The organism is Shinella sp. SUS2, assembly GCF_001262505.1.
Taxonomy (GTDB): Bacteria; Pseudomonadota; Alphaproteobacteria; order Rhizobiales; family Rhizobiaceae; genus Shinella.
This window is the reverse complement of the sequence record NZ_KQ410725.1, coordinates 225572-336860: the sequence shown is the minus strand read 5'-3', so window position 1 is coordinate 336860 and position 111289 is coordinate 225572. Positions and strand designations below refer to the sequence as shown.

Below are 111289 nucleotides of genomic sequence, written 5' to 3'. Positions count from 1 at the left end.
ACACGAATTCGTGGTGAAGGTTCAGAACGCCTCGCTCCGGCGGACCTTCAGGAAGGGCGAACCCATCCGGCTTGGCTGGCAGGTCGGCGACTGCCGGGCTCTCGACGAGGCATCCGGCCGCGGTCGGGAGGCGGCGTGATGAGGGGAAGCACCGCCACCGCGGGATGGCCGGCTCCGGAGCCTGCTGTTCTGCCCGCCACCTCGGTCATGAAACAGCACCGACGCTCGAAGAGACAAGCCCAGTTGCGGGCGCTGGCCCTCGTTGCGCCACTCTGCATTTTTCTCCTGGTCATGTTCGCGTGGCCGCTGGCAACCATGTTGCAGCGGGCCGTCAGCAATGATGAATTCGGGGCGGTTCTGCACCGTACCTCCCTTTCGCTTGCGGAATGGGACGGCAACGACACGCCTCCGGAAAATGTCTACGCGGATCTCGCCGCCGATCTCAGGCAGGCGAACGACGAGCAAAAGCTGGGGCAGGTCACGTCGGCGCTCAATTTCGACTGGGCAGGGGCCCGGCCGCTGGTGATGCGGACGGTCAGGCAACTGTCGTCCGAGCCCGCGAACGGCTGGAAGCAAACGCTCGTCGCGGCGGCCCCGGACTGGGGAAATCCCGGGCTTTGGGCACTCATCAAGCGCTTGAGCCAGCCGTACACGTCGCGGCATTTCCTTGCAGCGCTCGACCTGCAACATGCTGCCGACGGCTCGGTCGAGCGCGTCGATGCGAACATGGCGATCTACCAGACGCTCTTCCTGCGCACGCTCTGGGTCAGCGCCGCCGTGGCGGGTCTCTGCCTCGTGCTGGGCTATCCCGTCGCTGCGCTGCTGGCAAGGCTGCCGCTGAAGACATCCAACCTGCTGATGATGCTCGTCCTCCTGCCGTTCTGGACGTCTCTGCTCGTCCGCACGACGTCCTGGATCGTCCTTCTTCAGGGGCAGGGTGTGATCAACGACATCCTCGTCTTCGTCGGCGCGGTGAACGACGCGAACCGGCTGCCGCTCATCTTCAACGTCACGGGCACGCTCATCGCCATGACGCATGTGCTGCTGCCGTTCATGATCCTTCCGCTCTACAGCGTGATGAAATCGATTCCGCCGTCCTATGTCCGCGCTGCGCTCTCGCTCGGTGCATCGCCTGTCACCGCCTTCCGCAGGGTCTATCTCCCGCAAACCGTTCCCGGTGTCCTTGCCGGTTCCCTTCTCGTCTTCGTGCTCGCCGTTGGCTACTACATCACGCCGGCACTCGTCGGCGGGCAGAGCGGCCAGCTCATTTCCAATGTCATCGCCTATCACATGCAGCAGTCGCTGAACTGGGGTCTTGCTGCTGCCCTCGGTTCGATCCTGCTCGTGGGCGTTCTCCTCGTTTACTGGCTGTTCAACCGCCTCACCGGCGGCAACGGCCTCAGGATGGGTTAGGAGCTGACCATGGCGCTTCCCGCACATACTTCCGTCGCCGGCCGCATCGCCCATTACAGCTATCTGGCGTTCTGCGGCCTCGTTCTCCTCTTTCTCATCGCCCCGATCCTGGTGATCATTCCGCTGTCGTTCAACGCCGCGCCCTACTTCACCTTCTCGCGCGACATGCTTCAGCTCGATCCGTCGGCGTTTTCGCTGCGGTGGTATCGGGACATCATCCAGAACGGAATGAACGATCCGAATGCGCCATTCGGCTGGGGCTATCTGGTCGACAGCTGGAACAATGCACAGTGGATCCATTCGCTGAAGAACAGCTTCGTCATCGCCGTCGCGACGACGCTTCTGTCGATGCTGCTCGGCACGCTGGCGGCATTGGGGCTGACGAGCCCGAACATGCCGGCGCGTGGCCTCGTCATGAGTGCGCTCATCTCGCCGATGGTCGTTCCGCTCGTGATCACCTCCGCCGGCATGTATTTCGTCTTCTCCCAGCTGGGGCTGACGGGCACGTTCGCAGGCCTCATCATCGCTCACACCGTTCTGGGCACGCCCTTCGTCCTGATCACCGTTGCCGCGACCCTCGAAGGTTTCGACCGCAACCTGATCAGGGCCGGGCTCAGCCTCGGTGCCTCTCCGGTCCGCGTGTTTTTCAAGGTCATCGTGCCGCTGATCCTGCCCGGCGTGATCTCGGGTGGCGTCTTTGCCTTCGCGACGTCCTTCGATGAGGTCGTGACGGTCATCTTCCTCGCCGACTACGACCAGCGCACCGTTCCGAGACAGATGTGGGCCGGCATCCGGGAGCAGATCAGCCCCACGATCCTGGCGATGGCGACCATCCTCGTTTTCCTCTCTCTCGGTCTTCTTACGGCGGTCGAACTGCTCAGACGGCGATCGGACCGGATGCGCGGCGTCGCCGCCTGATCCAGCACAATCTCAAACAATAAAATTCAGGAGACACCCATGCTTGACAAGAGCGACTTCCAACCCGTCGATGCGGCCGTAACGCCGCGCTTTTCCGATGTTGCGACGTTCCTGCGGACGCGGCGCCACGACATCGTGTGCGGCATCGATATCGGACTGTGCGGCGTTCCCTTCGATCTCGGCCTGAACTATCGCTCCGGCCCCCGCCAGGGACCCGCCGGTGTGCGCGAGGCCTCGCGCATCATCCGCCGTATCCACCCCGTGACGGGCGTTCGCCCGTATGACCTGTGCACCGTCGCCGATATCGGCGACGCGCCGATCAATCCCTTGAACAAGGACGCGTCGATCGATCAGATCCAGGCGTATTTCCAGGAGGTCAAGGACGCGGGCATCCGGCCCATTGCCATCGGCGGCGACCACACCATCCCGACGCCGATCCTGCGTGCGCTTGCCTCCGACCGGCCGGTCGGCATCCTGCATATCGATGCCCATGCCGACGTCATGGACACGATGTGCGGCACGAAGGTGAACCACGCCACGTTCATGCGCCGCGCCTATGAGGAGAACCTCATCGATCCCCGGCGCGTCGTGCAGCTCGGCCTGCGCGGCAGCCGGTTCGGCGATGACGATGTCCAGTTCGGCTATGACAAGGGGTACAGCATTATCACCCTCGACGAGTACGAGGAGATGGGGCGCGCCGCGGTGATCGAGAAGATCAACAGCGTTCTCGGCGATGGCCCCTTCTACATCTCCCTCGATATCGACAGCATCGACCCCGCCTATGCGCCGGGCACCGCCGTGCCGGAAATCGGTGGCCTTCTGCCCCGCGACCTCCAGGTGATCATCCGCTCGCTGCAGGGCAAGGACCTCGTCGGCGCCGACATCAGCGAAGTCGCTCCGGTTTACGATCCGACCGGCATCACCTGCGTCACCGCCGCGAACATGATGTTCGAGATGCTGTGCGTGATGGCGAAGGCGGTCGAGAAGGCCAGGTAACCGGATGGACACCGCCAGGACCAACCCGGACATCGCCGGGAAGACCAACGGCCGCCGGACCGAAAGGGGTGTGACGAGAATGACGAACGACATGATCCTTGCAGCAATAGACGGGTGCCTTGACGCCGACAAAATGGTCGCGGCGTGCCAGGAGGTCGTCCGGACGCCCAGCCTCTCCTTCGAGGAAGGTGCCGTGGCGGCAATCTATGCCAGGCATCTGCGGGAGCTCGGCTTCGATACCGTCGAAACCGATGCGAACGGCAATGTGATCGCGGTGCTGCGCGGTGCAGGCAATGGACCGTCCCTGATGGTCAACGGCCATATCGATCATGTCCCGACCGGGGAGATGAAGGACCCTTTCAGCGGCGCGCTGGTCGATGCGCGCCGTTGGGGCGAGGAGGGGACCGCGATTTACGGCCGCGGTACCTGCGACATGAAATGCAACGTCATGGCAAGCGCCTATGCGATCGCGGCGATCAAAAAGGCCGGGGTGAGACTTTGCGGCGATGTGGTTTTCGTCGCCGATGTGGGGGAGGAAGTGGATTCGCCGCTGGGTGTGCCATCGGTCATCGCCCGGGGTGTGCGCACGGATTTCGGACTGAACACCGAATCCAGCCGTGGCTGCGTTCACATCGGTCATCGCGGCAAGATCGATGTGGAGATCACGGTCCACGGCCGCACCTCCCATGCGTCGGAACCCGGCAATGGCGTCAATGCGGTGTTCGAAGCTGCTCCGTTCCTTGACGAACTGCAACGCTATGCGGCAGCCATGAAGGACGACGCCGTTCTCGGACCGGCCACGGTGACGTTGATTTCCATGAAATCCTCGCCGGACAACGGGACGGCGGTGGTGCCCGACCGCTGTATCATCCGGGTCGACAGGCGATATGTACGCGGCGAGACGGCCGAAAGCTGCGAGCGGGAGCTTCGCGACATTCTCGAGCGGATCGCTTCCGGCAATGCGGGCTTCACCTACGACCTTGCCGTCATCGTGCACTACCCCTTGATGTGGGTCGATCCGGAAAGCCCGGTCGTCTCGGCTGCGCTTCGTGCGCGGGAAGCCATGACCGGACGGCCCGACACGGTCGCCTCCTGGCGGTTTGGCGTCAACGGCACGTTCATGTGCGCGGCGGGCATCCCGACGGTCGGCCTCGGGCCCGGCAATGAAAAATGGGCACACACGCCCGACGAACACATCCTGGTTGCGGATCTCGTCGAAGCCTGCGGCATCTGGAGCCGCATGATCGTCGATCTGTGCGGGGTCGCTTCGGCGGACTGACGCGACCAAATCACTCATTCATCTCTAAATGGAGGCTCTCATGAGCAGACTTCTTCAAACCGGTCTCAACGCGGGCAAGGACCCGGTCATCAAGGTCGTCGATGGCGAGGGCGTATATTTCATCCTGGCGGACGGTCGGCGCCTGATCGACGGGAGCAACACCGGCGGGCCGCTCGGCCACAAACATCCGGCGATGGTCGAGGCGATGGTCAAGGCGGCATCCAACCCGGTCATCAACGAAGGCTGGTTCTGGGCCGAGCGTGAGGCGGCTGCCGAGGATCTGATCGACATCGCCTTCGGCGAGGAGAAGAGCTGGGTGGGCGCCGTCCGCTTCTTCCTGTCGGGAAGTGAAGCGAACGATCTCGCGCTGACCTTTTCCCAGGCGCTTACCGGCCGAACGGAGCTGGCGACCCGCGAGCGCGCGTATCACGGCATGGCAGGGCTTGCCCGGCAGATGACCGTGCAGCCGCACTGGCACGGTGGCCTTGCCATCCAGGGCGGCGGCAGCAAGCCGGTTCCCGCGCAGGTCCCCGTGCGGATCATCCCCGGCCCGGTCAATGCCAGATATGGCGGTGTTTCCGACAACCGGCCGCTCGCCGATCGCATGGCGGGCACCGAGGAGGCACTCTCTTCTGTCGCCGCCACGATCATCGACTACACGCAGGGCGGCACCTACTACGACGCGGACTATCAGGACTATGTGGCGAGGGCCGCACGCAAGGCCGGATCCCTCTGGATCGCCGACGAGGTCGTGACCGGTCTTGGCCGCAGTGGTCGCTGGTTCGCTTTCCAGGGCGGCGAGACCCGCCCGGATATCGTCACATTGGGCAAGTGCCTTGCCGGCGGTTCTGCTCCTGCCGGTGCGGTCGTCATGTCGAAGGACATCGTCGATGAGATGAAGGACAAGAGCTGGCAGACCTACAGCACCTTCCGGGCACATCCGAGTGCTGTTGCCGCGATCCGTGCCTACCTTTCTGTCATGAAGGACGGTGACATCATCCGCCGCGTCAAGGCGCTGGAAGGGCGAATGCAGCAGGGGCTGGTGGATATCGCACGGCGGCATCCGAGCGTTGCGCGGGTCGACGGATTTGGCCTGCATTGGACCGTCGAACTCCACGGCCCCGACTGGCGCGACTGGTATGCCGACACGGCTGTGTCCCCCGTCGCGTCACGTGTGGCGGCCCGGGCAATCGAGGCGGGGGCGATCATCGGTACCAGCGGCGAACAGACGTCCCTTTTCCTTGCGCCGTCGTTCATCATCTCGGATGCTGAACTCGATACGCTGCTGGCGGCTCTCGACCATGGTCTGAACCTGGCGGATGCCGAATTCGAACGCGGCGCAGCTTGAAAAGAGGAAGATATCAACATGACTGACAATTCTGCGGCTGAAGGCATCCACGCGGCAGTCCAGGCATATCTGGACGCACTGTATTTCGGTGATGTGGAGGGGTTCCGCTCGGTCTTTCATCCCCGCGCGCAACTCTATTCCGCGACGGAGGGGAAGCTCGTGAACCTGGATGTCGATGCCTATCTCGATCTGGTGGCCAATCGGCCGTCTCCTGAAGGGAAGGGCGATGTGCGCCAGGACGAGATCCTCTCGATCACGGTTTCCAGCCCCACGACCGCGCATGCCCGCGTGAAGGACGTCTACCTGCCGAAAAGGTTCGTTGACGAGCTGACCTTCGTCCTCATCGACGGCAAGTGGCAGATCGTCGCGAAAGTCTGGCATTTCGAGATCTGACCGGTCTGTCGTTCCCTCTGTACGGGGAAGCGCCTTGTTTCGGGGCGGAGGTTTCTCGGGGAGTGGAAGGCGGGAATGTCGTGAGATCGGATGGTGCGGCGTTGATCGGGGTCTATGGGGTTGCCTTGCTGGCGGTGTTGTTGTGGGGCGCCTCTCCGGTCGGCACCAAACTCGCGCTCGGCGAAGTTTCACCGCTCGGCGTGATGGCGATCCGCACGGTTGCGGGTGGTCTCGTTGGGCTGGTGCTTGCCCTCTTGCTTGGTATCAGACTTCCGCCGACGAACCGGGAGGTCGCCCAGGTCGCGCTTGCGGGATTTTGCGGCATGGTCGCCTTTCCAACGCTTTTTTCCTGGGGAATGCAGTCAACGTCCGCCACGCACGGCGCGATGATCCTTGCATGCATGCCGGTGACGACGTCGGCGATCGCCTATGCGTCGGAAGGGCGATTGCCGCCCGGTCTTTGGTGGATCGGATGTGCCGTGGCCCTCGGCGGAGAAAGCCTGCTGGTGTTTGGGCGCGGGGGCGCCACGGATGGCGACGCGACGCTGGGTGGCGATCTGCTTGTCCTCTCGTCGACGCTGTTCGCCTGCGGGGGATATGTCATCGGCGGGAACCTGCAGAAGCGCGGGTATCCGGCGCGCGCGATCACCTTCTGGGGGGCGGGCCTGTCGGCCTGCCTCCTTCTGCCGCTGACACCCTGGCTGCTCGGACCGGTCGATCCCACCCTGTGGAAGACGGCAACCTGGATGGCGTTGGCCTATCTCGCCTTCGGCGTCACCACCCTCGGCTATGTTCTCTGGTATTGGGCACTCGGCCAGGGCGGCGTCGGCCGCATGAGCCTCATGCAGTTTCTTCAGCCCGTATCCGGATTGACGCTGTCTGCCGCCCTGCTGGGCGATCGGATCGGCTTTTCCGTGATCATCGCCTCCGCCCTCATCGTCGCCGGAGCCTTTGTCGCGACCATCGGGTCGCGGTCGGGTTGAGGGCGCCGAGATCGATGAAGAAAGGGCTGGGTCCCATGCGAAAACGATCCTCTGCCATCCGCACGGTTCGTGTCGCGGCGGAGGTCTTCGGGAGTGAGACGACGGAAAATGCCCGGGTGAACTCAGCGGGTGATGCGTTCGCCAGAGGCGCCGCGAGGGGAGAAGGTATTGATGGAACTGTCTCAAAACACAGATACGCTTGACGGGAGCTTGCGGTTTTCGGCGCATACGAGGGCAATCGCCAGCGAAGGGGCGGCCGGCTGGGTCATCGCCGATGCCGCGGCGGATGCGTTGGACCGCGGAGAAGATGTGGTCAGTCTTTGTCTCGGCGACACCTCCTTCGACACGCCCGTCAGGATTACCGATGCCGCGATCCGAAGCCTTCGGGCGGGGCGGACGCACTATGCACCGGTTCCGGGGACGCCGGAGCTTCGCAGGAACGTCGCCCGTGCCCAAAACCGTTTCGACCTTCAGGATTGGTCGGCCGATCAGGTGACGGTTTTCGCCGGCGCCCAGAACGCGCTTTTCGCCGCCATGATGACCGTCGCGGGGGCGGGGGACGAAGTGCTCTACCTGGAGCCCTGGTATGCGACCTACGAGGCAACCATCCGTGCCGGTGGCGCCGTGGCACGCCCGGTCAAACTATCCATGGACGCCGGCGGCGCACGGCTTTCGCTGGAATCGATCCTGGCCCAGGTGACGGAGCGGACCCGGGCGATCCTCCTCAATTCTCCCAACAATCCCGGCGGTTACGTGCTCGATCGCGCCGAACTCGAAACCGTCGCCTCCGTTGCGGAACGGCACAACCTTTGGATCATCAGCGACGAGGTCTACCGGAATGCCGTCTTCGACGGTGCGTTCCTTTCCGCCGCGTCGTTGCCGGGGATCCGGGAGCGCACGATCATCGTGAACAGCCTGTCGAAATCCCATGCGATGACCGGCTGGCGCGTGGGGTGGACGCTGGGCCCACCCTCGGCCGCCGCCCATCTCCAGAACATGGCCCAATGCATGCTGTTCGGCTCGCCGACCTTCGTCCAGGATGCGGCGGCGGTCGCGCTGGAAGAGGCGGGCGATGAGGAAATGTTGTTTTTCTCCAACGAACTGCGCCGCCGTCGCGACCTCATGAGTGCCGAACTTTCGCGGCTGCCGCAGCTGCGTTTCGTCCGGCCCGTGGGCGGAATGTTCTGTTTCGTCGATGTCTCTGCGACCGGGCTTTCGGGGACGCAATTTGCTGAACGCCTGTTCGCTGCGGAAGGCCTTGCTGTCGTGCCCGGCGTCGCATTCGGGCCCAACATGCACAGCTTCATTCGCCTCTCCTTTTCCGGATCAGAGGACCTGATTGCGAAGGGGCTGGGGCGTCTTCGTCGTTTTTGCGAGGCGCTTTGAGAACGCGGGCCTCCGTCGGGATTTGCGTGGAATCCAGGTCCAGGGACCGTTTGACCTCGGCCTCTCGCGGAGAACGTCAATCCGACGTGCCGAATCTGCGCAGCAGACCTGCCGTCGCGGAGAACAGAACGATCAGCGTGCCGTAGCCCAGCGTCGTCGCCGTCAGCCCGAACATGCCGACGGCGATGCCGGCGAGCAGGGTGGGGAGGCCGAAGGCGAGATAGCTCAGCGTGAACAGTGCGGCGAAGAGCTCACCGCGCTCGTCCGGCCGCACGACCGGGACGATCGACCGCAGCACGCCGTAGAAGCAGGTTCCGAAACCCGTTCCGGCGATCACCAGAGCCACAAGATAGGCGGGCAGCGACTGCCAGCCGATCGCCGCAAGCGTCAGCGCCGTTCCGATCGAAAGCGCCGAGGTTCCGTAAAGCGTGACCCGCCGTGAGGAATGTCCGCGTGCGATGTAGCAGGCAACCGCGCCGGCGGCGCAGAGCAGCACGATCACGCTCGCCTGCGTCACATGATCCTTCGCGCCGAAGACGTGCCGGACGATCGGTGCGCCGAGCGAGAGATAGAGCCCGCCCGTCGCCCAGCCCGCGATAACGGCGGGGGCGCTCCGCCAGAACGCCCTGGCGGCGGCGGCGGGTATGCCGACCCGCGGGCGAAGCGAGGCCCAGACACCTTCATGCCGTGGCGCGGTTTCCGGGATGAGCCAGATCGCAGCGGCAAACAGCGCATAGGCGACGACCAGCGTGCCAAACACATCCGCCTCCGCCATGTCCGTCGCATCCATCAGAATGCCGGCCGCAAGAGCCCCCACGGCGAGCCCGCCCAGCGGAATAACCGAGTTCCAGACCGCGGCGCTGCCCGGCCTGTCCCTCGGTTCGAGATCGACGACGGTTGCCGACAGCGCGGAGAGCAACAGTCCCGCCGCGATGCCCTGCAAGGCGCGCGCCAGGATCAATCCGCCCACGTCGCCCGCCTGCCAGAACAGCAGCAGGCTCAGCGCCATCAGCGCAAAGCCGCCGGAGATCACCGGCCGCCGGCCGACATGGTCGGACAGCGATCCCGTGACGAGCAGCGAGGCCAGCAGCGCGACGGTGTAGACGGCGAAGATGCCGGTCAGCGTGGCCGCCGAAAAACCGATCTCCTGCTGCAGCAGCGGATAAAACGGCGAGGGCGCGCTGGCGCCGGCCATCATCACCGCCATGCCGGCAAGCGTGATGCGGAAGCCGGTTCGGCTGCGTAGCGGCGTGAAGAGCGTCGCATCTGTCACGGGGCACCTGATTGTTCGAATAATTTCGAACCAATATCTACTATCATTTCCACCATGGTTCAACTAAATTCGAACCATGGCGCCCGAGATACCAGAACTCCCGCATCCCGCCCGCATGGATATGCGGTTGACCGACGTGCTCTTCGCGTTGAGTGATCCCGAGCGGCTGGCCATCGTGCGCCAGCTCGCCGACGGCCCGCTCGAGATGGCCCAATGTCATCTTTCCGACCCTTCGATGCCGAAGTCGACCAAGTCGCATCTGATGAAGGTGCTGCGCGAGGCCGGTATCATCCGCAATGAGCCATTGGGCCGCGGCCGCCGCCTCAGCCTCCGGCACGACGACCTGGAGGCGCGGTTTCCGGGATTGATCGGTTCGGTGCTGTCCGCCTCCGCCGAGACGTAGCTGACTATCCGGGACGGCCGCGCGAGACCCTCACGGCGTCCTGGCTCAGCGCAAACGCTCAGGGATTGCGGAGAATGCCCCGCAGGATCGTTTCGGTGATGGTGGTGGCTGCCTTTTCGTAGTCCTCTGCTTTCAGGCGCGACTTCTTCAGGGCGTCGGCGGCGACGGGTTCGAAGTCCGCGTAGAACTGCGTCGATGCCCACAGCATGACGAAGAGGTGGCGGGGATCGACCGGCAGCATCTTGCCGGCGGCAATCCAGCCCTCGACGACGGCCACATGCGCATCCGTGATCTGGCGCATGTGGTCGCGATCCTTCTTCTTCAGGAACCGCGCGCCCTGGATGATCTCGCTGGCGAAGAGGCGGGATTCCGCGATGTTCTTGCGCGTGTATTCGAGCTTTGCCTTGATGTAGAGCCGGAAGGCCTCCGCGGGCTCGCGTTCGGGCGAGATGTATTTCAGCGCATCGTCCCAGCTGGCGATGAGATGCGCGATGATCGCGGTGTAGATCTCTTCCTTGGAGGAGAAGTAGTAGTAGACATTGGCCTTCGGCAGGCCTGAAGCCTCCGCGATCTCGGCGATGCGTGTGCCGTCGAAGCCCTTGCGCGCGAAGATTTCGATCCCCGCCTTGATGATGAGGCGCATGTTGCGTTCGCGGATGCGCTCCTCGGGATCTTTAGCTGCCCTTGCCATGTGGTTCCGCCTCCATCTCGCCGTCGCTTCGTACCAGGCAATCGTGCGTGGTGGCGGGATCGTCTGCGCAATTGCCGCGTTTTCCGGCGAAATGCAAGCGTTTCGATCTTTGCCAAAAGCTGACGTATTTGTCAGGAAAAATTGACCGAGTCGTCATTTTTTGTCTTTTGGAAAGTTGACACTTTGGTCAAGTTTTGTCTAGTCTTCCCTTCAGTGGACGGAAGGGGAGGCCGGGATGTCGATGCGGTTGAGGGAGGCGATGGCGCAGACGCTTGCCGGCTGGGAAGGCGACCTGCCGCAGCTCTGGCGTGCCGCGCTCGGCTCCGTCGGCGCGGATTTCGATCGTGTCGGCGGCGATCTCGAGCTGGAGGCGTGGGAGCCGATCTTTCCGGCCCGCCGTGGCAAGGTTTTTCCCGGCCAGCCGCCGGGGGCGCATATGCTCGCCGCCTTTGACGGCATTGCGCCGCGGGATGTGCGCTGCCTGATCCTCGGGCAGGATCCCTATCCTGAACCCGGTTTCGCAACGGGCCGCGCCTTCGAGGCCGGCAATCTTGCTGGCTGGGGTGAGCTGGACAAGATGTTCTCGAAGAGCATCCGCGCCTATATGCAGCTCATCGCGGCCGCGCGCCTCGGCGATGAAAGCCTCGCGCGGGATTTCGGCCGATGGCCGGATGTGCGCCATCTGCTGTGTGATCCGGCGGGGGTGTTCGAGGCGCCCAGCCTGATTGCCGACCGCTGGGTGAGGGAGGGTGTCCTCCTGCTCAACGCATCGCTGACGCTCTCCCGTTTTCGCGTCGATATCGATCCGCACCAGTCGCGCGGGCATCTGCCCTTCTGGCGGCCGCTCATGCTGCGCGTGGTCGAAACGCTTCTGGCGCGGGACGCGCCCGTCGTCTTCCTGGGTTTCGGCGCGGCTGCCGCCGATATCTTTGCTGCGGCCGGTGTCGGTGAGGGGCGTGAGGGCCATGTCGCCTATGTCCAGCGCGCGCATCCCGCTTTTGCCGATGATGTGCTGGGCCGGGAAAATCCGTTCCTTCTGTGCAATTCCTATCTGGAGGCGATGGGCGGCCAGCCTGTCGCATGGTGATCCATGGCGTCTGCCCCGGAATATGATTTCATCATCGTCGGCGCGGGGTCGGCGGGCTGCGTTCTTGCGAACCGCCTGTCGAAGAACCCGGCGAACCGTGTGCTGCTGATCGAGGCGGGCGGCAAGGATCGCAATCCGCTGTTCCGGCTGCCGATGCTGATGGGCAAGCTGTTCCATTCGGGCATCTACAACTGGCATTATCACACGGAGCCCGAGCCCCATCTCAACGGCCGCTCGCTCTACTGGCCGCGCGGCAAGGTGCTGGGCGGGACCTCGACCATCAACGGCATGATCTACGTGCGCGGCAATCGCCACGATTATGACCGCTGGTCGCAGCTCGGCTTGCCCGGCTGGTCCTATGACGAGGTGCTGCCGGCATTCCGGCGCTCCGAGGCCCATATCCAGCGCAAGGATGCGTTCCACAGCGCAGACGGCGAACTGACCGTCTGCCGGGCCCGTGGCCACAATCCGCTGATGGACGTGTTCTGCGAGGCGGGCCTGCAGGCCGGCTACCCGGACAACGACGATTTCAACGGCGCCACCCAGGAAGGGTTCGGCCGCTACGACTTCACCATCCGCAAGGGAAAGCGCTGGTCGACGTCCTGGGCCTTCCTGCGCCCCGCGCTCGATCGCAAGAACCTGACCGTGCTGACGGGGGCGGAAACGACGCGCCTCGTCATCGAAGACGGCCGGGCATGCGGCGTCGACTATGTCAGGGACGGTCGGTCGGGGCGCGCCCATGCTGGGCGTGAGGTCATCCTGTCCGCGGGCGTCGTCAATTCCCCCAAGGCCTTGCTCCTCTCGGGCATCGGGCCGGCCGACGAGCTGCGCGCACTCGGCATCAAGCCCGTGCTCGATCTTCCGGGTGTCGGCAAGAACCTTCAGGATCATGTCGACTGCGTCATGAGCTGGGAATGCCGGGAGCCGATCACCCTGTTCGGCGACCTGCGTGCCGACAAGCTCATACCGGCCGTTGCCCAGGGCATGCTGTTCGGGGAAGGCATCACGACGACCTTTCCCTACGAGGCCGGCGCCTTCATCCGCTCGAACGATGGTCTCGTCGCGCCGGACATCCAGCTGCATTTCATGCCGGCGCTGGAAAAGACGGCCAACCTGCACTTCCCCAATCCGTTCCGCAAGAAACAGGCGGTGGAAGCCAACCACGGGTTCACGATCCGTGTCGGCCCCGTCAATCCGGTGAGCCGCGGCGAGATCACGCTGCGGTCGGCCAATCCCGCCGACAAGCCGAAGATCCTGGCCAACTACCTGCGCGACGAGTTCGACATTCGCACGATGATCGACGCCATCCGGCTGACCCGGGACATCGTCGGCCAGAAGGCTTTCGACCGATACCGCGGCAAGGAGCTCGCGCCCGGGCCGGAGGCGCTTGACGATGCGGCGCTGACACGCTGGCTTCGTGCAACGGCCATGACGACCTTCCATCCGGTGGGAACGGCGAAGATGGGCAACGATCCCATGGCCGTGGTGGACGCGCGGCTCAAGGTCCGCGGCATCGAGGGGCTGCGCGTCGCCGACGCCTCGATCATGCCGATCATCTCGAGCGGCAACACCAATGCACCGGCCATCATGATCGGCGAGAAATGCGCCGAGTTCATCCTGAACGCAGAAGGAGCGATCCGATGATCCTCGAACACCGCACCTATACCTTCAAGCCCGGTACGGTCGATAAGTGGATGAAGAAATACGAGGCTGACGGCCTGCCCGTGCAGAAGCGCCACCTCAACACCTTTGTCGGCCTCTATTCCTCGGAACTCGGCACCCTTCACACCACGGTTCTGATGTGGGCCTACGACAGTCTCGCCGACCGTGAGGCGCGCCGGACGGCGATGTATGCCGACCCCGACTGGCAGACGTTCATCTCCGAGGTCTGGGCGCTGGACGCGATCCAGAAGCAGGAGGTGATGATCATGAACCCGGCCTCCTATTCGCCTCCTCTTTGAGGCGGCAACCGACGCGCAGCAGGGCCTGCGTGTCGGCGAATGCGCATGCGAAACGACAATCGATAAAAGAGGGAACCATCATGACAGACAAGACTGGGACCAATGCACAGCACAGGATGCATCGCCGCACATTCCTGCAGGCGAGCGCAGGCGCCGCGGCGCTTGGCTTTGCAGCCAGCATCGTGCCCGAATTCGCCCGCGCCTCCGGCGGGCTGGTCGCGCTCGTTCACACGCAGGCGGCCGGCGACAACGGTCCGGTGGACCAGATGATCGCCAAGCTCAAGCAGCTTTCGGAGGAAAAGGGCTTCGAGTACCGCGCCATCTACGCGCAGGATCCGGCGACCTACGAGACCATCTACCGCACGCTTGGCGATGCGGGCGCTGCGATCATCGTCTCGACCTTCAACGAAGTGGCCGAGCCCTTCAAGGCGCTGGCGCCGTCCTATCCCAACACCAAGTGGATCCAGCTTTTCGGCGACCCCTTCGAACCGGCGATCCCGAACGTGGTGACCGTTTCCTACGACTACTATCTCGGTTGCTATCTTTCGGGCGTCTTTGCCGCCAGGATGACCTCGACCGGAAAGACCGGCTTCATCGGCGGCGTCTCGATTCCCCCGCTCAATGCCGATTTCAACGCGTTCAAGGCCGGCGTGCACTCCATCCGGCCGGATGCCAGCGTCGTCGCCGCCTTTGCGGGCTCGTTCCAGGATCCCGCCAAGGGGCAGGAAATCGCCACCCAGATGTACAATGACGGCATCGACTACATCCAGACCGATGCGGCGGCCACCGACGGCGGCATCATCGCTGCGGCCAATGAAAAGGAAGGTCGCATGGTGAGCTGCCTTGCGCCCGGGCAGTACGAGCTCGGTCCGAAGTCGCTCATCTCCATCGTCAGCCTCGATTTCGGCGTCTCGCTCTACAACGAGGTCACCAAGGCCGTCGGCTCCGACTGGAAGGGCGGTACGCATGAGCATACGGGCCTCGGCACCGGCGTCATCGATTTCATTCCTTCGCCTGTTTTCGCCGAGCAGGGACCGGCAGATCTCAATGCGAAGGCGAAGGAAGCGCTCGTCGAGGTCGACAAGGTTCGGGCGGGCATTCTGGACGGATCCATCAAGGTCCCGTTCAACACAACGCTTTGAGCCTCCACGCCGGCCCATCGGGCCGGCGTGGAGGCTTGACGGACAATCGGCATCGGCCGTCCCCGAGGGATGGTCGCGGGAGGTTCGCGGCTCGTCTCCAGCCCTGTTGACGGACGTGAACCTCTGCTCTCGTTGGGAACCGTATCATGCCCAATCTTCCAAAGTCGGCCCTGGAGTGCCGCGATGTCACCGTGAAGTTCGGTGACGTGACGGCTCTGTCGGAGGTTTCAGCCTCCTTCGCTCCGGGCCAGATCCATGCCGTCGTGGGCCAGAACGGCGCCGGCAAGACGACCTTCGCCCGTGTCGCCGCCGGCCTCGTGCGGCCGACTTTCGGTGCCGTCGACGTGATGGGGCATGAAATCCGCACGGGGCAGGTCAGGGAAAGCCGCGCCGCGGGCGTGGAACTCGTCCACCAGAGTTTTGCCCTGCCGCCGTCCTTCACCGTTGCCGAGACCATGGAGTTCGGGGCGACGGACAAGGGCGGCATCTACAGCCGCAAGGCGCTTGCGGAGAAATGGCGGCCGCATCTTGCCGGGCTCGACGTTCAGGTCGATCTCAACCGGCGGATCCGCGACCTGCCGATCGAGACGCAGCAGGGCATCGAGATCGCGCGTGCGCTGGTGACGGATGCGTGCGTCCTCATTCTCGACGAGCCGACGGCGGTGCTGTCGCCGGCGGGCATCGACATGCTGTTTTCCCGCGTTCGACGCCTCAAGGCGCGTGGTGTCACCGTCATCCTCATTCTGCACAAGATCCGTGAGGTGCTTGGTATCGCGGATACGGTCACGGTGCTGCGCGGCGGCCGGAAGGTGGAGGGGCCGCTTCCGATCGCCGAGGTCCCGGCCGAGCGGCTGGCCAACCTGATCGTCGGCGATGCGGTGGCCAGGACGCTCGATGGGCACGACCGCGACGCCCTGGTCGGAACGAAATCCCCGGCCGGCGGGGATGCCGACCAGCCGTCCCAGGCAAAAGGCCCTGCCGTCTTGTCGATGAAGGCCGTTTCCACCCGGCCGGACAGCGAGGGCATCGCACTCGACACGATCGACCTTGATATCCGTCCGGGCGAAATCGTCGGCATCGCCGGTGTTGAAGGCAACGGGCAGAAGACACTGGTCCGGGCGATTTCCGCCCTCGCGGACCTCGACGGCGGCTCGATCGCTCTCGCCGGGCAGGACGTGACCCGCCAGCCGCTTGCCGCCCGCCGTGCGATCGGTCTCAGGATCATTCCCTTCGAGCGCAACGTGGAAGGCCTCAGCCTTACCAGTTCGCTCTGGCAGAACTGGAGCGCGCGGGACCTGCTGCAGGGCAGTCTGCTCAAGGTCATCCGGCCCGCGGTCATCCGCGAGGCGTGCGACCGCTCGCTCAAGGCATGGAGCGTGCACTACCACAATTGCGGGCAGAGGGCCGGCTCGCTCTCCGGCGGCAACGCACAGAAGGTGATCCTCGCGCGCGAGGTCGATCCGGCCGCGCGGCTGATCATCGCCGCCCAGCCGACACGCGGCCTCGACATCGGCGCGACCGCCTTCGTGTGGCAGGCGCTGAGGCAGGCCCGCGACCGCGGTGCCGCCATCCTGCTCATCTCGTCGGATCTCGATGAGCTGTTCGATATTTCCGACCGCGTCGTGGTGATGTTGTCGGGACGGCTGAATGGGGAGTTCCGCGCGCCCTTCGACATCGGGTCGGTGGGGGCTGCCATGACCGGCGCTGCTGTGAGGGCAAACGCATGAAAGACAGCCTTATCACCGTCCTCCGCAGTCTGGTCTTCGTCATCTTCGCGCTCGTGCTCTGCGCACTCGTCTTCCAGCTTGCCGGCTACAACGCACCCGTCATGCTCTGGGCGGTGCTCGACGGGGCGTTCCTGCGCAGTGGCGCGATCGAACAAAGCCTCCGGTGGGCGCTGCCGCTGTTCATCACGGCAGTCGGCGTCGGCATTTCCTTCCGGGCGGGGTTCTTCAACATCGGCGCGCAGGGCCAGTTCTATGTCGGCGCGATCTGCGCCGCGTTTGCGGCCGAGGCGCTGAAGGGCGGGCCTGCCGTCCTGGTCATTCCCGCACTGCTGCTCGCCGGCATGCTGGGCGGCGCCCTCTGGGCTCTCTGGCCGGGTCTGCTGCGCCTTCGCTCCGGCACCGACGAGGTCATCACCACGCTGATGGGCAACTTCATGGCAGGCCTGCTTCTGGTCTATGTCACCGCGGGACCGCTCAAGGATCCCTCGGGCTCCGGCCAACAGGCATCGAGCCGGCCGCTCGATGCGGCCTACCGCATTTCCGATTCCCTCGGCCTCTCCCCGACCATCATTGCCATCGCGGCCATCGTCGGCATCCTGATGTGGCTGCTGGTGAACCGGACCGCCTTCGGGGTGCTGGCGAGCCTTGCCGGCCGCAACGGCACGATGGTCGAGTGGCAGGGGGCACGGCTCTGGAAGCTCGGCCTGTCCAGCTTCCTCATTTCCGGGGCGCTGGCGGGCCTTGCCGGCACGATCGAATTCATGGGGCCGAACGGCCGTATCGCTTCGGGCTTCCTGCCGGCGCATGGCTTCACGGCGATCCTCATCGCGCTCGTCGCCAATCTCTCCGTTGTCGGAACGGCGGTGGCAGCCGTGTTCTTCGGCGGCCTTGCTTCCGCGGCGCTCTACCTGCCGATCATGGCGGGGCTGCCAGCGGCGGCCATCGACATCATCAATGCAGCGATCGCGCTGTTCATTACGGCACGGTCGAAGCTTGTCGACAGGGTGCTGCGTTTTGGAGGGCGTTCGTCATGAACGAGATCATCATCGCCATCCTGCGTTCCGGAACGCCGCTGATCTACGTCACGCTCGCCGGCGTCATCGCCCAGCGGGCAGGGGTCTGGAACCTCGGCCTTGAAGGCCTGATGATCATCGGCGCCTGTGCCACGATCCTCGGCATCATGCTTACCAAATCCGTGGCGGCGGCCATCCTCATCGCCATCCTTGCCTGTGTGCTGGCGTCGGTGCTTCTCTGGTTCGTCATCGACAGGCTGAAGGCCAACCCCATCATCGCCGGCCTCGGGTTGACGGGGCTCGGTGTCGGCGGCACGGCACTCGCCGTCCAGTCGATCTTCGGCAGCCAGGCGACCGTTACGGCCCCGTTCGGCATTCCCAAGCTCGGGCCGGCCTTCGGCACCTACGGAGTGCTGTCGATCTCTGTGGCCGCCATGCCCTTCGTCGTCTTCGCCATGTGGGTCCTGCTGCGGCGAACACGTTTCGGCCTTCGGCTCGCAGCTTGCGGCGAGCACCCCTTTGCCGCCCGTGGGGTCGGCGCCAACCCGTCGCGCATGCGGCTCGTGGCGCTTTCGATCGGCGGGGTTCTGTGCGCGATCGGCGGTGCGGAACTTGCCGCCGGGAGCCTGCAGTTCTTCGCCCAGGGCATGACCGCCGGGCGTGGATTCATGGCCTTCGCCGCGGTCATCTTCGGAGCCGCTCATCCGGTGGGCGCGACCTTCGCCGCGCTCTTCTTCGCGGTGGTCGGGGCGATCGGCATCCGCGCCCAGCTCATGTTCGGCGACAGGATCCCGCACGATCTTCTGCAGGCGCTGCCCTATCTCGCCACCGTCTTCGGCGTCTGGCTTTCCGGCAAGCTGCGCGGCGGGGCGAAAGCGGCAAGTTCCTTCGCCGAACTGCGGGACCAATAGGAGGCATCATGATGTTCGCACAACGCCATCCGATCCGGGACGTCTGTATCCTGGTCACCGATCTCGAGGCATCCATCCGCTTCTACACGCAGAAACTCGGCTTCAAGCTCCAGCATCGCGCGCCGGGCTTCGCCGACTTCATCGGTGCGGGCCTGACGCTTGCGGTGTGGGACCGGGCGCATATCGAGACGCATGCCAATGTGTGCGTGCCGAAAGGGTCGGCCTCGGCCGTGCTCGTCGCGGTAAGGCTCGACAGCCCGGCCGATATCGATGCGCTCCATGCGGACCTTGCGACGGAGGGCGTGGTCTTCGTCGGGCCGCCGGCCGACTATCCCTGGAATGCTCGCTGCCTCTATTTCCACGGGCCGGACGGCGAGACCTGGGAGCTTTACGCGTGGCTGGAAGGCGACGCGCCGGGCAAGGTGGCGGCATGATGCGCAAGCTCATCATCCTCACCGATCCCGGGCAAGACCAGGCCGCTGCAATCCTGATGATTCTCGGCCAGCGGCAGGCCTTCGACGTGCTCGGCCTCGTCGCGACGGCCGGCAACATCAATCTGGAGCATACGGTCACCAATTGCCTGAAGCTGATGGAACTGGCCGGTCGGCCGGATGTTCCTGTCTTCGCCGGTTGCCCGCATCCGATCATCCGCCCGCTGGTCATGGCCGAGCATGTGCATGGTCCGACGGGTCTTGATGGCCCGGACCTGCCGCCGCCATCCATCAAAGCCCGGGAGAAACACGGTGTCGATTTCATCATCGATACCGTCCGCGCCCATCCCGGGGAGATCACCATCTGTGCGCTCTCGCCCGTGACGAACCTCGCGATGGCTCTGCGCAAGGCGCCTGACATTGCCGGAAAGATCCGCGAGGTCGTCGCGATGCTCGGCGCTTACTTCGAGGTCGGCAACATAACCCCGACCGCGGAGTTCAACTGCTATGTCGACCCCGAAGCCGCCGACATCGTGCTGAGGGCCGGCATCAGGACAACGCTGCTGCCGCTCGACGTGACGCACCGGATGCGCTCGACGCGTGCGCGGCTCGATGCGATGCGGGCGCTTGCCAACCGCTGCGGGGTGGCGACGGCGGAGATGCTGGAATTCTCCGAGACCTTCGATCTGAAAAAATATGGCTGGGAGGGCGCGCCGCTGCATGGGCCCTGCGTGCCTGCCTTCATGCTGGCGCCGGAGATGTTTTCGGGGCGCCAGATCAATGTCTCCGTCGAACTCAACGGCACTTTGACGGCCGGCATGACGGTCGCCGACTGGTGGCAGATCACCGACCGGCCGAAAAACGTGTTCTATGTCCGCGACGGCGATCCCGCCGCCTACTACGATCTCCTGCTGCAATCCCTCGGAAACCTGCCATGAGCGAGACGCTGATCCGCAACGCGACGATCGTCGCCATGGACGCAGAGCATGGTTCGGCTCCCTTTTCCGGCGATGTCCTCATCGACGGTGCGACCATCAAGGCGGTCGGCGGCACGATCGCCGCTGGGCCGGGCGCACGCATCATCGAGGGGCGCGGCAAGCTGGTCATGCCCGGGCTCGTCAACGCGCACACCCATTCCAGCGAGACTTTCCTTCGCGGTCGCTACGAGCGCATGCCGCTCGAGATCTGGCTGCTCTATGCCTATCCGTTGCTGATGAACGACCCGATCGGCGAGCGGCTGCTCTATCTGCGCAGCCTGCTGCTGGCGATGGAATCGCTGCGCAACGGCGTCACCACCTTCTGCGACGACTTCTTCGACCCGCCAAGGCACGACCTAGACCGGCTTGCCACGGTGTTCCGGGCCTATGAATATGCCGGCATTCGCGCCAACGTCTCGAGCGCCGTGATGAATGTGCACACGCTCGACGCCTTGCCCTTCGCGCGCGAGGTGATGCCCCCCGAACTGCAGGCGCGTCTCGGTTTCGGGCCCCCGATGACTGCGGGCGCCTATATGGATTACTGTCGTTCCGCCTTCTCCAGCCTGCACGGCAAGGCGGGTCGATTGAACTTCATGATTGCCCCCTCGGCGCCGCAGCGCTGCACGCCCGATCTCATGGCCGCCTGCATGGACCTTGCGGTCGCACGGCATGTGCCCTTCCATACCCATATTCTCGAGACGAAGACGCAGGCCGTGACGGGCCCGGTGCTGCACGGCAAGTCTCTCATCGCCTACATGCACGATCTCGGTCTCCTGAAGCGCAACACGACCATTGCGCACTCCGTCTGGGTCAGCGACGAGGACATGCGGCTGATGGGGGACGCGGGCGTTTCCGTCGCGCACAATGCCGTGTCGAACCTGAAGCTCGGCGCAGGCATTGCCCCGATCCGCCGTCTGCTCGATGCCGGTGTGACGGTCGGGCTCGGCACCGATGGTGTTTCCTCGAACGACACGTCGCGCATCTTCGACGTCATGCGCGTTGCCGGCCTCGTGCACAGTGCCGCCGGACCCGACCACGAGAAATGGGTGGCGGCGCATGAAATCCTGACCATGGCGACGATCGGTGGCGCGAAGACGGCCATGCTGGAGGAGGTGACGGGGTCGCTGGAGGTCGGCAAGGCAGCCGATCTCCTGATTCTCGATCTGAAGACCTACCCCTTCATGCCGCTCAACGATGTCGCCAAACATCTGGTCTATTCGGAAAACGGATCCTCGATCGAAACGGTGATGGTCGCCGGGCGGATCGTCATGCAAGGCGGACGCCTGACCACGGTGGATGAAACGGCCGTCTTTGACGAGGTTGCCGCGCTGGTGCCGGCCTATCTTGCCGAGCATGCCGAGCTCGAGCGTCGCAACGCGGTCTTCGAACCTGTCATGGCCGAAATCCATCGCAGGGCGACGGGGATGGACATTGCCATCAACCGCTATCAGGGCGATGGCGGTTGATCAGCGCTTCGAGCCGACAAGGCTGAGCTTTTGCAAGATCTTCCGTAGTGCCGGCATGCGCCAGACCGGCTCGAAGCATTCGCCGACATTGGCGGTGACGGGCAGGGCGACACGGCAGCCGGTGCTGACGATGGTCAGTGAGATGGTGTGCTTTCACGCCGTAGGAAACGTCTCTTCCTTTTCGGAGAAAAGCCGGGAAGCCTGGCCGCGTGGCAGAGCCGCACGGGCGGGATCTGAGAGGAGGCGGAGCCTGCCACGCTAGAGCGTTTCCGCTTTTCTTCGAATTGCGAAAACGCTCTATCTCTTTGTTTTTACGCAATTCCTGACGCAAGAATGCTACGCACTTTTGCTGGAATTGCTCTAGATCCCAGATCCGTCGAGCTGTTGGGCGTCTTCGCCCTCCCAGGGCGCGGGTGCGGAGGCCCGGCTGAGGCTGGCCGAGGGCATCGGCATCCAACACTTCAGCTCCGGTTCGGCATATTCGATGACGCGGCCGGGGGAGGAGTCGGAGGCGCGCCAGCCTTCTGCGCCGAAGCGGTCGCCATTCGCCCAGTAGGCGACGTCGACTTCCGCCGGTCCCTGTTCGGACGAGCGCACGGTGACGAGAATCCGGCTACCGTCTCGCGGCGCGCTTGCCATGTGGCGCCACCGGTCTGGTTCGTCCATTGGTTTTCCTCCTGCCTTATCAAGGACTGAAGTGTCGCTGCGCCGTCGAAAGCGGTCAACCCAAACTTTGCACAACCCTGCCTCTTTCCATCGGCAAGTGGGGTTGCCGCGCGCAGCGATAAACTGGTTGTGATATGAAACCGGTTAGCCTAGTCTGTCGTTGATTGCCAGTGCGATCGGAAACAGGCGAACGTGCCGATCGGCAGAGGAGGCGGCAGTGGCGAAGCTGGTGTTTGGAATGAACCAGTCCCTGGACGGTTATGTCGATCATACGGCCTTCGCGCCAAGCCCAACGCTCTTCCGGCACTTCATCGAAGAGGCCCGCGGGCAGACCGGCAGCATCTACGGCCGCCGCATATACGAGATCATGCGCTACTGGGATGACGAACACCCCGAATGGGGCGCGGACGAGCATGCCTTCGCCGTGGCATGGCGGAGGCAGCCGAAATGGGTCGCCTCGCAGTCGCTGCAGTCTGTCGGGCCCAATGCTGCACTTCTCGGCGATGACCTTGAGGCGGCGATCCGTGCCTTGAAGGCCGAACATGAAGGGGAGATCGAGGTGGCCGGTCCGCATCTTGCAAAGAGCCTCGGCGACCTTGGTCTGATCGACGAATACCGTATCTACCTGCATCCCGTCGTGCTCGGTCGCGGCACGCCCTATTTCGCCGGTCCCCGGCCAGCGCTCCATTTCGTGGCGAGCGAGAGGATTTGCGAGGATGTGATCCGGCTGACCTACGTTCCTGCCTGATCGGGGATATGCCGGAGGGGAAACGCGTCCGGCGACCGACACCAACGCGTGCCCCGTCAGGGGCACGCGCGCGTCCGGTCCCGGTGGTTCGGGCCTACTTGTTCGCGCCGAGAACCGCGTCGACATTCTCCGCGGTGACGGCGAGCCACGGCACATAATAGTGCTGCTCCTTGCCGCCGTTCCAGGCGAGCTTTCCGCCATTCAGATCCCAGACGGCGGCGCGGGGCTTGTAGCTTTCCCCGGCCAGCTTGCTGAGGGCGAGGTCGATGGCACCCTGGGCCTGACCGCTGGCATCCTGAAGGATGGACATCTGCTGTTCGCCGCGCTTCACGGCCTCCAGCGCGTCCTTGATGCCGTCGACGCCGGCAACGGGGACGCTCTTGGGATCGAGGCCATGGTTGCGGATGCCTTCGATGGCGCCGACGGCCATCTCGTCATTTTCCGCCAGAACGCCCTGTACATCCTTGCCGTGCGCGGTGAGCACGTTTTCCATGAGCGTGATGGCCTCCGCGCGCGACCAGTTGGCCGTGTTCTGCTCCAGGACGGTGACGCCCGGATTGTCCTTCAGCACCTTCTGGATGCCTTCGAGGCGCTGGACCTGTGCAGACTGGCCAAGCATGCCTTCCAGGATGACGATCTTGGCGTCCGGTCCGGCCTTGTCGATCACGGCCTTTGCCAGAAGCTCGCCCGCCTCGACGTCGTTCGAGTTGATATAGGCGTCGTAGAGCGCGGTGTTGGAGACGACGGTGCTCGAGCCGAACACCGGAATTCCGGCGGCCTTCGCGCGCTCGATCGGTTCGTTGCCGGCATCGATGTCGACGGGGATGAAGACGATGGCGTCGTACTTTTCCGTAATCGCCGTGTCGAACAGGTTGGACTGCGTCAGCACGTCCTGGCGGCCGTCGAGGATCGTCAGCGTCGCCGTGCCGTCGGAAAGGGCGGGATGCGCCTTGGCGGCGTCGGCCCAGAGCACGTTGTATTCGGTGTTGAGGCTCTGAACGATGGCGGCGATCTTCAAGGCTTCGGCGTGAGCGGCCGAACTGGAAAAGCCGGTGGCAAGGCAAAGGCCTGCTGCGGCGCCAAAAAGCGAACGTCGGGTCATTTTCATAGTGCAATTCCTCCAGTTGCAGGCGGCGATGGCCGCGTTCCAGGTGTCATTCGCTCCGCGCGCGGGAGCGGTCGATCAGCACCGCGAGGACGATGATCGAACCCTTGATGATCTGCTGGTAGTATGAGGACACCCCCATCAGATCGAGACCGTTGCTGATCATGCCGATGATCAGCACCCCGACGAGCGTGTAGCCGATACGGCCGATGCCCCCGGTGAGACTTGTTCCGCCGATGACGACGGCGGCGATGGCATCGAGTTCGTAGCCGATGCCGGCTTGCGGCAGGGCCGAGGTGGTGCGTGCGGTCAGCATGACGCCGGCAAGACCTGCGAGTGCACCCATGATCACGTAGACCGAGAAGACGATGCCGTTCGTGTTGATGCCGCTGGTCTTGGCGCTGCGCGGATTGCCGCCGACCGCATAGATCCGGCGCCCGTAGACCGTGTAGCGAAGCACGATCGCGGCAATGGCGAAGACGATGGCGAAGATGATGACCGGCACGGGAATGCCGAAGACCAGGCCCTGGCCGAGCCAGCGGAATTCCGGGCTGAGATTGGGGATGGGGCGGCCGCCGCTGTAGAGCAGCGTCGCGCCGCGCGCCACGCTCAGCATGCCGAGCGTGGTGACGAATGCCGGCACCTTGAAATAGGCGATGATGCCGCCGTTGACGACGCCGCAGGCGGCGCCGGTGGCGATGCCGGCAAGCACCGCGATTGCCGGGTTGAACGCATCCGCGCCGGTAACCAGGCTTGCGGCCACCGCGCCGGCCAAGGCCAGCAGCGAACCGATCGACAGGTCGATCCCCGCGGTGAGGATGACATAGGTCATTCCGACCGCCAGCACGCCGTTGATCGACACCTGCCGAAGGACGTTGAGCAGATTGTTCGTCGACAGGAAGTTGGACGAGGCAAGGGACAGGATGATGAAGAGCAACACGAACGAGATCACGATGCCGTAGCGGGCGATCAGCGTTCCGATTCTTTGCCGAAAAACCGCGGGCCTCCAGCAAAGGTTTTTCGGTGTCGAAGGATTTTGGCTCGCGGCGGTGATCCAGCAGGTCCCGGCCGACGATCGACCGGATGAGACCCTTGCGGTCGATATTCGATATGGCTCCGCCCTCGACGAAGCGGCCGTCGCGGAAGACGGTATAGTCATCAGAGATTTCGAAGATTTCCGTCAGGCGATGGGAAACGTAGATGATGCCGACGCCCTCGGCCGTCAGGGTACGGATCGCGTCGAAGAGCATCTGCGTTTCGCGTTCGCCGATGGCCGATGTCGGCTCGTCCATGATCAGGATGTCGCTGCGCCGGCTGATCGCCTTGGTGATCTCGACGAGTTGCGACTGGGCAACGGAGAGATCGCGCAGCCGGGCGCTGACCGGGATGTCAAACTTGAGGCGCGCGAGGATATCCTCGGCCTCCGCGCGCATGCGCCGGTCGTCGACGAAGAAACGGCCGCGCCGCTGCTCCCTGCCGAGATAGAGGTTCTCGGCCACGGTCATGTCGAGAAACGGGCTGAGCTCCTGTGTGATGATGGCGACGCCTGCATCGAGCGCGTCGGCCGGCGATCCGAATTCGACCTCCCTGCCGCGGATGGAGACCCTTCCCGAATCGCGTCGCAGCAGCCCCATCAGAATGCCGAGGAAGGTCGATTTGCCGGCGCCGTTGCCCCCGCAGAGCGCGTTCACGGTGCCGGCCCGCAGCGTGATCCGCCCATCGATGAGGGCGGGAACCTTGTTGAAGGTTTTTGAGAGGTTCAGGGCCTGCAGCAAGGGCGGCGGTGTGTCGCCCCCGTCTTGCAAAGTCGGTTCATTCGCAACCATTGCGCTCCTCCTGCATGGTCGCCCGCCTCAAGGGCGGGAATTTGTCGATGTGTGGGGAGAGGCCGGCCTTCGGGCGGCAGAAGCGGGGGCGCTTTAACGCGCCCGCTGATGATGTCAGCCCTCCCGGCAGCCGGCGAAATCGCGCTCGCCATGCACACCACCTAACGCAAAAAAAATGGCGACGCAATGTTTGTTGCTTAAACATGCAAATTATATCGGATGAATGACCTTTTTGGTTGTTGCGTCGGGTGGTCTTTCTCGATCATGAAGGTGGATTTTATGATTTTTACGCACTTTCCACGATATTGAACCGCTTTTAGGGATTTTCATCCCAAAAATATTTGTTGTGTAAAAATACTAATAGAGATAGCCATGTCGCCAGAGAAGCGACTTTGTGGAGGAAATTGTGATGCGTCGACTGGGTATTCATTCATTTGTTTGGACGGGCGGCCAAACCCAGGAGGGGCTTGAGATGGCCCTGCGCAAGACCGCCGAGCACGGCTATCGCGCGATCGAATTCGCCTATCTGCGACCGGAGAAGTTCGATCTCGATCACCTGGCGAAGCTCGCCCAGTCCCTCGATGTCGAGATCGGCGTGACGATGGGGCTTCCGATCGATCGCGACGTTTCGAGTGAGGATCAGGCCGTCGTTGCCGGCGGCAAGGCGATGCTGGCGGACGCCGTGCGCGCCGTGCGCGACATCGGCGGCACCAAGCTTGGCGGTATTCTCTATTCCGCGCACACCAAATACGGTCGACAGCCGACGAAGCGCGGCTGGGACAACAGCGTCGCGGCGATTGCCGGAACGGCCGAGACAGGCAAGGCCGCAGGCGTCGATATCGTTCTCGAGATTGTCAACCGCTTCGAGACCAACCTTCTCAACACGACCGCCCAGGGCCTGAAGTTCATCGCGGACACCGGCTCGGATCATGTGCGCCTGCATCTCGACACGTTCCACATGAACATCGAGGAGGCCAATCCCGCCGCAGCCATCCGGCTTGCAGGCGACAAGATCGGGTACTTCCACATCGGCGAAAGCAATCGCGGCTATCTTGGGGACGGTGTCATCGATTTCGATGCGATCTTCGACGCGCTCCTCGACATCGATTACAAGCGCGACATCGTGTTCGAGAGTTTTTCCACAGCGGTGGTCGATGAGGGGCTGTCGCTCGTCTGCGCCATCTGGCGTGATACCTGGACACAGAACGACCCGCTGGCGGCTCATGCCAAGGGTTTTATCGAGATGAAGCTCGAAGAGGCCAAACGCCGCCGGGCAACGAACGCCCGGCCCTAAAGGCTCTTCTAGCAACGTGCTTTGTCCGTGTAGGGTCGAGGCGGGTTCATTCGGGGGGATCGGGAGATGAGCGACATCGTTTCCATCGGCAGCACGCCGCGCCGCATTCGGCAGAACAACATCGTGGCCGCGCTGCAGGCGATCTACAGCAACCGCTGCATGAGCCGGGCGGAGCTGGCGCGGCAACTTGCCATGAACCGCTCGTCCTCGGGGCAGATCGTGGCGGAGCTGACGGGAAGCGGTTTCGTCGAGGAGATCGATGGCGACGGCCCCGACCGCGCCGGCCAGGCCCGTGCCGGGCGGCCGGGGATCATGCTCCAGCTCGTGCCCGATGCCGCCTTCTTCATCGGCGTCGAAATCGGTGTCGAGCACATTTCGACGACCGTCATCGACCTTGCCGCCCAGGTTCGGCTCTATCGGAGCGAGGCGTTTGACACGGTCTCCTCGACCGTCGAGGCTGCGATGCAGCAGGCGATCGAGATGGTCGTCGGTGCCATGGACCCGGGCATGCTTGCCCGGTGCAGGGGGCTCGGGATATCGACCCCCGCGCATATCGGACCGGACGGGGTCGTTGCGCTGGCGCCGATCATCGGATGGCGAAACGTGCCGCTCGGGCAGATTGCACGCGATGCCGTTCCCGTGCCCATGCCCGTTGCGGTCGAGAACGATGCCAATGCCTTTGCGATCGGCGACAGCTACCGGAACGGCCGGGCGGGCGTCACGCTCTTCCTTTCGATGGAGACCGGTATCGGCGGCGGGATCATGATCGATGGCAAGCTCTTTCGCGGCGGCCATGGCCTTGCGGGCGAGATCGGTCACATCCTGGTGCCCGGCAGCGGCGGGCAGAAGTTCGAGCAGCTGATCGGGCGTGAGGCACTCGTGGCACGGTATCGCGCGGCGACCGGTTCGGCGGCGCCCGGACTGCACGCTTTCATCGCGGATGTGCGCGACCGTGTTCCCGCCGCCGTGAACATTGCCGAAGACTGGTCGCGGCATCTCGCCTGCGCCCTGCTGCAGGCATGCCGCCTCATCGATCCCGAGCGGATTGTGCTCGGGGGATCGGTGGCCGGGCTCTATCCGCTGGTTGCGGCCCGCGTAGCCGCGCATATGGCGGAGGGGCAGAGCACGCTGTTCCCCGCGCCGGAGATTTCCGTCGACGACACGGAAATCGGCCCCGCCTTCGGGGCGGCCTGCATGCTGCATCAGCGCTTCCTGTCGCTCGAAAATGAAGACCTCGGTGCCGATGATCCGGCGCTGCAACGCTCAACCGCCACCTAGGCGTGGCCCCCAGCATCAAAGCGAGGTATCCCTCATGACGTCTGCACTGGCACCGGATGCGCTCGGCCCCACGATCTGCGTGGGCGAGATCCTTGTCGAGATCGTCGCGACGACGGTCGGCACGGGATTTGTCGAGGCCCAGCCGCTGATCGGCCCCTTTGCCAGCGGTGCTCCGGCGATCTTCATCTCCCAATGCGGGCGCTTCGGCGGCCAGGCCGCGATGATCGGTGCCGTGGGCGATGACGATTTCGGGCGCGTGAACGTCGAGCGCCTAAAGCGCGATGGCGTCGATGTCTCGGCCATTTCCATCGATCCCGAATTCCCGACGGGCAGCGCCTTCGTCCGCTATCGGGACAACGGCTCGCGCGACTTCGTGTTCAACATCGCGCGGTCTGCCGCGGCGCGTTTCGGATGGAGCGTACCTGTGAGCGACCTTGTCGGGCGGGGCGGGCACCTGCACGTCATGGGCTCGGCGCTGTCGATGCCCAGTGCCATCGCCGTCATCGACAAGGCGGTCGATATCATCAAGGCCCGTGGCGGTACGTTGTCCGTCGATCCGAACATCCGCAAGGAGCTGAAACTCGACGCGGAAACCGAGCGCCGTTTCGATCGCCTCGTCTCCGCCGCCGATCTGCTCCTGCCGTCGGGGGAGGAGCTGGAGCGGGCGGCCGGCGTGGATGGCGAAACGGCTGCGGTTCGCCGCCTGTTCGAGCGCGGCGTGAAGGAGGTCGTCCTGAAGCGCGGCGCTGATGGAGCCAGCTATTTCAACCGTGACGGAACGCGGGTCGACGTGCCGTCCTTCGTCGTCGAGGAGGTCGATCCCACGGGGGCCGGCGATTGTTTCGGCGGTGCCTATGTCGCTGGCCGCCGCCTTGGCCTGACGCCGCAACACGCCCTGACCTATGCCGCCGCCGCAGGTGCCCGCAACGTGACCCGCCTCGGCCCGATGGAGGGCGCGGGGACGCGGGGCGAACTCGACGCTTTCATCGCTTCGACGGGGAGATATTCGTGATGGGGGTCGCGCTGGGGGAACTTGCGGCGCTGCGGCGCCAGGGCACGCCGAAGGGCGTCACATCGGTCTGCTCGGCCCATCCGCTGGTCCTGCGGGCGGCGCTGCGGCATGGCGCAAAGACCGGACGTACCGTGCTGATCGAGGCGACGTGCAATCAGGTCAACCATCTGGGCGGCTATACCGGCATGCGGCCGGCGGATTTTGCCCGCCTTGTGCACAAACTGGCCGTGGAGGAGGCCTGCCCACGGGAGCTTGTCGTCCTCGGGGGAGATCATCTCGGCCCCAATCCATGGCGCGAGCAGCCGGCCGAAGAGGCGATGGCCGAGGCGGAGGCGATGGTCGCGGCCTATATCGATGCCGGCTTCCGCAAGATCCACCTCGATGCCTCCATGGGGTGCCGCGGCGAGCCGGCGGCGCTGGATGACGAAACGACGGCGCGTCGTGCCTGCCGGCTTGCAGCCGTTGCGGAAGCGCGTGCGGCCGCTGCCGGCGGCGCCATGCCTGTCTATGTCATCGGAACGGAGGTGCCGCCACCGGGCGGTGCCGATCACGCCCTGACGTCGATCGAGCCGACGGACGGGGTCTCTGCCCGCAAGACCATCGAAATCCATCGACGGGTCTTCGCCGAAGCCGGGCTGTCGGCGGCCTTCGAGCGCGCAATCGGCCTCGTCGTGCAGCCGGGCGTCGAATTCGGCAACCACAATGTGATCTTCTACGACCGGACAAAGATCGCCGGGCTTGCGCAGGTTCTCGACGCGGAACCGCAATTCGTCTTCGAGGCGCATTCGACCGACTACCAGGGAACCGGTTCGCTCGCCGCGCTTGTCGAGGATGGCTTCCCCATTCTGAAGGTCGGCCCGGAACTGACATTCGTGCTTCGCGAAGCGCTCTATGCACTGGATGCTATCGCGTCGGACCTGGTCCCCGACTACGGGGAGCGCCCCCTCATGGCGGCCATGGAGGCCGTCATGCTGCATCACCCCGAGCACTGGTGCCGGCACTATCATGGCGCGAAGGAGGAGGAGCGGCTGCTGCGGCACTATTCGCTTTCCGACCGCATTCGCTACTACTGGGCGACCCCGGAGGCGGAGGCCGCCGTCGGGCGGCTGTTTACTGCCTTGAAGGACCGCACCGTGCCGCTCCCGCTGTTCTGGCAGCACATGTCTCCGGCGGGCCGGTTCGCCGACAGGCCGCTGGACCCGGAGGCCGTCGTCATCTGGCGGATTGCGCAAACGCTCGCCGCCTACGCCGCCGCCGGCAACCGATAGATCGATTTTCCGGCGCAAGGAAATCCGTCGTGCTCTTCAGCATGGAAAACACCACCCCCGCTTCTGGGCCGGGGTGGTGTTCGCGTTGCTACTCGATGACGGTGATCTTCGAGCCGTTGAGGAATTTTGCAGGCTCGAAGCCGCGCGCGACGGCCATCGGGACCATCAGGAGCTGGATGGGGAGGATTTCCAGCACAGGCAGAAGCCCTTCCGCAACATCGGGCAGGGACAGGACCGGTTCGTTCCCCGCAACGGCCGCTGCCGTGGCTTCCGGCGCGACGACGAGGCACCGGCCGCCGAAGCGGGTGATGTCGGCGACGGTCTTCAGGTTGAGGTCGAGCGTCGCACCGGAGCCGCCGAGGAACAGCAGGCTGCGGAACCCGTCGCGCACCAGTTCCAGCGGACCGTGTCGGAACTGGCCGCCGGACAGCGCCTGTGTCGGGGCCTTTGCAGCCTCAGCCGTCACCAGCGCGGCCATCTGGGCGCTGGCATAGCTTGCGCCGCGGCCGATGAAGGTCAGCGGCCTGTCGTGACCGAGCGAGGCCAGCGTTTCGTCCATCTGGGCGGGCAGGGTGGAGAGCAGGGTTTCGGCGGCATCGGCGAGCGTGGCGATGTCTGCTGCCAGGGTGTCGCCGTCGCCGGTCAGCAGGCGCTCCAGGATGTAGAGGGTGGCAAGGCCGGCGGAATAGGTCTTGGTCGATACGGTCTGTTCGGGGCCGACCTCCGTCGCCAGCGCCAGCGTGGCCCAGCGGGCGAGGGTGTTGTCGCTGGGATTGGTGATCGCAACCTTGACGGTGACGCCGGCGTCCAGTTCCGTCATGCGGCGCAGTTCGACGCTTTCGCCCGACTGCGAGATGGCGATGACCATGGTGCCGGCCCGCAGCAGCGCCGGCGCCTGCTGGATCAGTTCGGACGTATCCCAGAGCGAGACCGGGACCGGCAGTGCCTGGCTCAGCCGCAGCCAGGTGCCGTAGGCGCTGAACAGGGAGCCGCCCATGCCGGTGAGAAGGACATGCCGCACATCGCCGTTGTCGATCGCGGTGCGGATCGCCTTGGCCTTGGCAATCAGGTCGGGCGTGACGAGCCGGCCGAGCTTGCGGATTGCCGCCGGCTGTTCGGCGATTTCGTCGAGATAGGACTGGGACACGGAAACTCCATCATGGCTTGGGGGTGGGAAAGATCTGCGCTGCCGCACCGATGATGCCGGCGTCGTTGCCGAGCGAGGCAAGCGCGAAACGGACCGGCGCGAGATAGAGGTCGAGGCCCGAGAGCCGCGCTTCCCGCTCCAGCGGGGCGAGCAGCAGGTTGCCGGCCGCGCTCAACCCGCCGCCGAGCAGAATGACGTCGGGCGCGAAGATCTGCGCCCAGGTCGCCGCACCGCGGCCGAGCCATCGCCCGACATCCGAGAGCATCGCCTTTGCGGCCGCATCGCCGGCAAGCGCTGTTGCGATGACATCGGACGCATCGGCCTCCCGTCCGTGGTCACTTGCTCTTCTGGCGAGTGGACTGTCCGGCACCTCGACGCAATAGCGCCGCGCGATGCCGTTCAGGGCGTCGCCGGACGCCAGCGATTCCAGGCAACCGACGCATCCCTGGCGGCAGGGGCGGCCGTCGCTGCCGTGGATGATGAGCTGCCCGGCATTGCCGAGGCCTCCGCCCGACGTGATGAACGGCTTTCCGTCGATGGTGAGCGCAACGCCGATGCCGGTCCCTGCCGCGATCAGGAGAAGGCGGCGGGCAGCGCGATCCTTGCCGAACATCGCTTCCGCAAGACCGGCTGCGGTTCCGTCGTTCTCCATCCGTGCCGGAAGGGAAAACAGCCCGCCGATCCGCTCGGCCAGCGGGAAGTCGTCGAGGGCAGGGATGTTGCCGAGATCGCCGGACAGGTTGTCCGGATGGATGCGGCCCGGGAAGCCGATGCCGATCCCCAGCACCCTCGCCGCCGGATGTGCGCCCAGGATGTCGCGAACCGTTTCGGCATACTGCGCGACGATCGTGTCCGCATCGTCGGTATCGCCGACGACCACGCGCCGTCGCTCGATGATCTCGCCCCCAGTCGAGACGAGGCCGATCTTCGTGCTGCCGCCGCCGATGTCGATGCCGATTGCGAAATCCTGTTGCGACACGGGTGCTCCTAGAGGCGATATCGATTGACGTTCAGCATGAAGCCGTCGCCCTTGTAGACGGACTTCACATATTCGACGGCCTGGTCCGTATCGGTGACCGTGACACGCCAGACGGTGAGAACCGGTGCGCCGGGCGCAATCTTCAGGTGGGCGGCCTCTTCGTCCGTGGCCGCTGCCGGCTCGAACAACGCGTCCGTCCAGGTGGGCACGATGCCCCAGGTCGATGCCATCTCGGCATAAAGCGAAGCACCCTCGAACATTGCCCGCGTTGCCGAAGGATAGAGCGCGGCAGGCAGGTATGCGTCCTCCAGCGCCACCGGATCGCCGTCGATGCTGCGCACCCGGCGCAGAAAGAGGAAATCCGGGCCGCTTTCGCTCTCGGTCTGGAGATGCTTGCGGAAGGCGGGCGACAGAGGCTGTCCTTCCTCGAAGGCGACGACCACAGAGCCGGGCTCGGCGCCAAGCTTGCGCACTTCCGTCGTGAAACTGTGGAAGCCCGAGACGCCCTTCATGCGCGAGGCGGTGCTGAAGTAGCCGCGGCCGTGCTCGCTATAGATGACGCCACGGGTTTCGAGCTGCTTGAGCGCCTGGCGGATGGTGACACGGGAGACGCCGAATTCCCGCGACAGTTCACCTTCCGAGGGCAGGGCGAAATGCGCACCGTTGCGCGCCTTCACCGCGCCGTCGAGGATTTCGGCCACCTGCGCATACATCGGGACAGCGCCGCTCTTGCGGATCGGTTTCTTTTTCAGCCATGTCTCGGTCATCGGTTTTCCTTTCTCGTGAGGCGGTCAAACCAACAGTCTCTAACATGTCGAGACAAGTCGGCAAGCGCACCTTGAGAATGTTCCCTTCGCCGTCAGCGCCGCGTCATGGTTGCGGCGATCTTTTCCGCGGCCATGATGATCGGGGCGTTGATGTTGGCGGAGGGCACGCGTGGCAGGATGGAGCCGTCGACGATGCGCAGCTTTTCCAGCCCGTGCACCCGGCCGGCGGCGTCGGTGACGGCATGGTCGTCCGCGCCCATGCGGCAGGTGCTGGTCGGGTGGTGTTCGGTGTTGGCGACGGTGCGCAGCCACCCTTCGATCTCGGCGTCCGAAGCCTTGAGGCCGGGCGTATCGACCGGCTGGCCGCGATAACGATCCCAGGACGGCTGGTGCGCCAGGTCCAGCGTCTTGCGGATGCCGTCGATCATTTCGAGCGTGTCGCGTCGGTCGGTGAGATAGTTGAAGCGGATGGAGGGTTTTGCGGCGGGGGCGGCGGATTTCAGCGCGATCCGGCCGCGGCTGTAGGGCCGCATCTGGCTGACGAAATACTGGAAACCATCGGAGATCGTCACCTTGCCGGATTGGAAATCGGCGAGGAACGGCAGGAATTCGTGCTGCATGTTGAAATAGGGCACGGTCTCGCTGCTCTTGAAGAAAGCGCCGACCTCGAAGAAATTGGTCGCGCCGAGACCGCGCTTGAACAAAAGCCATTCGATGCCGAGCTTCAGCCGGCCGAGCATGTTGAGCTGCCGGCGGATCGAGACGCCGCCCGGCGAGGTGAAACGCAACGGGGCAACGACATGGTCCTGTAGATCGGCCCCGACGCCGGGCAGGTGGGCGGCGCTGGCGATGCCGTGCTCCTTCAGGGCCTCACGGTCGCCGATGCCGGAGAGCATCAGCAGATGCGGCGAGCCGACCGTGCCGGCCGACAGGATGGTTTCGCGGGCGGCGCGTAGCGTCTTGCGCTCGCCGCGCTGCAAGAGCGTGACGCCCGTCGCTGTGCGGCCGTCGAGAAGGATCTTTTCGACGAGGCAGCCTGTCATCACGGTGAGGTTGGGGCGATTTTTTGCCGGGGTGAGATAGGCGAGGCTGGTGCTGCAGCGCACGCCGTCGCGGATGGTCGCCTGTGTGATGTGGACGCCGTCTTGCGCGCCGCTGTTATAGTCGCCGGCTTCACGCAGGCCGAACTCCTGCCCAGCTTTCAGGAAGGTGCGGTAGAGCGGATGGTCGGCCTTGCTGCGCACGACATCGATGGGGCCTGCACCACCGCGCATCGGGTCGCGGCCGCCCTCGAAGTTTTCCAGCCTCTTGAAGAAGGGCAGGCAATCCTCGAAATCCCAGCCTTCGACGCCGAGTTCGCGCCAGCCGTCGTAGTCCTCTTTCGCGCCGCGCACGAAAACCATGCCGTTGATCGAGGAGCTGCCGCCGAGGCCGCGTCCGCGCGCCTGACCGATGCTGCGGCCATGCAGTTCCGGCTCCGGCTCGCTTTCGAATTTCCAGTTGTAGCGGTCGCTTTCGATGGGGAAGGTCAGCGCCGCGGGCATCCGGATGAAGAGGCTGCGGTCGCTCGGCCCAGCCTCGACGAGGCAGACGGAAACGGCCGGGTCGGCGCTCAGCCGGTTGGCCAGCACGCAGCCCGCCGAACCGGCGCCGACGATGACATAGTCGAATTCCTGGGGGCTCTTGCGCATCGCATCCTCTTCGTCTCGGCCTGTCGCCGGATAGTCTGACCGTTCTCGTCCGCTGGCAAATCCATCGATGGTGGGGTTTCCGCCGTTCGATGCGTCTGCTCGGGCACTAGACAGGGCTTCAAGCCTGTGTTAGCTGGTCTTTAACATGTAGTAACAAGTTGTCAAGTGAACAACTTACTGCGTGGGGATCAAAACCAACCGGGAGCATGATCATGAAACGAAGGGCATTTCTCGCGCTGACGGCCGCATCCGTCGCCTTCACGCTGTCCACCAGCGCGCACGCCATTGACTGGAAGCAGCAGTCCGGCAAGGAAATCACGGTGCTGCTCAGCGAGCACCCGTGGACGGCCGAGCTGCGCAAGCATGTCGGGGAATTCGAGGCGGAGACCGGCATCAAGGTGAAGATCGATGCCTTTGCGGAGGACCTTTATTCGGACCGCATGAACCTTGCCGTCCGCTCGGCCAATTCCGTTGCCGACGTCTACATGATCCAGATGGACTCGGCGCTCTATACGCAATGGGAAGCCGGTGTCGTCGAGCCGCTGACGCCCTATCTGAACGATGCCGCCAAGACGGATGCCGACTACAATCTCGCCGACTACCCGGAAGGTTTTCGCGCCGGTGCGTCTTTCCCGGTCGGCAAGCCCGATCCGCAGCTCTATGCGATCCCGATCTCGTTCGAGGCCTATACGCTTTTCTACAACAAGGCGCTGATCGATACATATCTCGGCGGCAAGGTGCCGGCGACGATGGACGAATTGATCGCTGCCGCGAACGAGATCAGCGCCAAGGGTGAGGGCAAGATTTTCGGCGCCTCGATGCGCGGCAAGCGCTCGGCCGAACTGGTCGATACGATGACGGGCATCGTGCTCGACGCATGGGGCAACGAGCCGGCCGACCTTCCCTACAACATCTGGTTCGACGGAGACTGGTCGAAGCCGCGCTTCGACGATCCGCGCATCGCCAAGGGCCTTTCCTACTATGCAGGCCTCCTGAAGGCTGGTCCGCCGAGTGCTTTGTCCTATGGCTGGGAGGATGCCAGCCGCTTCTTCTCGCAGGGCAATGCCGCCTTCTTCGTCGATGCCTCGGTCTTCGGTCCGAGCTTCGAGGATGCGAAGACCTCGGCCATCGCGGGCAAGGTCGGCTATGCGCCGCTGCCGGCCTCGACGGGTGATATCGGCTACAGCGGCCACTGGTCCTGGGGCATTTCCATCGCCAAGAACTCGCCGAAGAAGGATGCCGCCTGGCTCTTCGTGCAATGGGCGACGAACAAGAAGATGACGGCGGCGCTGGGTGTGGCGACAGGCGGTGCGCCGCGCGATTCCGCATGGGCCGATGCCGACTACGTCAAGGCACTTGATGCCGGCTATGTCGCGGCCGTGAAGACCCAGATGCAGCACACCCGCCCCACCTCGGTGTTCCGCCAGGGCTGGAACGACGTCGTGCTCATGATCGTCGACGCCATCCACCAGATCTACCAGGGCACGTCGCCGGAGGATGCGGTGGCCGAACTCCAGACCAACGTTCAGGACACGCTCGAATAGACCGTTTCTCCCGCGGGGCCGGCCTGTCCGGCCCCATTTTTCCCGAAAGCAGGATCGTATCGACCATGCGCCGAGACAAACATATCCGCTGGCTGATCGCGCCGGCCCTCGTGCTTCTGGCCGCCGGAACGCTCTACCCGGTCGTCTATGCCGGCTATCTCTCTTTGCTCCAATGGAACTGGGGTTCGGAGGCGAAATTCGTCGGGCTGCGGAATTTCGTGCGTATCCTGTCGGGCAGCGGTTTTCCGAAGGCGCTGTTCAACACCTTCTATTTCGCTGTCTTCGCCGTGGTCATAGAGACCCTGCTCGGCCTCGGTCTGGCGCTCGCCATCAACCGTATCCGCATCGGCGCGGGCCTGATCCGCACGCTGATGATCCTGCCTCTGATGGTTTCGGGCATCGCCGTGTCGCTGATCTGGAAGGTCATGCTCGATCCGACGCTCGGCATCGTCAACTACCTTCTGTCGCTCGTCGGCATTCCCGGTCCCGCCTGGCTCGGCACGGTGCCGACCGCCATGCCCTCGATCATCATGATCGATACCTGGTGGCAGACGGCCTTCACCTTCATCATTCTGTCCTCCGCGCTGAAAAGCCTGCCGGCCGAGCCCTTCGAGGCAGCGCGGCTGGAGGGGGCGACACCCTTCCAGACCTTCCGCCACGTCACGTTGCCGATGCTCAAACCGGTGCTGATCACCATCGTCATCTTCCGCACCATCGACACGCTGAAAGTCTTCGACATCATTTTCGGCACGACCGGCGGCGGGCCGCTCAGGGCCACCGAAAGCGTGCAGACACTCGCCTACCAGACGGCCTTCAAGTCCTACAAGTTCGGCGAGTCCGCGGCCATTGCGGTCGTCTTCTCGCTGATCATCCTGACGCTTTGCATCATCTACCTGATGATCGACACCGATGAAGGAGAAAAGGCATGAGCGCTTCCACCCGCCGCGCCCTCTGGCCCTATGCGGTCGCCGTCCTCGCCGTCGCCGTCTCGCTGTTTCCGATCTTCTGGATCCTGACCATCGCGCTGAAGACGCAGGTCGACGCCTTCGCCATGCCGCCGGTCTGGTTCTTCACGCCGGTCTGGGAGAACTTCGCCAAGGCGTGGTTCTCGACGGGGTTTTCCGGCGCGTTCCTCAACAGCCTGATCGTCTGCGTCATCGGCAACGTGCTGGCGCTCGCCGCCGGCATTCCGGCCGCCTATTATCTCAACAAGAAGCATGTGCCGGGACGTCGTACGATCCTGATCTGGCTGCTCATTTCCTACATGCTGCCGGAATTCCTGTTCATCGTGCCGATGTATGTGCTCTTCCAGTCCATCGGGCTCTACGACACGGTGATCGGGCTGGCGCTGATCTACCAGGTCTTCACGCTGCCCTTCACGATCTGGCTGCTGCGCGCCTTCTTCGCCGATATTCCCGAAGCGCTTGCCGAAGCGGCGCGGCTGGAGGGCGCGAGCACGTTGCGCATCGTCTGGACGATCTACGTGCCGATCGCTGCCCCCGGCATCGCCGCCACCGTCATCCTCAATTCCATCAAGATGTGGAACGAGCTGACCATCGCGCTCGCGCTCACTTTCGAGAAGGCGCAGACCGTGACGCTCGCCGTCGCCGGTTTCCGTGGCTACGCCTCCATCGACTGGGGCGCGATGTCGGCTGCCTCCATCATCATCATCCTGCCCATGGCGCTGTTCGCCATTCTGGCGCAACGGCGCATCGTCCAGGGCCTCAGCCTCGGCGCGGTCAAGTAAGCCCCCGATCAATCAAGGAAAAAAGCCATGTCCGCCGTTTCCCTGGAAGGCATCGATATCTCCTACGGCTCCGTCGATGTCGTGCGCAATCTCGATCTCGACATCAAATCGGGCGAGTTCGTCGTCTTCGTCGGCCCCTCCGGCTGCGGCAAGTCGACGACGCTGCGCCTGATCGCCGGGCTGGAGGAGGGCCGCTCCGGCAACATCTCCATCGGCGGCCGCGTCGTCAACGAGGTCGATCCGGCCCGGCGCGACGTCGCCATGGTGTTCCAGAACTATGCGCTCTTCCCGCATATGTCGGTTGCCGACAACATCTCCTTCGGCATGCGGCTGCGCGGCGAGGCGAAAGACAAGATCGCGGTAAGCGTTGCGGACGTGGCGCGCATGGTCGGCCTTCAGGATCACCTGCACAAGCGGCCGGGCGCGCTTTCCGGCGGCCAGCGCCAGCGCGTGGCGCTCGCCCGCGCCATCGTGCGCAAGCCCGCGGTCTTCCTGTTCGACGAGCCGCTCTCCAATCTCGACGCCGAATTCCGTGCTGCCATGCGCCACGAGCTGAGCAAGCTGCACCGCGAGCTCGGCTCAACCATGATCTACGTGACCCACGACCAGGTCGAGGCGATGACGATGGGCGACCGCATCGCCGTTCTCGCCCCGCTGAAGCAGGCGGGTCGTTCGAACCTCATGCAGTTCGGCACGCCGGAAGAGGTCTATCATCGCCCCGCCAACCTTTTCGTCGCCAAGTTCATCGGCTCGCCGCCGATGAATTTCTTCGAGGGCCGGGCGGACGGCGGCGACATCCGTATCGGCGGTCTGACCCTTCCCGGCGCGCGCCATCTTCCCGCCGTACTGACCGTCGGTGTCCGCCCGGAACACGTTCGCCTTGGCGCGGGCGAGGGGGCGTCCATCACCGGCACGGTCGAGGGCGTCGAAAACCTCGGGCACGAAAAACTCTGGTTCCTGTCCACCCCGGAAGGCCGCATCATCGCCCGTACGCCCGATGGGGTCAGCCATGCGGTTGGCGAGCGTGTCGATGCGCATTTTGCAACGGACAAGCTGCACCTCTTCGACCGCGCGACGGGCGGGCGGGTCGAGATAGAGGGGTAGCGACGCGCCATCAACCGCCCGGTCACCGCGAGTGGTTGTCATCGGGGTGCCGGCAGTGCTCGCCCGTGGGGTTACGAATTCACCACCGTGCGAAACGCCTGGGCGAGTTTCCGGACTGCGACGTCCATCTCCGCCGGCGTATAGGCGGCAAAGCCCATCAGGAAGCCCGCCTTGCCATGGCCGCCTGCGTGAAGCGACGACAGGCCCAGCAACTCGATACCGGTCCGGCGGGCTGCCTCGACAGCGGCATGTTCGGAGAGGTTGCCGGTCAGCACGCACGGCATCTGCAGGCCGCCGATGGGAACGCGCGGTTCCACGAACTCGGACAGATGTGTCCGAACGAGACCGACCAGCACCTCCAGGCGTGCGGCATAGACGCTGCGCATCGTGCGGACATGCGCGCCAAAATGCCCACCCTCCATGAAGCGGGCGAGCGTCAGCTGCGCAAGCGGCGCCGAATGCCCGTCGAGCAAGGTGCGCGCGACGGTCATCGGCTGCACGAGCGCGGGCGGCAGCAGTGCATAGCCGATCCTCAGTCCCGGAAAGAGCGATTTGGTGAAGGTGCCGATATAGATGGTCCGCTCGTGCGGATCGAGGCCCTGCACGCAGGCGGTCGGTTTGCCGGCATAGTGAAACTCGCTGTCATAGTCGTCCTCGATGATCCAGCCCTCGTGGCGGGCCGCCCATTCGATGAGGGCGAGGCGGCGGTCGAGCGCCAGCGTGGCGCCCGTCGGGAACTGGTGGGAGGGCGTCAGGAAGACAGCCCTGGCACCCCGGGGCTCGGCCATGATCTGTCCGACCATCAGCCCCTGGCGATCGAGGCGGACGGGCACGCAGTCAAGTGCCGCTGCTTCGAAGGCCCTGCGCGCGCCATAGTAGGCCGGGTCTTCGATGAAAATGCGGTCCTCGGGATCGAAGAGCATCGTCGCGCACAGCGTCAGGGCCTGTTGCGAACTGGTGAGAACCAGCACCCGGTCGGCGGTGGCGCGGGCACCGCGCTCGAGGTTGATGTAGTCGGCAATGGCGCGTCGCAACGGTTCGGTTCCCTGCGGATCGCCGTGAAGCAGCGCGCCCGTGCCGACCTCCTTCAACACCTGCCGCTCGAGGCGTTCCCACAGGTGCAGCGGGAATGTGCGCGTCTCCGGCACGCCGGGTGCGAAAGGTCTCGGTGCGAGCGGTTCGCGAACGCCGCCGCTGCGGAACATGGCTTCGCCGCGCTTGCTGAGGGCGGGCGCCTGTTTGCGCACCCGCCGGTCGCGCGGTGCGGGCCGGCGCGGTGGCGAGAACTCGGTCATCTCGGATACGAAGCTGCCGCTGCCGACCCGGCGCTCGATGAAGCCCTCGGCGTGAAGCTGGGCGTAGGCCGCCTCGACAGTGTCGCGCGAGACACCGAGCGACCCGGCAAGCGCCCGCGAGGCGGGCAGGGGCTTTCCCGCGCCAAGTGCGCCGTCGAGAATCAACTGCCGAATCGCCCGCTGGATCCGCGCGTGAAGCGGCAGGGCCGCATGGGCGGGCTGGGCAAGCCAGGCCTTTACGGTTTCCAGTTGGGAATGCTTGAACAATTGGTCTGAGCCTTCTTGACGAAATGGATGGGATAATCCGGCCATTTGCCGGCTAGATGTCAAGCCCTTCGTCGGCCATGCGCCGTCGCGTCCAGGAGCTTCGTCACAACATGTCCCCCGTACCATTGCCCATCCGCCTCCATGATCTGACGCATCCCGTCGTTGCCGGGCTGATCTCCGTCATCGTCAATTATGGCGGCACCTTCATTCTCGTCTTTCAGGCCGCCAAGGTCGCGGGCCTCGGCCCGGACCTGACGGCGTCCTGGGTCTGGTCCGTTTCCATCGGCGTCGGCGTGACCGGGCTTGTTTTGAGCTGGCACTATCGCGAACCGATCATCACCGCCTGGTCGACACCGGCGGCGGCGTTCCTCGTCACCGCGCTCGCCACCACGCCCCATGCGGAAGCGGTCGGTGCCTATATGGTTTCGGCGGCTGCCTTCGTCGCGCTCGGTCTTTCGGGTTGCTTTGAGAAGGTCATCCGGCTGATCCCGCCGGGCATCGCATCCGGCCTGCTCGCCGGTATCCTGCTGCAGTTCGGCATCGGCGCGTTCAGCGGCGCGAGCGTCGATCCGTTGCTGGTCGGTCTGCTCATTCTCGCCTATGTCGTGTTGAAGCGGTTCTGCGCCCGTTATGCCGTGGTCGGCATCCTCGGGCTCGGGCTGGTCTTCCTGCTTGCGCAGGGCAGGGTCGAGCTGTCAGGCCTTGCGCTGAAATTTGCCGCACCGGTCTTTACCATGCCGGAATTCTCGCTGAATGCGCTGCTGTCGGTCGCGTTGCCGATGTTCCTCATCACATTGACCGGCCAGTACATGCCCGGAATGCTGGTGCTCCGCAACGATGGCTTCAGGACGAGCGCCAATCCGATCCTTACCGTGACGGGGCTCGGTTCCCTCGTCATGGCGCCCTTCGGATCCCACGCCTTCAACATCGCGGCGATCACGGCTGCCATCGCCACCGGCCGGGAGGCCCATGAGGATGGTCGCAAACGCTGGATCGCCGGGATTGCCGCAGGCTGCTTCTACGTGCTCGTCGGGGTGTTCGGCGTGACGCTCGCGGCCGTCTTCATGGCCTTTCCCGCAACCTTCATCACCACGCTTGCCGGTCTCGCCCTGCTCGGCACGATCGGCGGCAGCCTTGCGGGGGCGATGGCCGATCCGTCCTCCCGCGAGGCTTCGCTCGTCACCTTTCTCGCCTCCGCCGCGAACATCAACCTGCTCGGCATCGGCGGGGCCTTCTGGGGGCTGGTCATCGGACTTCTTGCCTATGGCGTGCTGAACGGCCGGGTGCGTCTGCCCCGACCTACGGGGCCTGTCAGCCCCGGAAAGGTGGCGGACAGGTGATGGCGGCCATAAGTCTGTACTCCTAGAACGTGGTTTCAAGCTCGGCCACGAGACGCGCCAGTGCCGTATCGCAACGCTCGAGCTGGGCGCGGCTGACGAATTCGTCCGGCTTGTGGCCCTGCTCCATCGAGCCGGGGCCGCAGATCGCGGTGGAAAGGCCAAGCCCCTGTTCGAAGAGGCCGCCCTCGGTGCCGAAGGCGACCTTGTGCGTGCTCTCGTCGTCGAGGATCCTCTTCAGGAGACCTACGGCGGGCGCGTCGGTTCGGGTGTTGAGACCGGGATAGTCCGAGACGGGCTCGATCTCGATACAGGCCATGGGAAACCGATTGCGATAGGGGCTCGCGATGGCCTCGGCATCGGCCGCGATGGCGGCGAGGATGGCGTGCGGGTCGTCCTCGGCGATGGTGCGGATCTCGAAGTCGATCTCGCAGCGGTTCGGCACGATGTTGAGCGCGGTGCCGCCATGCATCATGCCCGCGTGGATGGTCGAATAGGGGATATCATAGTCGGGGTCGCGCGCACCGTTTTCCGCAAGCGCCTCTTGCCGCGTCTGCAGCGCCTTTATGAAGGCAGCGCCGAGATGCAGCGCGTTGAGGGCGTTCGGGGCGAGGGCGGAATGGCCTTCCTGTCCGTGGCAGCAGGCGCGGAGCGCCTGCTTGCCCTTGTGGCCGGTGGCGATGCGCATCTCCGTCGGCTCCCCGACGATGCAGAGCGCCGGCCGCTCGGCGCGCCCCGCCAACGCCTCGATCATGCCGCGCACGCCCATGCAACCGATCTCCTCGTCATAGGAAAGCGCGAGATGCAGGGGGCGTTTCAGCGGCCGGCCGGCGGCAAGGAGCGCGGCGCGAAGGCTTGCCGCGACGAAACCCTTCATGTCCGCCGTACCGCGGCCGTAGAGGAGCCCATTGCGCTCGGTCAGCGTAAAGGGATCGCTGCTCCAGGCCTGTCCCTCCACCGGCACGACGTCCGTATGGCCCGACAGGACAACGCCGCCCGGCCCCTCGGGACCGATGCTGGCCCAGAGGTTGGCGCGGCTGCCGTCCGGATGGGTGAAACGCTCGATGCGCGCGCCTGCCGGGCGCAGAAGCCCTTCCACATGGTCGAGCAGCGCAAGGTTCGAGCGGCGCGAGATCGTCGGGTCTGCGACGAGGCGGGCGAGAATGTCGGGCGTCGAGGGGATCATGGTTCAAAGATCGCCCGGCACGCCGTAGCTCGGCGCCCCCGAGGGATTGAGGGCACGCGTCACATAGGCGTCCATCTCGCCGCGCCAGCGCTCCCACAGCGCAGCGCAATCTTCGATCGGGTCGCCGTCGGTCCAGTCGACGCGCAGGTCCGCAACGTTCCAGGAAACCTTGTCGACCATGACGAGGCCCATGGAATGGACCGGTCCTTCCTCGCCGCCGGCGGCGACTGCCGCACGCATCGCGGCAATCAGCCGGTCGCCGAGATGCTTCCCGGCGGCGGCTTCGAAGGCCTCGACCATCGTCTGCGGGATAGCCGTCGTCGTCAGCATGTTGCCGGCGGCGACCACGTTGTTGCCGCGCGCCGTCGCATGGGTGCCGAGGGTTCTCGCGCCCGAGTAGGCGGCCGTGCGGCCCGCCGCATCGACGAGGGCGAGCTGGCGATATTCGATATGCGGGGCTTCCGCAACGAGGCGTTCGAGTGCGGCCTCAGCCGACAGTCCACCCGCCATCAGCTCAAGCCCCTTCGGGCCGAGCCGGGGATCGGTGACGTTCTGAGTCGAGACGGCGCCGACGCCGGCGCGCAGATGGGCGCAGCGCGCCGCAACGCTCGGCGAGGACGAGGACACGGCGATGCCGAACATGCCGGTATCGGCGCAGCGGCCCGAGATGGAAAAGGTCATGCGGTCCTCCCTCACGCTTCGTCGGGAATGACGGCGGTCGCCTCGATCTCGACCAGCCATTCCGGACGGGCGAGCGCCGAGACCACGAGGCCGGTGGAGACGGGGAACACGCCCTGGAGATACTTGCCCATCTCCGTATAGACGGCCTCGCGATAGCGGATGTCGATGAGATAGACGACGACGCGGCAGATATGGCTGAGGTCGGAGCCCGCCTCCTCGAGCAGCATCTTGATGTTTTCCATGGCCTTGCGGGCCTGCGCGCCGGCATCGCCGATATGCAGGCTCTCGCGCGTGTCGAGATCCTGCGCGATCTGCCCGCGCACGAACACCGTCGCCCCGCGCGCCACCACCGCCTGGCAGAGGTCGTTGTTCAGCTTTTGCTCGGGGTAGGTTTCCTTGGTGTTGAAGGGGCGGATGCGGGTGTGCACGGGCATGGATGTCTCCTTGACGATGGCGGGGAGCGCCGCGGTTACCCGCGGCGCCATGGCGAACTATTGCAGAAGCTGTGTCCAGACGCGGGTCACGAGGTCCTGCGCGGCGGCCGAGCAGGTGCGCGAGAAGGTGATCGGCACGTCGGGATAGAGCTCGGGTGCCTTGTCCTTGGTGTAGGTGACCTTCTCCTGCACGACCTTCATCGGCGAGGAATGGGCGTAGAAGTTCATCTGCTCGGTGGCGTTTTCCTGTGTGGAGAGGAACTCGATGAACTTTACCGCATTGTCGCGGTTTGGCGCGCCCTTGGGGATGACGAGGCTGTCCATCCAGCCGACAAGACCTTCCTTGGTCATGGCGAGGCTGACGGGCGAACCGGCCTTGCGCGCCTTCAGCGAATCCCCGTCCCACCAGAAATGGGCCGAGACCTCGCCGGAGGCGAGACGGCTTGCGATATTGTCGGAGGAGTAGGCGGCGACAGCCGGCTTCTGGGCCATCAGCAGATCCAGAACCTTCTTCATCTCCGCCTGGTCCTCCGAGCAGAAGGGCACGCCGAGATAGAGCTGGGCCGCGCCGATCACCTCGTCAGGATAGGAGAGCAGGGCGATCTTGCCCTTCAGCTCACCGTCCGGCTCAAAGAAGTATTTGAAGCTGTCGGTCGGTCCCTTGTACTGATCGGTGTTCACCACGAAGCCGGCAGTGCCGTAGGCGAGGGGGATCGAATAGGCCTGTTGCTCGTCCCACCACTGGTTGCGCCATTTCTCCTCGATGTTCTCGAAGGCCTTCAGCTTGCTGGCCTCGAAATTCTCGATAAGGCCCTCGTCGATCATGACGCGCAGGAAATGCTGCGACGGCGTGGCGATGTCGTAGCCGGAAGAGCCGGCCTGCAGCTTGGTGAGAAGGTCCTCGTTGGAGGTGAAGCTGTCGACATTCACCTTGACGTCGTTCTCCTTGGAGAACTTTTCGATGAGGGCCGGCGAGATGGATTCGGCCCAGGCATAGATGTTCAGTTCTCCCGCGGCCTGTGCGCCGGTGGCGAAGCAGAGGGCAAGGGCCGTGGCTGCAAGATAGGTCTTCATTGTCTGTTCCTCTCTTTGATTATGGTTCGGCGTTCTCACGGGCGCCGCGCGCCGCGACCAGGAGCGCAACGGTGGCAAGGATGAGCGAGGCAAGGATCAGCAGGGTCGCGATGGCGTTCAGCTCCGGCGATGTACCGGCGCGGATCAGCGAGAAGATGTAGACGGGCAACGTCGTCGAGCCGCCCGTGGCAAGCAGGTTCGAGGTGATGAAGTCGTCCATCGAGATGAGGAAGGCGAGCATCGCGCCGGAGAAGACGCCGGGGAAGATCAGCGGCAGCGTCACCCGGCGGAAGGTCGTCCAGTTATCCGCATAGAGATCGGCGCTCGCCTCCTCGAGATCGAGCGACATGCCCTGCAGGCGGGCGCGGATCGGCAGGAAGGCGAAGGGCGTGCAGAAGGCGGAATGAGCGACGACAAGCCGCAGCATGCCGTTCTGGATGTCGAGCAGCGAGAACAGGATGAGCGTGGCGACGGCGAGCACGATTTCCGGCAGGAGCAGCGGCAGGTTGACGATCGTCTCGGAAAGCTTGCGGAAGCGCAGGTCCTTGCCGCGGATGATCGCGAGCGCGGCGGAAAGCGCGATGAGGGTGGAGACGGCGGTCGCGATGGCGGCCACCGTCAGCGAGGTCCTGAGTGCGTTCATCAGGGCGGCATTGTTGAGTGCCGAGCCGTACCAGTCGAGGGAAAAGCCCGTCCAGACACCCGCAACGCGGTTGGCGTTGAAGGAGTAGACGACGATGATGGCGAGCGGGGCGTAGAGATAGAGGAAGAAGACAGCGGTGAGGGGCCCGAGGCCCGGGTAGTGCTTGACGTCGTGGCGAATGTTCATGGCGTCACCTCCCGGCGGGCGGCGCGCAGCGCGGTGACGATCAGGAAGACCATGACGAGCGCCATCAGCGCCATGGCGATCGCCGCGCCGAAAGGCCAGTTGCGGCCGCCGCCGAACTGCAGCTGGATCAGCGAGCCCATCATCATCTGCTTGCCGCCGCCCATCAGCGTCGGTTCCAGCACCGCGCCGAGCGAGGGCACGAAGACGAGGATGGCGCCGGCCGTAAGGCCCGGGGCGGTCAGCGGCAGGATCACCCGGCGCAGCGTCACCCAGCGGTCGCCGTAGAGATCGTGCGACGCCTCGATCAGTGTGCCGTCGAGCTTTTCGATGGAGGCGAAGACCGGTAGGACCATCAGCGGCATGGCAGTATAGACCATCGCCGTCAGCGTCGCGCCGTCGTTGAACATGAAGCTCATGCCGGAAGAGAACCCGAAGGCTTCGAAGAGGCGCGGCAGGGTGCCGTCCTTGCCGAGAATGATCATCCAGGCATAGACGCGCAGGATCATCGAGACCCAGAACGGCAGCGTCACGAGATAGACGAGGATTGCCTTGCGGCCGGGCGGCTGGCGCGAGATGAAATAGGCGACCGGCACGGCGAAGAGAAGGCAGATCAGCGTCGTCGCGCCGGCCAGCAGGAAGGTGCGGCCGATGATCAGAAGGTATTGCGGGGTGAACTCCAGCTCGCCCGTCCAGCCCTCGTTGAAGAGGATCTGGCGATAGCCCGCGAGGTTGAGGTCCCAGGCAAAGCCGCCATGGGCGCCGCGCGTGGAGAGCGAGACGGCGGCGATGATGAAGATCGGCAGGATCAGCGCAAAGCCCATTAGCAGCCGTGACGGCAGCAGGCCCCAGAAGGAGAGGTCGTGCCAGAAGCGGGCGCGTGGGGCGCGCTCCGTTCCGGCGGGGGCGTGGAGGGCGGTGTCGCTCATGCCGTCAGCACTCGCGCCGAAGCCACGACGAAACCGACCGGAACCTTTGCGCCGAGCGGGATCGTGTCCCCCTCGCGCGAGGCGTTGCGGCGCGAGGCGCGCAGTTCGGTGCCCGCGACGTCGAGCGTGTAGTGGGTGTAGCCGCCCATATAGTTCTTGTTGGTGATGCGCCCCTCGAAGGTGACACCGTCCGCCGCCCCCTGGGCCTGATTGCCGAGGTTGATCTTTTCCGGACGCACGGAAAGCGTCGCACGCCCCCGGGCCGTGGGGCCGGTGGCCGGTACGGTGATCGACAGGCCGAAGGGCGTGCGGACGGTCGCTTCCCCGGCCGCGGTTTCCAGCACTTCGACCTCCAGAAAGTTCGTCTCGCCGACAAAATCGGCAACGAAGCGGTTGACGGGCTCCTCGTAGATTTCCGTCGGCGTGCCGATCTGCTGCACCTCGCCGCCACCGAGAACGGCGATACGATCGGACATGTCGAGCGCTTCTTCCTGGTCGTGGGTGACGAAGACGAAGGTGATGCCGGTGTCGCGTTGCAGGGTGCGCAATTCGTCGCGCATCGCCTGGCGCAGTTTAAGGTCGAGGGCGGAGAGCGGTTCGTCGAGCAGCAGCACTTCGGGCTCGGGCGCAAGCGCGCGGGCAAGCGCGATGCGCTGGCGCTGGCCGCCGGAAAGCTGGGCGGGCTTGCGTTTCGCCATCGCGCCCATGTGCACGCGTTCCAGCATCTCGCCGACGCGGCTCTTGATACGCGCCTTGTCCCAGCTGAGGTTTTCGAGACCGTAGGCGACGTTCTGCTCCAGCGTCATGTGCGGGAAGAGGGCGTAGCTCTGGAAGACGGTGTTGACGCGGCGCTTGTGCGGCGGGATGGCGACGACCTCCTTGCCGTTGAGCAGTATCGAGCCGGTGTCCGGGCTTTCGAAGCCGGCCAGCATGCGCAGCAACGTGGTCTTGCCGCAGCCGGAGGGGCCGAGCATGGTAAAGAACTCGTTGCTGCCGATGTCGAAGCTGACGGATTTCAGCGCCTGATAGGCCCCGAAGGACTTCGAGACCGATTTCACTTCGATGGCCTTGGGCTGCTGGGTCATGCCGTGCTCCTCACGCCGGTTCGAGCTGGGTGACTTCGCGGCGGAAGGGCAGGTCGTCGCCGATATCGGGCGTGTCCAGTTCCCGCGCGTAGCGATGGCCGGCATAGGTCGCCCAGGCGATGGGGGCCGGGGCGCTGGCGTCGCCGATGATCTTTATGCTCTTGATGCCGGCGTCGGCCCAGTCGTCCTTGTGGGCGAGAAGGTCGTTGTAGAGCGCATCCTCGGCAAGGCGCGAGGCGACCATGACCACGGCGTCGCAGCCGATGGTTTTCCGGCGGCCGGTATAGGTGCAGTTGGTCTCGACCTCGCCGGCGCGGATGGCGGTGACGCCGCGGTTGAGGCGGATGTCGACGCCGAGATCGTCGAGGCGCATATGGATCGCGCCCTGTTCCAGCGTGTTGCGCGTCCAGTCGGAGACGTAGGCCGAGGGCGTGGTGAGGATGACGCTCGCGCCGGCCTTGGCCATCACCTCGGCCATCACGCCGCCCATGTAATAGTGGTCGTCGTCATAGACCACGACGGTTTTGCCGGCGAGGTTTTCCGGGTGCACCTTCCCCATGATGTCATCGGGCGTCCAGACGGTCATGGCGGGATCGATCGGCATCGGCACGACATGCTGGCGGGCGACGCCGTCGTGGCGCCAGCGCGAGCCGGTCGCGATGGCGACATGTTCGAAGCCGAAGCCGAGCACGTCCTCGGCGGTGAGGCGGCTGTCGAAATAGGTCTCGACATTGGTGCGCTGGGAAATCTGGTACTGGCGGTAATCGACCACGCGGCCCCAGGCGGAAAGGCCGGGCAGCAGCCGTTCCCGCGAGACGCGGCCGCCGAGCGTCGTGGTGGCTTCGGCGAGCGTCACGTCATAGCCGCGCAGCGAGAGGGCGCGGGTGGCCTCCAGCCCGGCCGGGCCTGCGCCGACGACGAGCACGGTCTGGCTCTCGCCCTTCTCGTTCATGCGCTCGGGGTGCCAGCCCTTGCGCCATTCCTCCATGAAGGTCGGGTTCTGGGTGCAGCGGCTGATCGACATGGTCATGTCGCCGGTGATGCACATGTTGCAGCCGATGCACTCGCGGATGTCGTCGATGCGGCCTTCCTCGATCTTCTTCGGCAGGAAGGGATCGGCGATGGAGGGGCGGGCGCAGCCGATGAAATCGAGCACGCCCTGGCGGATCATGCGCGCCATCACATCCGGCGAGGTGAAGCGGCCGACGCCGACGACGGGTTTCGAGGACAGTTCGCGGATGCCTTTCACCAGAATTTCCTGCGCGCCCTCCTCCTTGAAGCGGGAGGGTCCGGAACAGTCTTCCCATGCGCCGTGCGCGAGGTCCCAGAGGTCCGGCAGGTCTGCGTTCATCTCGACGAATTCGCGCACCTCCGCATTGGAGAAGCCGAGTTCGCCGATGGTCTCGTCCAGGCTGACACGCATGGTGATCGCCGTCGTGTCGCCGACGGCATCGCGGATATCGGCCACCACCTCGCGGGCGAAGCGCGAGCGGTTTTCCAGGCTCCCGCCATAGTCGTCGGTGCGCTGGTTGGTGGCGCGCGACAGGAAGTGCTGGAAGATGCCGAACCCGTGCGCGCCGTAAAGACAGATCAGGTCGAAGCCGGCGACCTTCGAGCGCTTGGCGGCGTTGACGAACCAGCGGCGGAGATTCTTGATGTCGGTGAGGTCGAGCGCGCGGGCCTGCACCGGATCGTTGGTGAAGGTGCGGATCGGCAGCGCGGAGGGGGCGAGCGGCACTTCCTTGGTATAAAAGTTCGGGCCGTTGATGCCGGAATAGGCGAGCTGGATGCCGGCGAGCGCGCCGTGCACCTTCATCGCGTCGGACATGCGGCGAAGGCCGGGAATGTCCTTGTCCTCCCACAGGCGCAGCTCGATGAAAGGCGTGATTTCCGAGGTGTGGTGCATCTCGGTCTGCTCGGTGAAGATGACGCCCCAGCCGCCCTCGGACTTGATGCCGCGCATCGCCGCCGCCGCCGAGGGGTCCCGGTAGCCGCCGCCGTTGCAATGCGGCACCTGGTAGAACCGGTTTTTGGCGACGTGCGGGCCGATCGCGCGGGGTTCGAACAGGATGTCGTATTTGGCGTCACGCATGGCAATCCTCGGGGTTTGTGAGGCTATAGGATTGGGGGAAGGGCTTCGGGTAAATGATGCGTTCCGGAAGCATGGATTAGGTTCAGGCTAATCGAGACTGTTTGCCGGACGGCCCGATATCCTCGATCGATGCGAGGATATTCAGTCTCTTGGAAAATATCTTTTGATTTCAGTCAATTATGAAAAATTTGGCGCCGGCCCCCCCGCAATGCATGTGATCGCGGCGGGAGCCGGCGCCCTGATGGTCGATGGCCGGGCGGCCGATGCCTAGTATTTCACCCACACGGTTTTGAGCGCGCAGTACTTGTCGAAGCTGTGAAGGGAGAGATCGCGACCGAAACCGGACTGCTTCATGCCGCCGAAGGGTGTCATCGCCGAGAGCGCGTCGACCGTGTTGACCGAAACCGTCCCAGCGTGGAGACGGTCGGAGAGGGAGAGCGCACGCGAAAGGTCCTTCGTCCAGACGGATGCGGCAAGCCCGTATTCGCTGTTGTTCGCCATGCGCAGCGCCTCTTCGTCGCTGTCGAAGGGCGTGATGGCGAGGACGGGACCAAAAATCTCCTCGCGGGCGATGCGGGCATCCGGCGCGACGTCGTTGAAGATCGTCGGCTGGATGTAGCAATCCGAGCCGTTGCGTGTCTCGCGTTCGCCGCCATGGGCGAGGCGGGCTTCCTTGCGGCCGATGTCGATATAGGAGGCGACGCGGTCGGCATGGGCCTTTTCGACGAGCGGGCCCATGCGGGTTGCGGGATCGAGCGGATCGCCGAGTGGCCAGGCGGCGGTGGCGGCGATGACCTTCTGCGTGAACTCCTCCTGCACGGAGCGGTGCACCAGCAGGCGCGAGTTGGCCGAGCACACCTCGCCGGAGTTGAACAGGATGCCGAAGGCCGCCATCTCGGCCGCCTTGTCGAGATCGGCATCGGCGAAGACCAGACTGGGCGACTTGCCACCGGTCTCCAGCCAGACCTGCTTCATGTTGCTTTGCCCGGCATAGGTCATGAAGAGCTTGCCGACCTTGGTCGAGCCGGTAAAGACGAGCGCGTCGACATCGCCATGCAGGCCGAGCGCCCGGCCGGCATCCTCGCCATAACCGGGCACGACATTCAGCACCCCGTCCGGCAGGCCGGCCTCGGAGGCGAGTTCGGCCAGCATCAAGGCGGAGAGCGGCGATTGTTCGGCCGGTTTCAGCACCACGGAATTGCCCGTGGCGAGTGCCGGCGCGAGCTTCCACGTCGCCATGTCGAGCGGGAAGTTCCACGGCACGACGGCGCCGATGACGCCGAGCGGCACGCGGCGGATCAGGGCGAGATCGCCGCGGCCGGTGGGCGCGATCTCGTCGTAGAGCTTGTCGATGGCCTCCGCATGCCACTGGAAGAAGTGGGCGGAGCCGGGCGCATCGATGGTCGAACTGTCGGTGATCGGCTTGCCGACGTCGAGTGTTTCGAGAAGGGCGAGTTCCGGGATGTTGTCGCGGATGAGGACGGCGAGGCGCAGCAACACCTCCTTGCGCTCGGCCGGCGACTTGCCCGACCAGCGGCCGTCGTTGAAGGCGCGGCGGGCAGAGGCCACGGCGGCGTCGATATCGTCAGCGGTGCCGCGGGAAACTGCCGTCAGCACTTCGGCATTGGCCGGGTTCACGGTCTCGAACCGGCCGCCCTTCGCCGCCTCGCGAAAGCTTCCGTCGATGTAGAGGCCGTTGCGGAGCTTCAGGCGCGCGGCGCGCTCGCGCCATTCGGTCGTCGTCGTCATGAATTGCCTTTCTCTTGCTGGGCGGCATCGGCGCAAACCGGCAGGTCCATGCCCATGCCGCGGATCGTCTCGCCGCAGAAATCGATGAAGCGCCGGACGGTGAGTGCCGGGGTCGAACCGGCCATCGACAGGATGCCCATGCGCATCGGACGCAGGTTTCCCGTCAGCGGTACGAAAGTCAGCCGGCCGCCATCCAGCGCATAGGTGGAGACTGGCCGGATATTGGCGATGGAATAGCCGAAGCGGTTGGCGACCATGGCGCGCATCACGGACATGTCGCGTGTGCGCTCGGCGATATGCGGTGTGAGGCCGGCCTCGCGGAAGAGCGACAGGAAGTAGGCCGAGCTGTGCGGCAGGTCGAGCAGGATCATCGGATGGGACGCAAGATCCTCCACCGTGACACCGCTGCGGCCGGCCAGCGGATGATCCTCGTGCAGCACCGCATAGGGCGGCAGGACCGCAAGCTCGTGGAAGGTCACGTCGGCGGGAATGTCGAGGTCGTAGCTGAGTGCGATGTCGAAGCGCGCCATGCGCAAGCCTTCGAGAATGCGCGCCTGGTCGCGCTCGTACTGGAAGAAATCGACGTCGGGATAGGCGTCGGAAAAGGCGCGGCGCAGCGAGGGGATGACGGCCTGCGCAAAGGTGACGAGGCAGGCGACATGCAGCGGCCCGCGCACCTGGCCCGTCAGTTCGTTGGAAAGGGCGTTGAGCTTTGCGGCCTCTGAGAGGATCTGCCGTGCCTGCGCGACGAAGCTGTGGCCGGCCTGGGTCAACGACAAGCCATGCGCGTGACGGCGCACGAAGAGGTTGATGCCGAATTCCTTCTCGAGCTGCGAGATCGCGGCCGAGACGGATGGGGCCGAGACGTTGACCCGTTCGGCCGCCTCGGTGACCGAGCCGAATTCCCCGACCGCGACGAGATATTCCAGTTGCCGGAGCGTGAAGCGCAACACCATGTCTGTTCCCCTGTTGAGGCGCCAATTAAGGAACAGATTCGCACGCGCGGAAAGGGCACGCTCCTCGGGATTGTGAATGACGGGCTCGTCTTCGGGGGCGGAATGTCGGTTCATGGCATGCTCGCTTCCTCCTTGCGGGCTTTTGGCGCCGTCGGATTTCAGGAGGCCGCGGCGATCCGCTCCGTACCGCGGTGCTCGGCGATGTAGCCGGCAAGGTAATCCGCATCGTGCCAGCAGCCCCAGATGAAGGAGGAGGCGCGGCGAGAGAGCCACGGCAGGCCGACGAAGAAGAGGCCCGGCACCCTGGAGACGCCGCGGTCGTGGACGGGGCGGCCCTTTTCGTCGAGGGCGTCGAGCTTCAGCCAGCCGTAATCGACCGCATAACCCGTCGCCCAGATGATGGTGCTGATCCCGGCTTCCTTGAGGTCGAGCGCGAGGATCGGATCGGTCAGGCAGGCCGGATCCGTCTCACGATGGCGCGCTTCGGGATCCTCCGGCAGGTCGAGATGGTTTTCGGCGGCATAGGCGTCGGCGCGATCGAGCAGGGAGAGGTGGTTGGCATCACCCCGTGCAATATTGTCGGCAAGGTCTGGGGCGACATGCAGCACGCCGCCGGAAAAGCTTTCGGCCCGGCCGAGCAGGGTCATGCCTCGATTGCCGAGGCGACGGAAATCGACGGTGTTGCCGCCATAGGCACCGCTGACGGCGATGGTGACGTGCTCGGTGTTCGGCGCGGGCACCTTGAGGTCCCAGATGCCGAGCACGCCGAGCCACCAGCAGAAATCCTTGCCGCGGTAGCGCCGCGGCGGCCGGTCGTGCGGGCCGATGGAAAGATAGACGCGTCGGCCGGCCCGCAGCAGCTCATCGGCGATCTGCGTGCCGGAAGAGCCGGCTCCGATCACCAGCACTGCGCCCTCGGGCAGCTGACCCGGATTGCGGTAGGTGTTGGAATGGATCTGCGTGAGGCCCTGTTGCGCCGGCACCAGGGCGGGCATGACCGGGCGCTGGAAGGCACCCGTTGCGGAGACGACGTTTTTCGCCTCGATCACGCCGTCGGAGGTCTCGACGCGGAAGATGTCTCCCTCCTTGCGCACGGACCTGACCTCGACGCCGCAGCGGATCGGCGCCTTGATCTTCTCCGAATAGGTGACGAAGTAGTCGGCCACCTGCTCCTTGGGGGCGAAGGCGTCGTCCTCGAGGCCGGGAAAAGTCAGGCCGGGGAAGCGGTCGTGCCAGGCCGGGCCGTTGGCAACGAGGCTGTCCCAGCGGGCGGTGCGCCAGCTTTCGGCGATACGGGCTTTTTCGAGAACGAGATGGGCAAGGCCGCGTCTGCCGAGGTGCTCGCTCATCGCAACGCCCGCCTGACCGGCACCGATGACGAGCGTATCCACTTTTTCCACTGCCATGCCGCTTTCCTTCCCGTTTCCGGAGCACCGGCCCCTGCTGCTGTATCGGGGTCGATGTGTAGTGGAAGGCGGAAAGCGCCGACATGAGCGTTTGATTCAGCGCTGATTAGGCGGCCGCTAAGCTGGCCGAATTCTGCGCGCGCGCAGGGCATGCCGGTGGATCGGGAAGGGATGAGCGGCCCCGGCGGGTTCGCCGGGGCTTGCCGTCAGATGCCGCCCATGCAGAGATATTTCATCTCCAGATAGTCCTCCAGGCCATGGCGGGAGCCCTCCCGTCCCATGCCGGACTGCTTGACACCGCCGAAGGGGGCGGCTTCCGAGGACATGCGGCCAGTGTTGATGCCGACCATGCCGTATTCCAGGGCCTCCGCCACCCGCCAGACGCGGCTGAGATTGGAGGCGTAGAAATAGGCGGCGAGGCCGTAGATCGTGTCGTTCGCCTCGCGCACCACCGCATCGGCATCCGTGAAGCGGATGATCGGGGCGAGCGGGCCGAAGGTCTCCTCCTGTGCGATGCGCATGTCGCGCGAGATGCCGGTGAGCACGGTCGGTGCAAAAAAGGTGCCGGCGCCCTCGATGCGTTTCCCGCCGCAATGGATGCTGCCGCCACGGTCGACCGCATCGGCGACATGGGCCTCGATCTTGGAGAGCGCCCGGGTGTCGATCAGCGGGCCGATCGCGACATCGGGGTCGAAACCGTCGCCGACGGAGAGCGTGCGCACCCGCTCGGTGAATTTCCGTGCGAATTCGTCGTGCACGCCGGCCTGCACATAGAGCCGGTTCGCGGAAACGCAGGTCTGGCCGGCATTGCGGAACTTCGCCTGGATGGCTCCGTCGACGGCAGCATCGACATCCGCGTCGTCGAAGACGATGAAGGGGGCGTTGCCGCCGAGCTCCAGGCTGAGCTTCTTCACCTGGTCGGCGCATTGCCGCATCAGCAGCCGTCCCACTTCCGTGGAGCCGGTGAAGCTGATCTTGCGCACCGTCGCATTGGAACAGAGTTCGCGGCCGATGGCGTCGCCCTCGGCGGCATAGATCAGGTTGACGACGCCCGGCGGAAAGCCGGCCTTTTCCGCCAGCGCGAACATCGCGCCAGCCACGAGGGGTGTCTGTTCTGCCGGCTTGAGAACGACCGTGCAGCCGGCGGCAAGCGCCGGCGAGATCTTTCGCGCGACCATCGAGGCAGGAAAGTTCCAGGGCGTGATGGCGCCGACGACGCCGATCGGCTGCTTGATGACGATCATGCGCCGGTCGCGGGAGGGGGCGGGGATCGTTTCGCCATAGACCCGGTTCGCTTCCTCCGCATACCATTGCAGATAGGCCGCGGCATGCGAGACCTCGGACTTCGCCTCGGCAAACGGCTTGCCCATCTCTGCGGTCAGAATCGTCGCAAGGTCGTCCGTGTGCTGCACGATCAGCTGGTGCCAGCGCCACAGCGTGTCGGACCGCTCGCGCGCGGTGCGCGCGGCCCATTCGGTCTGGGCTTCGCCGGCCCGCTCGATCGCCGTGCGTGCTTCGACGACGCCCATGTCGGGGATGTCGGCCAGATGTGCGCCGGTGGCGGGATTGAAGACCGCGAAGATGGGGTTGTCGGCGGCAAGGCCGAGCCAGGCGGGATCGCCGATCGCTTCGAACAATGCCGGGTTCTTCAGGCGGCTGATGAGATTGCGAGACAGGGCCAAACGGTGTCCTCCCGATGAGACGTCCTCGAAGATGCAATAGGCGAGCAACCGCTCGCCTGCAATCGGGATGATGCCGCATGCTCCGGCCACCCTTTTCGGCCGGCTCCTTCCTGTGATCGTCGACCCTGCGTCTTGGCGATTGCGGCGGCCTGAGAACTGGCGGTTTGCGCATGAGGGAGCCGCAGGGCCGGCGCCCGACGGCGGCAAAAAGCGGCGGGGGATTGTTGGTGTGGCACTTTGACCTCACGCCGGCTTTCGGCGATGAATGGGCATGCGGGACGCGGCGGGCACCCGATCCGGTCGCGCAGGGCAACACATCAATCGCCGGTGCCTTCGAGACGTTCGTCAGCCGGCGCATACCAATAGGTGACGGAGCATGGAAATTCTGACAGCGGCCGGACTGACGGCGCTCTTGCAGGTCATTGCAATCGATCTCGTCCTCGCGGGCGACAATGCGGTGGTCATCGGTCTTGCGGCGGCGGGTCTTCCGGCCGAGCAGCGCAAGAAGGCGATCCTCGTCGGCATCCTGGCGGCGACCGTGCTGCGCATCGCCTTTGCGACGGTCGCGGTGCATCTGCTTGCGATCATCGGCCTCCTGCTCGCAGGTGGCCTGCTGCTGCTCTGGGTGTGCTGGAAGATGTGGCGCGAGCTGCATGCCGGCCATGGCGGGGAAGAGGAGGCGAGCCTGCAGGACACGCCGAAAAAGACCTTCCTTCAGGCCGCCACGCAGATCGTCGTTGCCGACGTTTCCATGTCGCTCGACAATGTGCTTGCCGTCGCCGGCGCCGCGCGCGAGCATCCGAGCGTGCTGATCATCGGCCTTGCGCTCTCGATCGCGCTGATGGGCATCGCGGCCAATTTCATCGCCAATCTGCTCAACAGGCACCGCTGGATCGCCTATGTCGGCCTTGCGATCATCCTCTATGTCGCGCTCGACATGATCTATCGCGGCGCGCTGGAGGTGATGCCCTATCTGGCCGCTGGTTAGGCGTGACGTCTTCGCGGCAGCCGCCGTTGCTGCCTGCCTGAAAAGGGATTGCCCGGTTGCGATAGACGGCCGCGCCGGGCTAGCCTGCAGGCACGGTGCAGGAGATTTTCATGACGCGACGGTTGATTCTCACGGCTTCCCTCATTGGCTGCCTTGCCGGCCTTGCCCCATCCGCCGGCGCGGTGGAGCTGGAAAAGATCGCGGGCCGCACGATCGAGATCAAGGAGCGGGATTTCGAGAAGGTGCTCACCGTCGACGGTCGGGAACTGCACACCAATGCGCTCATCTTTCTGGACGACGTCTACGCCTTCGGCGGCACGGCCGTGGTCGTGGGCACAAGTTCGGTCGGGGGCAATGCCTGTGAAGGTTCCCCCTTCGTGCTGTCCTTTCCCGAAAAGGGGGCGCCGCGCATAGACGGTCCCCTCGACAGCTGCACGCCCGTGTCGCATTCGGTGGATGGCCCGGCACTGCTGTTCTCGACGGCGAGCGTTCCCGGGCGGGATACCGAGCGCTGGCAATGGACCGCCGACCGGGGCATGACGCCGCTTGCGCCGGTGGCCTTCCAGCCGGACGAAACGCGCGGCTGGGGCAATCTGCGGGAGCGCACCTTCGCACATCCCTCTGACGCCTTTGCCAATGCCGAGATCGCCGCCAGCCTGAAGATGGTGCTCGGCTCGGATTTCTCGCAGTTCCAGCAATTGATGAGCGGCGTGGGAAGCGGTGAGTTCAAGGGAGACGACTTCGTCGGCACTGCGTGCCGCCCGCATGCATGCCTTGACGAGGCGGGGCTGGTCTTCCTCTCCTCGAGCGACCGTCGCGCCTATGTGGCCTGGAAGCCGGACGGCGAAAAGATCGCTGTCTTTCCCGCCCCGGTGACGGGCTGGCCGGAGAAGGCAAGAGCGGAGCTGAAGGAATGGGCAAAACAATGGCCGTAGGCACTGCGAAGCACGGCCTGCGAAACGCGACAGGGAGGCAGCGATGCCGCATGTGATACTCAAGATGGTCGAAGGGCGCACGGAAGAGCAGAAGAAGGCACTTTCCGACGCCCTTACCCTGGCCGTCACGACGACGCTTGGTTGCGGCGAGGACCTCGTGTCGGTCGCGATCGAGGACGTCAAGGACGAGGAATGGATGGCCAAGGTCTATGTGCCGGATATCCAGAGGCAACCCGGCAGGATCTACCGGATGCCGGGCTACGGTCCTGAAGACTGAGGCCGCAGGTGCCGGTTCCGCGGGCCCCCGTATTTTTACCTTCGGTCGGTGCCAGGCGGGGGAGGTAGGCCGGCCGGCACGGATTGCAGCCGAACCGCGAGGAGGCCGGGCATGACATCGATGGGCAAGGCGGGCTTCGTGTCGGGGATGGTTTTCACCTGGTCCGCCGCAACGGCGATGGCAACGCCGCCGGACGCGCTCTCGGTGCGCGACGAGGTGTTTGGGGTCGGTGCCCGCGAAATTCTCGTCCTGCGCACCGTCAGCGACAATCTCGGATCCTACAACGCGACCGTCAGCACGGTTTTCGTCGTGCTCATCGATGCGGCTACGGCGCAGGAGGCACTTTGGCCGGTCTACAGGACACGGCTGGTGCCGGACTATGAGAGCGATCCATCCGGCCTGACGCCGAGCATCCGGAACGAGGCGCTGGCCCAGCGCCGGGATGCCTTCGACCTTCTGTCCGAGCGAAAGGCCCTGCCGGCGGGCGGCGTATCGGCCCGGGACGAAACGCCGGATGTCATGACCTATTCCATGCAGGCCGGCATCGATGTCCGCTACCTGGACGGAACCCGCTACGGGCTGACGGCCGGGGAACTGCGCCGGCGGTGGGAGATTGCAGCCGACCAGCTGGCCGCGGCGATGGAGCCCTATGACCGGCTTGGCCCGCTTGCGGCGGTGGACCTGATCGATGACGGAGCGCTCGATCTTTCCGCATGCACGCTCGCGGATCCCGCAACATGGAGCCTTCCCGTCGGGGCCGGCTCCATGCAGGTCCTGCGCATCACCTGTGAAGGGGAAGGTCTCTCCTGGTCGCGACTGCTCGTCGTGCCGTCTCGGCAGAAATGAACAGGCTCGGGGATTTTTGGCTCGAAGCCTTCGGCGATGAGCGGGGCCGGCTCTGGCGGTATCGGCGGTGACATCCCGAAGTGTTCCCGCGACGGCGCACGCTGCTCCTACATGAAGATCAGAGCCATGCCGGCGACCACCAGGAGGGCGCCGGCCCAGGCGCCGCCGGCGGGCCTTTCGCCGGTCTTCAGCCAAAGCATGGGCAGGATCATCACCGGCGAGGTGGCCGACAGGGTAGAGACGATGCCGACCTTTCCGCCGGAAAGGGCAAACAGCAGCAGCGTCATGCCGATGGCGAGCGCGAGGATGCCGGTCAGGGCGGTGAGCGCAGCGACCTTCAGCGTCAGCGGTCCCTTCGGCTTGACGGAGGGAATCGGTAGCTGGATCAGGATGCTGAGGCAGAAGGCGGCGACGCCGACGCGCAGCAGCGAGGCCAGGAAGGGATCGATCCCGGTCGCCATGACCGGTCGGGCGAGGATGGAGCCGATAGCCTGACCTGTCGCAGCGCCGATACCGAGCAGCACGCCGATGGAAAGCGGTCCCTTGATCGTTTCCCATTGATGCATCTGCGCCCGGCGCTTGCCGAAGACGATGGCGAGCAGCACGCCCGACGCGGTCAGCAGGATGCCGGCCACTGCGAAGAGCGACAGGGTCTCGCCGAGAACCAGCCACCCGAGCAGCGCGGCAATCGGCGCATTCAGCGCGAAGAGGATGCCGGATCGGCGCGGGCCGAGGCGGTTGAGCGTTTCGAAGAGCAGCGTATCGCCGATGAAAATGCCGATCAGGCCGGACAGGAGCAGCGGGCCGGCGCTTGCCATGTCCAGGTCGCGCCAGACCCCGGTGGCGAGGACGTAACATACCAGGAGCGCGGTGACGAAGATCTGGCGCGCCCGGTTGAAGGCTGGAGCGCCGAGATGCCCGGCGGGGCCTGCCGAGATCAATCCCGTCAGGGCCCAGCAGGTTGCCGCGCCGAGTGCTGCAAGTTCGTGGATTGGCATCGTCTTCCGATCGCTACATGTCGTGCCGGGACGTTAAAGCGGGATCGGACGGCCTTCGTCCAGCGCTGCTTGCATCCGTCAACAGGGACTTTCGGTTCCGGTGCGATCGGCACGACCTCCAGCGGCAAGCCCGGCGCGCTGTGCCATCGATGGAAGGTCTTCCGGTGGTCGAAGGGCGCAGGTTCAAGGTGTTCTGCAATGATGGAAAATCCTTAGCTGGCTATTTTTCTCCTGGATGTGCCGCTGAACATAGGCAGGTCGTCCGTCAGTTAGGGCAGGGCAACGCTCCATCATCATGCGGCGTGTTCGCAGGATGCCGGCCGTCGCCACGGTGCAGGCGGCGGTGTCACATAGGTGTCAAGCGACCGGGGTAGGGAGCGATGACGTTCCCGGAAGGATGCTCCCATGAAAACCCTTGTTTCCGCCGCCGCCCTCCTCGCCGCCAGTTTCTCCGCCCTGCCGGCCTCCGCCGCAAATCTCGTACTCTACACCAGCCAGCCGAACGAGGACGCGCAGGCGACCGTCGATGGCTTCATGGCTGCCAATCCCGATATCAAGGTCGACTGGGTGCGCGATGGCACGCCGAAGATCATGGCCAAGCTCCAGGCCGAGATCGCAGCCGGCAATCCGGTTGCCGACGTGCTGCTGATCGCCGATACCGTCACGCTCGAACGGCTGAAGCAGGACGGCAAACTGCTCGCCTATGCCTCGCCGGAAGCCGGCAACTACGATGCCAGCCTCTATGACAAGGACGGCTATTACTATTCGACCAAGCTGATCACCACCGGCATCGTCTACAACACCGCGGCCGCCATGAAGCCGGCACGCTGGCAGGATCTCACGAAGCCGGAGGCCAAGGGGCTTGCCACCATGCCGAGCCCGCTGACGTCGGGCGCCGCCCTCATCCACACCCAGACGCTGGCGGCCGTCGATGGCCTCGGCTGGGATTACTACAAGGCGCTCGCCGAAAACGGCGTCACGGCGGCGGGTGGCAACGGTGCGGTGCTGAAGGCGGTCGCTTCGGGCGAAAAGGCCTATGGCATGGTCGTCGACTACATGCCGATCCGCGAGAAGGCGAAAGGGGCACCCGTCGCGTTCGTCTTCCCGGCCGAGGGCGTCTCCGCCGTGACCGAGCCTGTCGGCATCCTCGCATCCTCGAAGAATGCCGAGGCGGCCAGGAAGTTCGTCGACTACGTTCTTTCGGTCGAGGGGCAGGAAGGCTTCGTCAAGCTCGGCTACATCCCGGCACGCAATGGCATCGCCATGCCCGAAGGGTTTCCCGCACGCGAGACCATCCGCGTTCTGCCGCTCGATGCGGCGACCGCGCTGAAGAACGCGGATGCGGACCTGAAGACGTTCTCCGGTTCCTTCGGCTCGAACTGAGGCGCGCCGCGACGTTCATGTACGGTTATGTTCGTCCGGGAAGCAGCCAGCCGATCTGGCTGCTTCCGCTTATCGCAGGCGTGGTTGTCGTCCTCAGCGTGCTGCCCCTGGCGCGGCTGGCGGTGACCGGCATCATCGCCTTCGCCGATGGCGGCGCCTTTGACGTGCTCACCGATCGCGCGCTCTGGTCGGCGACGTACTTCACGCTCGTCACCGCCGTTCTGGGCACGGTCATCTCGCTGGCGATCGGCTCGCTCTTCGCTTTCCTGCTGACCTTGACCGACATGCCGGCCCGGGGAACGCTCAGCTTTCTCTTCGTGCTGCCGATGATGATCCCGCCGCAGGTGACGGCGCTGGCCTGGGTGCAGATGTCCGGCCCCGCAAGCCCGCTCCTGAAGGCCTTGCACATCGCGCCGCCGCTCGGCTCGCCGCAGCCGCTTTATTCGGTCGGCGGGATTGCGCTGCTCTACGGGGTGCAGCATGCGCCGCTCGTCTATCTGGCCCTGCGGGCCGGGCTGATGAACATGCCCCGCGACGGGATGGAGGCGGCGCGCCTTTCCGGCGCCTCGGCCCTGCGCACGTTCCGGGATATCGTCCTGCCGCTTGCGTTGCCTGGCATGATCGCCGGCGCCGCCATCGCCTTCGTCTCCTGTATCGGCAATTTCGGCATTCCTGCGATCCTCGGCATCCCGGCATCGATCTACACTCTCTCGACCCTTGTCTTCACCAAGTTCGCCGCCTTCACGGATCGCACCTTCGGCGAGGTCGCACTGCTTTCGGGTGTCATCGTGCTGATTTCGGTGGCCGGGCTTGCCGTGCAGGAGCGTGCACTCGGCGGCCGGGACTATCGCATTCTCGGCCAGGCCGGTACGGCGGCATGCCTTCCCGTTGGCCGATGGCGCTTCGTCTTCCTGCCCCTGCTGGTGGTCCTCCTCTTCGTCATGCTGGTCGCGCCCTTTCTCGCACTCGTGGCCGGTGCGCTCGTGCCGGCCTATGGCGTGCCGCTGACAATCGACACCCTGTCCTTCCATGCTTTCGAGGAGGTCCTGCTGCGGCAGGCGATCACCCGGACCGCCTTTGCCAACTCCCTGTTCCTTGCCACCGCCACCGCCATCGGCCTGCTCGCCCTGTCGGTGCTTGCAGGCTACCTGCTGACGCGCCGGCGGGGTGCGACGGTGCGCGTCCTGGCGAACCTGATCGAGATTCCCTATGCGCTGCCCGGCATCGTCATCGCCGTCGCCTTCATCCTCGTTTTCGCAGCGCCCCTGCCGGTCTTCAACGTGTCGCTCTACGGCACGATCTGGATCATCCTCATTGCCTATTTCGCGAGCTTCTTCGCGGTCAGTCTGAAACCCGTCGTCAGCGTCTACCGCCAGCTCGATCCGGCGCTCGAGGAGGCGGCGCGCCTGGCCGGCGCCAGCTTTTTCGCGCGTCTGAGGGATATTATGATCCCGCTGGTGGCGCCCGCCGCCGGCGCCTCCGTCATCCTCGTCTTCCTCATCGCCTGCAATGAGCTGACGGTTTCGGCGTTGCTCTGGTCCGCGGGTACGCAGACGCTCGGCGTCGTGATCTACAATCTCGACGACAGCGGTGGCTCGGATCTCGCTTCCGCCCTCTCGGTGCTCGTGGTGTTCATGGTCGTCGCCATGATGCTGCTACTGGAAACGATGGCGAAGCACCTGCCGAAAGGAGTGGTGCCGTGGCGAAGCTGATCCTCAACAATGTCAGCAAGGATTTCGGCACCGGCCGGCCGGCGGTGAAGGGCGTCTCGCTCGATGTGCGCGACGGGGGCTTCCTTGCGCTGCTCGGCCCGTCCGGCTGCGGCAAGACGACGGTGCTGCGGATGATCGCCGGTTTCGAAGCGCCGAGCGACGGCGCGATCTTCCTCGGCGAGCGGCTTCTGGCCGATCCCGCGCAGTCCCTGCCGCCCGAGCGGCGCAACATGGCGATGGTGTTCCAGTCCTATGCGCTGTGGCCGCATATGAGCGTCGCCGACAATGTCGGCTATCCGCTGAAGGTGCGCGGCGTTTCGAAGGATGCCTATCGCCGCGGGATCGTCGAGGCGCTCGAGACCGTGCGCCTTGCCGATCTCGCCGAGCGCCGTCCGGCGGACCTCTCCGGCGGCCAACGCCAGCGTGTCGCGCTTGCACGCTGCCTCGTTACCCAGCCGGATGTCGTGCTGCTCGACGAGCCGCTGGCCAATCTCGACAGGCACCTGCGACAGGAGATGGAGGAGACCTTTCGCGAGTTCCACCAGCGCTCCGGCGCGACGATGGTCTATGTCACGCACGACCAGAGCGAGGCCATGGCGCTCGCCACCGACATTGCGGTCATGTCCCGGGGCGAGCTGCTGCAGGTTGCGCCGCCCCAGGAGATCTATGCCCGCCCCGAGGGGCGGCTTGTCGGCAGCCTGATCGGCCGCGGCGCCGTTCTTTCACTTGCGGTGACTGCGGGAATTCCGCGAAAACTCGGCTGGGAGGTGCTGCGGACCCTGCTGGCGTCGGCCGTGTCCGACGGCGGCATGGTGGCCGATGTTCTCGTTCGGCCGGAGGATGTGGTGCTGGGCGGCGAGGGGATCGCGGCACAGGTCCGCTCATCGCTCTACGAGGGAGAGCGCTACAGCCTGACGCTGGCGCTGGCGGACGGCCAGATCCTGCGCGCCTTCAGCCGTGAGAAACCGGCACCGGGCGATACCGTATCCGTGACGATTGCTTCCGCATGGCGGCTCTAGCCCTGGAACAGGGCAGGTGACATGTGGATTTTCGGGGAACCAGGGACCGGCGGCTTCGTTAGGCCTCTGATCGTTCAACGGAGAACAGCAAGCCATGGACAAGATCTCTGACGTTGCCAGGTCGAAGGAAGACAAGCGCCGGGAAGAAAAGAAACCGGGCGTGATCGTTGCCGGACCGGAGGCCCATGCCCGCGAGCACGCCGGAAAAGCGCCGTCTGGCCGTAAGCCCAAATCCGCGGATAGGGCTTACAAGGGAACAGCAGATCCCTCGTAGTTCGACGGTGCCAAGGCCGATTGGGCCTTTCGGCAGGCCTTCCCCCGCCGAAGCGGGGGAAGGGATATGCGTCGCTCCCGGATACCGGGCTGGTCTTTTGGTCAGGCGGCCAGATCGAAGCGGTCGGCGTTCATGACCTTGACCCAGGCGGCAACGAAGTCCTTCACGAACTTCTCCTTGTTGTCGTCCTGAGCATAGACCTCCGCATAGGCGCGCAGGATCGAGTTCGAGCCGAAGACGAGGTCGACGCGCGTCGCGGTATACTTGGCGGCACCCGTCTTGCGGTCGCGGATCTCGTACAGGTTGTTGCCCGTCGGAACCCACGAATAACCCATGTCGGTAAGCGTGACGAAGAAGTCCGTCGTCAGTGCGCCGACCTTGTCGGTGAACACGCCATGAGCGGTGCCGGCATGATTGGTGCCGATGACGCGGAGGCCGCCGACGAGCGCCGTCATTTCCGGCGCCGTCAGGCCCATGAGCTGGGCGCGGTCGAGCAGCAGCTCTTCCGGGCTCACCACATAGTCCTTCTTCTGCCAGTTGCGGAAACCGTCGGCGAGCGGTTCGAGCGGGGCAAAGCCGTCCGCATCGGTCTGCTCGGCCGTCGCATCGCCGCGACCCGGTGCGAAGGGCACCGTGACGTCGACGCCTGCGGCCTTCGCCGCCTGCTCGACACCCCAGTTGCCGGCGAGAACGATGACGTCCGCAAGGCTTGCGCCCGACGCGGCCGCAATCGGCTCCAGGACGGCGAGGACCCGGGCGAGACGCGCCGGCTCGTTGCCTTCCCAGTCCTTCTGCGGAGCAAGGCGGATGCGGGCGCCGTTCGCGCCGCCACGGAAGTCGGAACCGCGGAAGGTGCGGGCGCTGTCCCAGGCGGTGGCGACGAGATCTGCGGCCGGAAGGCCGGAGGCGGCGATCTTCGCCTTGACGGCAGCGACGTCATAGTCCGTGCGGCCGGCCGGGATCGGATCCTGCCAGACGAGCTCTTCCGCCGGCACATCCGGGCCGAAGTAACGCGACTTCGGGCCCATGTCGCGGTGGGTCAGCTTGAACCAGGCGCGGGCGAAGGCATCGGAGAAGGCGGCGAAGTCGTTCTTGAAGCGCAGCGAGATCTCGCGGTAGATCGGGTCCACCTTGAGCGCCATGTCCGCGTCCGTCATCATCGGGATGGTGCGGATGGAGGAATCCTCCACGTCGACCGGCTTGTCTTCCTCGGCGATGGTGATCGGCGCCCACTGGGACGCACCGGCGGGGCTGTGGGTCAGCGTCCACTCGTGCTTGAACAGCATTTCGAAGAAGCCGTTGTCCCACTTCGTCGGTTCGGAGGTCCAGGCACCTTCGATGCCGGAGACGACCGTGTTGCGGCCGATGCCGCGGCCCTTCGTGTTCATCCAGCCAAGGCCCTGGAATTCCGGGCCGGCGGCTTCCGGATCCGCGCTGAGATCACCCGCGTTGCCATTGCCGTGCGACTTGCCGATCGTGTGGCCGCCGGCGGTCAGCGCGACGGTTTCCTCGTCGTCCATGCCCATGCGGGCGAAGGTCTCGCGCATCTGCGCGGCCGTCGCCAGCGGATCGGACTTGCCGTTCACGCCTTCCGGATTGACGTAGATGAGACCCATCTGCACGGCGGCGAGCGGGTTTTCCAGCGTCTCTGGCTTGGAGACGTCGCCATAGCGGCCGTCGCTCGGGGCGAGCCACTGCTTTTCGTCACCCCAGTAGACGTCCTTTTCCGGCGCCCAGATGTCTTCGCGGCCGAAGGCGAAGCCGAAGGTCTTCAGGCCCGCGACGTCATAGGCGATGGTGCCGGCGAGCGCGATCAGGTCGGCCCAGGAGATCTTGTTGCCGTACTTCTTCTTGACCGGCCAGAGCAGGCGGCGGCCCTTGTCGGTGTTGACGTTGTCCGGCCAGGAGTTAAGCGGGGCGAAACGCTGGTTGCCGGTGTTGGCGCCGCCGCGGCCGTCCGCGGCGCGATAGGAGCCGGCGGCATGCCAGGTGACGCGCGCCATCATGCCGACATAGCTGCCCCAGTCGGCCGGCCACCATTCCTGGCTGTCGGTCATCAGGGCGCGCAGGTCCGCCTTCAGCGCTTCCACGTCCAGCTTCTTGAGTTCTTCGCGGTAGTTGAAGCCCTTGCCCAGCGGATTGGTCTTCGCGTCGTGCTGGTGCAGGATGTCGAGGTTGAGCGCGTTGGGCCACCATTCCATGACGGAATTGTTGAGGGCGGTGGCGCCGCCGTGCATGACCGGACACTTGCCGGTCGTCGTCGTCTTCGTATCCATTTGGTCCTCCAACGGATTTTCTTGATTCGACAGGACACCGGAAGGGTACTTGCAGGCGCGCCTCTTGGGTCGGCGCCGCAGCGAAGCGTCTTCCGGGTTGCCAAGGCGTAGCAAAGGCCAGTCATAAACTCCAATTGTAAAAACTAAATGCTCCGATATGCTCAGGTTATGAATGGCCTGACCATGAAACATTTGCGTTATTTCGAGGCGCTTGCCCGCATCGGTCATTTCGGCCGGGCGGCGGAGAGCTGCGCGATATCGCAGCCGGCGCTCTCCGTGCAGATCCGCGAGCTGGAGGACCTGGTGGGCGTGCCGCTCGTCGAGCGCGGCGGGCGGCGCATCCGGCTGACGGGGCTGGGCGAGGAATTTGCCGAGCGGACGCGGGCGATCCTGCGTTCGGTTGACGAATTGGAGGATCTCGGCCGGGCAGCGCATGGGCCGATTGCCGGCCGCCTCCGTCTCGGCGTCATCCCGACGGTCGCGCCCTATCTTCTGCCCGACATCATCAAGGCGCTGGCGACGCTCTATCCCGGCATCGATCCCCGGCCGCGCGAGGCGATCACGCAGCGGCTGATCGAGGACCTGACGGAAGCCAAGCTCGACGCGGCCATCGTCGCCCTGCCGATTTCGGAGCCGGCCCTCAAGGAAATCGCGCTCTTCGACGAGGAGTTCGTGCTGGTGCGTCCTCTGGAGGACGCCGGAAAGCCGGTGCCGAGTTCCGACCGGCTCCATGAAATGCGGCTGCTGCTGCTGGAGGAGGGGCATTGCTTCCGCGACCAGGCCCTTTCAGTCTGCAATATCGGGGCGTCGTCGGTGCGTGACCTGATGGAGGGAAGCTCGCTGTCGACGCTGGTGCAGATGGTCGGGGCGGGCATCGGCGTGACGCTTATTCCGCAGATGGCCGTCGATACGGAAACCCGGTCCGCCTCGGTCTGCATATCGTCGCTGGCCGAGCCCCGGCCGACACGAACGATCGGCATGGTCTGGCGCAAGAGCAATCCACTTTCGGCCCAGTTCGCCACGATCGCGGAAATCGTGCGCGATGCCGGCCTGAAGAAGCAGGGGTGAATGGGCGCGGAACGGGATCCCGTCCCTTCACGGCATGATCAGCACCACGCTGATGATCAGCCAGATGAGCTTGCACAGCAGGTGCAGGGTCTGGTCCTGCCCAAAGCTGATCTTCCCGCGGATCTTCGCCTCGTCGATCACGACATGCACGACCCATTCGGCAAGGCCGAGCAGGGCGCTTCCCGTCACCAGCAGCACCACGGCGCCGTGGATGCCGGCATGGGCGATGAGATGATAGGCCCGCAGGGGGCCCTCGACCTTGGCCCTCACCAGGAAGTCGGATTGCAGGGGATAGTCGGCGAGCCAATGCCCGGCGCACAACAGCAGACCCATGGTCAAAATTTCGTTCGTCATCGAATGAACTGTGCAGGTTGGGCGTTATGGTCGTGCCGCCGGCGGCCGGGGTTCCATGCGATCGGCGGGGTGAACCGTTGTTTTATTGCACCATCTGCGCCGCGCTGTTCCCTGGGGAACAGGTTGCTCGCCTCGGCTCGTGTTTGCGTCCCGTAGATTCGCTGCAGCGCGCCTTCCGGTGCACCCGCGTTTGAGCGCCGGCCATTGCAGTGTTTCAATGAAAAAGCGGCGCCGGTGTGACGCTGTGGCAAAGCTGCAAGGCGGTTTTGCGTCCGCTGCGGTGGCGAGCGATTGTCAGAGCAGGAAGTCGCCCTTGCTCAGTGCCAGCTTGCCGTCGAGGTCGAGGCGGAAATCGGCGGTCTTGTCGCCGTCGATATCCCCTTCGACGATGGTGACGGCCTTGCCCTTCGCTGTCGTCGTATGCCAGCGCAACTCGCCGGCCTCGCCCGTGAAGGACTTGCCCCGCGCAAGAAGGGTGAAGCTGTGGCCCGCCTCAGAGCCGTTGGCGTCGATGGCCGAAAGGTCGATGCGGTCGCGGCCGGGCTCGAAATCCGCGATGCGGTCGCGTGTCGCAAGGCCGATATCGGCGGCGCTGTGGAAGACGAAGGTGTCGGCGCCAGCGCCGCCCGTCAGCATGTCCGCGCCGGTGCCGCCGCTCAGCCAGTCGTTTCCCGCACCGCCATCGAGCCTGTCATTTCCGGCAAGGCCGACCAGCGCGTCGTTGCCGCGGCCGCCGGAAAGCGTGTTGGCGTGCGAGGATCCAACAAGGAGATCGGCATCGTTGGAGGCCGTGTCGTGGGCCGTCCCGTCGCCCGAGAGATTGCGGAGAGTGGCGGAGGCGACCTGCAGTTCCTCCAGCGCCATACCCTTGGCTATGCCATAGGCGGCCTTCAGCCTGACGATGGCGGGGGCATATTCCTCGAAGATCGCGTCGATGCCCGAAAATCCCTTGATGCGGCCGGCGGTATCGGCATCGAAGCGGCCTTCATAGGAGAGAATCTTTTCCCGGTGCGCGGCATACATGCGGCCCGTATCGAGCGCTTCCTCGGTCGTTGCCGTGCCCTCCCTGGCGAAGAGCTTGAATTGTTCGGCCTCGACATAACGCCGGTTGGCGATGCCGGCATGGCCGCTGCCATTGGAATTGTAGCGGATCTCGTACCAGGCCTCCGCCCGGTCGCCGGCCAGGATGGCAGCCTTCAGCTTCGGCCCGAGCAGGGACGGTGCGTTGTAGGCCATGCTGAAGAGTACGGCGCGCTCGGTGGAATTGGGAATGCCGGCGAGCCACGTGTCGATCGCCCTCTCGTAGCGAGGCGAAAGCGCGGTCAGCGCCGCCTGGATTTCGGCATCGGACGAGAAGGCGAAGGTTTTCGGCACGGCTGGATCGCGCGTCGCATTCCAGTCGGCCATGACCTTGTCGAGCCGGCCGTTGAGCAGTGCGGTCTCTCCCCTGGAATAGCTCTGGTCGATGACGGCCTTCAATTTGGCCTGCAGCGCCGTGCTCCAGCCGCTGCCGGCGATTGCCTTCAGCACGGGTTCGAGATTGTAGCGCAAGTTGAAGCCGATGCCGATCGTCGGCGCCGGATCGGCCGCCGTGTCGAGATAGGCGCGCCGCGTCGAGCCCTCCAGGGCGAGCAGCAGGTCGAAACCCGTCTTCCGGTAGGCGGAGGTGGAAAGACCGGTGAATTTCAGCATTGTTGGCCCTGCTTTCGTCGCGTGTGCGCAGGCTAGCGCGGGCGAGGTAAAGGCGGCGCTCACGAAAAGGGCAAACGCTTTGCTAACGCCGCCCCCTTGCAACCCGGGCGCACCCCGCCATATTGCGGCGAAGACGAACGGAGACAGACGGCATGAGCGAGAACAGGATCAGGACACCGCAGGAGGTCGTCGACTTCTGGTGCGAGACGCTGACGGCAAAGGACTGGTGGCAATCGACGCCGGGGCTCGACGCGCATGTGCGCGAAACCTTCGTCGAGACGCATTTCGCCCTCTCGCAGACGGTGACGGCGTTATGGCGGGCGAGCCCGGAGGCGCGGCTTGCCGCCATCATCGTTCTCGATCAGTTTCCCCGCAATATGTACCGCGCCTCGCCGTTGGCCTTCGCCACCGACTGGATCGCCCGGCGCGAAGCGCGCCTTGCGCTGGAGGCGGGCGCCGACAAGGCGGTTCCCTATGACCGGCGCCATTTCTTCTATATGCCGCTCGAGCATTCCGAAGCGCTGGCCGACCAGGACCTCTCCGTCGAACTGTTCGAGGCGCATGGCGACGAGATGTATCTCGACTATGCCGTCCGCCACCGGGACGTCATTGCTGAATATGGCCGCTTTCCGCATCGCAACGCTTTCCTCGGCCGCGTCTCCACGCGGGAGGAGGAGGCCTATCTCGCCGAGCCGGGTGCCGGATTCTAGCATCGCGGGCGGGCCGGTTTAAAATGGCCGCATTCGTGGGTAGAAGGGGCGCAATCGCATGCCTGCGCTGCGTCGTCTGTTTCCGTTCAATTGAGGATGGCCTGTTGCCGACCTTCCGCCTTCTTTCCGTCCTTTTCACCGTTCTCCTGCTCGCGGCGGTGCCCGCCCGCGCGCAGACGCCCGCCGCGCCCGCCATTGTCGATGCGACCCAGCTCGAGCAGGCGAGCAACGACCTCGATCGTGCAGCCGGTCAGCTCAATGCGATTCGCGAGCGGGTGGACCGTTTCAAGGACGACGATGCGCGGCTCGTCGAACTGAAGGTCGAGGCCGAGGCGCTGAACCGGACGATCCTTGCCATCTCCGTCGCGACGCGGCCGCGGCTGGAGGCGATCAAGGCGCGCCAGACCGAGCTGGGCGATCCACCGGCCGAGGGGGCACCGGCCGAAGCTGCCGTCGTGGTGGAGGAGCGCAAGAAGCTTGCCGGGGAGCGCAACGAGATCAATGCGTTGACCGGGGAGGCGGAGAACCTTTCCATCGAGGCGACGAAGCTCTCCAACCGTATCACGGAAATCCGCCGGCAGCTTTTCACCGACGCGATCCTGAAGCGTACGGATGTCAACACCGCGCTCTTCACAGAGGCCACCGGTGCGCTCAGCAACGAGACGGCGACGCTCGGGCGTACGGTAACGGCCTGGCTGCAGTTCGTCTGGAAGTTCAAGCGCATGCAGCTTCTGGGCGCCGTCGGGCTCTCCCTGATGGCGGCGCTGGTGTTGCTGTCCGGCGGCTACCGGCTGTTCTCACCCTTCATCACGCGCGCCGTGCAGCAGCAGAAGCCGCACTATATCACCCGGCTTTCCGTCGCCTTCTGGTCGACGATCCTGCCGAGCATCGCCGTCGGCGCCTTTGCCGGTACCAGCTACTTCTTCCTCGACACGTTCAACGTGCTGCGCTCCGACATCGCGCCGATCGCGTCGGTGGCGCTTGGGGTCATGGTGGCGATCTTCTTCGTGGCGCAGCTTGCCAATGCGGTCCTGTCGCCCGGCGACGGCCACTGGCGACTGGTGCGGGTCTCCGATCGTGGCGCGCAGCTTCTGTGGCTGCTGATCTTCAGCATGGCCCTCGTCAACGGCGCCGACTATTTCCTCGGCACGATCAGTGAAACACTGGGCTCTCCGGTCGTGCTAACGGTGGTGAAGAGCTTCTTCGCCTCGATCGTCATCGGTGCGTTGCTCGTCGTCACTGCCTTCATCAAGCCGGTGCTGCACCAGGGGGAAACGCCCGATTCGCAGGGGCGCCCCTGGCCGCGATCGATCTTCATCCTCCTGATGCTGACCGGTCTCGGGCTCATCTTCGCCTCGCTGTTCGGCTATGTCGGCATGGCGCGCTTCATCGCCACGCAGATCGTCGTCACCGGCGCGATCATCGTAACCATGTATATCGGCTTCCTTTCCGGCCGCGCCGTTTCCGCGCCCAACGCCTTTGCCGAAACGGCGGTGGGCAAGCGGCTGGAAGCGCGCTTCGGCCTCGGGCAGGTGTCGCTCGACCAGGTGGGGCTTGCCGCGGGCCTGAGCATCTATCTGCTGATTTTCGTCTTCTTCGTGCCGCTGGTTCTCCTGCAATGGGGCTTCCAGATCGCCGACATCGAATCCTGGGCCTACCGCATCTTCACGGAGATTCGTATCGGCAGCATCACGATCTCGCTGATCGGCATCCTTGCGGGCATCCTGCTCTTCGTCGCCGGCCTCGTCATCACGCGCTGGTTCCAGAAATGGGTGGACGGCAACGTCCTGGCGCGCAGTCAGGTCGATGCGGGCGTGCGCAACTCCGTACGCACCGCCGTCGGCTATGCCGGCGTGGCGCTGGCCGGCCTTGTCGGCATATCGGCGGCAGGTATCAACCTGTCCAGCCTCGCGCTCGTCGCCGGTGCCCTCTCGCTCGGTATCGGTTTCGGCCTGCAGAACATCGTCTCGAACTTCGTTTCGGGCCTCATTTTGCTGGCGGAACGCCCGTTCAAGGTGGGCGACTGGGTGGTGGCAGGCACGACCGAGGGCTTCGTGCGCCGCATTTCCGTACGTGCCACCGAGATCGAGACCTTCCAGCGCCAGACGGTGATCGTGCCAAATTCGGTGCTGATCAACGGGCAGGTCGGCAACTGGACGCATCGCAACAAGCTCGGCCGTGTCGATCTGATGATCAGCGTGCATGGCAGCAACGACCCGCGCAGGGTGCAGGAAATCCTCGTCGAGGTCGTGCGTGCACAGCTGGGGCTTTTGCGCAATCCGGAGCCGATGGTGGTCTTCCAGGCCTTTTCGTCTTCGACGCTGGATTTCGAGGTCCGTGCCTTCCTTGCGGATATCCTCAATGGCACGGGCGTGAAATCCGATCTGCGCGCCGCCGTGCTCGAACGGTTCCGGACCGAGGGCGTCGCCATCGGCGCGCCGGCGTCGGCGGAGGTGCCGATCAAGATCTCGCCGGAAGGGGCCGATCTCATCACCACGCTGCTCGATCAGGCCACGCAGAAGATGCGCCCGCAGGTGGCGGGCCGGCGCGGCAAGACCGCGGACGAGGTGCCCGAAACCTGATCGGAGCGCCTGATTTGCGGCACATGAACGCCGCATTCACGCTGCATTCAGCCGTTTCCCCATAAAACACATGCAAATCCCGACGAGGAGCGATAGTGTTCCTCCAGGGCTTGTGAAACAGGGGCGGCGCTGCGGCGCCGGGCAATGATGAAGCGAATGATCATGATGCTGCTGGTATCGGCTGCGATGTCCGCTCCGGCCATGGCTGCCTCGGTGACCAACAAGGACGGTGACACCCAGGTGCTCGTCATCGTCGAGGGCGGCAGCCGTATGGAGGTCGCGCTCGAGCCCGGAGCGACGGAAACGATCTGCCCGACCGGCTGTTTCGTCACCCTGCCGAACGGCGACCGTATCGCGCTGAACGGCGGCGAGAATGTCGAGATCCAGGGCGGCTCGGCCTCGGTCAAGTAAGCTTCCGGATGGGTCTTTGCTGCGGCGCGGAAGATGAACCGCGCCGCTTTGCTTTAGGGCGACGGGTTTTGCGCGGTGAGGCGGAGAATCGCTTCCCGCTTTTTGATGCCCTCTAAATTTAACGCTTTCGCAAAGGGTTGCCGCTAGGTCTTAACCTGGGGAACATTCATACCACGAAGGCATATCATGGCATTTATCGGCATTTCCGGGATGCAGTATTCCGGCGCGTCTCTCTCGCATCACCGTATTCTTGTTGCCGAGGACTCGAATGTCTTCACATCCATGATCTCAAAGCGCCTGAAGGAACTTTTCGACATCGATGTCGAGATATGCCGCAGCTTCGAGGAGCTGGAGCTTGCCTATGACAAGTCCAGTGACAAGATCACGCTCGCGATCTCGAACATCAACCTGCCGGGCGCCGAGAACGGCGAGGCGTTGAACTATCTCGTCGATCTCAGCATTCCGACGATCGTCTTCACCGGCACGTTTCAGCAGAAGACGCGCGACCAGCTGCTCTCCAAGGAAATCGTCGATTATATCCTGAAGGACAACATCTTCGCCGTCGATATGCTGGCCGAATCGGTCTGCCGCTTCCTGACCAATCACAATCACCACGTCCTGATCGTCGATGACAGCGCGACGGCCCGGGCGCTGCTGACGACGCGCCTCAAGCGCTACAATTTTCGCGTCAGCACAGCGGAGAACGGCTCGGCTGCGCTTGCGCTGCTGAAAGCCAATCCCGATATCGGCCTGATGATCACCGACTACAACATGCCCGACATCGACGGTTTCGAGCTGACGCGGCGCATTCGCGGTACGATCGGATCGCACAAGCTGCGCATCATCGGCGTGTCGTCCTCGACCGATCGCCTGCTTTCCGCGCGCTTCCTGAAGGCCGGCGGGAACGACTTCATCATGCGTCCGTTCATCGATGAGGAATTCTACTGCCGCGTTAATCAGAATCTGGACACACTGACCCAGATCAAGACGGCTCAGCAGCGCCTTACGGCCTGATTTTCCTGACATTTCCGTGATCCACCCGGATATGTCCCTTACGTAGCGTAAGATATTTCTTTCCGGATTAACCAGTTGGTAAAACCGGTGGTTTGTAATGCGTTTCAGACCGGAACATCATCAGGGTACTGGACGACGTGGGAGTGGATCCAAATCCGCAGCGAGGGCCTGCATTTCTGCGCCATTCTGGCCAGCAGGTGCTGCTTGTGGAAGACTCGCGCATGTTCTCCACCGCGCTCAGGTACAGGCTTGAGCGGGAGCTTGGGCTTGCCGTTACCCATTGCTCCAGCATGGCTGCCGTCCGGGCGATCTTCCAGGGCGATGCGCCGGAATTCGTGCTGGCCGTGCTCGACCTCAATCTTCCCGATGCGCCGAACTGCGAAGCGCTCGACTATGTGATCTCGAAGGGGATCGCGCCGCTGGTCTTCACGGGTTCCTTCAGCGATGCAACCCGCGATCATATCCTCGCCAAGAACGTGCTCGACTATGTCGTCAAGGACAATCCGGCGGCGATCCAGCAGCTGGTGCTGGCCGTCGACCGCATCCTGACGAGCGGCAAGACGCAGGTGCTCGTCGTCGATTCCGATCCGGAAAGCCTGCAGCGGCAGGTGAGCCTGATCGCCAAGCAGCGCTTCCAGATCATTGCGGTCGAAAGTGGTGCGGCGGCGCTCGATGCGCTCGATTCGCACGGCGGCATCGACATGGTGGTCTGTGATCTCGCGCTCTCCGACATGAACGGTTTCGATCTCCTGGGCGAGATCCGCCAGCGCCACGGCGACGATGCCGTGCGGGTCGTCGGCCTGTCGACCTCCGAGGACCGCATGGTCGCCGCCCGCTTCCTGCGTGCCGGCGGCGATGAATACATCCAGAAACCCTTTCTTGTCGAAGAGTTCAACAGCCGGATCTTCCACGTCGCCGCGATCCAGAAGCGCGTGCAGTCGCTGCACCGTATCGCGGCGCGGGACTATCTCACCGACATCTACAACCGGCGTTACTTTTTCGAGGCGGGGCCACGGCTCGTCGACCAGGCGCTGCGCCGGGGCGAACCCATGTCGATCGCCATCCTCGACATCGACCATTTCAAGCGCCTCAATGACACCTATGGCCACGAGGTCGGCGATATCGTGCTGAAGGCCATCTCGCGCCGGCTCAAGCACAGGGTCGGCGATCGCCATCTTCTGGCGCGACTCGGGGGCGAGGAGTTCGGCATCATTTTCAACGGCTTGCCGCTGGAGGAAGCGCTGGATTACTGCGAGCGGCTTCGCCAGGAACTGGCGGCCCAGCCGATCAACGCGGACGGCGAACCCCTGACGATCACCGTTTCCGCCGGCCTTGCGGCGATTTCCGGCCGGGAGACCTTCGACAACTACCTGAACGCTGCCGACCAGTTCCTCTACATGGCCAAGCATGCCGGCCGGAACCGGGTCTTCTCAGAGCTGTCGCTGATGAGCGCCTTGGCAAGCTGAGCCACGCCGAGGCGGGGCCGGAGCCAGCATTTTCCGGTTCAGCGGGCGATGGCCGAAAGCGTCAGCTTGCGCTCGGCACGTTCCTGCTGGGGCGAGCGGTTGTAGAGTTCGCGATAACACTTGGAGAAGTGTGAGGCGGAAACGAAGCCGCAGGCGACCGCGACCTCCACCACCGGCATCGAGGACTGCACCAGCAGATGGCGCGCGCGGTCGAGCCGGATTTCGAGATAGTAACGGGCGGGCGAACGGCCCATCTCCTGGCGGAACAGGCGCTCGATCTGGCGGCGCGAGAGATCGGCGCTGTCGGCGATCTCCAGCAGGGACAGCGGCTCGGAGAGATTGCTTTCCATCAGTTCGATGATCGACAGAACCTTGGCGTTCTGCACGCCGAGGCGGGCGCGCAGCGGCAGGCGCTGGCGGTCGTGCGGCCCGCGCACGCGGTCGGTCAGCGCCTGTTCGCAGACGCGGTTGACGAGGTTCTCGCCAAAATCCTGGTCAATGAGGTTCAGCATCATGTCGAGCGAAGCAGTGCCGCCCGCGCAGGTATAGATGTTGCCGTCGATCTCGTAGAGGTCGGCGTAGACATCGACCTGCGGAAAGGCCTCGGCAAAGCCCGGCAGGTTTTCCCAGTGGATGGCGCAGCGCTTGCCCGAGAGGAGGCCGGCCTGGGCGAGAACATGGGCGCCGGTGCACAGCGAACCGACGGCGATGCCGCGGTTGTAGACCTCACGCAGCCACGCATTGACCGATTTGTTGGAGAAATCCTCCACATAGATGCCGGAACAGACCAGCACCATGGAGGGGCGGCTCTCGCCGCCGAGGTGCTTGCGCTCGTCGGTGAGCGAGGAATTCACCTCGATGCCGATGCCGCTGGAGGACAGAACCTGTTGGCCGTCCGTCGAGGCGAGGCGCCAAGTATAGGCCTCGTAGCCGAGCATGCGGTTGGCGATGCGCAGGGTCTCGATCGCCGCTGAGAAGGGCAGCATGGAGAAGTTGGGCACCAGGAAGAAAACGAGAGAGCGCTTCTTGACGTTTTGCTTGTTCATCGGAGTGTCCATGCTGGGGGCGCGATGTCGCAATCGTCGCAGGCAGGCCGGCAGGTGCGCTAGTATTTTTGCGACACCGAAAGGGATGGTTACGACTGAGGCACGCTGCGTATCGCTGAAATGCCAGTGTCTTCCGGCGGAATTGTGTCTTTGCCTCCGCACTTGCACATTTGCGACCCTGCCGCCGGCATCGTCCGATTGCGACAGCATGGGCCGATGCAAGGAGGCCGCGCCGTTCCGTTTGACAAGTGTCCCCGCCACGCGACATAGGGGAGTGAACTCTTGCAAGGTGAAATCGATGCTGCCAGATGGATATTCGGACGTGCCGGCTGGAAAGCTTGCTGCCGTGGTGACCTGTCTTGAAATGCGGGCACCGCCACCCGGACGCGCCGATCCCGAACAGGCTGGAATCGTGCTCCAGCACATCGCCCGGCCGGAGGTCGCCTGGTATCGCGACCTCTATGGCCGCATCGGTGCCGAATGGCTCTGGGCCTCGCGCCTCGCCATGGCGGAGGCCGATCTCAAGGCGATTCTCCATCATCCCGACGTCGAGGTTTATGCCGTGATGAAGGACGGGCAGGGCGAGGGCCTGCTGGAACTGGATTTTCGCGAGGAGGGTGTCTGCGAACTTGCCTTCTTCGGCCTGACGCCGGCGACGATCGGCAACGGAACGGGGCGCTGGCTGATGAACCGGGCGATCGCACGTGCCTGGTCGCGGGACGGGCATCCGCCGATCCGCCGCTTCTGGGTGCATACCTGCACGCTCGACGCGCCGCAGGCTCTGTCCTTCTACATTCGCTCGGGATTCACGCCGGTCAAGCGCCAGGTGGAGGTCTTCGACGATCCGCGGGTGACGGGCGTCCTGCCGGAAACGGTGGCGCCGGCGGTGCCGATCCTGCGGCCCTGAGGCGCGGCATGTTATAAAAGAAAACCGCCGGAGGGACGTTTGACGGTCAGCTCCGGCGGTGTTCGGCGTCGTCTTTCTTCGGCGGATTGCCGCTACAGTCATCCGTCATCGTGTCGTCTTGTCCCACGAACGGAAGCCGATATCCTTGCGCTGGTCGAAGGACAGGCCTTCCAGCTCCCGCTCGGTGCGATACCGCCGCCAGGCGGATACGATCCGTTCGAAGGCATCCCGGAGGGGATGAGACAGGTTGCCGGTGTGACGGGTGCCAGACGCACGCCGTACCGGACGATGTTCCAATGCTATTGCCATTTCAGGGTCCTTTCGAGCTTGGGAGGTTTCGAAAGGTCGCGACCTTGATCGTGACTATGTCGCAACCTTATGCATCAATCAAACGAATATATTTGATTGGATTTATCAGCGTTCTTCATGATTGATGGCGGCCGGCCAGTTGATGTCGTCCTTGAGGTAGGATGGCAGCTGTGCCAGTTCTTCGGCTGTGTGGCGGGCGGCATTGCGCCGGCGGCGGGCTTCTATCGCGTCGCCCACGAAGCGCCGTATTGCGTAGTAAAATCCGTTTCCACGAACCGCAACGGCGAGATCGGCGCCGCCTGCGTACGATTTCTGCGTATCCATGGCGTTTTTCCTTCCACTCGGTGGCTTGTGAGGTTGACTATCCGCCCATCTCGGTTTTCAATCAAACGAAATGAAGTGACAGTTTGCTTCAGATTTTCTGATCCATGGAGGTAGGCATGAACCTACTGATGCGCCAGACGCTCCCCTTGCTGGAACTCGACATCCTCAGAACCTTCGTGGCGATCGCCGAGACCGGCAATTTCACCACGGCCGCCGAAACGGTGCACCGCACGCCGTCTGCTGTTTCCATGCAGATCAAGAAGCTGGAGGAACTGCTCGGCTGCACGCTGTTCCGCCGCGATGCGCGTTCCGTGGTGCTGACGCATCATGGTGAAGTGCTGCTGTCCTATGCGCGCCGGCTGATCGCGCTCAGCAACGAGGCGGTGTCACGCTTCATGATGCCGGAAATGAACGGCGTGGTGCGGCTCGGTGCGCCTGACGATGTCGGCGAGCTCATCCTGCCGGAAGTGCTGCGCCGCTTTGCCGAGACCTATCCGTCGATCGCCGTCAATGTATCGATCGAGACGAGCGGCAATCTGCGCCGCGCCGTCGCCGAACGCCGGCTCGACCTTGCCATCTTCAATGCCACGGACGGCACCATTCCCGTTCCCGGAGAAATCCTGCTCAAGGAGCAGCTCGTCTGGGCCGGCAAGAATTGCGGCAATGCGCATCTGAAGAACCCTCTGCCGGTATCGGTCTGGGAAGAAGGCTGCATCTGGCGGGCGCGGGCGCTCGAGGAGCTGAGCCGGTCGGGTCGTGATTTCCGCGTCGCCTATTTCTGCGCCCATCACATGGGCCAGCGCGCCGCCATCCGGGCGGACCTTGCGGTTGCGCCACTCGCGCGCTTCCTGGTGGGGGACGACATGGTGGCGCTCGGCGAGAAGGACGGCCTGCCGGATCTCGGTCATTACCTGATCGGCCTCGTCGTCAACGAGGAGGCGGAAACGCCGGCGCTTGCCGTCGCGGAATATATCCGCGCCGCCTTCGCCCGTATGGAGCGCCGGCCGATGGATATGCTGCAGGTCGCCTGCTGAACCACGGCGGGCCGGGCGGTGCCCGGCCTACCGGCCGCCTACTCGTAGGTATAGGACGCGCACATCTGCGCGTCGCTTTCCGGCATGTCCTGCGTTGCGAAGACGGCGACGGTCGTCGTGTCGGCATCGCCCCAGGACGCGACATAGGTGACGGGCTCGCCGCACAGCCGGTTGCCGTTGTTGAGGACCGGATCCGATGCCTCCTTGAGGCTGTAGACCGACGCTGCCACCGTCTCGCCGCCCACCACGAACGTATCGCCGACAAGTTCGTCGAAGGTGATCTGCTTGCCGTTCTCGAAGGTGATGCCGAAATCGTCGAACTCGATATCCCCGGTAATGGCCATCGCCGTGTTGCTGATCGCCGCATAGGTATCGGCAAGGGCAGGCGAGGCGATGCCGAGGCAAAGGGCAAGGGCGAGAAGGCGGGCGCGGTTCATCGGAACACTTTCTGTCAGTAGCGGCGGCAGCTCAGCGTACGGCTGCTTTCGGAAGAGGAGAAATCGAGCGTGTCCGCGGTGATCGCGGACAGGTAGATGTAGACCTCGTCGGAGAGGAACAGCGTGTAGGAGCCGTCCGACCCCTCCTGCACCTCCTGGACGTCGTAGGTGTCGTCGCCGATGCTGTAGGCCGTGGCGGTGAAGACGAAGGGCGCGCCGTCGCATTCCCATTCGCCGGTGAAAGGGTAGTCCTCCTGGGCGCGCGCCGGCAGGCTGCTGGCGACAAGAAGAAGGCTGGCGGCGACGAGGCGGGCAAGCGTCATGGACGAGGCTTTCACACGCTGGGGATTGCGGGAGGTTACGTGGTCGATATGGCAATCAACGGGCGAGACCGTCGCCCTATTCTCGGATCATGCCGATAAACCGCCGAAAACAAAACGGATTTTTTGCGGGGTGGTTTAGGGGGAGCGGTTCGGCAGTGGTGGGGTGGCTTGTGCGGCGCCCTGCCTGGATGCGGAGATGCCGGGCGCCCCCTTACTCCCGGCTGCGCCGCCGCCGTCGTCCGCCACCTTCGCCGCCGCCATCGTCGGCCAACACCTTGCGCTCCGGCAGGGTGACGACCTTGGCGAGTTCCGGGAAGGGATCCACCTTGTTCGGCAGCGCCATGGCGTTGACGAAAAGCTGCTGGAAGTTGGGCTCCAGCGCCGTCTCGATCTTCTCGATATGGGCGACCGTCCTTTCGATCTCGCGGCGATGGTCGCGGTTGAGAAGCGCCATGAGCGCGCCCGTGCCGGCGGCGTTGCCGACGGCCTTCACCTCGGCAAGGTCGCAATCCGGGATGAGGCCGAGCACCATGGCGTATTTCGGATCGATGAAGGAACCGAAGGCGCCGGCAAAGCGGATCGTGTCGACATGCTCGATGCCAAGCTTTTCCATCAGGAGCTTGATGCCGGCATAGAGCGCCGACTTGGCGAGCTGGATGGCGCGGATATCGTTCTGCGTCACCGTGATGCGCGGCTCGCCGTCATGCAGCAGGTAGGAGAAGGTGCGCCCGTTCTGCAGGATGCGCGGGCTTTTTTCCACCATGGAGCCATCGACCACGCCGTCCTCGGAGATGACGCCGGCGAGGTACATCTCCGCGACGACCTCGATGATCGCCGAGCCGCAGATGCCGGTGACGCCGACGCTCTTGGCGGCTTCGGCAAACCCCTCTTCGTCCGACCACTTGTCGACGCCGATGACGCGGAAGCGCGGCTCCAGGGTCGCGGGATCGATGCGCACGCGCTCGATCGCGCCTGGTGCAGCGCGCTGGCCGGAGGAGATTTCCGCGCCTTCGAAGGCAGGCCCGGTGGGCGAGGATGCGGCGACGACACGGTCCTTGTTGCCGAGCACGATTTCCGCATTGGTGCCGACATCGACGAGCAGCATCATCCGATCCTGCCGGTAGGGGCCTTCGGAAAGTGTCGCGCCCGCCGCATCCGCGCCGACATGGCCGGCGATGCAGGGCAGCGTGTAGAGCCGCGCACCGCGGTTCACGTCGATGTCGAGTTCGTGCGCCCAGTATTGCAATGCGCCCGACACGGCGAGCGCGAAGGGCGCCTGGCCGAGCTCTGTCGGATCGATGCCGAGGAAGAGGTGGTGCATGATCGGGTTTGCCACGAACACCATGTCGAGGATGTCGTGCCGGTCGACCTCGCCTTCGCCGCAGACCTTGCCGATCAGGCTGTTGACGGCTTCGCGCACGGCCTTGGTCATGGCTTCCCGGCCGTCCGGGTTCATCATGACGTAGGAGACGCGGCTCATCAGGTCTTCGCCGAAGCGGATCTGCGGGTTGGACGTGCCGGAAGAGGCGACGATGCGGCCCGACAGCAGCGACACGAGGTGCATGGCGATGGTCGTCGAGCCGATGTCGCAGGCGATGCCATAGGCCTCGTTCTTCAGGCCGGGATAAAGGGCGACGATGAAGGGGCGCGAGGAATCCATGTCGCGGTGGATGGCGGCGGTGACGCCCCAGTTGCCCTTGCGCAGGATCGACTGCACCTGCGGGATGAGATGGGGGGCGATCAGGAGATCCTTCCAGCCCCAGTCCTTTTCCAGCATTACCTTCAGGCGGTCGAGATCGCCGAGCGGCTTGTGCATGTCTGGCTCGTCCACCTCGACATAGCAGAGCTGGACCGCGGCGTTGCGCTCGATCACACGGTCGGTCGCGGCCTTGCGCACGACCTGTGCGTTGATCACGGTGTCCTGCGGCACATCGACGACGAGATCGCCGAGGATGAGGGCGGAACAGGAGAGGCGACGGCCATCAGGCAGGCCACGGATCTTTTCGTAGCGCTCTTCCTTCGGGCCCTTTTCCGAGATGTGGTCGAGGGAGGAGACGATCTTGTGTTTTGCGAAATTGCCTTCCTGCACCTCGATCTGACAGCGCCCGCAGGTGGCACGGCCGCCACAGACGCTTTCGACATAGACGCCGAGTTTGCGCGCAGCTTCAAGAACGGGCGTGCCCACCGGGAAGCGGCCACGCTTGCCCGAGGGCATGAAGAGGACGAGCGGCTCCTTCACCGAGGCTTCGGTCATGTTGATCTCGTTCTCACCTTCGATGCGCATCGGTCGTACTCTCTTTTCGGCGTGAAACGACGCATCTCAGCCCTTTCTGGCCGAGAGACGCCGCACATTGCGGCGCACGCGCTTGCCATAGGGCTTCAGCGCGGCTTCCGAGACGGCGCGGGCCGCAGCTTCGGGCGATGCCGCCGTCATCATGGCCTTTGCAACAGCAAAATTGGCCGCCATGACGCTTTCCGCCGTGGCAGCCATCTTTTCGGTGACCATCCGGGTCATCTCGGCCGTGTTCTGGGTCGAGCCCGTCATCGCCGCCATGCCCATCTCGTGGCAGCGCATGGCGATCACGAGAGGCGCCTCCAGCCAGAGGCTGAAGGCGTCGCGACGGAGCTGTCGCCCGCCGGCCACGTTATTCCCGGGCCGCGCCGGCGCCGGCGCGGGCTGCACGGCCGCCACGGCGGCCGCCACCGGCTGCCGGAGCTGCGGACGCGGCGGCAACGGCGCCGCCTTCGGCAGGCTTGTGGTCGCGGTAGGTCATGATCCAGTTGGTGCAGTTGGCGTCGGTGCCGTTCAGCACGTTGGCGGCGCGCACGGCTTCCATTTCCTGCGGGCGGCAGGGGTTCATGATGGCGGACGTCATGCCGGCGCCGATGACCATGGGGATGAAGCCGGCATTGATGCCGTGGCGGTGTGGCAGGCCGAAGGAGATGTTGGAAAGGCCGCAGGTCGTGTTGACCTTCAGTTCGTTGCGCAGGCGATAGAGCAGCTGGAAGACCTGGCGGCCGGCATCGCCGAGCGCGCCGATCGGCATGACGAGCGGGTCGACGACGATGTCATGCGGCTTGATGCCATGGTCCATGGCGCGCTCGACGATCTTCTTGGCAACGGCGAAGCGCACGTCCGGGTCCATCGAGATGCCGGTCTCGTCGTTCGAGATGGCGACGACCGGAACGTCGTACTTCTTTACGAGTGGCAGGATGGCTTCGAGCTTCTCTTCCTCGCCGGTGACGGAATTGACCAGCGGGCGACCCTTGGCGACCTTCAGGCCGGCCTCGATGGCGGCGGTCACAGAGCTGTCGATGGCGAGCGGAATGTCGACGAGGCCCTGGACGATTTCCAGCGTCTGCACCAAAAGGCCCGGCTCCGTCTCGTTCGGGTTGACCGAGGTTACACCTGCATTGATGTCGAGCATGGTGGCGCCGGCGGCGACCTGTTCCAGCGCGTCCTTGATCACGGTCTCGAAGTTGCCGGCCTGCATTTCCGCGGCCAGCTTCTTGCGGCCGGTCGGATTGATGCGTTCGCCGATGACGCAGAAGGGCTGGTCGAAACCGATGATGATTTCGCGGGTGGCCGAGGCGACGATGGTGCGTGTCATATAGGGTCCTCTGGGGCGGGGCGCCGGGTTTGATCTAGCGCGCGATTTCCGGTGTTACAAGCGGCATGCCGGCGGTGGCCGGCATGGGGATCAATGGGGGTGATGGGCAGCGATCTCCGCCATCTGCTGCTGGTTCTGCTCGACGCCCTCGCGGGTTCTTTCGATGCGTTCGGCAACGAGCTGGTCGACCGGGTTCGGTTCCCGCTTCCAGGGGCGCCGGCCTTTCAGCACGCCGGAATCATGCACGATCTCTGCGACATATTCTTCCTGTCGGTACGCCATGACGTGAATGCCGGAAACGCCCTCGATCTCCTTCACCTCGTTGATGATGTCGATGCAGAGCTGCTTGCCTTCCTTCTTCTGGTCCTGGGCGCCCTCGAGCCGCGCGATGACGGAATCGGGAATGTGAATGCCGGGCACGTTGGAGCGGATCCACTTCGCCGTTTTGGCCGAGGCCATCGGGCCGACGCCGACGAGGATGTAGCACTTCTCGTGCAGGCCGAGGTCGCGCACCTTCTTCATGTATTCGCGGAACATCGGTACGTCGAAGCAGTACTGGCTCTGCACGAACTGTGCGCCAGCCTCGATTTTCTTCCCGAGGCGATAGGGGCGGAAGTCGTAGGGCGGGGCGAAAGGGTTGATCGCCGCGCCCAGAAAAACCTTCGGCGGCGAGGTCAGCTTGCGGCCGGAGAGGAACTTCGAATTGTCGCGCATGATGCGCACGGTTTCGAGCAGCGACATGCAGTCGAGGTCGAAGACCGGCTTTGCGCCCGGCTGGTCGCCGGCCTGTACGCCGTCGCCGGTGAGGCACATGATGTTGGTGACGCCCATAGCCGCGCCGCCGAGCACGTCGCCCTGGATGGCGATGCGGTTCTTGTCGCGGCAGGCGATCTGCATGATCGGCGCATAACCCATGCGGGTCAGGAGCGCGCAGATGCCCACGGAGGACATGTGGCAGTTGGCGCCGGACGCATCGACCGCGTTGATGCCGTCCACCCAGCCGTCGAAGATCGCGGCGCGCTCGTAGACGTCTTCCGGGTTGGCGCTGTCGGGCGGGTTGAGTTCCGTCGTGACGGCGAATTCGCCGCGGCGCAGCACGCGCTCCAGCCGGCCGAGCGAGGAATGACCGGGCAGGGGATCGAGCGGCAGGTGGGGGCCGAGCGGGTTTTCGTCGATATGCGCCATGGATCAGGCGTCCTTTCCGGCAGCGGCGGCAGCTTCCTTGGCCGCGGCGGCTTCGGCCGTCACGCGCAGCCAGGAGGAGGTTTCGCGCAGCGACTGGTTCACCGGCTTCTGCACGTTCATGATGGCATCTCCCTTGGCCATGTTCTGGGAGCCCTTCCAGGCCTGGACCCAGACGCAGGGCATGTCCGGTTCCACTTCGCAATTGCCGTTGGCGCGCACGCCGCCGCAGGGGCCGTTGCGAAGCTGCTTGGGACAGTTCATCGGGCAGGACATGCCCGTGGACGACAGTGCGCACTGGCCGCACATGCGACAGTCGAAGAGAAAGCCCTTCACATGCTTTTCGACAAAGGTGATCGGCCGTTCGACGCGCTGGTAGCCGAACAGCTTCCAGACGGGATGGAGGAGCAGGAAAACCTCGGCGAAGCGGTGGTAGAACCACTCGAAGAAGCGGGAGTTGCGCACGGCCCACAGGCGGATCGTGTATTTGCGGCGGGCCCGGCGGCTCGGCGAGACGCCGGCCGGCGTGAAGGCGCCGGTGGCGGCCTTCTTGGCGGGTGCGGCATTGCCCGGTTTCTGGATGGCGTCAGCCATTGTCGCGGCCTCCGGCCTTGACGAGGGCGACGAGCCGTTCACGGTCATAGGCGGCTTCCAGCTCGGCCGCGGCCTTGTCGGCTTCCGTCTCCAGATCGTCGGAGACCGGGATGGGGTCGGCCTTGCGCCATTCGGCGAGATAGTCGTCCGTCTCGGCGGCGCCCGTGCGCATGGCGCACATGTCGATCGCCTCGGTGAAGCGCAGCGACAGTTCCCGCTTGGCGCTCGTGCGGCCCTTCTTGATGATGACCTGGGCGGGGATGTCGCGCCAGTAGACGATGATGCGGTCTGCCATGTCGAAAATTCTCCCAGAGCGTCTGCGTGTTTCTTCGGATCGCGAAAACGCTCTTCCTCCTATTGCGCAAATCCGGACGGAAAACCGTGGCACACTTTTCCTGGAATTGCTCTAGCGCTGACAATGCGGTTTGGCCGCGTCGCGGGCTTCACTCGCCACGACTGCCCCATGTTCAAAAACGACGTGGGATTCGACTATACAGAAGGAATTACCAGATGCCGCGGGTCACGCCGTTCAAGAGCCATGTCCAGATCGGCGGATGATACCATTGCCGCGAGGGCGCCGCTATTTTCAAGGGCTTGAGATTGCCGGTCACCGCATCGCGCATCGCCTTGACGATGATGCCTGCCGAGGCCGCCGTCTGGAGCAGCGGATAGGTGTGCATCGTGTCGCGTTTGGAGGGGGTGACGCGCTGCTGGTAGAGCACGTCGCCGGTATCGACGCCGGGGTCGACGAGGTGCACGGTGCCGCCGAAATTTGCCTCGTCGCGCTCGATGCGTGACCAGTAGCCACCTTGCAGGCCGCGATATCGCGGATTGATGCCGGCGTGGAAATTGAGGACGGGGCAGGCGATCGCCGCGAGCGTCCCGGCCTTCATCATGCGGCAGCTGACGAGAAGCAGTGCGGCCGGCCGCACCTCTTCCAGCGCTGTCAGCAGTTCGGGGCCGTTGGCCGAGGGGATGGCGATGCGGCGGATTGTCGAGTCCATCGAGGGGTTTGCGCCGTATTCTTCGAGGATTTCCTCAGCGCGTTTTGCGGTGAAGCGCTTGCCGTATTTGGAAACGACCATGGTGGCGAGCTGGCCGAGGGCCTGCATCCAGCCAAGCTTTTTCGCGCGCCGCCGGATGAACAGCTTTTTCGATTCGGGTTGCTCCTCGATGACGACAAGGTTCGGGAAGGTGGTCTTGACGGCGTTGACGACGATTTCCGGATTGGGGCCGGGCTGGATCAGCATGGCCACCGTTTCCATCCGTATGTCGCGTTCCGTCATGTCCCAGGCCTCGCCAGTCTTTTGCGGCATCTTCGTCGCGATGGCTTAGGAAGCGGTAACTGCGTTGGGGATTTGCCGGGCAGGGCTAAGGATTGGTTAGCGGGCGCGTAAAAGCTCGCCCGTCAGGTCGCCGTAGCCGGTGAAGCGATACTCGTAGGCAAGGCCGAGATAATCCGCCGCCTCTTTCGCCTTCTGCTTCAAACCCTCGTCCTCGACCTGCGAGAGATAGACGAGCTTCCTGTAATTGCCGAAGTACATGTCCTTCAGCTGGGGATGGCGATCGAGACCGAGCGGTTCGATGACGAAGGCGCGGAACTGGCGGGCGAGGAAATCGGTGAGGAAGAAGGAGGTGACGTCGTCGTCCTTGGCCGCGAAGGCGGCGTTGCCGGCGAAGAAGGAATAACAGTGCGGCCCGGCGATGCGCTCGACGCCCTCGCGCTCGCAGAGCCGGTCGAGCAATCCGCCCGTGCCGCAATCCGCATAGCCGACGAAAATGCGGGAAAACCCCTCGGCCCGCGCCTCGGCGATCGCCTGCTCCACGCCGGGCGTGATCTTTTCCGGGTGGGCGTGCCAGATCGCGGGAAGACAGAGCAGGTCGATATGGGAAAGACCGTTCGCCTCGCGGATGGCAAGGACTTCACGGGCGATGGCGCCGCAGGCGATGACGCGAACTTTTTCCGCGTTGCCACGTTCCGCTTCGTCGCCGGCTGGTCTAATTTCCGAGTCGAGTGCATTCATGAGAGGATCCCGCCATGACCGCGAAAAATCTTGCCCGTCTCGGCATTGTCTTTACCGCGCTGCTGGTGCTCAGCGCCTGTGGCAACACCATCCGCGGCCTCGGCCGTGACACCGCCAACGCGGTGGATGCGACCCAGGATGCCGGTCGCCGGGTCGTGCATTCCGTCAATTGATAGATCATGGTGAAAGGGCGCCGGTGCAAGACCGGCGCCCTTCAAAAATCAGCCGGCAAGCATGTTGTGCTTGCGCTTCATGAATTCCTTGGCCGTTTCGACGGCGACGGCCGCGTCGCGGCAGTAGGCGTCGGCGCCGACGGCCTTGCCGAATTCCTCGTTCAGCGGTGCGCCGCCGACGAGAACGACGTAATCGTCGCGCAGGCCCTTTTCTTTCATCGTGTCGATGACGACTTTCATGTAGGGCATGGTGGTCGTCAGCAGCGCCGACATGCCGAGGATGTCCGGCTGCTCGCGTTCGATGGCCTCGAGGTAGTTTTCGACCGGGTTGTTGATGCCGAGGTCGATGACGTCGAAGCCGGCGCCTTCCATCATCATGCCGACGAGATTCTTGCCGATGTCGTGGATGTCGCCCTTGACGGTGCCGATGACCATCTTGCCCTGCTTGGGCGCGCCGGTGGCGGCGAGCAGCGGACGCAGGATCGACATGCCGGCCTTCATCGCATTGGCCGAAAGCAGCACTTCCGGAACGAAGAGGATGCCGTCACGGAAATCGACGCCGACGATGCGCATGCCTTCGACGAGTGCCTGGGTCAGGACGTCGTAGGGGGCCCAGCCGCGCTCGAGAAGGATGTTGGTGCCTTCCTCGATTTCCTCCTTCAGGCCGTCGTAGAGGTCGTCGTGCATCTGCTGCACGAGCTCTTCGTCGGAGAGATCGGCGAGAATGATTTCGTCGTCAGACATTGTGTTTCCTCGTCTCCAGTGGCGCTGCGGCGGCAGGCTCTCACCATAAGGAATAGCGTTCCTCTTGCGCGAACCTGATTTTGAAAGCGACGTCGCATATGGCGAAAAGCGACCCGTTTCCCGCTTCTTGCATGCATAGCCGGTAAAGCCGTGAATTGACAGTGCAAACACGTCAATGCCGCTACGCTGTCCGTCGCAATCCCGCTATAGTCTCGCCCATGCCGGTATCCCGCGTGCGCCACCGCTTGGCGCATTGAGAACCGCCCCGCCCCGGCGGCTTGCTAGCATAGAACGAGAGGCGCGTTCGGGCGCCGGAAAGAACAAGGCCCGCGGTGCTTTTCTGCTCCGCGACAACAAGGAAAGACGGATCATGAGCGAGGACATTCAGCAGGTGGCAGGCGAGGGCGCCGGTGAAGGCGGCGGTCGCCGTTCGCGTGAGGGTCGGGGTGCGGCCGCGCGGCGCGCCTCGCGCACCGGGGGCGGCCCGGGCCCGTCGCTGCCCTACATCACCCGCAAGATCAAAGAATACGAAGTCCTCGACGAAGAAGGCCTGCAGCTCATCGAGGCGAATGCCGACCGGGTGCTGGAAGAGATCGGCATCGAGTTCCGCGAGGACCCCGAAGCCCTCCAGCTCTGGCGGGACGCCGGCGCCGACGTGCGCGGCGAGCGCGTGCATTTCCCCAAGGGCCTCTGCCGCGAACTCCTGAAGACCGCGCCGTCGAACTTCACCTGGCATGCCCGCAATCCCGAGCGCAGCGTGCATATTGGCGGCAAGGCCACCGTCTTCGTGCCGGTCTACGGCCCGCCCTTCGTGCGCGACCTGGAAGGCAACCGCCGCTATGCGACGATCGAGGATTTCCGTAATTTCGTGAAGCTCGCCTATATGGCGCCGTCCATGCATTCTTCCGGCGGTACGGTCTGCGAGCCGGTGGACGTTCCGGTGAACAAGCGTCACCTGGACATGGTCTACAGCCACATCAAATATTCCGACAAGCCGTTCATGGGTTCGGTCACCGCGCCGGAACGCGCGGAAGATTCGATCGCCATGGCCAAGCTCGTCTTCGGCGACGAGTTCGTCGAAAACAATACGGTCATGATGAACCTCATCAACGCCAACTCGCCGATGGTCTTCGACGAGACCATGGTGGGCGCGCTGAAGGTCTATGCGCGGCATAACCAGGCCTGCGTCGTCTCGCCGTTCATCCTGTCGGGCGCGATGAGCCCGGTGACGGTCGCCGGCACGCTGACGCAGATCCTTGCCGAAGTCCTCGCCGGCGCCGCCTTCACACAGCTCATCCGCAAGGGGGCGCCGGTGCTGTTCGGCACCTTCGCGGCCTCGATCTCCATGCAGTCGGGCGCGCCGACCTTCGGCTCGCCGGAGCCGTCGCTGGTGTCCTACGGCGCGGCGCAGCTCGCCCGCCGCCTCGGCATTCCGTTCCGGACCGGCGGCTCGCTCTGCGGCTCGAAGATCCCGGATGCGCAGGCCGCCCACGAATCGGCCAATACGCTGAACATGACGCTGCTCGCCGGCACGAACTTCGTGCTGCACGCCGCCGGTTGGCTGGAAGGCGGCCTCGTTGCCTCCTACGAAAAGTTCATGATCGATCAGGACCAGCTCGGCATGCAGCAGAAATTCGCCGAGGGCATCGACCTCTCGGAGAACGCCCAGGCGCTCGATGCGATCCGCGAGGTCGGCCCGGGCAGCCACTATCTCGGCTGCGCCCATACCCAGGCCAACTTCCAGACCGCCTTCTACCGCTCGCCGCTTGCCGACAACAATTCGTTCGAGCAGTGGGAAATCGAGGGACAGAAGCGTATCGAAGACCGCGCCAACGCGCTCTGCCGCACCTGGCTCGAGCACTACGAGGCGCCCTATCTCGATCCGGCGATCGACGACGCGCTGCTGGCCTATATGGCGGCCCGCAAGGATTCGATGCCGGACGCCTTCACCTGAAAGGGTCCCGATCGCGCCAGGGAGCAAGGCGGAGCAACACGGGTGGCGGACATGATCCAGAAGGACGTCTGGCGTCCCCACTATGAAATCAAGGGAGATGTGACCCGGTGAGGGCGCGTCGTCCTGATCTTGAAACCGTCCGTGCGGCTCTCCGGCCGCACGGACTTTTTTTGCGCGGTGCCGTGAATTTTCGTGAGGGCGAAACACCGCCTGAGCTGGCGGATGGCCGCCCGGCAGCAAGCGTCGTGCTCATCGGCAATATTGGCAGCTCTCTCTGGCCGGCCTTTTCCCGTTGGCGGAAAGGGCGATCCGGCCCCGATCCGCTCGACACCTGGTCGAAGGCGGTGATAGAGCCCGTTGCCGCGGCGGCAGGGGCGACCGCCTGGTTTCCCTCCGATCCGCCCTGGCAGCCGTTTCAGCAATGGGCGATGCGGGCCGAGGGCCTGAAAGCCTCGCCGCTTGGCATTCTCATCCACCCCGTCTACGGCCTTTGGCACGGCTATCGCGGCGCACTCGGCTTTGCCGATCCGATCGGGGACGCGCCGTCGCCGGCATCGCCGCATCCCTGCGACCACTGTCCGGACAAGCCCTGCCTCACCACCTGTCCCGCTGCAGCCGTTCGCCCGGATCTGTTCGACGTCTCCGCCTGCCGTGCCTATCTGCGCGCGCCCGCGGGGCAGGGCGGCTGCATGTCGGCCGGCTGCCTTGCCCGCGCCGCCTGTCCCGTGGGCGCGGCCTATCGCTATGATGCCGCGCAGCTTCGATTCCACATGGCGGCGCTCTCGCTTTGACGCCGACCCGCCGCTAAATTCGCCGCAATGCCAGTCGAGCCAAACGCCATGCGCGTCCTTCCCATTCTCCTCCTGTTCCTCGCTCTCGGGAGCCCCGCCATGGCCGAAGCGCCAAAATGCACCGAGATCGACCACCTTGCCGGCCGCTATACCGTCTGCACCTTCGATCCGAAGACGGACACGATCCGCCTCTATGGCGCGGCGACGCTCGGAAAGCGCGGGGCGACCTACGACCAGCTCAACACCCATCTCCTCCGCAACAACCAGCACATGCGCTTTGCGATGAACGGCGGCATGTATCATCCGGATTATGGTCCGGTGGGGCTGCTGATGGAAAACGGCAGGGAGACGGGCGCGCTCAACCGCGGCGACGCCTTCGGCAATTTCTTCCTGAAGCCGAACGGCGTTTTCTGGGTGGGGGATGGCGAAGCGGGCGTGATGGAGACGGACGCCTATGCGAAGGCCGGGCTGTCGCCGGTCGCGGCGACGCAATCGGGACCGATGCTGGTCATCGACGGATCCATCCATCCGCGTTTCCTGCCCGATGCCAGCAGCCTGCAGATCCGCAACGGCGTCGGCATCCTGCCGGACGGGCGGGTCGCCTTCGCAATCTCGAAAACTCCGGTGCGCTTCCACGATTTCGCGACGCTCTTCCGTGATCGGCTGCACAGTAAAAATGCGCTCTTTCTCGACGGCAGCATTTCCAGCCTCTACGCCCCGGAAATCCGGCGCCACGACCGGGACGCCGTGATGGGGACCATCATCGCCGTCGTAAAAAATCTGCCCTGGTGAGATTTTTTTGAACGCAGGCCCAAGGATCGCCGCCCGAGACACGTCTGAAAGGATAGTGCACAGCAATCGGGATGGACCCGTGGAAACAGAACTCGTCGAAAAGGCGGCCTCAGGCGACAGGCAGGCGTTCGCCGCGCTTGTCGAAGGCCGCTATGATTTCATCCATGCCGTCGCCTGGCGATGGTGCGGCGACCGGCAGGATGCCGAGGACGTGGCACAGGAGGTGTGTATACGCCTTGCCAGCGCCATCCGCGGTTTCAAGGGCGCCAGCCGCTTCGGGACCTGGCTCTATTCGGTGACGCTGAATGCGGCGCGCGACCAGCTGCGCAAGCGGCGTCGGGCCGAATGGCGCGACGCCGCCTATCTGCGCGAACAGGCCGTGCTGGACGACGCCCCCGCTGACGACGGCAATGAGGAGCTTTGGCAGGCGGTGCGGCAGTTGCCCGACAAGCAGCGCGACGCCGTGCTGCTGATCTACGGCGAGGGGCTCAGCCATGCGGCGGCGGCCGATGTGCTCGGCTGCGCCGAAACGACGATTTCCTGGCATGTGCACGAAGCCCGCAAGCGCCTGAAGGTGCTTTTGCGCGATGCGGCCGCGTGACGGAAGGACAGACGATGAGCGATCTCGACCTCGAAAAACTTGCCCGCAACAGGGCTCCCGCCGCCGACCCCGCGGCCCGTGCCCGCGCGCTTGCCGCTGCCATGGAAGCGTTCGACGGCGCGGAAAAAAATGCGACCAGCCCCCAAGGATCGCCCTTGGGCGGGCGTCAAAGCTCCATCTTCAACCGGATATGGAGCCCCATCATGAACCGCAAATTTCTCGCCGGCTCGGCCCTTGCCACGCTGCTCGTCGTGCCCGTCGCTGGTCTTGTCAGCTATGAACTGGTGCGCAATGGCACCGTGCCGCTGACCACGGAGACGGAGGTCGTAGAAAAGCCGGTCGATGCCGATCTGCGTGCGCGCAAGCTGGAAGCGAAGGCGGGTGAATTCAATGCGGAAGACGTTTCAGCCGCGTTGAAGGAGAGCGGCCAGGGCGGCAGTGCGAAGCGGTCGTCCGATGCAAAAGCGAAGGCGGACGCCACTCAGACGACCACGGTGTTCTCTACCGAACCTGCCCCGCTCGCCGAAAGCCGTCAGGAGGAGGTGGTCGCCACCGTCCCGGATTCATCCTTGCTCGGCGGGGTTGTTCCGACGCCGGAACTGAGCCAGACCACTGCCGAAACGTCCGTTGGTCATATCGATCTCAGTGGACACGAATCTGCTATCGTCGAGGGTGCCGCCAACATGCAGGCCCTGAGACGCGCCATAACACAGCCCTCCGCGGCAGCCGATGCCATCGCGATGCCCGTGCCCGAGGAGGACCGCGAGCGTTTCGCCTCGGCCGATCCCAATCCGGTCAAGAGCGTCACCACCGATCCGGTCTCGACCTTTTCGGCCGATGTCGACACGGCCTCCTATTCCTATGTGCGCCGTGCGTTGCTCGGCGGCAGCCTGCCGGACCTCGAGGCGGTGCGGGTGGAGGAACTGGTCAACTACTTCCCCTATGACTGGAAGGGGCCGGAGACCGCGGAAAAGCCGTTCAACGCCACCGTCACGGTCATGCCGACGCCCTGGAACAAGAACACCGAGCTGCTGCATATCGGCATCAAGGGGTTCGAGACGGTGCCGACGGCGCAGCCCGCCGCCAACCTCGTCTTCCTCATCGACGTCTCCGGCTCGATGGACGAGGCGGACAAGCTGCCGCTGCTGAAGGGCGCCTTCCGCCTGCTGGTCGGCAAGCTGAAGGACACGGACACCGTTTCCATCGTCACCTATGCCGGCAACGCCGGCGTGGTGCTGGAGCCGACGGCGGCGAAGGACCGCCAGAAAATCCTCGACGCCATCGACACGCTCCGGCCGGGAGGCTCGACGGCGGGCGCCGAGGGCATCGAGGCGGCCTATCGGCTGGCGGAGAAGGCCTTCAAGAAGGATGGCGTCAACCGCGTCATGCTGGCGACGGACGGCGATTTCAACGTCGGCCCGGCCAGCGACGAGGACCTGAAGCGCATCATCGAGGAGCGCCGCAAGAGCGGTATCTTCCTTTCGGTGCTTGGTTTTGGCCGCGGAAACTACAATGACGGCATGATGCAGACGCTGGCGCAGAACGGCAACGGCACGGCCGCCTATATCGATACGCTGGCCGAGGCACAGAAGACGTTGGTGGAGGAGGCGGGTTCCTCGCTCTTCCCCATTGCCAAGGACGTCAAGTTCCAGATCGAGTTCAATCCCGACCGCATCGCCGAATACCGCCTGATCGGCTACGAGACCCGCGTGCTCAACCGCGAGGATTTCAACAACGACAAGGTGGATGCCGGCGACATCGGCTCCGGCCATCGGGTGACGGCGATCTACGAGGTGACGCCGAAGGGCAGCCCCGCCGTGCTGAACGACCCGCTGCGTTATGGCAAGGCACAGCCGGCGGCCGAGAGCGGCAGCGGCGAGCTCGCCTTCCTGAAGATGCGCTGGAAGAAGCCGGACGGCGAGACGAGCGAACTGGCAACCCTGCCGGTGACGGATGCGAATGCCGTCGCCGATGTGAGCGCCGCCTCGACGGATGTGCGCTTCTCGGTCGCCGTCGCCGCCTTCGGGCAGAAGCTGAAGGGCGTGGCGGCCCTGCAGGACTACGCCTATGGCTCGATCCTCGGGCTTGCAGAGGCAGCGAAGGGCAACGACCCCTTCGGCTATCGCGCCGAGTTCCTCAAACTCGTCCAGCTCGCCGGCGGCCTTTCCGGCGAAAAGGCGGAGTAGGGCAGGTCGCCCTTCATTCGGTCTGCCGACACGTCTCCCCCGCATGGGGGAGACGGGCTAAGCGGCGGGTTTTTCCGCCGCCTTGCAACTGTTGTTTGCGGCCGCCGGCGCCACATCGCCTTCGCTCCACGTGCTGGGTGGCAGCAGTCGCAGCCGGATGAGGGGCGCCGTCCAGCGGCGCTCCTTTGCTTGTGGCAGCGTCTCGTAGCCGCGCGGGCTGCCTTCGGCCAATGTCAGCCCGACATCGCGCAGCAATCGTGTATCGCGCCTAGCAATGAGCAGCCGCAAGGCCTCCCGCTCCGCCTGCCTCCGGCGAAACCGCATCCATTCTTCCCTTAGTTTTCCGATGATTCCCATGGCCTTGCCTTCTCTTTCACGACAAAGCCAAGCAAAACCGTAGACATTTCACAAACGAATAGCGATTATGGCAGGCATCAGAAAAAGCGATGGCGCCATGTATTCCCCCCTCGAAAGCGATCTGCTCCGTATTTTCGTCGCCGTCGCCCAGGCCGGCAATGTCACCCATGCCGCCGACAGGCTCGGGCGCACGCAATCGGCAATCAGCATGCAAGTGCGCAAGCTGGAGGATTCGGTGGGGGCGACGCTCTTCGAGCGTGGCCCGCGCGGTGTTGCCCTGACGCGGGAGGGCCAGCGGCTGCTGCCCTATGCGCGGCGCATCGTCGGGCTCGTCGACGAGACGACGGCGGCGATGCGCACCGTGCCGCTCGACGGCCCGGTGCGCGTGGGCATTCCCGAGGAATACAACCAGACGGTCTTGCCCAATGCGCTGGCGGCGTTTGCGGAAATTCATCCGGATACCGAGGTGACGGTGCTCTGTGGCTACACCGCCCAGCAGCTTGCGGCACTGGAGGCCGACGAGCTCGACCTCGCCATCATCTTCGACTGGTGCGACGGGGTCTCCGGCGAGCTTCTGGCGATCGATCCGACGGTCTGGGTCACCTCCGTGGCGCACAACCGGCATCTGGAACGCCCGATGCCGGTGGCCGTCTACTGGCGCTCGAGCTGGTGCCGGGATTTCGCCCTGCGCTCGCTGGAGCGGCACACGATCCCCTATCGCATCGCCTATACCTGCGACACCAGCGGGGGCCTGCGATCGGCGGTCATGAGCGGGCTGACCGTCGCGCCGCTGTCGCGCAGCAACATCCCGCCCGGCACGCGCGAACTGACCGCGGCGGACGGCTTTCCGCCGATCGATTCGTCCCGCGTCGTGTTGAAGCGCAATCCGCGGCGCAGCGGGCCGACGATCGACGGCATGGCCGACATGATCCGCAAATCCTTCGGGCCGCTGGCGGTGCCGGCCGATCAGGCCTTCGGATAGGCGCGTTCGAGGCCGCCCGAGCGGGTGAGGCCGGCGCGGAAGGCGGCATAGGCGGCGTGCTGGCTGGAGCGGGCGGCTTCGGTCAGCCGCATCTGCAGGCGCGCCGGCGCCGCCTCGCCCAGCCATTCGCCGAGCTTTTCCAGCTTCAGGGAGTTGAGAAAGCGGGCAGCGGCGGCGCGGTTGAGATACAGGTCGAGGCCTCCAAGCAGGTTCTCGTCCTGCTTGGGGTTTTCCATCAGCAGGCGCAGATAGGCCTGCTCGGTTTCGCCGAGGGCACCCAGCTTGTCGGCCACGGTCTCCCGGTCGGGAAAGGCTGCAAGATCGGCACTCATGATGGTCTCCCAAGAATCACGTCGTCTTAAATAGGACAGGGAAAAAGCGGGTCGCAAGCCGGTCAGTGAATGTTTGGACTAAAAATCCAATATTGACAAATTATCTATCTTTGGGTTGTTTGTCCGCATGTACGACTCATCGAATGCCGACCTGCTGCTTCGCCAGCACACCGCGACGGCCGCGGCCATCTCGACCCTGTTCTATCCCCATGCCGAAGTCGTGCTGCACGATCTCGAGACGGGTCTGATCGCCGGCATCTGGAATGCCTTTTCCGGCCGCAAGGCGGGCATGGAATCGCTCGTCGAGGAGGAGTTGGAGGAAGCCGGCGAGGGCGGCATCTACGGCCCCTACGAGAAGACCGGCGAGGACGGGCGGCGCCTGAAGTCGGTGACGGCGGTGCTGAAGGACGATTTCGGCCAGGCGCTCGGCCTCTTCTGCATCAACATGGATGTCTCGCATTTCGATGCCGCGGCAAGGCTGCTTTCGGCCTTTACCGGTGCAGCAGCCGCCCGCCCGGCCTCGCTTTTCGCCGGCGACTGGCGCGAGGAGATCAACACGGCGCTGCACGACTGGCTGCGCACCCGCGGGCTGGCGCTGACGGCGCTGAAGAAGGGCGACCGGGTGGCGCTCGTCGCCGCGCTCGACGAACGCGGCCTGTTCCAGACCCGCAATGCCGTCGATCATCTCGCCGGCCTCATCGGCGCCTCGCGCGCTTCGATCTACAACTATCTCGCCGATGCCCGGCGCCAGAACCAGAAGGACAGGACCCTGTGACGACGCTGCCGGACTTCCGCCTCGAAACCCATTTCTCGCGCTGGGAATTCAAGGCGCGCCACCACATGACGGCAAGCGATGCCGAGACGATGACCATGTCGGACCTCCTGGCGCTGGCGGGACCCGCGGATCGCGAGGCCTGGGAGCGCGTGGCGCTCGGCTATACCGAAACCTGGGGCGCGCCGGAGCTGCGCGAGACCATCGCAACGACCTATGACACGCTGTCGGGCGCCGACATCCTGACCTTCGCCGGCGCGGAGGAGGGGCTGTACTGCGCCATGCTGGCGCTGCTTTCAGCCGGTGACCATGCCATCGTCACCGTGCCGAACTACCAGTCGATGGAGACCATGCCGGTCACCATATCAGGCAACGTCACGGGCATTGCGCTCCGGCCGGAAAACCGCTGGCAGCTCGATCTCGACGACGTGCGCGCCGCGTTGCGCCCCGAAACAAAACTCGTCGCCGTCAATTTCCCGAACAATCCGACGGGCACCATCGCCGATCAGGCGATTTTCCGTGGACTGGTCGATCTTTGCGCCGAGCGCGGCATCCATCTCTTTTCCGACGAGGTCTATCGCGGACTGGAGATCGACGCGGCAAAGCGCCTGCCGCAGGCGGCCGACCTGTTCGACAGGGGTATTTCACTCAATGTGATGTCCAAGGCCTATGGCCTGCCAGGCCTGCGTGTTGGCTGGATCGCCAGCCGTGACCATGCATTGCTGTCGCGCATGGAGAAGATGAAACACTATCTTTCCATCTGCAATGCGCGCCCCTCCGAGGTGCTGGCCGGTATCGCGATCAAGGCACGCGAAACGATCTTCGCCCGCAACCGCACGCTCTGCGCGGAGAATATGGCCAAGCTCGGTGCCTTTTTCGCCGACTATCCGGATCTTTACGACTGGGCCGAGCCGGACGGCGGCTGCGTCGCCTTCCCGCGCTATCGCGGTGCGGATGGCGTCGAGGAGCATTGCCGCCGGCTGGTCGAGGAGAAGGGCGTGCTGCTGCTGCCTTCCAGCCTCTATGTCTCGGACCTTCTGCCCGTACCGTCGGATCGTTTCCGTGTCGGCGTCGGTCGGCGCAACATGGAGGCGGGACTTGCAGCATGGCGGGCGTTTTTGGAAGCGTCGTAAGCTCCTCCCGACGGTTCGGCAATCGGGGTCCGGTGCTGCCGCCGCCTCTCTCGAAGCGTGCGGTGGCTTCCTTCATGCGTGATCGTCCTCCTCTCGACAGAGCAGACGCGCTGCGGCAGTGTACAGCGGCACGCCCAGCGAAAGGAGACACGATGACTGCTCCGCCGATACCGGCACTGCTCGCCGTGGTGTTCGACCGCTATCCGGCGGCGGTGCGGGCACGATTGATGGAAATCCGTGAGGCGATCTTCGCGGTCGCCGCGGAAACGCCGGGCGTCGGCGCCCTTGTCGAAACGCTCAAATGGGGCGAGCCGGCCTATCTCACGCAGGAGAGCCGGTCGGGCAGTTCCATCCGGCTGGGCGTTTCCCGGCAGGCGGCGGATTGCGGCGCGGTGTTCTTCAATTGCCAGACCACGCTCGTGCCGACGTTCCGGATGCAGTTTGAAGGGGTTTTTGGCTTTGAAGGCAATCGTGCGATCCTCATTCCCGCGGGTGAACCACTGCCACGGGCGCCGCTGGCCTTCTGTCTCCACGCCGCCCTGACCTATCACCGGCGAAAATCGGGTGCCTGAACGACAAAGGGCGCCCACCGGGCGCCCTTCTGGCCTCAGCCGCGACGGCGGCCGCGTTCGCGGGCGGGCGCAGCGGCGCTTTCGTCAGCGGTCTTGTTGCGCAGCGGGCCGATGGCCTCGATGATCGCGGGGAGCGTCGGACGTTCGCGCGGCTCATGCGCGTCGAGCGCAACGCGCATGGCTGCGAGGTGCTCGCAGGACGTGCCGCAGCAGCCGCCGATGATGCGCGCGCCGGCATCGCGGGCAAGGCGGGCATATTCGGCCATCAGCGGCGGCGTGCCGGAATAGTAGATTTCCGCACCGCGATATTCCGGGATGCCGCAATTGCCCTTGACGACGACGGTCGCGGACGGGTCGGCGCCGGTCATGTCGAGCAGCGAGGACAGGATGTCGGACGCGCCGACGCCGCAATTGGCGCCGACGGCGAGCGGGCCCGCGCCGATATCGCCGGCAACGCCATGGATGTCCCGCGGATGCAGGCCCATCATGGTCTTGCCGGCCGTGTCGAACGAGCCGGTATAGACGAAGGGCATGCCGGTCTTGGTGGCCGCTTCGGCCGCGGCGCGGATTTCCTCCGGCGAGGACATGGTCTCGATCCAGGCGACATCCGCACCACCGGCCTTCAGACCTTCGATCTGTTCGGCGAAGGCGGAAACGGCATCGTCATAGGTCATCGCGCCGAGCGGCACGAGCAGTTCGCCCGTCGGGCCGACGGAACCGGCGACGATCACCTTGCGCGGTGCCTTGTCGGCGACGGCACGGGCGATCTCGGCGGCCTTCTTGTTGAGGTCGAAGACGCGGTCCTGCGCATGGTGCAGCTTCAGGCGATGGCGCGTGCCGCCGAAGGTGTTGGTGAGGATGATGTCCGCGCCGGCATCGACGAAGTCCTGGTGCAGCTTCGTGATGTTCTCGGGTTTGGCCTCGTTCCACAGCTCCGGTGCTTCCCCGGCTTCGAGGCCCATGGCGAAGAGCGAGGTCCCGGTCGCGCCATCGGCGAGCAGGAAGGGCTTTTCGGCAAGAAGCTGGGCAAGCGGGTTCGTCGCGGTCATCGGTGGATCCTTCTGTTTGTCACATCATATAAAGATTTCTTTATGTGATTGCAACGGCGGATTGGCGGCTCGTTCGCGGAAGGTCGCAACCCTTGCCTCGATCATGGCTGGGCTTGCCCCGATCATCCACAGCTCCGGATGCCGCGTGGACCCTCGGGTCAAGCGCGAGGGTGAGGAAGGAGAGCGGGGGATCCCGAGGAAAGGCAAGAAAGGAAGGAGACGGCGGTGTGTAGGGTGGGGAGGAACGGGGCGAAACGAAGCCGGCCCGTTCCCAAACGGGAGGAGGGCGCTCGGGAGCGCCCTCTCAGTCCGTCTGCGGTGCGGTTCAGGCCGCCTTCGCCTCGTGGCTGGTCGGCGTCACCATCGAGGAGATGATGGCGCTGAGGCTGATAGCGCCGATCGGTCGGCCCGCCTCGTCGACCACATGGGCGAGCGTCTGGTTGGCGGCCGTCATGGCGCGGGCGGCCATTTCGAGCACCGTGCCCGTGGTGATCGGCATGCCCTCGGGATTGCCCGAGAGCGGCGCCATGATCGTCTCGACATTCACCACCCGGCCGCGGTTCACCTCCTTGACGAAGGCGGTGATGTATTCGTCCGCGGGGTTCAGCACGATCTCCTGCCCGGTGCCCTGCTGCACGACCATGCCGTCGCGCAGGATGGCGATCTTGTCGCCGAGGCGCAGCGCCTCGTCGAGATCGTGGGTGATGAAGACGACGGTCTTCTTCAGTTCCTTCTGCAGGTCGAGCAGCACGGTCTGCATGTCGACGCGGATCAACGGGTCGAGCGCCGAATAGGCTTCGTCCATCAAGAGGATGTCCGCGTCGTTGGTCAGTGCCCGGGCAAGGCCCACGCGCTGCTGCATGCCGCCCGAAAGCTGGTTCGGGTAGTGGTTCTCGAAGCCGGCGAGGCCGACGCGGGCGATCCACTGCTTGGCGCGCTTTTCGCGCTCCGCCTGTGCTACGCCCTGGATCTCGAGGCCGTAGACGGTGTTTTCGAGGACCGTGCGGTGCGGCAGCAGCGCGAATTTCTGGAACACCATCGCCGTCTTGTGGCGGCGGAATTCGCGCAGGTCGTTCTCGTTCATCCGGCACACGTCGACGCCGTCATAGAGCACTTCGCCGGCAGTCGGGTCGATCAGCCGGTTGATGTGGCGGATCAGTGTCGATTTTCCCGAGCCGGACAGACCCATCACCACCATGATGCCGCCGGCCGGCATGGAGATGTTGATGTCGCGCAGACCCAGCACATGGCCGTATTTCTGGTTCAGCTCGGCCTTGCCGAGGCCGTTCTTGACCGCATCGACATAGTCGCCGCCGCGGGGCCCGAAGATCTTGTAGAGATTGCGGACCTCGATTGCATGACTAACCATGAATTACCTCCGAATGCTTCTGCAGCCGCTTGCCATAGGCCTGGCTTGTGCGGTCAAAGATGATGGCGATGGCCACGAGCGCGAACCCGTTGAGGAACCCGACCGTGAAGAACTGGTTGTTGATGGCCTGGAGCACGTTCTTGCCGAGCCCCCCGACGCCGACCATGGAGGCGACGACGACCATGGCGAGCGACATCATGATGGTCTGGTTGATGCCGGCCATGATGGTGGGCAGGGCAAGCGGCATCTGCACGTTCTTCAGCTTCTGCCAGCCGGAGGAGCCGAAGGCGTCGGCCGCTTCCAGCACCTCCTTGTCGACGAGGCGGATGCCGAGATTGGTGAGGCGGATCATCGGCGGCACGGCATAGATGACGACCGCGATGAGGCCCGGCACCTTGCCGATGCCGAAGATCATGACGACAGGGATGAGATAGACGAAGCTCGGCATCGTCTGCATCACGTCGAGGATCGGGTTGACGAAGGCCTGCACCCGATCCGACCTTGCCATGAGAATGCCGATCGGGATGCCGACGATGACGGCGATCAGCGTACAGACCGTCACCATGGCGAGCGTCACCATCGTGTCGTTCCACAGGCCCAGAAGGCCGATGGCGCACATGGAGATGGCCGTGCCGATGGTGATCTTGATGTTGCGGCTGCCGAAATAGACGATGGCCAGCATCGCGATCAGGATGATCGGCCAGGGCGAACTGACGAACAGCCGCTCCAGATAGTTCAGGAACCATTGCAACGGCTGAACCGTCGCATCGATGATGTTGACGTAACTTCTGACGAGGCTCTTGAAGCCGTCGTCGATGACTTTTCTTGCTCCGCGGATACTGGTGTCACTGAAAGCCGGAAACTTGCAAAGAAAGCCTGGCAATAGTTCGCATAGGCCTGCCATCCTCTTCCCCTCTTCTACCGGAAGTTATTGTCCCGTTCCGCAAGGGCATGTTCTTGCCTTGCGAACGAAACGGCGCGCACAGGGATATTCTTGTTCTGGTTCCCGGCTTGCAGTCCGTCTTCGCACGAACTGCCGCTTGATACTGTGCTGTTTGCGACCTCTGCAGTTTCTTGGGCGGGCGTCGGGCGGTTTGCCTGCACCCTCGTTCAGGTCGCTGGAAGGCCGGCAGCCGGAAAGGGCTGCCGGCGGACCGTCGTCAGAGCGCGGCCTTGACCTTTTCCGCGATCTCCGGTGCGACCCACTTGGTCCACATGTCCGGATAGGTTTCGAGGAAGTGCTTTGCGGCGTCCTCGTTGGTGCCCTGGTTGGCATCCATCCAGGCAAGCACCTTGCCGACCGTGCCGTTGTCCCACTGGCGCGTCTTCATATAGTCCATGGCAACGCCGGCCTTTTCGGAGAAGGCCTTGGTCACGACGGTGAAGACGTCGGAGGTCGGATAGGAATTGACCTTCGGGTTGGGGCAGTCCGGCACGGCGGTGCAGGCATCCCAGTCGGCCTTGTTGTGCTCGACGCCGAAGGAGAGCTTGGTCATCTCGTACTTGCCGAGAATGGCGGTCGGCGCCCAGTAGTAGCCGAGCCAGCCGCTCTTCTTTTCGAAGGCGTTGGCGATCGAGCCGTCGAGGCCCGCTGCCGAGCCCGTATCGACGAGCGTGAAGCCGTCCTTGTCGGCGTCGAGTGCGCGATAGAGGTTGTCCGTCGAGACCTGGCAGTTCCAGCCCGATGGGCAATTGTGCACGGCGCCCTTGGAAGCGTCTTCCGGCGCGGGGAAGAGGTCCGGGTGTTTCAACGCATCCTGAACGGTCTTGATGTCCGGATGGGCATCGGCGAGGAATTTCGGAATCCACCAGCCTTCGACGCCGCCTTCCGAAAGCAGCGGTGCAAGCTGGATCAGGCGGCCTTCGGCGATCGCCGTGTCAAGCGGCGTGCGCACGGCATTGACCCACATTTCAGGCGCGACGTCCGGCTCGCCCTTTTCGTTCATGGAGGTAAAGGTCGGCATCGTGTCGCCGGTCACCAGCGTGACCGTGCAGCCATAGCCGTTTTCGAGGATGAGCTTGTCGACATGCGCGGCGACGCCCGCCGAGGCCCAGTTCATTTCGGCGATCGAGACCTCGCCGCATTCTGCCGCCTGGGCAGAACCGGCAAAGCCGTAAAGGCCGGCAGCAAGGATGGTGGAAGCAAGGAGCTTCTTCATGGATAAGACCTCCCAGTCTTGGATGCAGCGATCAACCCGGAGGGCAGCGCAGGTTACTGCGTTATCCCGACTGCCCGAAAGTTTTGCGACAGCCACGGGGATTCGATGCCAGGTGAGGCGAGCCAATCCCCCTGCTGCAGCGACGCCGAGCTTTTTTTGACTTGCCGGCGGAACCCTGTCACCGGCAACCTGTCTTCGTGCGTCACGAGGGGCAGCCTACGGGTTCCCATAGAGAAATCAACCTCCTGCGCGCCCGGTGGCCGCCGTCGAGCCCTTTGCCGGAGGGCAAAAGGCTGAAATACCGGCAACCCTGCGGTGGAAATTTTGGGCGTTTGCTCGCGTCAGGGCAAATGATCGAGCGCCCTTTTGCGTGGCGTGCCGCGATGGTCGCTGAAAGCGGACAAATCCTGTTCCGAACGCGCCGCTTCGGGCCTTTTGAAAATAATCGCAAAAATATTCAAAAAAGAGCGCGATTCATCTTTGCTTAAGGTCCCGATAACGGTCCGGTAAGGATGTGCCGCTATTTGTTCTCTCACGGCGGGGGACATCGCCGCCTGCTCCGGAAAGGTATTGCGTACCGGGGTGCCTGGCTCTGACGCGTATTTGTCAGATGCCGCCATGCGTATTTTGGCAAGCCGTGTATCACCGGAAGGGATGCACGGCTTTCGCCGTTCAAGGACCCTGAAAGGCAATAAAAAACGCCGCCTCCCGGAGAGAGACGGCGCCGTAGACGAGCGGACCTGACGTCACGCTCGAAAGATCAGCCGACGTTGCGCGTGCGGATGAAGCCGAGGGGACCGAGCGGAGCATCCATCACGACGTTGCGCACGCGGGACTGGCTCTGGGGGGCTTCGCCGTTCCAGGCGATCTGTACGAAATTCGGCTTGCTGAAGATGAACAGCATTGTCTTTGTCCTTGAAACCCGAAGCCACGCGCCCCGGCTGTGTGATGACGCTGATATAGGCACTCCCGGGAGCGAAAACCATGGTCGTTCACGGCGGAATATGTCGCAAAGGGAACAGCATGACAGCCATGCTCGCGGTGCATGGCGAAGCCGTGGAAGAATGCGTCGCCGGCCGGGCAGAGATTGCGGCAAGATTGCGGTAAGTCAGGGCTTTTCGGGAATGTATGGGAATGCTACGAGAGCCGCATGACCAGAACGATCATGTTGCAGGGCACCGGCTCGGATGTCGGAAAAACGGTATTGGTGGCGGGGCTTTGCCGCATTGCCGCCAACCGCGGGCTGGCGGTGCGTCCGTTCAAGCCGCAGAACATGTCGAACAATGCCGCCGTCTCGGCGGATGGCGGCGAGATCGGCCGGGCGCAATGGCTGCAGTCGCTGGCTGCCCGCGTGCCGTCCTCCGTGCACATGAACCCGGTTCTCCTGAAGCCGCAATCGGATGTCGGCAGCCAGATCATCGTGCAGGGCAGGGTGTTCGGGCAGGCGAAGGCGCGCGACTACCAGGCGCTGAAGCCGCAGCTGATGGGCGCCGTCATGGAAAGTTTCGAGACGGTCGCCGCCGGCGCCGATCTCGTCGTTGTCGAGGGTGCGGGTTCGCCGGCGGAAATCAACCTCAGGGCCGGGGACATCGCCAATATGGGCTTTGCCACGCGCGCCGGCGTGCCGGTCGTGCTGGTCGGCGATATCGATCGCGGCGGCGTCATCGCCTCGCTGGTCGGCACCCATGCCATCCTGCCGGAGGAAGACCGGCGCATGGTCACCGGTTATCTCATCAACAAGTTCCGGGGCGACGTGACGCTATTCGACAGCGGCATTGCCGAGATCGCCCGCTTCACCGGCTGGCACTGTTTCGGCGTCGTGCCGTGGCTGAGAGAGGCCGCGCGCCTGCCGGCCGAAGATTCAGTCGTGCTGGAGCGCCTCGCCAGGGGCGGTGGCGGCGCGTTGAAGGTCGCCGTGCCCGTCCTCTCGCGCATCGCCAATTTCGACGACCTCGATCCGCTCAAGGCCGAGCCGGAGGTGGACCTCGTCTTCGTGCGGCCGGGCGAGCGGCTTCCGGCCGATGCAGGCCTCGTCGTCCTGCCGGGTTCGAAATCCACCATCGCGGACCTTGCGGATTTTCGCGCCGCCGGCTGGGACCGCGACCTTGCCCTGCATATGCGCCGCGGCGGGCGGGTCATCGGCATCTGCGGCGGCTACCAGATGCTCGGCAGCCGCGTCACCGATCCGCTTGGCATCGAGGGCAGCGCGCGCGCGGTCGAGGGCCTCGGCCTGCTGGCGGTCGAGACCGAGATGGCGCCGGAAAAGACCGTGCGCAACAGCGCGGCCCGCTCCCTGCAATATGATGTGCCGCTCGAGGGCTATGAGATCCATCTCGGCCGCACCACCGGGCCGGATACGCTTCGCCCCTCTGTCCGCATCGACGGGCGGCCGGACGGTGCGGTCTCGGTCGACGGGCGGGTGATGGGCACCTATCTGCACGGCCTCCTGTCGAGCGACGCCTACCGTGCGCGGCTGCTGGCCGATTTCGGCATTGAGGGCGGCGGCTTCGATTATCGCGAGAGTGTCGATGCGGCGCTCGATGGTGTTGCGGCGGAGCTGGAGGCCGTTCTCGATCCGCACTGGCTCGACGGTCTTTTAAGCCGGGACTGATTAAACCGCCCATCTGAAACGTACAGCCATCGGGTTCCTCCGCTGCCGGCCTGCCGCACCAAAGTTGCGCCAGAATTCGGTGCGAGGAGTGACGGAAATCCGCCCGGGATCGCCGGGTGCTGGCGCCTTCGCGCGATCCGAAAGGGTGAGATACATGGGTTCTGGACCTCTCGCACGCTCCGTTCTGGTGCGGCTCGGCATTGCCGGCATCGTCGGGCTGTCGCTCGCCGGCCAGCCGGCGGCCGTCTTTGCGCAGAGCGCCACCGGCAAGGAGGCCGGCAGTGCCGGCAAGCGCTGGGAAGAGGAGTTTTCCCTCTGGCAGAAGGTCTCTGCCGGCAGCGATGTCACGCAGTATGAAGGCTATCTGAAACAGTATCCGAACGGCACCTTCGCCTCGATGGCGCGTCTGCGCATTGCCGAGTTGCAGGCCGCCGCCAAGGCGAAGCCGGTGACGGGCACGGCACAGCAGGCCGAGGCGGACGCCAAGGCGAAGGCCGACGAGGCTGCAGCGGCCGAGAAAGCGAAGGCGGAAGAACAGGCCGCAGCGGAAAAGGCCAAGGCTGAAGAAGCGGCGCGCAAGACCGCCGAGGCTGAAAAAGCAAAGGCCGACGCCGAGGCGGCCCGTTTGAAGGCCGAGGAGGACGCGCGCAAAACGGCGGAGGCGGAAAAGGCGAAGGCGGACGCGGAAGCCGCGCGCCTGAAGGCGGAAGCTGACGCGAAGAAGGCCGAAGAGGCTGCGGCGGCGCGCAAGCTTGCCGAAGAGAAGGCTGCGGCCGACGAGAAGGCGCGCGTGGAAGCCGCAGCGGCGGAGAAGGCCCAGGCCGAAGAGGCTGCGCGCCTGAAGGCGGCGGCGGATGCGAAGAAGGCCGAAGAGGCCGCAGCAGTGCGCAAGCTTGCCGAGGAAAAGGCTGCGGCCGACGAGAAGGCGCGCGCGGAAGCCGCAGCGGCGGAGAAGGCCCGGGCCGAAGAGGCCGCACGCCTGAAGGCGGAGACGGAAGAGAAGGAAGCGGCTGCCCGCAAACGCGCCGAAGAGCAGGCTGCCGAGGCCAACCGGCTGAAAGCGGAGGCCGCGGCTGCCGCCGACAAGGCCAAGGCGGAGGAAGCGGCCCGGCTGAAGGCGGAAGCCGAACGACGAAAGGCCGAAGAGACGGCCGCTGCGGAAAAGGCGCGTGCGGAAGAGGAAGCCGCGGCCCGGCGCGAAGCCGAAGCCAAGCGCGTCGAAGCGGAGAAGGCGGCTGCGGCCGAGAAGGCGCGGATCGAGGAAGAGGCCGCCGCTGCACGCAAGCTTGCCGAAGAAAAGGCGGCCGAGGTGGAGCGGCTGAAGGCGGAAGCCGCGAAGGCGGCTGCCGATGCCGAGGCGAAGGCTGCCGAGGCGGCCCGCCTTGCAGAAGAGGCTGAAAAGCGCGCCGAGGAGGCGGCCGCCGCCGAGCGTGCCGCGCAGGAGAACGACACGGCGACTGCCGCCCGTGAAAACGAAGCGCAGGGCGCCGACAGGAAGGACCGCGGCCTTGCCGTCGAGCAGGCCGACGATGCGGCCAAGCGCGAGGAAGAGACTTTCCAGAAGGCCGTGCTCGACGGCTCGGAAAAGGCTTTCCGCGCCTATCTCGACGAATATCCGGACGGCCGCTTCGTCGCCGATGCGCGCGAGCGCCTGTCGGCGCTGTCAAACACCGCCCGGCAGGAAGCAAAGCCCAGGACGGACAGCGAAACGGCGATTGTCGAGACCGAGCGCAAGGCCGAGCAGCCGATCGTCGACCGGCGCGAGGCCTATATGGAGCGCTCGACCCGCGCCCAGGCGCAGCGCTGGCTCAGCATGCTCGGCTTCAACACCTACGGCGTCGATGGCGTCTTCGGCTCGCGCACCCGTTCGGCGATCGCCGCCTGGCAGGGCTCGTCGGGCTACCGCGCCGATGGTTATCTTTCCCGCCAGCAGTACCGTGCCCTTCGGCAGGCTGCGCAATATGCCGAGGCCCGGCAGAATCGCCAGCGCCGCTACCAGCAGGACTATGACGTGCTGGAAGGCCCGGTCGATGGCTACTACGAGCGCTACTACCGCGACGACGGCTACTACAACGATGGCGGCGGTCTGGTGATCATCCCCGGCTATTGAGAATACGACGGCCGGGCGGCGGTTTCAGCACAGGTGATGACGCTGCCGGTCGATTGACTTCCCGGGGGTGGAAGCATAATCATCCAGACTATTGGATGGTTCCCGGATCCGGAAACGGATCGGGGAGTAAATGGGAATGTGACGCGGCGGACCCAATCAGGGCGCTGCAATCACGGCCGACCCCGCGACTGTAGAGTGGCGAGGGACGCCCATCCGGATGGGAGGATCTGCGGGGAGCGGGGCAATGGTGCCTTGGTTTCGCGCTGTGAGAACCAGACGGAAAAGCCACTGGGTGGCATCGCGATCAGCAGGGGTTGGACGCCTCTTCTTCTACGAATCGTCCGCCTTTTCGCGATGCCTTAGCCTGGGAAGGCGAGGGTGCCCCGCAGGCGTTTTAACGCCCGACGCTGCGAGCCAGGAGACCTGCCAGCCAATGTGAAGGACATTTCGTCCGACCTGGGGAGGTTTCCCCGCTGCCTGCACGGAGGTTGTCATGGCTGTTTCGACTACGTCTTCTGTTACCCTTTCCGCAAACGACCGTCTCGTCGCCGGTGTTTTCGCTCTTCTGCTCGGCGCCTTCCTGGTGTTCGGTGCAGGCCTTGCGAATTCCGCCGTGCTGCACGACACGGCACACGATACGCGTCACTCCTACGGCTTTCCCTGCCACTAAGGAGTTTTCGACATGATCGTTCGTTATCTCCTGGCCGCCCTGGTGGCCGGGCTGTTCTCCGGCGTGCTGATGACAGCCGCCCAGGAGGCTCGAGTCGTGCCGCTCATCCTGCATGCCGAGGAGTTCGAGGGCGGCGACGAAGCCGCACCCGCAACCGAGGGCACGACGCCGGCCACGGGCACGGAAGGCGCTGCACAGACGCAGGAGCATTCCTCGCTCGGCGCGGTCATCCTCGACATGGCCTCCGCGCTCTCGCCGGTCTCCGTCGCCTATGCCCATGAGGGCGAGGATCACGAGGAAGGCGGCATCATGTTCGGCATGAGCCGGTTCTCCGGCACGCTTTTGGCAAACCTCGTCACGGGCGCCGGTTTCGGCCTGTTGCTTGCCGGTTTCAGCCTCGTGTCCGGCCATCCGATCACGGTGGCGAACGGCGCGCTCTGGGGCGCGGCCGGCTGGCTTGCCGTGCACATGCTGCCGGCCATCGGCCTGCCGCCGGAGCTTCCGGGCTTCCCTGCCGCCGATCTCGGCGACCGCCAGGTGTGGTGGATCGCAACCGTCATCCTGTCGGCGGCCGGCCTCTACCTGCTGTTCCTCAAGCCGAACATCGTCGCCAAGGTCATCGGCATTGCGCTGATCGCGGCGCCGCAGGTCTATGGCGCCCCGCAGCCCAGCGACATTTCCAGCAACGTTCCGGCCGTGCTCGGCGCGGAGTTCGCCGTCGCTGCCCTTGCCACGACCCTGTTCTTTTGGATCGTGCTCGGCCTCTCGCTCGGCTTTGCCAACGAGAAGATCGCCAAGGCAGCCTGATATGACAGTGACATCGCCCGGAGCCGTCCTGGTTCTGGGCGGCGCGCGTTCCGGAAAATCCGCTTTTGCCGAGAGGCTGGTCGCCGAGACCGGCCTCTCGCGTCATTACATCGCCACGGGCCGCGCCTTCGACGACGAGATGCGCGAGCGCATCGCAAGGCACCGGGAGGACCGCGGCGGCGGCTGGCAGACCCATGAGGAGCCGCTGGCGCTCGCCGCGCGCATCGCTGACGTCGCCCGGGCCGACAGGGCCGTGCTCGTCGACTGCCTGACGCTGTGGGTGACGAACCTGATGCTGGAGGAGCGCGACATCGCCGCCGAATGTTCGGGCCTCCTGGAGGCTCTTCGACAGGCGC

At 64.7% G+C, this 111289-nt stretch carries 109 protein-coding genes, 1 pseudogene and 1 riboswitch (2 of these 111 cut by a window edge); of the genes and pseudogenes, 61 read left to right on the top strand and 49 right to left on the bottom strand.

The features are described from left to right. From AKG11_RS06740 to AKG11_RS06700, 9 genes are all read left to right on the top strand, one after another. Positions 1–139 carry the 3' portion of an ABC transporter ATP-binding protein gene (locus AKG11_RS06740; RefSeq protein WP_245290141.1) on the top strand. 968 nt of this gene lie to the left of the window's left edge, so the window shows 139 of its 1107 coding nt (coding positions 969–1107); the start codon falls outside the window, past its left edge; it ends in the stop codon at positions 137–139. Then, positions 139–1413 (top strand): ABC transporter permease, encoded by a 1275-nt coding sequence (locus AKG11_RS06735; RefSeq protein WP_082342357.1) that lies wholly within the window; start codon positions 139–141, stop codon positions 1411–1413. Before AKG11_RS06740 ends, AKG11_RS06735 begins: the two co-directional genes overlap by 1 nt. Before the next feature lie 9 nt (positions 1414–1422). Next, positions 1423–2331 carry an ABC transporter permease gene (locus AKG11_RS06730; protein WP_023512242.1) on the top strand — a complete coding sequence of 303 codons (909 nt, stop codon included), beginning with the start codon at positions 1423–1425 and terminating at the stop codon, positions 2329–2331. A gap of 39 nt (positions 2332–2370) precedes the next feature. Further along, a complete protein-coding gene (gene speB / locus AKG11_RS06725) occupies positions 2371–3327 on the top strand; it encodes an agmatinase (RefSeq protein ID WP_050743352.1) in 957 nt (318 codons plus the stop codon). Between the two features lie 79 nt (positions 3328–3406). Next, a complete protein-coding gene (locus AKG11_RS06720) occupies positions 3407–4606 on the top strand; it encodes a M20 family metallopeptidase (protein ID WP_157255819.1) in 1200 nt (399 codons plus the stop codon). A gap of 40 nt (positions 4607–4646) precedes the next feature. Then, the gene (locus AKG11_RS06715) at positions 4647–5954 is read left to right on the top strand and encodes an aminotransferase class III-fold pyridoxal phosphate-dependent enzyme (protein WP_023512239.1); all 1308 of its coding nucleotides are present in this window, start codon (positions 4647–4649) and stop codon (positions 5952–5954) included. Positions 5955–5972: 18 nt separating this feature from the next. Next, positions 5973–6347 (top strand): nuclear transport factor 2 family protein, encoded by a 375-nt coding sequence (locus tag AKG11_RS06710; RefSeq protein ID WP_023512238.1) that lies wholly within the window; start codon positions 5973–5975, stop codon positions 6345–6347. 80 nt (positions 6348–6427) lie between these two features. Beyond that, the gene (locus AKG11_RS06705) at positions 6428–7330 is read left to right on the top strand and encodes a DMT family transporter (protein WP_197283962.1); all 903 of its coding nucleotides are present in this window, start codon (positions 6428–6430) and stop codon (positions 7328–7330) included. A gap of 171 nt (positions 7331–7501) precedes the next feature. Then, entirely contained in the window at positions 7502–8716 is a 1215-nt protein-coding gene (locus tag AKG11_RS06700; RefSeq protein ID WP_050743349.1) for a pyridoxal phosphate-dependent aminotransferase, read from the top strand. A 76-nt stretch (positions 8717–8792) separates the two neighbouring features. On the opposite strand, the gene AKG11_RS06695 is transcribed toward AKG11_RS06700, so the two are convergent. Further along, positions 8793–9989, bottom strand: a complete 1197-nt coding sequence (locus tag AKG11_RS06695) for an MFS transporter (RefSeq protein WP_050743348.1) — start codon at positions 9987–9989, stop codon at positions 8793–8795. A 127-nt stretch (positions 9990–10116) separates the two neighbouring features. Here AKG11_RS06695 and AKG11_RS06690 point away from each other — a divergent pair, with 127 nt between their 5' ends. After that, positions 10117–10392, top strand: coding sequence for an ArsR/SmtB family transcription factor (locus tag AKG11_RS06690; protein WP_371260042.1), 276 nt, complete (start codon positions 10117–10119; stop codon positions 10390–10392). Between the two features lie 58 nt (positions 10393–10450). Here the strand turns inward: AKG11_RS06690 and AKG11_RS06685 are convergent, their stop codons facing one another. Beyond that, positions 10451–11083: a TetR family transcriptional regulator C-terminal domain-containing protein gene (locus AKG11_RS06685; RefSeq protein ID WP_050743346.1), complete on the bottom strand. Its 633-nt coding sequence runs from the start codon at positions 11081–11083 to the stop codon at positions 10451–10453. Between the two features lie 259 nt (positions 11084–11342). Here AKG11_RS06685 and AKG11_RS06680 point away from each other — a divergent pair, with 259 nt between their 5' ends. The 10 genes from AKG11_RS06680 (at position 11343) to AKG11_RS06635 (ending at position 21798) form a co-directional block, all read left to right on the top strand. Further along, positions 11343–12170, top strand: coding sequence for a uracil-DNA glycosylase family protein (locus tag AKG11_RS06680; protein WP_050743345.1), 828 nt, complete (start codon positions 11343–11345; stop codon positions 12168–12170). Between the two features lie 3 nt (positions 12171–12173). Beyond that, positions 12174–13814, top strand: coding sequence for a GMC family oxidoreductase (locus AKG11_RS06675; protein ID WP_050743344.1), 1641 nt, complete (start codon positions 12174–12176; stop codon positions 13812–13814). Next, entirely contained in the window at positions 13811–14131 is a 321-nt protein-coding gene (locus tag AKG11_RS06670) for an NIPSNAP family protein (RefSeq protein ID WP_023512230.1), read from the top strand. Before AKG11_RS06675 ends, AKG11_RS06670 begins: the two co-directional genes overlap by 4 nt. 116 nt (positions 14132–14247) lie before the next feature. Continuing rightward, positions 14248–15273 (top strand): BMP family ABC transporter substrate-binding protein, encoded by a 1026-nt coding sequence (locus tag AKG11_RS06665; protein WP_037407166.1) that lies wholly within the window; start codon positions 14248–14250, stop codon positions 15271–15273. 146 nt (positions 15274–15419) lie between these two features. After that, positions 15420–17000 carry an ABC transporter ATP-binding protein gene (locus AKG11_RS06660; protein ID WP_050743343.1) on the top strand — a complete coding sequence of 527 codons (1581 nt, stop codon included), beginning with the start codon at positions 15420–15422 and terminating at the stop codon, positions 16998–17000. Beyond that, entirely contained in the window at positions 16997–18034 is a 1038-nt protein-coding gene (locus tag AKG11_RS06655) for an ABC transporter permease (RefSeq protein ID WP_023513622.1), read from the top strand. The genes AKG11_RS06660 and AKG11_RS06655 overlap by 4 nt, the downstream gene beginning before the upstream one ends. Next, positions 18031–18924: an ABC transporter permease gene (locus tag AKG11_RS06650; protein ID WP_023513621.1), complete on the top strand. Its 894-nt coding sequence runs from the start codon at positions 18031–18033 to the stop codon at positions 18922–18924. The genes AKG11_RS06655 and AKG11_RS06650 overlap by 4 nt, the downstream gene beginning before the upstream one ends. 8 nt (positions 18925–18932) lie before the next feature. Then, the gene (locus AKG11_RS06645; RefSeq protein ID WP_050743342.1) at positions 18933–19358 is read left to right on the top strand and encodes a VOC family protein; all 426 of its coding nucleotides are present in this window, start codon (positions 18933–18935) and stop codon (positions 19356–19358) included. Then, positions 19355–20293: a nucleoside hydrolase gene (locus AKG11_RS06640; protein WP_050743341.1), complete on the top strand. Its 939-nt coding sequence runs from the start codon at positions 19355–19357 to the stop codon at positions 20291–20293. Before AKG11_RS06645 ends, AKG11_RS06640 begins: the two co-directional genes overlap by 4 nt. Continuing rightward, on the top strand, positions 20290–21798 hold the full coding sequence (locus AKG11_RS06635; protein WP_050743340.1) for an amidohydrolase family protein: 1509 nt from the start codon (positions 20290–20292) through the stop codon (positions 21796–21798). Before AKG11_RS06640 ends, AKG11_RS06635 begins: the two co-directional genes overlap by 4 nt. Before the next feature lie 360 nt (positions 21799–22158). Here AKG11_RS06635 and AKG11_RS06630 read toward each other — a convergent pair whose 3' ends face one another. After that, a complete protein-coding gene (locus AKG11_RS06630) occupies positions 22159–22464 on the bottom strand; it encodes a hypothetical protein (RefSeq protein ID WP_023513617.1) in 306 nt (101 codons plus the stop codon). Positions 22465–22681: 217 nt separating this feature from the next. On the opposite strand from AKG11_RS06630, the gene AKG11_RS06625 reads away from it, so the two are divergent. After that, on the top strand, positions 22682–23212 hold the full coding sequence (locus AKG11_RS06625; RefSeq protein ID WP_050743339.1) for a dihydrofolate reductase family protein: 531 nt from the start codon (positions 22682–22684) through the stop codon (positions 23210–23212). Between the two features lie 94 nt (positions 23213–23306). Here the strand turns inward: AKG11_RS06625 and AKG11_RS06620 are convergent, their stop codons facing one another. From AKG11_RS06620 to AKG11_RS35835, 3 genes and pseudogenes are all read right to left on the bottom strand, one after another. Continuing rightward, complete coding sequence (locus tag AKG11_RS06620) at positions 23307–24320, bottom strand: substrate-binding domain-containing protein (protein ID WP_082342353.1); 1014 nt, start codon at positions 24318–24320, stop codon at positions 23307–23309. Between the two features lie 46 nt (positions 24321–24366). Further along, positions 24367–25257, bottom strand: coding sequence for an ABC transporter permease (locus AKG11_RS06615; RefSeq protein ID WP_371260041.1), 891 nt, complete (start codon positions 25255–25257; stop codon positions 24367–24369). Between the two features lie 394 nt (positions 25258–25651). Beyond that, positions 25652–26143, bottom strand: a pseudogene (locus AKG11_RS35835) (ATP-binding cassette domain-containing protein); the annotation flags it as partial. Between the two features lie 409 nt (positions 26144–26552). On the opposite strand from AKG11_RS35835, the gene AKG11_RS06605 reads away from it, so the two are divergent. The 4 genes from AKG11_RS06605 to AKG11_RS06590 all read left to right on the top strand — a co-directional run bounded on the left by AKG11_RS06605 (position 26553) and on the right by AKG11_RS06590 (position 30995). Beyond that, positions 26553–27437 carry a sugar phosphate isomerase/epimerase family protein gene (locus tag AKG11_RS06605; RefSeq protein WP_037409430.1) on the top strand — a complete coding sequence of 295 codons (885 nt, stop codon included), beginning with the start codon at positions 26553–26555 and terminating at the stop codon, positions 27435–27437. Positions 27438–27503: 66 nt separating this feature from the next. Continuing rightward, complete coding sequence (locus tag AKG11_RS06600; RefSeq protein WP_050743337.1) at positions 27504–28715, top strand: ROK family protein; 1212 nt, start codon at positions 27504–27506, stop codon at positions 28713–28715. Between the two features lie 34 nt (positions 28716–28749). After that, positions 28750–29727, top strand: a complete 978-nt coding sequence (locus tag AKG11_RS06595; protein ID WP_050743336.1) for a tagatose kinase — start codon at positions 28750–28752, stop codon at positions 29725–29727. Next, positions 29727–30995 carry a class II D-tagatose-bisphosphate aldolase, non-catalytic subunit gene (locus tag AKG11_RS06590; RefSeq protein ID WP_050743335.1) on the top strand — a complete coding sequence of 423 codons (1269 nt, stop codon included), beginning with the start codon at positions 29727–29729 and terminating at the stop codon, positions 30993–30995. The genes AKG11_RS06595 and AKG11_RS06590 overlap by 1 nt, the downstream gene beginning before the upstream one ends. Before the next feature lie 88 nt (positions 30996–31083). Here the strand turns inward: AKG11_RS06590 and AKG11_RS06585 are convergent, their stop codons facing one another. The 4 genes from AKG11_RS06585 to AKG11_RS06570 form a co-directional block, all read right to left on the bottom strand. Then, positions 31084–32142, bottom strand: a complete 1059-nt coding sequence (locus AKG11_RS06585) for an SIS domain-containing protein (RefSeq protein ID WP_050743334.1) — start codon at positions 32140–32142, stop codon at positions 31084–31086. 10 nt (positions 32143–32152) lie between these two features. After that, entirely contained in the window at positions 32153–33121 is a 969-nt protein-coding gene (locus AKG11_RS06580) for an ROK family protein (RefSeq protein WP_050743333.1), read from the bottom strand. Between the two features lie 8 nt (positions 33122–33129). Beyond that, positions 33130–33888, bottom strand: a complete 759-nt coding sequence (locus tag AKG11_RS06575) for a GntR family transcriptional regulator (RefSeq protein ID WP_023513781.1) — start codon at positions 33886–33888, stop codon at positions 33130–33132. Positions 33889–33980: 92 nt separating this feature from the next. After that, positions 33981–35579, bottom strand: coding sequence for a GMC family oxidoreductase (locus AKG11_RS06570; protein WP_050743332.1), 1599 nt, complete (start codon positions 35577–35579; stop codon positions 33981–33983). Positions 35580–35791: 212 nt separating this feature from the next. On the opposite strand from AKG11_RS06570, the gene AKG11_RS06565 reads away from it, so the two are divergent. The 4 genes from AKG11_RS06565 to AKG11_RS06550 all read left to right on the top strand — a co-directional run bounded on the left by AKG11_RS06565 (position 35792) and on the right by AKG11_RS06550 (position 39974). Continuing rightward, positions 35792–37123: an ABC transporter substrate-binding protein gene (locus tag AKG11_RS06565; RefSeq protein WP_157255820.1), complete on the top strand. Its 1332-nt coding sequence runs from the start codon at positions 35792–35794 to the stop codon at positions 37121–37123. A gap of 65 nt (positions 37124–37188) precedes the next feature. Then, positions 37189–38052: a carbohydrate ABC transporter permease gene (locus tag AKG11_RS06560; RefSeq protein WP_050743330.1), complete on the top strand. Its 864-nt coding sequence runs from the start codon at positions 37189–37191 to the stop codon at positions 38050–38052. Next, positions 38049–38870, top strand: coding sequence for a carbohydrate ABC transporter permease (locus AKG11_RS06555; RefSeq protein ID WP_050743329.1), 822 nt, complete (start codon positions 38049–38051; stop codon positions 38868–38870). Before AKG11_RS06560 ends, AKG11_RS06555 begins: the two co-directional genes overlap by 4 nt. Before the next feature lie 27 nt (positions 38871–38897). Then, positions 38898–39974, top strand: a complete 1077-nt coding sequence (locus AKG11_RS06550; RefSeq protein WP_050743328.1) for an ABC transporter ATP-binding protein — start codon at positions 38898–38900, stop codon at positions 39972–39974. Positions 39975–40045: 71 nt separating this feature from the next. On the opposite strand, the gene AKG11_RS06545 is transcribed toward AKG11_RS06550, so the two are convergent. After that, entirely contained in the window at positions 40046–41536 is a 1491-nt protein-coding gene (locus AKG11_RS06545) for a MocR-like pyridoxine biosynthesis transcription factor PdxR (RefSeq protein ID WP_050743327.1), read from the bottom strand. Between the two features lie 110 nt (positions 41537–41646). Here AKG11_RS06545 and AKG11_RS06540 point away from each other — a divergent pair, with 110 nt between their 5' ends. Then, the gene (locus tag AKG11_RS06540; RefSeq protein ID WP_050743326.1) at positions 41647–42876 is read left to right on the top strand and encodes a benzoate/H(+) symporter BenE family transporter; all 1230 of its coding nucleotides are present in this window, start codon (positions 41647–41649) and stop codon (positions 42874–42876) included. A 22-nt stretch (positions 42877–42898) separates the two neighbouring features. Here AKG11_RS06540 and argE read toward each other — a convergent pair whose 3' ends face one another. The 12 genes from argE to AKG11_RS06480 form a co-directional block, all read right to left on the bottom strand. Continuing rightward, a complete protein-coding gene (argE, locus tag AKG11_RS06535) occupies positions 42899–44059 on the bottom strand; it encodes an acetylornithine deacetylase (RefSeq protein ID WP_050743325.1) in 1161 nt (386 codons plus the stop codon). Positions 44060–44062: 3 nt separating this feature from the next. Next, positions 44063–44740: a DUF1028 domain-containing protein gene (locus AKG11_RS06530; protein ID WP_050743324.1), complete on the bottom strand. Its 678-nt coding sequence runs from the start codon at positions 44738–44740 to the stop codon at positions 44063–44065. Between the two features lie 11 nt (positions 44741–44751). Next, the gene (locus AKG11_RS06525; protein WP_050743390.1) at positions 44752–45174 is read right to left on the bottom strand and encodes a RidA family protein; all 423 of its coding nucleotides are present in this window, start codon (positions 45172–45174) and stop codon (positions 44752–44754) included. 57 nt (positions 45175–45231) lie between these two features. Then, a complete protein-coding gene (locus AKG11_RS06520; RefSeq protein WP_050743323.1) occupies positions 45232–46248 on the bottom strand; it encodes an extracellular solute-binding protein in 1017 nt (338 codons plus the stop codon). A gap of 19 nt (positions 46249–46267) precedes the next feature. Continuing rightward, positions 46268–47077, bottom strand: coding sequence for an ABC transporter permease (locus AKG11_RS06515; RefSeq protein ID WP_050743322.1), 810 nt, complete (start codon positions 47075–47077; stop codon positions 46268–46270). Then, complete coding sequence (locus AKG11_RS06510; protein WP_082342351.1) at positions 47074–48003, bottom strand: ABC transporter permease; 930 nt, start codon at positions 48001–48003, stop codon at positions 47074–47076. Before AKG11_RS06510 ends, AKG11_RS06515 begins: the two co-directional genes overlap by 4 nt. Then, the gene (locus AKG11_RS06505; protein ID WP_050743321.1) at positions 48000–49088 is read right to left on the bottom strand and encodes an ABC transporter ATP-binding protein; all 1089 of its coding nucleotides are present in this window, start codon (positions 49086–49088) and stop codon (positions 48000–48002) included. Before AKG11_RS06505 ends, AKG11_RS06510 begins: the two co-directional genes overlap by 4 nt. 10 nt (positions 49089–49098) lie before the next feature. Then, entirely contained in the window at positions 49099–51180 is a 2082-nt protein-coding gene (locus AKG11_RS06500) for an oxidoreductase (protein ID WP_050743320.1), read from the bottom strand. Positions 51181–51447: 267 nt separating this feature from the next. After that, the gene (locus AKG11_RS06495; protein ID WP_050743319.1) at positions 51448–52929 is read right to left on the bottom strand and encodes an aldehyde dehydrogenase; all 1482 of its coding nucleotides are present in this window, start codon (positions 52927–52929) and stop codon (positions 51448–51450) included. Then, entirely contained in the window at positions 52926–53999 is a 1074-nt protein-coding gene (locus tag AKG11_RS06490; protein WP_245290143.1) for a LysR family transcriptional regulator, read from the bottom strand. Before AKG11_RS06490 ends, AKG11_RS06495 begins: the two co-directional genes overlap by 4 nt. A 44-nt stretch (positions 54000–54043) precedes the next feature. Beyond that, entirely contained in the window at positions 54044–55291 is a 1248-nt protein-coding gene (locus AKG11_RS06485) for a flavin-containing monooxygenase (protein WP_050743317.1), read from the bottom strand. A gap of 206 nt (positions 55292–55497) precedes the next feature. Beyond that, positions 55498–56973 carry an NAD-dependent succinate-semialdehyde dehydrogenase gene (locus tag AKG11_RS06480; protein WP_023512523.1) on the bottom strand — a complete coding sequence of 492 codons (1476 nt, stop codon included), beginning with the start codon at positions 56971–56973 and terminating at the stop codon, positions 55498–55500. A 376-nt stretch (positions 56974–57349) separates the two neighbouring features. Here AKG11_RS06480 and AKG11_RS06475 point away from each other — a divergent pair, with 376 nt between their 5' ends. From AKG11_RS06475 to AKG11_RS06460, 4 genes are all read left to right on the top strand, one after another. Continuing rightward, the gene (locus tag AKG11_RS06475; RefSeq protein ID WP_050743316.1) at positions 57350–57961 is read left to right on the top strand and encodes a TerC family protein; all 612 of its coding nucleotides are present in this window, start codon (positions 57350–57352) and stop codon (positions 57959–57961) included. A 110-nt stretch (positions 57962–58071) separates the two neighbouring features. After that, on the top strand, positions 58072–58896 hold the full coding sequence (locus tag AKG11_RS06470) for a hypothetical protein (RefSeq protein ID WP_050743315.1): 825 nt from the start codon (positions 58072–58074) through the stop codon (positions 58894–58896). A gap of 43 nt (positions 58897–58939) precedes the next feature. Then, positions 58940–59173, top strand: coding sequence for a tautomerase family protein (locus tag AKG11_RS35675; RefSeq protein WP_023512526.1), 234 nt, complete (start codon positions 58940–58942; stop codon positions 59171–59173). A 111-nt stretch (positions 59174–59284) separates the two neighbouring features. Then, entirely contained in the window at positions 59285–60019 is a 735-nt protein-coding gene (locus AKG11_RS06460) for a hypothetical protein (protein ID WP_050743314.1), read from the top strand. A 107-nt stretch (positions 60020–60126) separates the two neighbouring features. Here AKG11_RS06460 and AKG11_RS06455 read toward each other — a convergent pair whose 3' ends face one another. Continuing rightward, positions 60127–61017 (bottom strand): DMT family transporter, encoded by an 891-nt coding sequence (locus AKG11_RS06455; protein WP_050743313.1) that lies wholly within the window; start codon positions 61015–61017, stop codon positions 60127–60129. A gap of 405 nt (positions 61018–61422) precedes the next feature. Here AKG11_RS06455 and AKG11_RS06450 point away from each other — a divergent pair, with 405 nt between their 5' ends. The 4 genes from AKG11_RS06450 (at position 61423) to AKG11_RS06435 (ending at position 65405) form a co-directional block, all read left to right on the top strand. Continuing rightward, on the top strand, positions 61423–62400 hold the full coding sequence (locus AKG11_RS06450; RefSeq protein WP_050743312.1) for an ABC transporter substrate-binding protein: 978 nt from the start codon (positions 61423–61425) through the stop codon (positions 62398–62400). 17 nt (positions 62401–62417) lie between these two features. Beyond that, positions 62418–64112: an ABC transporter permease gene (locus tag AKG11_RS06445; RefSeq protein WP_050743311.1), complete on the top strand. Its 1695-nt coding sequence runs from the start codon at positions 62418–62420 to the stop codon at positions 64110–64112. Further along, on the top strand, positions 64100–65131 hold the full coding sequence (locus AKG11_RS06440) for an ABC transporter ATP-binding protein (protein ID WP_050743310.1): 1032 nt from the start codon (positions 64100–64102) through the stop codon (positions 65129–65131). The genes AKG11_RS06445 and AKG11_RS06440 overlap by 13 nt, the downstream gene beginning before the upstream one ends. Before the next feature lie 94 nt (positions 65132–65225). Beyond that, positions 65226–65405, top strand: a complete 180-nt coding sequence (locus tag AKG11_RS06435) for a hypothetical protein (RefSeq protein ID WP_050743309.1) — start codon at positions 65226–65228, stop codon at positions 65403–65405. A 101-nt stretch (positions 65406–65506) separates the two neighbouring features. Here the strand turns inward: AKG11_RS06435 and katG are convergent, their stop codons facing one another. Further along, positions 65507–67681, bottom strand: a complete 2175-nt coding sequence (katG, locus tag AKG11_RS06430; protein ID WP_050743308.1) for a catalase/peroxidase HPI — start codon at positions 67679–67681, stop codon at positions 65507–65509. A 168-nt stretch (positions 67682–67849) separates the two neighbouring features. Here katG and AKG11_RS06425 point away from each other — a divergent pair, with 168 nt between their 5' ends. Continuing rightward, entirely contained in the window at positions 67850–68749 is a 900-nt protein-coding gene (locus AKG11_RS06425; protein ID WP_023514135.1) for a hydrogen peroxide-inducible genes activator, read from the top strand. A 27-nt stretch (positions 68750–68776) separates the two neighbouring features. Here the strand turns inward: AKG11_RS06425 and AKG11_RS06420 are convergent, their stop codons facing one another. Together AKG11_RS06420 and AKG11_RS35780 are read right to left on the bottom strand one after the other, a co-directional pair. Further along, the gene (locus tag AKG11_RS06420; RefSeq protein ID WP_050743307.1) at positions 68777–69082 is read right to left on the bottom strand and encodes a DUF3307 domain-containing protein; all 306 of its coding nucleotides are present in this window, start codon (positions 69080–69082) and stop codon (positions 68777–68779) included. Between the two features lie 315 nt (positions 69083–69397). Further along, positions 69398–70795 (bottom strand): M10 family metallopeptidase C-terminal domain-containing protein, encoded by a 1398-nt coding sequence (locus AKG11_RS35780; protein WP_050743306.1) that lies wholly within the window; start codon positions 70793–70795, stop codon positions 69398–69400. Positions 70796–70947: 152 nt separating this feature from the next. Here AKG11_RS35780 and AKG11_RS06410 point away from each other — a divergent pair, with 152 nt between their 5' ends. The 5 genes from AKG11_RS06410 (at position 70948) to AKG11_RS06390 (ending at position 76978) form a co-directional block, all read left to right on the top strand. Then, a complete protein-coding gene (locus AKG11_RS06410; protein WP_050743305.1) occupies positions 70948–71505 on the top strand; it encodes a DUF924 family protein in 558 nt (185 codons plus the stop codon). Between the two features lie 104 nt (positions 71506–71609). Continuing rightward, entirely contained in the window at positions 71610–74087 is a 2478-nt protein-coding gene (locus tag AKG11_RS06405) for a mechanosensitive ion channel family protein (RefSeq protein ID WP_371260040.1), read from the top strand. A 147-nt stretch (positions 74088–74234) separates the two neighbouring features. Further along, the gene (locus tag AKG11_RS06400) at positions 74235–74498 is read left to right on the top strand and encodes a hypothetical protein (RefSeq protein WP_037409439.1); all 264 of its coding nucleotides are present in this window, start codon (positions 74235–74237) and stop codon (positions 74496–74498) included. A gap of 186 nt (positions 74499–74684) precedes the next feature. Continuing rightward, the gene (locus AKG11_RS06395) at positions 74685–75512 is read left to right on the top strand and encodes a response regulator (protein WP_024271529.1); all 828 of its coding nucleotides are present in this window, start codon (positions 74685–74687) and stop codon (positions 75510–75512) included. Positions 75513–75733: 221 nt separating this feature from the next. After that, the gene (locus AKG11_RS06390) at positions 75734–76978 is read left to right on the top strand and encodes a GGDEF domain-containing response regulator (protein WP_024271528.1); all 1245 of its coding nucleotides are present in this window, start codon (positions 75734–75736) and stop codon (positions 76976–76978) included. 38 nt (positions 76979–77016) lie between these two features. On the opposite strand, the gene AKG11_RS06385 is transcribed toward AKG11_RS06390, so the two are convergent. After that, the gene (locus AKG11_RS06385) at positions 77017–78024 is read right to left on the bottom strand and encodes a GlxA family transcriptional regulator (protein WP_023516966.1); all 1008 of its coding nucleotides are present in this window, start codon (positions 78022–78024) and stop codon (positions 77017–77019) included. Positions 78025–78322: 298 nt separating this feature from the next. Here AKG11_RS06385 and AKG11_RS06380 point away from each other — a divergent pair, with 298 nt between their 5' ends. Further along, on the top strand, positions 78323–78931 hold the full coding sequence (locus tag AKG11_RS06380; protein ID WP_050743303.1) for a GNAT family N-acetyltransferase: 609 nt from the start codon (positions 78323–78325) through the stop codon (positions 78929–78931). A 105-nt stretch (positions 78932–79036) separates the two neighbouring features. On the opposite strand, the gene AKG11_RS06375 is transcribed toward AKG11_RS06380, so the two are convergent. Then, positions 79037–79240, bottom strand: a complete 204-nt coding sequence (locus AKG11_RS06375) for a hypothetical protein (RefSeq protein ID WP_023516964.1) — start codon at positions 79238–79240, stop codon at positions 79037–79039. Between the two features lie 105 nt (positions 79241–79345). Further along, positions 79346–79564, bottom strand: coding sequence for a hypothetical protein (locus AKG11_RS06370; protein WP_050743302.1), 219 nt, complete (start codon positions 79562–79564; stop codon positions 79346–79348). Positions 79565–79680: 116 nt separating this feature from the next. Between AKG11_RS06370 and AKG11_RS06365 the strand changes: the two genes are divergently transcribed. Next, entirely contained in the window at positions 79681–80598 is a 918-nt protein-coding gene (locus tag AKG11_RS06365) for a LysR family transcriptional regulator (RefSeq protein ID WP_023517077.1), read from the top strand. Between the two features lie 38 nt (positions 80599–80636). Here the strand turns inward: AKG11_RS06365 and AKG11_RS06360 are convergent, their stop codons facing one another. The 10 genes from AKG11_RS06360 to AKG11_RS06315 all read right to left on the bottom strand — a co-directional run bounded on the left by AKG11_RS06360 (position 80637) and on the right by AKG11_RS06315 (position 88769). Next, complete coding sequence (locus tag AKG11_RS06360) at positions 80637–81035, bottom strand: hypothetical protein (RefSeq protein WP_245290145.1); 399 nt, start codon at positions 81033–81035, stop codon at positions 80637–80639. 14 nt (positions 81036–81049) lie between these two features. Next, the gene (locus tag AKG11_RS06355; RefSeq protein ID WP_050743301.1) at positions 81050–81358 is read right to left on the bottom strand and encodes a hypothetical protein; all 309 of its coding nucleotides are present in this window, start codon (positions 81356–81358) and stop codon (positions 81050–81052) included. 211 nt (positions 81359–81569) lie between these two features. Continuing rightward, a complete protein-coding gene (locus AKG11_RS06350) occupies positions 81570–83642 on the bottom strand; it encodes an ASKHA domain-containing protein (protein WP_050743300.1) in 2073 nt (690 codons plus the stop codon). 36 nt (positions 83643–83678) lie between these two features. Continuing rightward, entirely contained in the window at positions 83679–84002 is a 324-nt protein-coding gene (locus tag AKG11_RS06345; RefSeq protein WP_050743299.1) for a hypothetical protein, read from the bottom strand. Between the two features lies 1 nt (position 84003). Next, positions 84004–84969: a methyltetrahydrofolate cobalamin methyltransferase gene (locus AKG11_RS06340; protein WP_050743298.1), complete on the bottom strand. Its 966-nt coding sequence runs from the start codon at positions 84967–84969 to the stop codon at positions 84004–84006. 90 nt (positions 84970–85059) lie between these two features. Then, positions 85060–86154 carry a methylenetetrahydrofolate reductase gene (locus AKG11_RS06335; protein WP_023514487.1) on the bottom strand — a complete coding sequence of 365 codons (1095 nt, stop codon included), beginning with the start codon at positions 86152–86154 and terminating at the stop codon, positions 85060–85062. 3 nt (positions 86155–86157) lie between these two features. After that, entirely contained in the window at positions 86158–86745 is a 588-nt protein-coding gene (locus tag AKG11_RS06330; RefSeq protein WP_023514486.1) for a methylenetetrahydrofolate reductase C-terminal domain-containing protein, read from the bottom strand. Further along, the gene (locus AKG11_RS06325) at positions 86738–87040 is read right to left on the bottom strand and encodes a virulence factor (protein WP_023514485.1); all 303 of its coding nucleotides are present in this window, start codon (positions 87038–87040) and stop codon (positions 86738–86740) included. Before AKG11_RS06325 ends, AKG11_RS06330 begins: the two co-directional genes overlap by 8 nt. A gap of 208 nt (positions 87041–87248) precedes the next feature. Continuing rightward, positions 87249–88031, bottom strand: a complete 783-nt coding sequence (locus AKG11_RS06320) for a formyl transferase (protein ID WP_050743297.1) — start codon at positions 88029–88031, stop codon at positions 87249–87251. 96 nt (positions 88032–88127) lie between these two features. Next, positions 88128–88769 carry a DUF1638 domain-containing protein gene (locus AKG11_RS06315; protein WP_023514483.1) on the bottom strand — a complete coding sequence of 214 codons (642 nt, stop codon included), beginning with the start codon at positions 88767–88769 and terminating at the stop codon, positions 88128–88130. A gap of 14 nt (positions 88770–88783) precedes the next feature. Between AKG11_RS06315 and AKG11_RS06310 the strand changes: the two genes are divergently transcribed. Further along, positions 88784–88942 carry an entericidin domain-containing protein gene (locus tag AKG11_RS06310; RefSeq protein ID WP_023514482.1) on the top strand — a complete coding sequence of 53 codons (159 nt, stop codon included), beginning with the start codon at positions 88784–88786 and terminating at the stop codon, positions 88940–88942. A 48-nt stretch (positions 88943–88990) separates the two neighbouring features. Here AKG11_RS06310 and AKG11_RS06305 read toward each other — a convergent pair whose 3' ends face one another. Next, positions 88991–89686, bottom strand: coding sequence for a corrinoid protein (locus AKG11_RS06305; RefSeq protein ID WP_023514481.1), 696 nt, complete (start codon positions 89684–89686; stop codon positions 88991–88993). Between the two features lie 370 nt (positions 89687–90056). Between AKG11_RS06305 and AKG11_RS06300 the strand changes: the two genes are divergently transcribed. From AKG11_RS06300 to AKG11_RS06280, 5 genes are all read left to right on the top strand, one after another. Next, the gene (locus AKG11_RS06300; protein WP_023514480.1) at positions 90057–91640 is read left to right on the top strand and encodes a trimethylamine methyltransferase family protein; all 1584 of its coding nucleotides are present in this window, start codon (positions 90057–90059) and stop codon (positions 91638–91640) included. Between the two features lie 107 nt (positions 91641–91747). Further along, on the top strand, positions 91748–92431 hold the full coding sequence (locus tag AKG11_RS06295) for a 4Fe-4S dicluster domain-containing protein (RefSeq protein ID WP_050743296.1): 684 nt from the start codon (positions 91748–91750) through the stop codon (positions 92429–92431). Between the two features lie 99 nt (positions 92432–92530). Beyond that, positions 92531–93223, top strand: a complete 693-nt coding sequence (locus tag AKG11_RS06290; protein WP_245290146.1) for a phosphodiester glycosidase family protein — start codon at positions 92531–92533, stop codon at positions 93221–93223. Between the two features lie 79 nt (positions 93224–93302). Then, a complete protein-coding gene (locus tag AKG11_RS06285) occupies positions 93303–93824 on the top strand; it encodes an RNA polymerase sigma factor (RefSeq protein WP_050743294.1) in 522 nt (173 codons plus the stop codon). A 14-nt stretch (positions 93825–93838) separates the two neighbouring features. Next, entirely contained in the window at positions 93839–96010 is a 2172-nt protein-coding gene (locus AKG11_RS06280) for a vWA domain-containing protein (protein WP_050743293.1), read from the top strand. Positions 96011–96067: 57 nt separating this feature from the next. Here AKG11_RS06280 and AKG11_RS06275 read toward each other — a convergent pair whose 3' ends face one another. Continuing rightward, entirely contained in the window at positions 96068–96334 is a 267-nt protein-coding gene (locus tag AKG11_RS06275; protein ID WP_050743292.1) for a hypothetical protein, read from the bottom strand. A gap of 130 nt (positions 96335–96464) precedes the next feature. Between AKG11_RS06275 and AKG11_RS06270 the strand changes: the two genes are divergently transcribed. Continuing rightward, complete coding sequence (locus AKG11_RS06270) at positions 96465–97349, top strand: LysR family transcriptional regulator (protein WP_050743386.1); 885 nt, start codon at positions 96465–96467, stop codon at positions 97347–97349. On the opposite strand, the gene AKG11_RS06265 is transcribed toward AKG11_RS06270, so the two are convergent. Continuing rightward, positions 97334–97681: a hypothetical protein gene (locus AKG11_RS06265; protein ID WP_024271524.1), complete on the bottom strand. Its 348-nt coding sequence runs from the start codon at positions 97679–97681 to the stop codon at positions 97334–97336. The two genes, AKG11_RS06270 and AKG11_RS06265, sit on opposite strands and share 16 nt — an antisense overlap. A 127-nt stretch (positions 97682–97808) precedes the next feature. On the opposite strand from AKG11_RS06265, the gene AKG11_RS06260 reads away from it, so the two are divergent. From AKG11_RS06260 to AKG11_RS06250, 3 genes are all read left to right on the top strand, one after another. Continuing rightward, entirely contained in the window at positions 97809–98456 is a 648-nt protein-coding gene (locus AKG11_RS06260; RefSeq protein ID WP_023515531.1) for a helix-turn-helix transcriptional regulator, read from the top strand. Further along, on the top strand, positions 98453–99586 hold the full coding sequence (locus AKG11_RS06255; RefSeq protein ID WP_050743291.1) for an aminotransferase class I/II-fold pyridoxal phosphate-dependent enzyme: 1134 nt from the start codon (positions 98453–98455) through the stop codon (positions 99584–99586). The genes AKG11_RS06260 and AKG11_RS06255 overlap by 4 nt, the downstream gene beginning before the upstream one ends. A gap of 152 nt (positions 99587–99738) precedes the next feature. Continuing rightward, complete coding sequence (locus tag AKG11_RS06250) at positions 99739–100158, top strand: DUF1801 domain-containing protein (protein WP_050743290.1); 420 nt, start codon at positions 99739–99741, stop codon at positions 100156–100158. A 35-nt stretch (positions 100159–100193) separates the two neighbouring features. Here the strand turns inward: AKG11_RS06250 and bmt are convergent, their stop codons facing one another. From bmt to AKG11_RS34445, 6 genes are all read right to left on the bottom strand, one after another. Next, entirely contained in the window at positions 100194–101207 is a 1014-nt protein-coding gene (gene bmt / locus AKG11_RS06245) for a betaine--homocysteine S-methyltransferase (protein WP_050743289.1), read from the bottom strand. Positions 101208–101532: 325 nt separating this feature from the next. Beyond that, positions 101533–102576 (bottom strand): quaternary amine ABC transporter ATP-binding protein, encoded by a 1044-nt coding sequence (locus tag AKG11_RS06240; protein ID WP_023515527.1) that lies wholly within the window; start codon positions 102574–102576, stop codon positions 101533–101535. Beyond that, a complete protein-coding gene (locus AKG11_RS06235; protein ID WP_050743288.1) occupies positions 102569–103480 on the bottom strand; it encodes an ABC transporter permease in 912 nt (303 codons plus the stop codon). The genes AKG11_RS06240 and AKG11_RS06235 overlap by 8 nt, the downstream gene beginning before the upstream one ends. A gap of 256 nt (positions 103481–103736) precedes the next feature. Beyond that, positions 103737–104735, bottom strand: a complete 999-nt coding sequence (locus tag AKG11_RS06230) for an ABC transporter substrate-binding protein (RefSeq protein ID WP_023517381.1) — start codon at positions 104733–104735, stop codon at positions 103737–103739. Positions 104736–105076: 341 nt separating this feature from the next. Beyond that, the gene (locus AKG11_RS34450) at positions 105077–105355 is read right to left on the bottom strand and encodes a hypothetical protein (protein ID WP_156032029.1); all 279 of its coding nucleotides are present in this window, start codon (positions 105353–105355) and stop codon (positions 105077–105079) included. Between the two features lie 140 nt (positions 105356–105495). Further along, complete coding sequence (locus tag AKG11_RS34445) at positions 105496–105639, bottom strand: hypothetical protein (protein ID WP_023517380.1); 144 nt, start codon at positions 105637–105639, stop codon at positions 105496–105498. A 246-nt stretch (positions 105640–105885) separates the two neighbouring features. Between AKG11_RS34445 and AKG11_RS06225 the strand changes: the two genes are divergently transcribed. From AKG11_RS06225 to cobU, 5 genes are all read left to right on the top strand, one after another. After that, complete coding sequence (locus AKG11_RS06225) at positions 105886–107346, top strand: cobyric acid synthase (RefSeq protein ID WP_050743287.1); 1461 nt, start codon at positions 105886–105888, stop codon at positions 107344–107346. Between the two features lie 154 nt (positions 107347–107500). Beyond that, a complete protein-coding gene (locus AKG11_RS06220) occupies positions 107501–109456 on the top strand; it encodes a peptidoglycan-binding domain-containing protein (protein ID WP_050743286.1) in 1956 nt (651 codons plus the stop codon). Positions 109457–109535: 79 nt separating this feature from the next. Continuing rightward, positions 109536–109902, top strand: a riboswitch (cobalamin riboswitch). Positions 109903–109949: 47 nt separating this feature from the next. Continuing rightward, positions 109950–110126: a CbtB domain-containing protein gene (locus tag AKG11_RS06215; protein ID WP_050743285.1), complete on the top strand. Its 177-nt coding sequence runs from the start codon at positions 109950–109952 to the stop codon at positions 110124–110126. 12 nt (positions 110127–110138) lie between these two features. Next, complete coding sequence (locus AKG11_RS06210) at positions 110139–110933, top strand: CbtA family protein (RefSeq protein ID WP_024270879.1); 795 nt, start codon at positions 110139–110141, stop codon at positions 110931–110933. A gap of 1 nt (position 110934) precedes the next feature. Then, positions 110935–111289, top strand: the 5' portion of a protein-coding gene (gene cobU, locus AKG11_RS06205) for a bifunctional adenosylcobinamide kinase/adenosylcobinamide-phosphate guanylyltransferase (RefSeq protein ID WP_050743284.1). It continues 170 nt past the right edge of the window; only the first 355 of its 525 coding nucleotides appear in the window; it begins with the start codon at positions 110935–110937; its stop codon lies off the right edge, out of view.

What these genes read in the sequence shown, in the direction of transcription:
- AKG11_RS06735 (WP_082342357.1), top strand. Translation starts at nt 139, where the DNA reads ATGAGGGGAAGCACCGCCACCGCGGGATGGCCGGCTCCGGAGCCTGCT.
- AKG11_RS06730 (WP_023512242.1), top strand. Translation starts at nt 1,423, where the DNA reads ATGGCGCTTCCCGCACATACTTCCGTCGCCGGCCGCATCGCCCATTAC.
- speB (WP_050743352.1), top strand. Translation starts at nt 2,371, where the DNA reads ATGCTTGACAAGAGCGACTTCCAACCCGTCGATGCGGCCGTAACGCCG.
- AKG11_RS06720 (WP_157255819.1), top strand. Translation starts at nt 3,407, where the DNA reads ATGACGAACGACATGATCCTTGCAGCAATAGACGGGTGCCTTGACGCC.
- AKG11_RS06715 (WP_023512239.1), top strand. Translation starts at nt 4,647, where the DNA reads ATGAGCAGACTTCTTCAAACCGGTCTCAACGCGGGCAAGGACCCGGTC.
- AKG11_RS06710 (WP_023512238.1), top strand. Translation starts at nt 5,973, where the DNA reads ATGACTGACAATTCTGCGGCTGAAGGCATCCACGCGGCAGTCCAGGCA.
- AKG11_RS06700 (WP_050743349.1), top strand. Translation starts at nt 7,502, where the DNA reads ATGGAACTGTCTCAAAACACAGATACGCTTGACGGGAGCTTGCGGTTT.
- AKG11_RS06685 (WP_050743346.1), bottom strand. Translation starts at nt 11,083, where the DNA reads ATGGCAAGGGCAGCTAAAGATCCCGAGGAGCGCATCCGCGAACGCAAC.
- AKG11_RS06680 (WP_050743345.1), top strand. Translation starts at nt 11,343, where the DNA reads ATGGCGCAGACGCTTGCCGGCTGGGAAGGCGACCTGCCGCAGCTCTGG.
- AKG11_RS06675 (WP_050743344.1), top strand. Translation starts at nt 12,174, where the DNA reads ATGGCGTCTGCCCCGGAATATGATTTCATCATCGTCGGCGCGGGGTCG.
- AKG11_RS06670 (WP_023512230.1), top strand. Translation starts at nt 13,811, where the DNA reads ATGATCCTCGAACACCGCACCTATACCTTCAAGCCCGGTACGGTCGAT.
- AKG11_RS06665 (WP_037407166.1), top strand. Translation starts at nt 14,248, where the DNA reads ATGCATCGCCGCACATTCCTGCAGGCGAGCGCAGGCGCCGCGGCGCTT.
- AKG11_RS06660 (WP_050743343.1), top strand. Translation starts at nt 15,420, where the DNA reads ATGCCCAATCTTCCAAAGTCGGCCCTGGAGTGCCGCGATGTCACCGTG.
- AKG11_RS06655 (WP_023513622.1), top strand. Translation starts at nt 16,997, where the DNA reads ATGAAAGACAGCCTTATCACCGTCCTCCGCAGTCTGGTCTTCGTCATC.
- AKG11_RS06650 (WP_023513621.1), top strand. Translation starts at nt 18,031, where the DNA reads ATGAACGAGATCATCATCGCCATCCTGCGTTCCGGAACGCCGCTGATC.
- AKG11_RS06645 (WP_050743342.1), top strand. Translation starts at nt 18,933, where the DNA reads ATGATGTTCGCACAACGCCATCCGATCCGGGACGTCTGTATCCTGGTC.
- AKG11_RS06640 (WP_050743341.1), top strand. Translation starts at nt 19,355, where the DNA reads ATGATGCGCAAGCTCATCATCCTCACCGATCCCGGGCAAGACCAGGCC.
- AKG11_RS06635 (WP_050743340.1), top strand. Translation starts at nt 20,290, where the DNA reads ATGAGCGAGACGCTGATCCGCAACGCGACGATCGTCGCCATGGACGCA.
- AKG11_RS06630 (WP_023513617.1), bottom strand. Translation starts at nt 22,464, where the DNA reads ATGGACGAACCAGACCGGTGGCGCCACATGGCAAGCGCGCCGCGAGAC.
- AKG11_RS06620 (WP_082342353.1), bottom strand. Translation starts at nt 24,320, where the DNA reads ATGAAAATGACCCGACGTTCGCTTTTTGGCGCCGCAGCAGGCCTTTGC.
- AKG11_RS06605 (WP_037409430.1), top strand. Translation starts at nt 26,553, where the DNA reads ATGCGTCGACTGGGTATTCATTCATTTGTTTGGACGGGCGGCCAAACC.
- AKG11_RS06600 (WP_050743337.1), top strand. Translation starts at nt 27,504, where the DNA reads ATGAGCGACATCGTTTCCATCGGCAGCACGCCGCGCCGCATTCGGCAG.
- AKG11_RS06595 (WP_050743336.1), top strand. Translation starts at nt 28,750, where the DNA reads ATGACGTCTGCACTGGCACCGGATGCGCTCGGCCCCACGATCTGCGTG.
- AKG11_RS06590 (WP_050743335.1), top strand. Translation starts at nt 29,727, where the DNA reads ATGGGGGTCGCGCTGGGGGAACTTGCGGCGCTGCGGCGCCAGGGCACG.
- AKG11_RS06575 (WP_023513781.1), bottom strand. Translation starts at nt 33,888, where the DNA reads ATGACCGAGACATGGCTGAAAAAGAAACCGATCCGCAAGAGCGGCGCT.
- AKG11_RS06570 (WP_050743332.1), bottom strand. Translation starts at nt 35,579, where the DNA reads ATGCGCAAGAGCCCCCAGGAATTCGACTATGTCATCGTCGGCGCCGGT.
- AKG11_RS06565 (WP_157255820.1), top strand. Translation starts at nt 35,792, where the DNA reads ATGAAACGAAGGGCATTTCTCGCGCTGACGGCCGCATCCGTCGCCTTC.
- AKG11_RS06560 (WP_050743330.1), top strand. Translation starts at nt 37,189, where the DNA reads ATGCGCCGAGACAAACATATCCGCTGGCTGATCGCGCCGGCCCTCGTG.
- AKG11_RS06555 (WP_050743329.1), top strand. Translation starts at nt 38,049, where the DNA reads ATGAGCGCTTCCACCCGCCGCGCCCTCTGGCCCTATGCGGTCGCCGTC.
- AKG11_RS06550 (WP_050743328.1), top strand. Translation starts at nt 38,898, where the DNA reads ATGTCCGCCGTTTCCCTGGAAGGCATCGATATCTCCTACGGCTCCGTC.
- AKG11_RS06540 (WP_050743326.1), top strand. Translation starts at nt 41,647, where the DNA reads ATGTCCCCCGTACCATTGCCCATCCGCCTCCATGATCTGACGCATCCC.
- argE (WP_050743325.1), bottom strand. Translation starts at nt 44,059, where the DNA reads ATGATCCCCTCGACGCCCGACATTCTCGCCCGCCTCGTCGCAGACCCG.
- AKG11_RS06530 (WP_050743324.1), bottom strand. Translation starts at nt 44,740, where the DNA reads ATGACCTTTTCCATCTCGGGCCGCTGCGCCGATACCGGCATGTTCGGC.
- AKG11_RS06525 (WP_050743390.1), bottom strand. Translation starts at nt 45,174, where the DNA reads ATGCCCGTGCACACCCGCATCCGCCCCTTCAACACCAAGGAAACCTAC.
- AKG11_RS06520 (WP_050743323.1), bottom strand. Translation starts at nt 46,248, where the DNA reads ATGAAGACCTATCTTGCAGCCACGGCCCTTGCCCTCTGCTTCGCCACC.
- AKG11_RS06515 (WP_050743322.1), bottom strand. Translation starts at nt 47,077, where the DNA reads ATGAACATTCGCCACGACGTCAAGCACTACCCGGGCCTCGGGCCCCTC.
- AKG11_RS06510 (WP_082342351.1), bottom strand. Translation starts at nt 48,003, where the DNA reads ATGAGCGACACCGCCCTCCACGCCCCCGCCGGAACGGAGCGCGCCCCA.
- AKG11_RS06505 (WP_050743321.1), bottom strand. Translation starts at nt 49,088, where the DNA reads ATGACCCAGCAGCCCAAGGCCATCGAAGTGAAATCGGTCTCGAAGTCC.
- AKG11_RS06500 (WP_050743320.1), bottom strand. Translation starts at nt 51,180, where the DNA reads ATGCGTGACGCCAAATACGACATCCTGTTCGAACCCCGCGCGATCGGC.
- AKG11_RS06495 (WP_050743319.1), bottom strand. Translation starts at nt 52,929, where the DNA reads ATGACGACGACGACCGAATGGCGCGAGCGCGCCGCGCGCCTGAAGCTC.
- AKG11_RS06490 (WP_245290143.1), bottom strand. Translation starts at nt 53,999, where the DNA reads ATGAACCGACATTCCGCCCCCGAAGACGAGCCCGTCATTCACAATCCC.
- AKG11_RS06485 (WP_050743317.1), bottom strand. Translation starts at nt 55,291, where the DNA reads ATGGCAGTGGAAAAAGTGGATACGCTCGTCATCGGTGCCGGTCAGGCG.
- AKG11_RS06475 (WP_050743316.1), top strand. Translation starts at nt 57,350, where the DNA reads ATGGAAATTCTGACAGCGGCCGGACTGACGGCGCTCTTGCAGGTCATT.
- AKG11_RS06470 (WP_050743315.1), top strand. Translation starts at nt 58,072, where the DNA reads ATGACGCGACGGTTGATTCTCACGGCTTCCCTCATTGGCTGCCTTGCC.
- AKG11_RS35675 (WP_023512526.1), top strand. Translation starts at nt 58,940, where the DNA reads ATGCCGCATGTGATACTCAAGATGGTCGAAGGGCGCACGGAAGAGCAG.
- AKG11_RS06460 (WP_050743314.1), top strand. Translation starts at nt 59,285, where the DNA reads ATGACATCGATGGGCAAGGCGGGCTTCGTGTCGGGGATGGTTTTCACC.
- AKG11_RS06455 (WP_050743313.1), bottom strand. Translation starts at nt 61,017, where the DNA reads ATGCCAATCCACGAACTTGCAGCACTCGGCGCGGCAACCTGCTGGGCC.
- AKG11_RS06450 (WP_050743312.1), top strand. Translation starts at nt 61,423, where the DNA reads ATGAAAACCCTTGTTTCCGCCGCCGCCCTCCTCGCCGCCAGTTTCTCC.
- AKG11_RS06445 (WP_050743311.1), top strand. Translation starts at nt 62,418, where the DNA reads ATGTACGGTTATGTTCGTCCGGGAAGCAGCCAGCCGATCTGGCTGCTT.
- AKG11_RS06435 (WP_050743309.1), top strand. Translation starts at nt 65,226, where the DNA reads ATGGACAAGATCTCTGACGTTGCCAGGTCGAAGGAAGACAAGCGCCGG.
- katG (WP_050743308.1), bottom strand. Translation starts at nt 67,681, where the DNA reads ATGGATACGAAGACGACGACGACCGGCAAGTGTCCGGTCATGCACGGC.
- AKG11_RS06425 (WP_023514135.1), top strand. Translation starts at nt 67,850, where the DNA reads ATGAATGGCCTGACCATGAAACATTTGCGTTATTTCGAGGCGCTTGCC.
- AKG11_RS06420 (WP_050743307.1), bottom strand. Translation starts at nt 69,082, where the DNA reads ATGGGTCTGCTGTTGTGCGCCGGGCATTGGCTCGCCGACTATCCCCTG.
- AKG11_RS35780 (WP_050743306.1), bottom strand. Translation starts at nt 70,795, where the DNA reads ATGCTGAAATTCACCGGTCTTTCCACCTCCGCCTACCGGAAGACGGGT.
- AKG11_RS06410 (WP_050743305.1), top strand. Translation starts at nt 70,948, where the DNA reads ATGAGCGAGAACAGGATCAGGACACCGCAGGAGGTCGTCGACTTCTGG.
- AKG11_RS06400 (WP_037409439.1), top strand. Translation starts at nt 74,235, where the DNA reads ATGAAGCGAATGATCATGATGCTGCTGGTATCGGCTGCGATGTCCGCT.
- AKG11_RS06395 (WP_024271529.1), top strand. Translation starts at nt 74,685, where the DNA reads ATGGCATTTATCGGCATTTCCGGGATGCAGTATTCCGGCGCGTCTCTC.
- AKG11_RS06390 (WP_024271528.1), top strand. Translation starts at nt 75,734, where the DNA reads ATGTTCTCCACCGCGCTCAGGTACAGGCTTGAGCGGGAGCTTGGGCTT.
- AKG11_RS06385 (WP_023516966.1), bottom strand. Translation starts at nt 78,024, where the DNA reads ATGAACAAGCAAAACGTCAAGAAGCGCTCTCTCGTTTTCTTCCTGGTG.
- AKG11_RS06380 (WP_050743303.1), top strand. Translation starts at nt 78,323, where the DNA reads ATGCTGCCAGATGGATATTCGGACGTGCCGGCTGGAAAGCTTGCTGCC.
- AKG11_RS06375 (WP_023516964.1), bottom strand. Translation starts at nt 79,240, where the DNA reads ATGGCAATAGCATTGGAACATCGTCCGGTACGGCGTGCGTCTGGCACC.
- AKG11_RS06370 (WP_050743302.1), bottom strand. Translation starts at nt 79,564, where the DNA reads ATGGATACGCAGAAATCGTACGCAGGCGGCGCCGATCTCGCCGTTGCG.
- AKG11_RS06365 (WP_023517077.1), top strand. Translation starts at nt 79,681, where the DNA reads ATGAACCTACTGATGCGCCAGACGCTCCCCTTGCTGGAACTCGACATC.
- AKG11_RS06360 (WP_245290145.1), bottom strand. Translation starts at nt 81,035, where the DNA reads ATGAACCGCGCCCGCCTTCTCGCCCTTGCCCTTTGCCTCGGCATCGCC.
- AKG11_RS06355 (WP_050743301.1), bottom strand. Translation starts at nt 81,358, where the DNA reads ATGACGCTTGCCCGCCTCGTCGCCGCCAGCCTTCTTCTTGTCGCCAGC.
- AKG11_RS06350 (WP_050743300.1), bottom strand. Translation starts at nt 83,642, where the DNA reads ATGCGCATCGAAGGTGAGAACGAGATCAACATGACCGAAGCCTCGGTG.
- AKG11_RS06340 (WP_050743298.1), bottom strand. Translation starts at nt 84,969, where the DNA reads ATGACACGCACCATCGTCGCCTCGGCCACCCGCGAAATCATCATCGGT.
- AKG11_RS06335 (WP_023514487.1), bottom strand. Translation starts at nt 86,154, where the DNA reads ATGGCGCATATCGACGAAAACCCGCTCGGCCCCCACCTGCCGCTCGAT.
- AKG11_RS06330 (WP_023514486.1), bottom strand. Translation starts at nt 86,745, where the DNA reads ATGGCTGACGCCATCCAGAAACCGGGCAATGCCGCACCCGCCAAGAAG.
- AKG11_RS06325 (WP_023514485.1), bottom strand. Translation starts at nt 87,040, where the DNA reads ATGGCAGACCGCATCATCGTCTACTGGCGCGACATCCCCGCCCAGGTC.
- AKG11_RS06320 (WP_050743297.1), bottom strand. Translation starts at nt 88,031, where the DNA reads ATGACGGAACGCGACATACGGATGGAAACGGTGGCCATGCTGATCCAG.
- AKG11_RS06315 (WP_023514483.1), bottom strand. Translation starts at nt 88,769, where the DNA reads ATGAATGCACTCGACTCGGAAATTAGACCAGCCGGCGACGAAGCGGAA.
- AKG11_RS06310 (WP_023514482.1), top strand. Translation starts at nt 88,784, where the DNA reads ATGACCGCGAAAAATCTTGCCCGTCTCGGCATTGTCTTTACCGCGCTG.
- AKG11_RS06305 (WP_023514481.1), bottom strand. Translation starts at nt 89,686, where the DNA reads ATGTCTGACGACGAAATCATTCTCGCCGATCTCTCCGACGAAGAGCTC.
- AKG11_RS06300 (WP_023514480.1), top strand. Translation starts at nt 90,057, where the DNA reads ATGAGCGAGGACATTCAGCAGGTGGCAGGCGAGGGCGCCGGTGAAGGC.
- AKG11_RS06290 (WP_245290146.1), top strand. Translation starts at nt 92,531, where the DNA reads ATGGCCGAAGCGCCAAAATGCACCGAGATCGACCACCTTGCCGGCCGC.
- AKG11_RS06280 (WP_050743293.1), top strand. Translation starts at nt 93,839, where the DNA reads ATGAGCGATCTCGACCTCGAAAAACTTGCCCGCAACAGGGCTCCCGCC.
- AKG11_RS06275 (WP_050743292.1), bottom strand. Translation starts at nt 96,334, where the DNA reads ATGCGGTTTCGCCGGAGGCAGGCGGAGCGGGAGGCCTTGCGGCTGCTC.
- AKG11_RS06270 (WP_050743386.1), top strand. Translation starts at nt 96,465, where the DNA reads ATGTATTCCCCCCTCGAAAGCGATCTGCTCCGTATTTTCGTCGCCGTC.
- AKG11_RS06265 (WP_024271524.1), bottom strand. Translation starts at nt 97,681, where the DNA reads ATGAGTGCCGATCTTGCAGCCTTTCCCGACCGGGAGACCGTGGCCGAC.
- AKG11_RS06260 (WP_023515531.1), top strand. Translation starts at nt 97,809, where the DNA reads ATGTACGACTCATCGAATGCCGACCTGCTGCTTCGCCAGCACACCGCG.
- AKG11_RS06250 (WP_050743290.1), top strand. Translation starts at nt 99,739, where the DNA reads ATGACTGCTCCGCCGATACCGGCACTGCTCGCCGTGGTGTTCGACCGC.
- bmt (WP_050743289.1), bottom strand. Translation starts at nt 101,207, where the DNA reads ATGACCGCGACGAACCCGCTTGCCCAGCTTCTTGCCGAAAAGCCCTTC.
- AKG11_RS06240 (WP_023515527.1), bottom strand. Translation starts at nt 102,576, where the DNA reads ATGGTTAGTCATGCAATCGAGGTCCGCAATCTCTACAAGATCTTCGGG.
- AKG11_RS06235 (WP_050743288.1), bottom strand. Translation starts at nt 103,480, where the DNA reads ATGGCAGGCCTATGCGAACTATTGCCAGGCTTTCTTTGCAAGTTTCCG.
- AKG11_RS06230 (WP_023517381.1), bottom strand. Translation starts at nt 104,735, where the DNA reads ATGAAGAAGCTCCTTGCTTCCACCATCCTTGCTGCCGGCCTTTACGGC.
- AKG11_RS34450 (WP_156032029.1), bottom strand. Translation starts at nt 105,355, where the DNA reads ATGGCGGCATCTGACAAATACGCGTCAGAGCCAGGCACCCCGGTACGC.
- AKG11_RS34445 (WP_023517380.1), bottom strand. Translation starts at nt 105,639, where the DNA reads ATGCTGTTCATCTTCAGCAAGCCGAATTTCGTACAGATCGCCTGGAAC.
- AKG11_RS06225 (WP_050743287.1), top strand. Translation starts at nt 105,886, where the DNA reads ATGACCAGAACGATCATGTTGCAGGGCACCGGCTCGGATGTCGGAAAA.
- AKG11_RS06220 (WP_050743286.1), top strand. Translation starts at nt 107,501, where the DNA reads ATGGGTTCTGGACCTCTCGCACGCTCCGTTCTGGTGCGGCTCGGCATT.
- AKG11_RS06215 (WP_050743285.1), top strand. Translation starts at nt 109,950, where the DNA reads ATGGCTGTTTCGACTACGTCTTCTGTTACCCTTTCCGCAAACGACCGT.
- AKG11_RS06210 (WP_024270879.1), top strand. Translation starts at nt 110,139, where the DNA reads ATGATCGTTCGTTATCTCCTGGCCGCCCTGGTGGCCGGGCTGTTCTCC.